This is a genomic window from Paenibacillus sp. DMB5, from assembly GCF_001517085.1.
Lineage (GTDB): Bacteria > Bacillota > Bacilli > Paenibacillales > Paenibacillaceae > Paenibacillus_AQ.
On sequence record NZ_LRAC01000037.1, the window covers coordinates 57672 to 173014 of the forward strand.

88 protein-coding genes and 7 pseudogenes (1 of these 95 only partly in view) are annotated in these 115343 nt (G+C 49.5%); 32 read left to right on the plus strand and 63 right to left on the minus strand.

Going from position 1 to position 115343, the window contains the following annotated elements; translation table 11 throughout:
• Together AWJ19_RS06970 and AWJ19_RS06975 are read right to left on the minus strand one after the other, a co-directional pair.
• Positions 1-4816 carry the 5' portion of an S-layer homology domain-containing protein gene (locus tag AWJ19_RS06970; RefSeq protein ID WP_082707739.1) on the minus strand. The gene continues 1991 nt to the left of window position 1, outside the view, so 4816 of the gene's 6807 nt are visible here — the first part of the coding sequence; it begins with the start codon at positions 4814-4816; its stop codon lies beyond the left edge, outside the window.
• A gap of 301 nt (positions 4817-5117) precedes the next feature.
• Positions 5118-7856 carry a glycoside hydrolase N-terminal domain-containing protein gene (locus AWJ19_RS06975; RefSeq protein ID WP_068722411.1) on the minus strand — a complete coding sequence of 913 codons (2739 nt, stop codon included), beginning with the start codon at positions 7854-7856 and terminating at the stop codon, positions 5118-5120.
• Between the two features lie 124 nt (positions 7857-7980).
• Between AWJ19_RS06975 and AWJ19_RS06980 the strand changes: the two genes are divergently transcribed.
• Complete coding sequence (locus tag AWJ19_RS06980; RefSeq protein ID WP_068722413.1) at positions 7981-8202, plus strand: hypothetical protein; 222 nt, start codon at positions 7981-7983, stop codon at positions 8200-8202.
• A gap of 47 nt (positions 8203-8249) precedes the next feature.
• Complete coding sequence (locus tag AWJ19_RS06985; protein ID WP_128083527.1) at positions 8250-8864, plus strand: AraC family transcriptional regulator; 615 nt, start codon at positions 8250-8252, stop codon at positions 8862-8864.
• A 67-nt stretch (positions 8865-8931) separates the two neighbouring features.
• Here the strand turns inward: AWJ19_RS06985 and AWJ19_RS06990 are convergent, their stop codons facing one another.
• Together AWJ19_RS06990 and AWJ19_RS06995 are read right to left on the minus strand one after the other, a co-directional pair.
• Positions 8932-9684, minus strand: a complete 753-nt coding sequence (locus AWJ19_RS06990) for an SDR family NAD(P)-dependent oxidoreductase (protein ID WP_068722417.1) — start codon at positions 9682-9684, stop codon at positions 8932-8934.
• A gap of 204 nt (positions 9685-9888) precedes the next feature.
• On the minus strand, positions 9889-10890 hold the full coding sequence (locus AWJ19_RS06995) for an NADP-dependent oxidoreductase (RefSeq protein ID WP_068722419.1): 1002 nt from the start codon (positions 10888-10890) through the stop codon (positions 9889-9891).
• A gap of 183 nt (positions 10891-11073) precedes the next feature.
• Here AWJ19_RS06995 and AWJ19_RS07000 point away from each other — a divergent pair, with 183 nt between their 5' ends.
• From AWJ19_RS07000 to AWJ19_RS07030, 7 genes are all read left to right on the plus strand, one after another.
• On the plus strand, positions 11074-11622 hold the full coding sequence (locus tag AWJ19_RS07000; protein ID WP_068722421.1) for a TetR/AcrR family transcriptional regulator: 549 nt from the start codon (positions 11074-11076) through the stop codon (positions 11620-11622).
• A 43-nt stretch (positions 11623-11665) separates the two neighbouring features.
• Positions 11666-12361, plus strand: coding sequence for a response regulator transcription factor (locus AWJ19_RS07005; protein WP_068722423.1), 696 nt, complete (start codon positions 11666-11668; stop codon positions 12359-12361).
• A gap of 1 nt (position 12362) precedes the next feature.
• Positions 12363-13418: a HAMP domain-containing sensor histidine kinase gene (locus AWJ19_RS07010; protein ID WP_068722425.1), complete on the plus strand. Its 1056-nt coding sequence runs from the start codon at positions 12363-12365 to the stop codon at positions 13416-13418.
• A gap of 213 nt (positions 13419-13631) precedes the next feature.
• Positions 13632-14792: an alpha/beta hydrolase gene (locus tag AWJ19_RS07015; RefSeq protein ID WP_068722427.1), complete on the plus strand. Its 1161-nt coding sequence runs from the start codon at positions 13632-13634 to the stop codon at positions 14790-14792.
• 26 nt (positions 14793-14818) lie between these two features.
• Positions 14819-15769: an ABC transporter ATP-binding protein gene (locus AWJ19_RS07020; protein WP_068722428.1), complete on the plus strand. Its 951-nt coding sequence runs from the start codon at positions 14819-14821 to the stop codon at positions 15767-15769.
• Positions 15769-16485: an ABC transporter permease gene (locus tag AWJ19_RS07025; RefSeq protein WP_068722430.1), complete on the plus strand. Its 717-nt coding sequence runs from the start codon at positions 15769-15771 to the stop codon at positions 16483-16485. Before AWJ19_RS07020 ends, AWJ19_RS07025 begins: the two co-directional genes overlap by 1 nt.
• 142 nt (positions 16486-16627) lie before the next feature.
• A complete protein-coding gene (locus AWJ19_RS07030) occupies positions 16628-17044 on the plus strand; it encodes a VOC family protein (protein WP_068722432.1) in 417 nt (138 codons plus the stop codon).
• A 387-nt stretch (positions 17045-17431) separates the two neighbouring features.
• Here the strand turns inward: AWJ19_RS07030 and AWJ19_RS34615 are convergent, their stop codons facing one another.
• The 7 genes from AWJ19_RS34615 to AWJ19_RS07060 form a co-directional block, all read right to left on the minus strand.
• The gene (locus AWJ19_RS34615) at positions 17432-17587 is read right to left on the minus strand and encodes a hypothetical protein (protein WP_198536484.1); all 156 of its coding nucleotides are present in this window, start codon (positions 17585-17587) and stop codon (positions 17432-17434) included.
• An 11-nt stretch (positions 17588-17598) separates the two neighbouring features.
• A complete protein-coding gene (locus AWJ19_RS07035) occupies positions 17599-18498 on the minus strand; it encodes an alpha/beta hydrolase (protein ID WP_068722434.1) in 900 nt (299 codons plus the stop codon).
• A gap of 117 nt (positions 18499-18615) precedes the next feature.
• Complete coding sequence (locus AWJ19_RS07040; protein ID WP_068722436.1) at positions 18616-19650, minus strand: ABC transporter substrate-binding protein; 1035 nt, start codon at positions 19648-19650, stop codon at positions 18616-18618.
• Positions 19651-19740: 90 nt separating this feature from the next.
• Positions 19741-20709 carry a galactofuranose ABC transporter, permease protein YjfF gene (yjfF, locus tag AWJ19_RS07045; protein WP_068722438.1) on the minus strand — a complete coding sequence of 323 codons (969 nt, stop codon included), beginning with the start codon at positions 20707-20709 and terminating at the stop codon, positions 19741-19743.
• Positions 20699-21739, minus strand: a complete 1041-nt coding sequence (locus tag AWJ19_RS07050) for an ABC transporter permease (RefSeq protein ID WP_068722440.1) — start codon at positions 21737-21739, stop codon at positions 20699-20701. Before AWJ19_RS07050 ends, yjfF begins: the two co-directional genes overlap by 11 nt.
• A gap of 7 nt (positions 21740-21746) precedes the next feature.
• On the minus strand, positions 21747-23258 hold the full coding sequence (locus AWJ19_RS07055) for a sugar ABC transporter ATP-binding protein (RefSeq protein ID WP_068722442.1): 1512 nt from the start codon (positions 23256-23258) through the stop codon (positions 21747-21749).
• A 91-nt stretch (positions 23259-23349) separates the two neighbouring features.
• The gene (locus AWJ19_RS07060; protein ID WP_068722594.1) at positions 23350-24384 is read right to left on the minus strand and encodes an ABC transporter substrate-binding protein; all 1035 of its coding nucleotides are present in this window, start codon (positions 24382-24384) and stop codon (positions 23350-23352) included.
• A 265-nt stretch (positions 24385-24649) separates the two neighbouring features.
• Between AWJ19_RS07060 and AWJ19_RS07065 the strand changes: the two genes are divergently transcribed.
• Genes AWJ19_RS07065 through AWJ19_RS07075 form a run of 3 tightly spaced genes read left to right on the plus strand, consistent with a single transcriptional unit; the run spans position 24650 to position 29014 of the window.
• The gene (locus AWJ19_RS07065; protein WP_068722444.1) at positions 24650-26452 is read left to right on the plus strand and encodes a sensor histidine kinase; all 1803 of its coding nucleotides are present in this window, start codon (positions 24650-24652) and stop codon (positions 26450-26452) included.
• A 1-nt stretch (position 26453) separates the two neighbouring features.
• The gene (locus tag AWJ19_RS07070; RefSeq protein ID WP_068722446.1) at positions 26454-28052 is read left to right on the plus strand and encodes a response regulator; all 1599 of its coding nucleotides are present in this window, start codon (positions 26454-26456) and stop codon (positions 28050-28052) included.
• On the plus strand, positions 28049-29014 hold the full coding sequence (locus tag AWJ19_RS07075; RefSeq protein ID WP_068722448.1) for a substrate-binding domain-containing protein: 966 nt from the start codon (positions 28049-28051) through the stop codon (positions 29012-29014). The genes AWJ19_RS07070 and AWJ19_RS07075 overlap by 4 nt, the downstream gene beginning before the upstream one ends.
• Positions 29015-29031: 17 nt before the next feature.
• Here the strand turns inward: AWJ19_RS07075 and AWJ19_RS07080 are convergent, their stop codons facing one another.
• Entirely contained in the window at positions 29032-29844 is an 813-nt protein-coding gene (locus AWJ19_RS07080; RefSeq protein ID WP_068722450.1) for a glycoside hydrolase family 16 protein, read from the minus strand.
• A gap of 346 nt (positions 29845-30190) precedes the next feature.
• Between AWJ19_RS07080 and AWJ19_RS07085 the strand changes: the two genes are divergently transcribed.
• Positions 30191-33328: an amidase family protein gene (locus AWJ19_RS07085; RefSeq protein WP_241781629.1), complete on the plus strand. Its 3138-nt coding sequence runs from the start codon at positions 30191-30193 to the stop codon at positions 33326-33328.
• 213 nt (positions 33329-33541) lie between these two features.
• Positions 33542-33919 (plus strand): hypothetical protein, encoded by a 378-nt coding sequence (locus AWJ19_RS07090; RefSeq protein ID WP_068722452.1) that lies wholly within the window; start codon positions 33542-33544, stop codon positions 33917-33919.
• Here AWJ19_RS07090 and AWJ19_RS35120 read toward each other — a convergent pair.
• The 5 genes from AWJ19_RS35120 to AWJ19_RS07110 form a co-directional block, all read right to left on the minus strand.
• Positions 33882-34208 carry a hypothetical protein gene (locus AWJ19_RS35120; RefSeq protein WP_198536485.1) on the minus strand — a complete coding sequence of 109 codons (327 nt, stop codon included), beginning with the start codon at positions 34206-34208 and terminating at the stop codon, positions 33882-33884. The genes AWJ19_RS07090 and AWJ19_RS35120 overlap by 38 nt on opposite strands.
• Entirely contained in the window at positions 34177-34359 is a 183-nt protein-coding gene (locus AWJ19_RS36325; RefSeq protein WP_241781630.1) for a hypothetical protein, read from the minus strand. Before AWJ19_RS36325 ends, AWJ19_RS35120 begins: the two co-directional genes overlap by 32 nt.
• 168 nt (positions 34360-34527) lie before the next feature.
• Positions 34528-35070 (minus strand): RNA polymerase sporulation sigma factor SigK, encoded by a 543-nt coding sequence (gene sigK, locus AWJ19_RS07100; protein ID WP_082707741.1) that lies wholly within the window; start codon positions 35068-35070, stop codon positions 34528-34530.
• 7 nt (positions 35071-35077) lie between these two features.
• On the minus strand, positions 35078-35806 hold the full coding sequence (locus tag AWJ19_RS07105) for a ThuA domain-containing protein (protein ID WP_068722453.1): 729 nt from the start codon (positions 35804-35806) through the stop codon (positions 35078-35080).
• Positions 35807-35821: 15 nt separating this feature from the next.
• Positions 35822-36871 (minus strand): Gfo/Idh/MocA family oxidoreductase, encoded by a 1050-nt coding sequence (locus AWJ19_RS07110; RefSeq protein WP_241781631.1) that lies wholly within the window; start codon positions 36869-36871, stop codon positions 35822-35824.
• A 130-nt stretch (positions 36872-37001) separates the two neighbouring features.
• Here AWJ19_RS07110 and AWJ19_RS07115 point away from each other — a divergent pair, with 130 nt between their 5' ends.
• A complete protein-coding gene (locus tag AWJ19_RS07115; RefSeq protein ID WP_068722455.1) occupies positions 37002-37895 on the plus strand; it encodes an AraC family transcriptional regulator in 894 nt (297 codons plus the stop codon).
• A 58-nt stretch (positions 37896-37953) separates the two neighbouring features.
• Here AWJ19_RS07115 and AWJ19_RS07120 read toward each other — a convergent pair whose 3' ends face one another.
• From AWJ19_RS07120 to AWJ19_RS07150, 7 genes are all read right to left on the minus strand, one after another.
• Complete coding sequence (locus tag AWJ19_RS07120; protein ID WP_068722457.1) at positions 37954-39585, minus strand: alpha-glucosidase; 1632 nt, start codon at positions 39583-39585, stop codon at positions 37954-37956.
• A gap of 128 nt (positions 39586-39713) precedes the next feature.
• A complete protein-coding gene (locus AWJ19_RS07125; protein WP_068722459.1) occupies positions 39714-41288 on the minus strand; it encodes an ABC transporter substrate-binding protein in 1575 nt (524 codons plus the stop codon).
• 82 nt (positions 41289-41370) lie between these two features.
• Positions 41371-42249 (minus strand): carbohydrate ABC transporter permease, encoded by an 879-nt coding sequence (locus tag AWJ19_RS07130; RefSeq protein WP_068722461.1) that lies wholly within the window; start codon positions 42247-42249, stop codon positions 41371-41373.
• A 12-nt stretch (positions 42250-42261) separates the two neighbouring features.
• Complete coding sequence (locus AWJ19_RS07135; protein WP_082707743.1) at positions 42262-43191, minus strand: ABC transporter permease subunit; 930 nt, start codon at positions 43189-43191, stop codon at positions 42262-42264.
• 75 nt (positions 43192-43266) lie between these two features.
• Positions 43267-44877, minus strand: coding sequence for a response regulator (locus tag AWJ19_RS07140; protein WP_068722465.1), 1611 nt, complete (start codon positions 44875-44877; stop codon positions 43267-43269).
• A 3-nt stretch (positions 44878-44880) separates the two neighbouring features.
• A complete protein-coding gene (locus tag AWJ19_RS07145; RefSeq protein WP_068722467.1) occupies positions 44881-46632 on the minus strand; it encodes a histidine kinase in 1752 nt (583 codons plus the stop codon).
• 120 nt (positions 46633-46752) lie between these two features.
• Positions 46753-51864, minus strand: coding sequence for a glycoside hydrolase family 66 protein (locus tag AWJ19_RS07150; protein WP_068722468.1), 5112 nt, complete (start codon positions 51862-51864; stop codon positions 46753-46755).
• Positions 51865-52257: 393 nt separating this feature from the next.
• Between AWJ19_RS07150 and AWJ19_RS07155 the strand changes: the two genes are divergently transcribed.
• Positions 52258-53262: a substrate-binding domain-containing protein gene (locus tag AWJ19_RS07155; protein ID WP_068722476.1), complete on the plus strand. Its 1005-nt coding sequence runs from the start codon at positions 52258-52260 to the stop codon at positions 53260-53262.
• A 783-nt stretch (positions 53263-54045) separates the two neighbouring features.
• On the opposite strand, the gene sigK (AWJ19_RS07160) is transcribed toward AWJ19_RS07155, so the two are convergent.
• The 9 genes from sigK (AWJ19_RS07160) to AWJ19_RS07200 form a co-directional block, all read right to left on the minus strand.
• Positions 54046-54747, minus strand: a complete 702-nt coding sequence (gene sigK, locus AWJ19_RS07160; RefSeq protein WP_039870896.1) for an RNA polymerase sporulation sigma factor SigK — start codon at positions 54745-54747, stop codon at positions 54046-54048.
• A gap of 167 nt (positions 54748-54914) precedes the next feature.
• Positions 54915-55679, minus strand: coding sequence for an ABC transporter permease (locus AWJ19_RS07165; RefSeq protein ID WP_068722478.1), 765 nt, complete (start codon positions 55677-55679; stop codon positions 54915-54917).
• On the minus strand, positions 55672-56598 hold the full coding sequence (locus tag AWJ19_RS07170; RefSeq protein WP_068722480.1) for an ATP-binding cassette domain-containing protein: 927 nt from the start codon (positions 56596-56598) through the stop codon (positions 55672-55674). The genes AWJ19_RS07165 and AWJ19_RS07170 overlap by 8 nt, the downstream gene beginning before the upstream one ends.
• Before the next feature lie 80 nt (positions 56599-56678).
• The gene (locus AWJ19_RS07175) at positions 56679-57374 is read right to left on the minus strand and encodes a response regulator transcription factor (protein ID WP_198536486.1); all 696 of its coding nucleotides are present in this window, start codon (positions 57372-57374) and stop codon (positions 56679-56681) included.
• Positions 57364-58176, minus strand: a complete 813-nt coding sequence (locus AWJ19_RS07180) for a HAMP domain-containing sensor histidine kinase (protein WP_198536487.1) — start codon at positions 58174-58176, stop codon at positions 57364-57366. The genes AWJ19_RS07175 and AWJ19_RS07180 overlap by 11 nt, the downstream gene beginning before the upstream one ends.
• 242 nt (positions 58177-58418) lie before the next feature.
• A complete protein-coding gene (locus tag AWJ19_RS07185) occupies positions 58419-60053 on the minus strand; it encodes an ABC transporter substrate-binding protein (RefSeq protein WP_068722487.1) in 1635 nt (544 codons plus the stop codon).
• A 58-nt stretch (positions 60054-60111) separates the two neighbouring features.
• Complete coding sequence (locus AWJ19_RS07190) at positions 60112-61011, minus strand: carbohydrate ABC transporter permease (protein ID WP_068722489.1); 900 nt, start codon at positions 61009-61011, stop codon at positions 60112-60114.
• A gap of 15 nt (positions 61012-61026) precedes the next feature.
• Positions 61027-61980, minus strand: coding sequence for an ABC transporter permease subunit (locus tag AWJ19_RS07195; RefSeq protein ID WP_068722491.1), 954 nt, complete (start codon positions 61978-61980; stop codon positions 61027-61029).
• Positions 61981-62209: 229 nt separating this feature from the next.
• Positions 62210-64477 (minus strand): AraC family transcriptional regulator, encoded by a 2268-nt coding sequence (locus AWJ19_RS07200; protein WP_068722492.1) that lies wholly within the window; start codon positions 64475-64477, stop codon positions 62210-62212.
• 466 nt (positions 64478-64943) lie between these two features.
• Here AWJ19_RS07200 and AWJ19_RS36330 point away from each other — a divergent pair.
• Both AWJ19_RS36330 and AWJ19_RS07205 read left to right on the plus strand, forming a co-directional pair.
• Positions 64944-65036, plus strand: a pseudogene (locus AWJ19_RS36330) (UDP pyrophosphate phosphatase); the annotation flags it as partial.
• Between the two features lie 18 nt (positions 65037-65054).
• Complete coding sequence (locus tag AWJ19_RS07205) at positions 65055-66128, plus strand: Gfo/Idh/MocA family oxidoreductase (RefSeq protein WP_082707744.1); 1074 nt, start codon at positions 65055-65057, stop codon at positions 66126-66128.
• Between the two features lie 288 nt (positions 66129-66416).
• Here the strand turns inward: AWJ19_RS07205 and AWJ19_RS07210 are convergent, their stop codons facing one another.
• Positions 66417-68456 (minus strand): glycoside hydrolase family 2, encoded by a 2040-nt coding sequence (locus AWJ19_RS07210; RefSeq protein WP_068722496.1) that lies wholly within the window; start codon positions 68454-68456, stop codon positions 66417-66419.
• Positions 68457-68503: 47 nt separating this feature from the next.
• Positions 68504-71890, minus strand: a pseudogene (locus AWJ19_RS07215) (DUF5107 domain-containing protein).
• 226 nt (positions 71891-72116) lie between these two features.
• Between AWJ19_RS07215 and AWJ19_RS07220 the strand changes: the two are divergent.
• Positions 72117-73013, plus strand: a complete 897-nt coding sequence (locus AWJ19_RS07220) for an AraC family transcriptional regulator (RefSeq protein WP_241781632.1) — start codon at positions 72117-72119, stop codon at positions 73011-73013.
• A 100-nt stretch (positions 73014-73113) separates the two neighbouring features.
• On the opposite strand, the gene AWJ19_RS07225 is transcribed toward AWJ19_RS07220, so the two are convergent.
• Positions 73114-74820: an ABC transporter substrate-binding protein gene (locus AWJ19_RS07225; RefSeq protein ID WP_068722499.1), complete on the minus strand. Its 1707-nt coding sequence runs from the start codon at positions 74818-74820 to the stop codon at positions 73114-73116.
• 192 nt (positions 74821-75012) lie between these two features.
• Between AWJ19_RS07225 and AWJ19_RS07230 the strand changes: the two genes are divergently transcribed.
• Positions 75013-75873, plus strand: a complete 861-nt coding sequence (locus AWJ19_RS07230) for a helix-turn-helix domain-containing protein (protein WP_068722501.1) — start codon at positions 75013-75015, stop codon at positions 75871-75873.
• Positions 75874-75926: 53 nt separating this feature from the next.
• On the plus strand, positions 75927-76793 hold the full coding sequence (locus AWJ19_RS07235) for a GNAT family N-acetyltransferase (RefSeq protein ID WP_068722503.1): 867 nt from the start codon (positions 75927-75929) through the stop codon (positions 76791-76793).
• A 12-nt stretch (positions 76794-76805) separates the two neighbouring features.
• Here AWJ19_RS07235 and AWJ19_RS07240 read toward each other — a convergent pair.
• From AWJ19_RS07240 to AWJ19_RS07255, 4 genes and pseudogenes are all read right to left on the minus strand, one after another.
• Positions 76806-78334: pseudogene (locus AWJ19_RS07240) on the minus strand (glycoside hydrolase family 43 protein).
• A gap of 206 nt (positions 78335-78540) precedes the next feature.
• Entirely contained in the window at positions 78541-79530 is a 990-nt protein-coding gene (locus AWJ19_RS07245; RefSeq protein ID WP_068722504.1) for a glycoside hydrolase family 43 protein, read from the minus strand.
• Between the two features lie 612 nt (positions 79531-80142).
• Positions 80143-81246 carry a Gfo/Idh/MocA family oxidoreductase gene (locus tag AWJ19_RS07250; protein WP_068722506.1) on the minus strand — a complete coding sequence of 368 codons (1104 nt, stop codon included), beginning with the start codon at positions 81244-81246 and terminating at the stop codon, positions 80143-80145.
• Positions 81247-81294: 48 nt separating this feature from the next.
• A complete protein-coding gene (locus AWJ19_RS07255; RefSeq protein ID WP_068722508.1) occupies positions 81295-81954 on the minus strand; it encodes a ThuA domain-containing protein in 660 nt (219 codons plus the stop codon).
• Between the two features lie 198 nt (positions 81955-82152).
• Between AWJ19_RS07255 and AWJ19_RS07260 the strand changes: the two genes are divergently transcribed.
• Complete coding sequence (locus AWJ19_RS07260) at positions 82153-82992, plus strand: AraC family transcriptional regulator (protein ID WP_068722510.1); 840 nt, start codon at positions 82153-82155, stop codon at positions 82990-82992.
• Between the two features lie 401 nt (positions 82993-83393).
• On the opposite strand, the gene AWJ19_RS07265 is transcribed toward AWJ19_RS07260, so the two are convergent.
• Entirely contained in the window at positions 83394-84371 is a 978-nt protein-coding gene (locus AWJ19_RS07265) for a LacI family DNA-binding transcriptional regulator (protein ID WP_068722512.1), read from the minus strand.
• Between the two features lie 126 nt (positions 84372-84497).
• Between AWJ19_RS07265 and AWJ19_RS07270 the strand changes: the two genes are divergently transcribed.
• Complete coding sequence (locus tag AWJ19_RS07270; protein WP_068722514.1) at positions 84498-85913, plus strand: 6-phospho-beta-glucosidase; 1416 nt, start codon at positions 84498-84500, stop codon at positions 85911-85913.
• A 107-nt stretch (positions 85914-86020) separates the two neighbouring features.
• Here AWJ19_RS07270 and AWJ19_RS07275 read toward each other — a convergent pair whose 3' ends face one another.
• Positions 86021-86836 (minus strand): HAD-IIB family hydrolase, encoded by an 816-nt coding sequence (locus tag AWJ19_RS07275; protein WP_068722516.1) that lies wholly within the window; start codon positions 86834-86836, stop codon positions 86021-86023.
• 231 nt (positions 86837-87067) lie between these two features.
• Between AWJ19_RS07275 and AWJ19_RS36335 the strand changes: the two genes are divergently transcribed.
• Genes AWJ19_RS36335 through AWJ19_RS07285 form a run of 3 tightly spaced genes read left to right on the plus strand, consistent with a single transcriptional unit; the run spans position 87068 to position 90913 of the window.
• Entirely contained in the window at positions 87068-87658 is a 591-nt protein-coding gene (locus AWJ19_RS36335) for a hypothetical protein (protein WP_241781633.1), read from the plus strand.
• Positions 87655-89640, plus strand: a complete 1986-nt coding sequence (locus AWJ19_RS07280) for a DUF2339 domain-containing protein (protein ID WP_241781634.1) — start codon at positions 87655-87657, stop codon at positions 89638-89640. The genes AWJ19_RS36335 and AWJ19_RS07280 overlap by 4 nt, the downstream gene beginning before the upstream one ends.
• Positions 89603-90913, plus strand: coding sequence for a DUF3999 family protein (locus AWJ19_RS07285; RefSeq protein WP_068722518.1), 1311 nt, complete (start codon positions 89603-89605; stop codon positions 90911-90913). Before AWJ19_RS07280 ends, AWJ19_RS07285 begins: the two co-directional genes overlap by 38 nt.
• An 85-nt stretch (positions 90914-90998) precedes the next feature.
• Here AWJ19_RS07285 and AWJ19_RS07290 read toward each other — a convergent pair whose 3' ends face one another.
• The 4 genes from AWJ19_RS07290 to AWJ19_RS07305 all read right to left on the minus strand — a co-directional run bounded on the left by AWJ19_RS07290 (position 90999) and on the right by AWJ19_RS07305 (position 95267).
• Positions 90999-91877 (minus strand): MerR family transcriptional regulator, encoded by an 879-nt coding sequence (locus AWJ19_RS07290; RefSeq protein WP_068722520.1) that lies wholly within the window; start codon positions 91875-91877, stop codon positions 90999-91001.
• A 94-nt stretch (positions 91878-91971) separates the two neighbouring features.
• The gene (locus tag AWJ19_RS07295; protein WP_068722522.1) at positions 91972-92727 is read right to left on the minus strand and encodes a methyltransferase domain-containing protein; all 756 of its coding nucleotides are present in this window, start codon (positions 92725-92727) and stop codon (positions 91972-91974) included.
• A gap of 29 nt (positions 92728-92756) precedes the next feature.
• On the minus strand, positions 92757-94703 hold the full coding sequence (locus AWJ19_RS07300) for a stalk domain-containing protein (protein WP_128083529.1): 1947 nt from the start codon (positions 94701-94703) through the stop codon (positions 92757-92759).
• A gap of 198 nt (positions 94704-94901) precedes the next feature.
• Positions 94902-95267: a zinc ribbon domain-containing protein gene (locus AWJ19_RS07305; protein ID WP_068722526.1), complete on the minus strand. Its 366-nt coding sequence runs from the start codon at positions 95265-95267 to the stop codon at positions 94902-94904.
• A 274-nt stretch (positions 95268-95541) separates the two neighbouring features.
• Here AWJ19_RS07305 and AWJ19_RS07310 point away from each other — a divergent pair, with 274 nt between their 5' ends.
• A complete protein-coding gene (locus AWJ19_RS07310; protein WP_128083530.1) occupies positions 95542-96225 on the plus strand; it encodes a CPBP family intramembrane glutamic endopeptidase in 684 nt (227 codons plus the stop codon).
• Between the two features lie 74 nt (positions 96226-96299).
• Here the strand turns inward: AWJ19_RS07310 and AWJ19_RS07315 are convergent, their stop codons facing one another.
• Complete coding sequence (locus AWJ19_RS07315) at positions 96300-96929, minus strand: YfbR-like 5'-deoxynucleotidase (protein WP_039870832.1); 630 nt, start codon at positions 96927-96929, stop codon at positions 96300-96302.
• A 332-nt stretch (positions 96930-97261) separates the two neighbouring features.
• On the opposite strand from AWJ19_RS07315, the gene AWJ19_RS07320 reads away from it, so the two are divergent.
• The 3 genes from AWJ19_RS07320 to AWJ19_RS07330 all read left to right on the plus strand — a co-directional run bounded on the left by AWJ19_RS07320 (position 97262) and on the right by AWJ19_RS07330 (position 98236).
• Positions 97262-97480 (plus strand): PspC domain-containing protein, encoded by a 219-nt coding sequence (locus AWJ19_RS07320; protein WP_068722530.1) that lies wholly within the window; start codon positions 97262-97264, stop codon positions 97478-97480.
• Between the two features lie 67 nt (positions 97481-97547).
• Positions 97548-97946 (plus strand): PspA/IM30 family protein, encoded by a 399-nt coding sequence (locus AWJ19_RS07325; protein ID WP_068722533.1) that lies wholly within the window; start codon positions 97548-97550, stop codon positions 97944-97946.
• Entirely contained in the window at positions 97892-98236 is a 345-nt protein-coding gene (locus AWJ19_RS07330; protein ID WP_068722535.1) for a hypothetical protein, read from the plus strand. The genes AWJ19_RS07325 and AWJ19_RS07330 overlap by 55 nt, the downstream gene beginning before the upstream one ends.
• A gap of 842 nt (positions 98237-99078) precedes the next feature.
• On the opposite strand, the gene AWJ19_RS07335 is transcribed toward AWJ19_RS07330, so the two are convergent.
• The 13 genes and pseudogenes from AWJ19_RS07335 to AWJ19_RS07390 all read right to left on the minus strand — a co-directional run bounded on the left by AWJ19_RS07335 (position 99079) and on the right by AWJ19_RS07390 (position 110529).
• Positions 99079-100359 carry a M20 family metallopeptidase gene (locus tag AWJ19_RS07335; RefSeq protein WP_082707747.1) on the minus strand — a complete coding sequence of 427 codons (1281 nt, stop codon included), beginning with the start codon at positions 100357-100359 and terminating at the stop codon, positions 99079-99081.
• Between the two features lie 20 nt (positions 100360-100379).
• Positions 100380-101716: pseudogene (locus tag AWJ19_RS07340) on the minus strand (LLM class flavin-dependent oxidoreductase).
• A gap of 163 nt (positions 101717-101879) precedes the next feature.
• Positions 101880-102358: pseudogene (locus AWJ19_RS07345) on the minus strand (DinB family protein).
• A gap of 36 nt (positions 102359-102394) precedes the next feature.
• Positions 102395-102784 carry an FAD-dependent oxidoreductase gene (locus tag AWJ19_RS37520; RefSeq protein ID WP_347231088.1) on the minus strand — a complete coding sequence of 130 codons (390 nt, stop codon included), beginning with the start codon at positions 102782-102784 and terminating at the stop codon, positions 102395-102397.
• Positions 102733-103539: pseudogene (solA, locus tag AWJ19_RS07350) on the minus strand (N-methyl-L-tryptophan oxidase); the annotation flags it as partial. The gene AWJ19_RS37520 and the pseudogene solA, both read right to left, overlap by 52 nt.
• The gene (locus AWJ19_RS07355) at positions 103536-104711 is read right to left on the minus strand and encodes an amidohydrolase (RefSeq protein ID WP_068722537.1); all 1176 of its coding nucleotides are present in this window, start codon (positions 104709-104711) and stop codon (positions 103536-103538) included. The gene AWJ19_RS07355 and the pseudogene solA, both read right to left, overlap by 4 nt.
• A 111-nt stretch (positions 104712-104822) precedes the next feature.
• A complete protein-coding gene (locus tag AWJ19_RS07360; protein ID WP_068722539.1) occupies positions 104823-105839 on the minus strand; it encodes an LLM class flavin-dependent oxidoreductase in 1017 nt (338 codons plus the stop codon).
• An 11-nt stretch (positions 105840-105850) separates the two neighbouring features.
• Positions 105851-106603: an amino acid ABC transporter ATP-binding protein gene (locus AWJ19_RS07365; RefSeq protein ID WP_068722541.1), complete on the minus strand. Its 753-nt coding sequence runs from the start codon at positions 106601-106603 to the stop codon at positions 105851-105853.
• Positions 106600-107310 carry an amino acid ABC transporter permease gene (locus tag AWJ19_RS07370; RefSeq protein ID WP_068722543.1) on the minus strand — a complete coding sequence of 237 codons (711 nt, stop codon included), beginning with the start codon at positions 107308-107310 and terminating at the stop codon, positions 106600-106602. Before AWJ19_RS07370 ends, AWJ19_RS07365 begins: the two co-directional genes overlap by 4 nt.
• A complete protein-coding gene (locus AWJ19_RS07375) occupies positions 107307-108092 on the minus strand; it encodes an amino acid ABC transporter permease (RefSeq protein WP_068722545.1) in 786 nt (261 codons plus the stop codon). Before AWJ19_RS07375 ends, AWJ19_RS07370 begins: the two co-directional genes overlap by 4 nt.
• 33 nt (positions 108093-108125) lie before the next feature.
• Positions 108126-108986: a transporter substrate-binding domain-containing protein gene (locus AWJ19_RS07380; protein WP_068722547.1), complete on the minus strand. Its 861-nt coding sequence runs from the start codon at positions 108984-108986 to the stop codon at positions 108126-108128.
• A gap of 4 nt (positions 108987-108990) precedes the next feature.
• The gene (locus AWJ19_RS07385) at positions 108991-109515 is read right to left on the minus strand and encodes a GNAT family N-acetyltransferase (protein ID WP_068722549.1); all 525 of its coding nucleotides are present in this window, start codon (positions 109513-109515) and stop codon (positions 108991-108993) included.
• 120 nt (positions 109516-109635) lie between these two features.
• Entirely contained in the window at positions 109636-110529 is an 894-nt protein-coding gene (locus AWJ19_RS07390) for a LysR family transcriptional regulator (protein WP_068722551.1), read from the minus strand.
• A 293-nt stretch (positions 110530-110822) separates the two neighbouring features.
• Between AWJ19_RS07390 and AWJ19_RS07395 the strand changes: the two genes are divergently transcribed.
• On the plus strand, positions 110823-111380 hold the full coding sequence (locus AWJ19_RS07395) for a GNAT family N-acetyltransferase (protein WP_068722553.1): 558 nt from the start codon (positions 110823-110825) through the stop codon (positions 111378-111380).
• Positions 111381-111475: 95 nt separating this feature from the next.
• On the opposite strand, the gene AWJ19_RS07400 is transcribed toward AWJ19_RS07395, so the two are convergent.
• Together AWJ19_RS07400 and AWJ19_RS33855 are read right to left on the minus strand one after the other, a co-directional pair.
• Positions 111476-112150, minus strand: coding sequence for a VWA domain-containing protein (locus tag AWJ19_RS07400; RefSeq protein ID WP_068722606.1), 675 nt, complete (start codon positions 112148-112150; stop codon positions 111476-111478).
• 276 nt (positions 112151-112426) lie between these two features.
• Positions 112427-112942: pseudogene (locus AWJ19_RS33855) on the minus strand (TerD family protein); the annotation flags it as partial.
• Positions 112943-113092: 150 nt separating this feature from the next.
• On the opposite strand from AWJ19_RS33855, the gene AWJ19_RS07405 reads away from it, so the two are divergent.
• Positions 113093-113755 (plus strand): 3'-5' exonuclease, encoded by a 663-nt coding sequence (locus AWJ19_RS07405; protein ID WP_068722555.1) that lies wholly within the window; start codon positions 113093-113095, stop codon positions 113753-113755.
• Positions 113756-114194: 439 nt separating this feature from the next.
• Here the strand turns inward: AWJ19_RS07405 and AWJ19_RS07410 are convergent, their stop codons facing one another.
• Positions 114195-115151 carry an HD domain-containing protein gene (locus AWJ19_RS07410; protein WP_068722558.1) on the minus strand — a complete coding sequence of 319 codons (957 nt, stop codon included), beginning with the start codon at positions 115149-115151 and terminating at the stop codon, positions 114195-114197.
• Positions 115152-115343: the final 192 nt, after the last annotated feature.

Consider the following 115343-nt stretch of genomic DNA (forward strand, 5'->3'; position numbering starts at 1 on the left):
GTTCTTTCTCTCCGTCACCATTATCATCAAAACCGGTTACATTGATTGCAGCACCATGGTAATGTCCGCCAAGTACAAGCTTCAGGTTAGGATTCTTGGCTACCACCTCTTGTTGAAAGTAATTACCGGCCGTGTCCAATTCAGCGGAAGCATTCACATAGTTATGAAGAGCCAATACGGCGATACGGTCAGAGTGCGCTGCAAGAACCTTGTTCATCCACTCCACAGCATTCTTATCGAAATCATAACTCATATAGACAAAGATGAAGTCTTGTCCGCCGGCCGTTACCAGATCATAGTGGCCCAGATTATTGTTATACGAACCGCCGTAAACCCCGTTGTTCTTGAAACGGTCTGCACCGAAATACGTCTGGTAATTTTGATATCTGCCGTTATGGTTGGCGATATCATGGTTTCCCGCCAGAACACCGTATGGGATTCCGGCATCCTCTAGAATCTTCATATATTGATCCGCATAATCCCATTCATACGTCTCGTCAATATCATCCACCAAATCACCAGTATGAACGACATAACGGATATCTAAAAGCTCCTTGTTTGCAGCGATATGGCTGTTCATCATTTCAAAATTGCCAGGGAAACGTTCGGAGTAATACTGGGTATCACTTTCCCAAGCGATTGAGAAATCATACTGCTCCGGCTCCCCGGTTCCATCCCAAACATAATCATTAGCTGTGGTTCGGGTGCGGCCGGCCGTTTGGCCGGGAGACATTTCGATCCCTCTGCCCTGCGCAAGCACATACACGTTGCCATCCCTTATATAGTCATCTGTTTTAAGCACTGCAGTGACTTTACCTGCTTCATAACCGGAATCCAGCAGAATCCATTGATCCGCGGCTTTATTGCTTACGTACAGGCGGACATCCTTGCCGTAATCCGCTGACGCATCCAGAGAGATACGGAGTGTGGAGTCAGCCTCGGTTACATCAAAGGCATACATTTGATAAGGAAGACTGCCGTCTGTACTCGTAACGGCGCCTAATGCTCCACTCACTGCACCGGCAGTGTCATCGCCGGTCCCTTGGTACACCGTAATTCCCTTCCCTACAGTTAAGGCCTGTGCCTCGTGGAAGGAAACCGTCGCCCGGTCACCGGCGCTCAGCGCAGCTGTTAGAGTTGCTGCATCATCCTTACCTTCCAGGGAAGCCACCTCCGAAATGACTGGAACATTAACGCTGGATTCGAATGTCCATTCAGCCGTGCCTGTATTTCCCCATTCATCCTGAATAGAAGCCTTCAGTTTATGCTTGCCCGGGGTGAGCCCGGAGCCATTGAAGGTTACACCATCAAGCAGGCTGCCGTCTAATTCAAGAACAAGCGTATCGGACACTACTGCCGACGCATCCAGGAACTCAGCCGAGAACGTGTATGCCCCATCAATGTGAGAAGGGCTGTCCGCGCGAATAACAGGACCTGTGTTATCGACATTTACATGGATCTCTTTGCTGTCATTAGCCGTCTGGATGGAAATCGTATGAGCCCCGTCAGCCGCTGAAGACGTATCCCAGGCAACGCCGTTAGCAGTCACAGATTCTTTAGGAACCGTAAAATGCAGCTCTACTTCACGCTTGGTGCTGTTCATCGTTACAGGATCTGAAGATTTAACGTCACCATCCGGAAGCACCCGGGTCCCGTCAGGCAGTACCAGAGCAAAGTTAGTGATATTGAAGTTATCACTGGCAGTACCTGGCGTAATGTCCATCGCATCAATTTCAGTACCAGCCAGAATCCGTACAGTCACTTCTGCATCGCCATTCTGATGATAAGTAAACAGACTGCTGTCGATCTTTACAGCACGGGACGGCAGAACATCATACCAGCGAGAGAACACCTGCACCAGATTTCCGTTAGCCAAAATCGCATTCTTTCTGCCGTCCAAACCGTTAATATCCAGGGTAAAATAAGCTCCATGCTCCAGCACACGGGTGGTATTCACTGGAGTGCCGTCTATTTTGATGTCCACATTAGCGTTATCCTGTGATCTGCCAATGATCTTTACACGGCCTGAAAGGGTTTCATTCTCCGATACATTGGAGCGAATGCCTGTAAACGCATTGGGGCGGATGACGTTAACCCGGTGTACAGGCGTAGCAGCTGCACGGAATGTGTTTTTGGCCTCCACATAATATTCGATATACTCACTGTTCAAGAAGCGGTCTGCACCAATCTCAACATAGAATTTATCAGGTGTACGCGTATTGAAAGAGTTGGATTCCTGAGCGGTCCAATCCTTTGATTGATTCGTACGGTAGTATACCGTAAAGCTTTGAATTCCGGTTGGATCTTTATATGAATACGGAATGCTAAGATCCTTTCCTTCCTCAATAAGGTCATACTTGCCGCTGTTGTCCAGCAGTGAAATTTCAGGAACGACGCCAGGGTCTGCTTTAGGTGTTGTTTGAATGTCACTTACTTGACCGGCAGTAGGCGCAGCTTGCTTGGCAATCGCGAGTGTATTCGCAATTCCCTCAGCAGCCTGCAGGTGCACGCTGGTACCCTCTGTCGTACCTGCATCTGTGGTGATGTAAGAATACGTAGAGATGACTTCATTGCTGCCCTTGGCAACGATGGAGATTTGTGCGGTTGTATTCTTCAAAGCGGTCTGGTTATTAACGGAAAATACGGGCACGTCCTCCGGCACGGAAAGAGCTTTACGGAAATCCGCCTCGCCCGGCATAGTCTTCCCCTTATTCTCCAGGTCGACACGACGCACCCAGAAGACAGCAGCGGAATGAGCCGGGATTTGTAATTCCGTTTCATTAAACGTTAAGGTCTTGTTCACTATAGGCGTTACAGATAAATCCTTATAGACCAGATTGAAATATGTCCCGAAGTCCAGCTTATCAGCAGATGCGTTATAGACCTCTATATAATCCATACTGTCGACAGTGTCACTGCTAAGTCCCGTATAAACATCTTGGCGCGGGATGTCGTTCGGATAAATTTCGGTCAAGTAGAGTGATAGATCCGAATGATAGTCAGGAAGATCAAATTTAAGCGTATCACTAACCTGGTTCCCTGCATCTTTAACTACAAGGTAAACGTCCTTTGCTCCTGCAGTTAATGCTATCAGCTCGATTAGAGTTTCCTCGTTTGCGTTAACGGGTATTCCGCTGCCCGTCGTATCAACTAGCGGCACAGCGGCGCCATCCTCTACTACCGCATAATAGTAGCTAGCAGCTTTATTTGAAGTAAAGGCTGCACTGGCGTTCGTTACACTTGAGCGGCTTACCGCTCCTGCGGTAAGTATGGCTTTCGAGAACCGCTCCTTTTGCACTTCGCTTACCTGACCGGCGGAGGAAGGGGCCTGTTTAGCGATAGCAATGGCACCGGGGTTACCCTCTACAGCTTGTAAATGAACGCTGGTACCCTCTGATGATCCTGCATCGGATAAGTCATAAGTATATGAAGAAATGATTTCATTGCTGCTTTTGGTAACGATAGAAATAGCTGCCGTTGTATTCTTCAACGCCGTCTGATTGTTTACAGAGAAAACAGGAACTTCAGCAGGAATGTTGTTGCTTAAGCGGAAAGCCGCCTCATCCGGCATCGTCTTCCCTTTGTTCTCAAGATCCGTACGGCGCACCCAGAACACAGCCGCTGAACGGGCGGGGATTGTGATTTCCGTTTCATTAAAGGTGAGCGTTTTGTCTCCCGTTTCCTTATAGATAAGATTAAAGTTTCTTCCAAAATCCAGTTGAGCGCTGGAAGCATTATAAACCTCGATATAATCCATACTGTCAATGGTAGCTCCGCTAAGTCCTGTATAGACTGAGTTGCGGGCAATATCATTAGGGTAAATTTCGGTCAAATAAACGGATGTATTGGAAACGAATTCAGGGATAAGCAGCTTTAAGGGGTCACTAACATTGTTGGCATCATCTTTTACGACAACGTAAAGGTTCTTTGCCCCTGATGTTAACGCTGTAAGCTCAATAAGAGTTTCCACATTTCCGCTAATGGCTTTACCGCTGCCATTAGTATCAATGATGGGCGCACCCTCCCCCTCACTTACGACCGCATAGTAATAATGTCCCGCTCTATTGGAAGCGAAGGATACCGAGGCATTAGCTTCACTCAACCGACTCACGGCTCCCGGTGCAAGCGTTAATTTAGTCAGCAAGGTTTGCTGCACTTCATTCACTTGGCCTGCTGAAGGCGCAGCTTGTTTAGCTAAAGAACGGCTATGGGCGATTCCTTCCTCAGCCTGTAAGTGAACACTGGTACCTTCTGCCGAACCGACATCAGATGTATCATAAGTGTAAGTGGAGATCCTATCGTTGTTACTTTTTGCTGCGATTGAAATCGTTGCACTTGTATTTTTTAGAGCTGTTTGATTGTTAACGGAAAATACAGGTACTTCGGCCGGAATATTATGGCTTGCACGAAAAGCAGCTTCATCCGGCATGGTCTTCCCGTTATTCTCCAAATCGACACGCCGCACCCAGAAGACAGCAGCTGAGTGAGCTGGAATCTTCAGCTCCGCTTCGTTAAACGTCAATATTTTATCTGAGGCATCAGTATAAACAAGGTTGAAGGACGCTCCAAAGTCGTGTTCAGAATCAGAGGCGTTATAAACCTCAATATAATCCATACTGTCGATAGTCGTTCCGCTGAGTCCCGTGTAAATATCATTGCGGGCAATATCATTCGCATATATTTCAGTAAGCCATAACTGCTGTGTTACCATATCGATTCCGTTTTCCGAAGCCTGTGCAGACAGGGGTTGCATAATGGACAAAATAGTTGATAATGCCAAAAGGCAAGAAAGATACTTCTTAAATGTATTACTCATGTTAGGTTTAGCTCCTCTGTTTACATGTGTGCAAGATTTGTGTAGTGGGAAGCAGTAAATGACTCAGGTTTGGCTGAGAACAATTGTCGGTCAATTCATCTCCTTTTAAATAGAATATGTAATGGGTATAAGTGACCCTAAGTAAACAAAATAACAGGTTAAGGTCATGGCAAATGAAGAAGTTTATTAAATCTTCGACAATTTTTACATTTTCGGGTATTCATCCGAACATTTACTACACGAAAAGACAGCAGAGCAGCGATTCTCCCGTTACTGGATAATCGCTGCTCTGCATTTTGGGTTATTGACAGCTAGCTTTAAGCCCAGCCAATATAAATACAACATCAACCTCTACACCTGCACTAAGGACTAATTGAATATAATTCCCCTGCTCATTCTGCTCTATCTTGGCTTCACTCCCGTTAACCATAGCCTTTGTCCATGGAAGCCCTGGCTTTAAGCGGATGGTATTATCATCCCTGAGAGAGTTCAGTGTCACGTGTACGGTTCTTGCGGGCAAATCCCAGGATAATGCCTTAGCTTCGACCATTGTTCTTGCCATAAGTCCATTAATGGAGCCGGTTTGCCAATCGGAAGGCAAAGCCGGAAGAACCTCTATTACTCCGGTATTCGAGAATAATAATGCTTCATTGACGGCTGCCACTGTGCCGAAGGAGGTATCCGAACAGTAGCAGTTACACCTTCTGTTAGAATCATGATCTGTCATCAAGGAGCTGTAGTACCCGGCATCCCTCATCATTGGAAGCAGTGAGGAGAGCACGCCGTCACCATTTTTCAGCCTGGCTTGGACCAGCGCCTTATGCATCCAGCCATGCCCTGCGGTATCATCTCCGGTATTATATTGATCCCTGTTGGCAATCGCGGTCTTGGCAGCCCGGGCCAACCCCGGATTGTTCTGCGTTTCATAGGCAGGCCATGCTGCATAGAGATGGCTCAAGTGCCGGTGGTTGTTATTCTCCATATATTCATTCATAGCCCACTCGCGTAAGGCACCGTCCGAATCGTATTTGTAATCCGGCAGCAGCTTAAGCAATGACTCCCATTTAGCTATTGCGTATTCATAGCCTTCTCTCTTGACTGCCTGCTCCATTGCAATGACCATGGATAGACCATCCCGGGCGGCTGAAATATCCATAGTGGCATTAGCTGTAATCGTGCTGTTATAGCCGATGGGATGATTTTCGGGAGAATACGCCGGAATGATCAGGTATTTTTCACCCGGATTTAGTAGCGTTTTGCCATGCTGGTGACATGCGTTGCCGTTAATATCCGTGTAGTATTCCGGTGTGCATAGCTGCTCCCAGAAGTTAGCCTGCTTGGTCAGCAGGGGGAGCAGAATATTCTCTGCAAGATTCAAATAGCCTTTATCCTTAAGCTGTGCGAATTCCTCATCATTCAGGCCTCCATCACGAACACCAAGTACCGGTTTTAGTTCATGTAACCGCATGTTGCCGTTAATCGGAATCTGCTGGTTCCCGTAACACTGCCAGTACTCATAGATAGGTAAAAGACACCAGCTTGCCCCCGCGTTCCAGTATTCAAACGGATAATCATTGTCATATTCCACGTGCATCCCGCGGTCGCCGTCAGAGTTAACGGATACCTGCAGCGCATCATGCATGCCGTACGCCATCCGCGCATTATATTCAAAATCGGGAGTATTCCTCAGGAAAAAAGTAATATATCCAAGCTGCGCTTGTGTCAAATGGCCTGTATTCATAGCGGCAACCTGCAGATTCACATTGGCATCAAGCGTATAAATCCCGCGCCAGCCAGGGTTCCATTCTCCCGTCCACATTCCATACAAGCGCGGTGCGCTTGCACCGCTGCAGCAGATCATGGCATACCTTCCCTGGTTATACACCTGCTCCATAAAAGCATGATTGACTCTTTGCGGAGTTGACTTTTGCGCATGGATTAAGCCCAGATTATCAGCGTCCTTATCCTGCCCGTCGCCTTCAATGCTGAAGCTTACTGCGTTAAACTCTGCTGAATGTTTCTCTGAATGGGCAGCAAGCGCTGCATTATAATCGAACCCGCCGCCCGGAGCAGAATATTTCTGTACAACTGCATTAGTGACTTGAAAGAGCTGGTCTACAATCTCGTATTGTGTCATTGCGGAGAAATCTTCTATTTTCCCCATGGAATGCGTTCTGCTGGAGCGTGTAATTAAAAATACGGCATCGGCATCCTTAACCTGAACCGCAGGGGTTGCTGTCCCGGACACGTTCATCGGTTCAAGGCTGCTGTCGGCCAGCAGAACTTTTTCCTTAGTACCGTTAACCACAACAACCCGGGTCAAGCCTGCGTACCCTCCATAGGCCAGCTCACTTCCCGGATAGGAAGGGTAATGAACGACCTGCGCGAGATAATCCGCATTAGAATCCGCCAGCTTTTTATATTGGAGTGCCTTCAAATCGTTAGGGCCAGCATATGCCCCGCTCAAAGCGGTAATGTCGTCTATGGAGAGGGTTAAGTGAAGCTTGGCCCCTGTTGAAGATGAAGTTAACTTCGTAATTGAAACGTTATCCTCCCGGGATGTAAAAGATGTGCGGACCCACTCCCCATTCTCATCACTGTAGCGCACTCCCGTCTCTGCCGTTTCATAGTTCGTCCATCTCTCAAACCTGCACAAACTTCCTTTATCGGGTATGTTAACTCTGAGCTGATGTCCCGGATGGTAGCTATAGTAAAAGGTTCTCTTTCTCGTCCCGCCGTTCCCGTCCGTAATCTTCCAGCTATCATTTTGGCTGAAGACGTTCTGCCGGGCATCCGGGAGCTGAGCGGTTAGTTCCTCCGGAATGTCTCTGGGGTCTCTGGAAGGAAAGTTAAACCACATGTACTGAAAAATAAAGCTGTCCGAGTAGGGCGAGCCGGAGGTGATATACCCGTTCTCCCCGTTTCCGCTGATCATGCCCTCCCGCCAAGCATTGCCGGGATGGACAGCAGGAACCTCTGTATATGTGCTAGCGTAATTTCCTTTCCGATACATGCGTCCTGTGCCTGGTACTCTTGTCATCTGGTATCCTCCTGAAAGGCTGATTCTGAATGCAAAATAATTATATCAATGGGAGTTTAGATTCGTTATCCTTAGAGATGACAAGGAAGCCGGAAAGGTGTCGCATTTTTACAGGAGGTAGAGCATGAAATTACCCAGCATCAACATTGATCATATGGATATCAAGCTGAACCTTGAAGGCTTTGTACTGAACGTGTTGTATGTCAAATTCGGCTATTTCTACAGACCCATGCCCGAGCACAGTCACAGCCACAACAGCTATGAGCTTCATTATATCCCGGCCGTCACGGCACCTTGTACGCGCAAGGAAAACGCTATGCGATTACACCCGGCACGATATATGTGACCGGACCGGAGGTCGCTCATGAGCAGATCCCTCACCCGGAGGATCCGATGGCGGAATATTGCATCTTTTTCGAGATTCTGCCCGGCAACTCCGTTCTCCCTATGGTCAAGCGAACCTTCGTGAAGGAGCCGTCTCTTCCAGAGCTGCTGCTGTCCACTCCCTTCTGGATCGGACAAGACAGCGGAAATATGCTCGGATTGTTTGAAATGCTTGCGGATGAGCTCTCTCTGGAGCAGGCCGGTGTTCATCATATGGCAACTAATATTCTTGAGATGATTGTGATCCGGCTAATAAGACAATACAGTAAGAATCACGCGTCCACTCAATCCCTTCCTCTGAAGACCCTTGACGACAGCAGGCTGCTACTGATTGAAAACAGCTTCCTGTACCACTACGATTCCATTACGCTGCAGCAGCTTGCTGACCAGCTGGGGCTAAGCACCAGACAGACGGAACGGATGGTATACAAGCAATACGGCATGGCCTTTAAAGATAAGAAGCTGCAGGCGCGAATGGGCGCAGCATTACGTATACTGCTTACAACAGACACTTCTATTAGTGATATTGCTGCACAAGTGGGATACGGTACACCGGAGCAATTCAGTAATGCGTTCAAAAAATATTATGGAATGACGGCTACAGAGTATAAGAGGAATTGTTGAAAACAAATCCTCTTATAAGCGTAGGATAATCCGGACTAGCTCTTCATATAAGCAAATCTGATTATAATTAGAGCTCTGAGATGACTGGATAGATGCGGCTTCTCAGATTAAAGTCATAGTTCTGGTCAACAATACCTACGGCATCGTTGCTATCATAAAGGTCTACCATGAAACCCGCCATTTGTTTGGCCGTGTGGTACTTAGGCATGTTAGCTTTGTAATCAAATTCTTCAGCATCTATTGATTTCTTCACAAACTCGGTTTCGGTTATTGCCGGTGCCAACACTTTTGCTTTTAATTTAGCACCTTTAAGCTCCAGTTCTTTGGCAAGCCCTTCGGTGAAGGCACTCACATAGTATTTAGATGCAGAGTAAGTAACACTTCCAACAGCAATAGCATATCCGAGAGCGGATGATACGTTAATTAACTGAGTGCCTTCTACATCAGCATAATCCCGCACAAACAGTGTAGATAGGATCGTCAAGGATTCGATATTAACACGTAACATCGTTTCAACTTTATCTAAATTCTGTTCTGCTACAAAAGAAGCTTCACCAAGCCCGGCATTGTTAATCCAGGTCTCAATCTGGTATTCCTTCAAGGTGTTGTAGAGTGTGTAAGCCTGTTCTGTAACAGACAGGTCGGTTGAACGAACAATAACCTTTACATTTGGATCAATCTCATGAATGGCTGATTTAAGCTCTTCTAATTTGTCTGTTCTTCTGGCTGCCAAAATTAAGTTTTTGCCACGGGCAGCGAACGCCAATGCGGCCTCATATCCTATACCTGAGCTTGCTCCTGTGATCACTGTGTACTTCATTGCTATTCTCTCCCTTTTAAAATAAGTATTGTGATTTCAGATGTTTTGAGAATGATCATTCTAATTAAAGTAAAAAAACTACACGGTTAGATCTAACTTGCCTCAGTATACCAAAATTAGAACGACCGGTAAAGAATAAATTATTTAAGAATCATTTGCCCCAGGGTTCTTTTTCCTAATTTCAATCTTCATCATCTCCTCCCCTTAAAATTGAATAATGACTTTACCTTTGGGATGACCTGTTGCAACAAAATGCAGTGCTTCGTTAATGTCCTCTATGCGGAATTCTGTCGGGTCCACCGCAGGTACAATCCCGTGATCTTCAATGATCTTCGTAATTTTTTTCAACTGTTCGCCGTCACTGCGCACAAAAATAAAATGATATTGAATATTCTTTTTCTTCGCTTTGTAGTCATACTTAGCCCCGGCAATGGTGAAGAGCTTGAGCTTCCAGCCTGATAAGCCTATACCTTCGGCAAAACGTTTGTTAGGACCGGTACGCAGAGAAAGAAGTCGGCCGCCTGCTTTAATAATGGCAAGTTCATGATCAAATTCGCTTGGTCCCAAGGTATCCATCACATAATCCAAATCACGAAGCTGTTCCCAGTAATTCTCTGTCGTGTAATCAATATATTGGTCGGCACCGGCTGCCATCGTCCGTTCACGGGCTTGCGGGCTTCCGCTGACAATGACCTTAAGCCCCATACTTTTGGCGATAGGAATAGCCATTTGGCCAAATGAACCCGAACCTCCGGTAATAAACACGCTTTCGCCGGCTTTAGCAGCTAATTCCTCGTGTAATCCTTGATAGGCAGTCAATCCTGTTAATGGCGCAGCAGCACCAGTCACAAAGTCCAGATTAGCAGGTAGGTGCCCGATAGCATCTGCACTAATCGCCGCGTACTCAGCAAAAGCACCGATTTTGTGTAGCGGCAGACGTGAATAAATGGCATCACCCGCTTTAAAATCATGGACGTTCTTACCTACCTTCTCAATAACACCCGTCAGCTCATTACCGAGTACCAGTGGAAACTTATAATCCTGGATCAGCTTCACGCTCCCGGTTGCGATAAGCAATTCCAAATGATTAACCGCTGCTGCCTTCACCTTGACCAAGACTTCGTTATCACTTATTTCCGGGATTGGAATATCGTTGACTTCCACTTTAAACTTTTTTGAATATTTGGTGATTTGTGCTGCTTTCATAAATAATAGCCCCTTTGCACTGAAGAATAAGTAACATTTATTAGTTTTTGTAACTTACACAACAAGCATAATACCCCAGGTTACAAAAGTCAACAATTGTTACCTGCTATTGTATATGCTAAAATACAGACAGGTATAAATGATGATTAAGGCATTTATTGAAGAAGAAAGGCTGGCAGCAGGATGGCTAAAATCACACAGGAGCTCATTATTGAAACCGCTGAAGCATTAATGGAGCGTACGGATAAATCTGAAGTGACGCTCTCGCAAATTGCGGATGAATTAAGTATCACCCACGCAGCGCTCTATAAACACTTTAAAAATAAGCAGGAGCTCTGGGCTGCCGTCTCCAAGAGCTGGTTCAACCGGATGATTTCAGAACAAATCCAAATCGACATGACTAACTCGGCGAAGCCGAAGGAATTACTCCACGATTGGCTCTGGGCATTTGCGAATGCCAAAAAACGCGCCTATAACGAGAATCCCAAGATGTTTGCCTTGAATACGCAATATGTAGACAGCAATCCGCTCGTATTACGTGACGTTCTCTGGGATTCCTACCAGATTATTGACGGCATCATGGAATATCACGATCCCCGCTTCGAACGGGCAGAGGCGATTCTCTCTGCATTTGCAGTATTTAGTCTCCCCTCTTTTAAAGATTCATGGAATTTCCCTGACTACCAGGACAGGTTTGAGCGTATCTGGCGTTTAATCAAACAGGGGCTTTGAAGCTAAATGGTTCTAGTTGGGTTCAGAAGTTGGGAGGTATAAAATGCCAAAAACGATATTAGTTGTAGACGACGATAAAGAGATCGTAAAACTCATCACAAAAAGTTTAAGGTACGAGCAATTTGCAACAATTCCGGCATACTCCGGCAAAGAAGCCTTGGCTGCATTGGAAGAAAACCAGATTGATTTCATCGTTCTGGATATCGTGATGCCTGATATGGATGGACATGATGTCTGCAGAAGCATCCGGCAATCTTATAATGCTCCCATCCTGTTTTTAAGTGCGCGTGATAAGGACATTGACAAAATCGTCGGTCTAGAAATAGGGGCAGATGATTACATGACCAAACCCTTCAGTATTCAGGAGCTTGCCTCCAGGATAAAGGCCCATTTCAGAAAAGTGGACAGGCTGTTTAAAGAGTGGGAAGAACTGAGTCCCGTTAACGAAAAGGCGGATGCTCCGCTCATTTTGAATGATAAAACGTTTGAAGCCTTTCTGCATGGCAGGAAGCTCGACTTATCTACGAAGGAATTTCAAATTTTGTCTGTTCTTATGCATCATCCCAATCAGGTACTGACTCGTGAGCAGATTTATGAAAATGTCTGGGGAGATGAATACGGGGAGTTAAATACCGTAACGGTCCATATTAAAAATATTCGTAAGAAGCTGGGTACTGAATTTAACTTTATCAAAACCATATGGGGCATAGGATATAAATATACGGAAAGAGAGCAATAGTATGAAACTGAAAATAAAGCTTCCCCTCTTATTTCTGCTGATGCTGCTAATTCTTATGTTTTCCATTGGATTGTACTTGAAGTTTGTCTTTGCAGTGTATTCCCCTATACCCGGCACCTTGCTGGACTCACGATATATAGCCTTGCTTCTGCCCATATTTGCCATTGCGCTATTTATATTTATTATTCTGATTATCTACATTTATTTTTGCATAGAGAAACCCATCCGGCTGCTAAATACCCGGCTGGAAGAAGTAAATATTGTACATCCGATGCCTCCGCTGGCTTTGAGGAGTAACGACGAGATCGGAGAACTTTATAAACACTTCAATAAAATGGAGCATAGACTTCAACTTGCCCACAGAGAGCAAACCGATATGATTGCGGCAATTGCCCACGATTTGAAAACACCCCTGACATCCATTAACGGTTTTACTGAACTGCTTGCTGCACATAAGGACTTACCTGAAACTGAAAAGCAGGAATATTATGAATTGATTCAAAGGAAGTCAGCCTATATGGTCGAGCTTATCAATGATTTCTCCAGCTTCACTAAAGAAAAGCTGGAGCTGGAATCCATGGTAGCTGCACCCGTACAAGCATCACAATTATTTGAACAAATTGCTTTTGAATATGACTATGAGCTGGCCGGACTTGACTACGAGCTTGCTTACCGTCATTCATTCACGGACAATATATTGCTGATGGTCAATGAACCGATGATCCGCCGGGTTTTCGGCAACCTCTTCAGCAACGCCGTAAGATATGGAGGGAAAAATGAGCTGAAGGTGTATATGACCGGATACGTGCAAGGACATTATGCTTATTTCCAAATCGAGGATAATGGAGTTGGAGTGCCGGATAAGGATATTTCTTCACTGTTCCTTAAATTTTTCACTGTGGATAAATCGCGGCAAATCCAAAAGGGCGGGCTGGGGCTGGGGCTTGCAAGCTGTAAATCTATTATTGAACACCACGGGGGCGAAATTGCTGCCTACCCTTCCGAATATGGCGGTTTGGGGATCAGATTCAGCCTTCCCCTTGCTGCACATCACTGAGTTATTGTTGTCCTTCTTCTTTCTGCAACAAAGGTAAAGGCTGCTGCCTGGGTGTTCACACCCGGCAGCAGCCTTTTTTTTGCGTTTTATAGTTTTTTATATCCTCTTTATAAACCTTTATTTTTCTTTTAAAGCAGCTTTACCTTTGAATGTAAAAATGACTTGTAGCATTAAAAACTGCAATTACCGGAACTTAATAAGGAGGATATGGAAATGTCAATCGAGTTCAGCCGCTGGCCCGATAACTACATGATGTCATACCAGGTTACTAAAGCTTTGGGTATGGCAAGCCTTGGTGCTACGGACGTCACCGAAATCTACGAGGCCTGCAAAAAAATCGACCCCGATGACAAGGATACATGGCACAGGGAATGGCTCATAACCGCTCAGGCACTGGAAAGACACGGCAAGGAGGCCGAAACAGCCGGCAACTGGTATACCGCACGGAACTGCTACATTCGCGCCTGCAATTACTACAGAATCGCAGAGTATGCGGTGATGGATAATGATCTCGAGAAAATCCGTATTTTTAAAAAGGTCAATAAGCTCTTCGAAGCTGCCGGAAAGTACTTCGATGTCCGCCCGGAGAAAATTGAGATTGATTACGAGGATGTCAAGCTGGATGGATACTTCTTCTCCCCTTCCTGGATCAAAGGTCCAAAGCCGACCCTGTTTGCACTAAACGGTGGTGACGAGTGGTCCATTGAAAATTATTTCTGGCTGGGTCCTGCCTTTCTTTCGTGCGGATATAACTTTTTGGTCTATGATCAGCCTGGTACCGGTCTCTCAATGTACGAAAAGGGTAAGGGGAGACGTGCCGACAGCGAGGCTTTTCATTCCCGGGCCATTGACTTTCTTCTCACACGGCCGGAAGTTGATCCTGACAAAATTATTGTGCACGGGGAGAGTTTTGCGGCTTACGACTCCCTGCGGTTCGCTTCGTTCGATCACCGGATTGCTGCCGTCATCTCTGACGGCGGTACGCATGCCTTCGACTGGAAGGCTATGCTTTCATGGATGCCGCCAAGTCTGGCCGCACACGGCATGAGAATTCTGGGGGCAGAAAGCCTGGAGGATTTTGCGGGGAATCCGCGTTTTGCCTATGATCTTGAGGGCGTACTCCACCAGATTGAATGTCCGCTGCTTGTAATGCATGGTGCAGAAGAGATATTGGTTCAGCCTAACCCGCTGACACAAGCCTTGAAGAATTACGAGCAGGCAGGCTCGAAAAACAAGACATTCTGCGCGATAGAGGATAGACGGCTTGGCGGATTAGAGCACTGTCAGGTAGACAACATCAACGTGCTGCATGAGGTAGCGCTGAATTGGCTCTGCTCTATTGGGCTCGGGCCAGCTGCGCCCCGCCAATCTTAGGGATTAACGTGAAGGAGTTAAAGGCTATGCGAATGTTATCAAAGAATAAGAGTGCCGGAACGCCCGCTATACAAATTGACGGGGTCCAGAAAAGATATGGAGACTATACCGTATTAAATAATCTTTCGCTGGAGGTGCACCGGGGAGAGATATTCGGATTTCTGGGACTGAATGGCGCCGGGAAGACAACGACTATTAAGCTGCTCCTGGCGATGCTGAAGCCAACCTCCGGCAAGCTCTATATGTTGGGTGAACAGGTCGATGCCGGAAATTATAAATTATGGAGCAGCGTTGGATATCTGGAGGAGGCTACTTTTTATCCTGATCTGACTGTAGTAGAGAATCTTGACATCGCAAGGCGCATGCAGGGGGTGCCTGACAAAGATTCCGTACATCAGGTTATCTATAAGCTGGGACTTGAGCCGCACCAAAAAAAGAAAGCAAAGCATCTCTCTTTAGGGAACAAACAGCGCCTGGGACTTGCCAAAGCGATGATTCACAATCCGCAAATTCTAATCTTGGATGAGCCGATCAACGGCCTTGATCCCGCAGGCGTAGCGGAGATACGGGATATGTTATATAACCTGGCGAAAAATTTCGGCGTAACTGTTTTTTTATCCAGCCATCTGTTAGAGGAGCTCGCGAAAGTGTCCACACGCATTGGAATCATCCATCATGGCCATCTTGTTAAAGAAGTTGCTATGGATCAACTGGAGCAAAACTTACAGAAAAGCTTAGTGGTAGGCGGCCGGGACAAACATGCTTTGAAGAAGGTGCTTGAAGAGCATGGCTATGCATTTGAGGAGACTATAGACGGCTATATTAAACTAATCGGTGACCACGCAGCGGATCGTCCTGAGCGGCTGGCCGAACTGCTGGTGAAATGCAATCAGCCGCCAACCTCGCTTCAGGTGATTACGGAGGATTTGGAAGGATATTTTCTCCGCACCATTGGTATGACCAGGGGGAATAAATAATGAATCTATTTTCTGTTTTACATTGTGAGACCCGCAAGATTATCCGCGCCAATGTGTTTTGGCTGATGTTTCTTGTTTTAGGATTTGGGCCAATCATGATGGGAGTAGGCATTGTTTTATCCAGCGGCGCCGGCGGCATCCATTGGGAACAGTATTTCACCGAATTGCTTGATACGCTTGCCCCGCTTGGACTGATTGGGTACACCTTTATCGCGGCTTGGGTATTTGGACGGGAGTTTTCAGATAGAACCATTAAAGATTTGCTTGCCAAGCCCGTTTCCAGACCGAAAATAGTACTGTCCAAATTTCTTGCCATTCTAGCGTGGTGCCTGTTGCTTTCCGTCTATATGTTTGCCATCGGCTTTGCTGCGGGGGCTATCCTGGGTGTTGAGGGCGGGTCAGCTTCTTTCATCTGGAGTATCTTCTTGAGGTTCCTTTTAACATCACTGTTGTACATCTTTGTTACCACACCAGGCACACTTTTGGCCAATGTGACCAAGGGATACCTGGCACCACTCGGACTCATCCTGATCATCGTTATTCTTTCCAGCGTGTTGGCCTCCTTTGGATTTGCCCCCTATTTTCCGTGGACCATCCCGTCGGTATTTCAAAGCACCGGTTCTTTAAAGCTCGGCAGTATCATGATTCTTGCGTATACGGGAGTAGCCGGAATAGCCGGAACATTTGCCTGGTGGAGGTATGCTGAGCAGCGATAAATGTACCGTACTACTTTCCCGTTCAAAACTATAGTGCCCCCAATCAGACTCCGGCTTACGTGTAACTCTGGTATGTTGAGAGGTTCGTTGCTATACTGGGTTTGCATCTGCTTATTCCAATTTGATGATGGGGTGTTTAAAAATGGCATTAACGTCCACCTTCACGAGCATCAATCTGCCGGTAAACAACGTAGAGCAATCTAAGGCATTCTTCACCGGACTCGGATTCGAGCTGAGCCCGCAATTCCCCGATAATGAAGACTCGGTAGCCATCGTAATCGGTGATAACCTGCAGGTTATGCTGCTCACCAAAGAAATTTTAAAGTCGCTCACGCAGAAGGAAACCGTTGATACGGAAAAATATGCGCAAATGACGATTGCACTGGCCTTCGAGAGCCGGGAAAAAGTGGATGAAATCGTGAATACTGCGGTCTCCCTGGGCGGGAAATCGTATGAAGAGCCTGAGGATTACGGCTTCATGTATCATTGGGCCTTCGAGGACCTGGACGGCCATATGTGGGCAATCAACTACATGAACACGGATGCAGCTCAAGGTTAGGGGTAAAGGAGAGCGCATTTAGACTAAGGAAAGGCCATCCCGAAAAGGATGGCCTTAACACTTTTCGTTACATTCTTTAATCACCTGTAAAGAGAATTTTGTTAATAGACAACATATTTGTTTTCCCTTAGAATAAGTAAAATATTTAATGACAGGGGGCTAACTGTATGAGTCTAATGGTTAGCTTAACTGGTAAAGCAAATGTAGAAGATATAGTCACTGATGCTTTAGAAAAGCAGGTTCCATCGCCTCATAATGACCTATTTGGCGTTGAGTCATGCAGGTGCATTTAATTAAACAGGAATCTACAGGTCCCTTTTTTGTAGCAATAAAAAAAGAGTTCCGCACCTTACAGGCTGAACTCTTGGTGTATTGCTTACCAACTGCTTATTCTTCAAGAAAACCGTTAGACGGATTCGTGAAATACTTTCCCGTCACGGTGCCGGTGAAAGAAATCATGACTACGGAATCATCGTCGTTATTGCGTAATTCGGTCGACTTCTCTATTTGCACATGTACAGTGAGCACTTCCTCAAATTCCATGTGATCCCTCCTCAGCGTGGCCGGTTTAAGTGAGCAGATAAAAATTTAGCTGTAATATCAAGCACCTGAGGACTCCAGAAGCCTGGCCCGTGATCCGCGCCTGCCACTTTATAGAATAATACGTTCTGTCCATGCGCTTTCAAGGCTTTATACATCTCTATGCTCTGATTAATATGTACAATATGGTCACTGTCTCCATGCACGATCAAAAATGGCGGAAGCGCTTTAGATAAATCCTGATGAACAGGGCTCGCCTTCTTCGCCAATTCCGTATGTTCCTTTACTGCCCCGCCAATGAACAAGCCTTCCGGAGAGTCGGCTGCATCGTGGTCAAGAATATTATTATACTTTCCTAAGGTCAGCAGGTCCGAAACCCCGTAATAGTCGATGACTGCGCTAACCTCGTCCGATTGTTCACTGTACAGACCGTTATCATACTCGCCCATGGTAAGCCCCGTCATTAAGGAAAGGTGTCCGCCGGAGGAATCTCCCCATACCGCTACACGGTCCGTATCAATTCCATACTCCTCAGCATGTTTACGCATATACCGGATTGCACATTTTACATCTTCAACTGCTGCCGGGAAGGGTGCGATGTCGGTGTCCCGAATTTCAACGCTGGCTATCACGTACCCTTTTGCTGCAATATGAGAGAGATTAGGAAGACCGGAGTATACATCCTGTTTTCTCCATGCAGAACCTTGGATAAAGACGACTAGAGGAAACTTATAGCCACTTCGGGACGGCAGGATAATCTGCAGTTTTCTTTCCACATCGCCGTAGGTCGCGTAAACTACATCAGGACGGTAAGTACAAGAATAATAGGACCCTCCTTCCGCAAAATCCCCATACAAAATCTGTGTTCCTTCGGGTGTTTCGTTGGCTGCAATATCCGCTGCTTTCTGATCCACTGTTAGCAACTCCTTGTAAAAAATATGATTTCCAAGTTCTTCTTTACAACAAATATACTATCATACTTAGGTTTAAAATAGCATGCAGCGCTGTACTGCTCCAGCATCCGGCTCCTCCTAATATTTACGGTACTCCACTTCTTTAGCAGCCAGATCCTGAGTGAAAATATCCTCGGGTGTGACCATCCTTTTGGGCAGTGTTCTCCCGGCCATGATTTCTTTTACAGCCTGCATCAGCAAAGGGCCAAGCAGCGGATTACATTCCACAACCGCATTAATATTCCCGTCAACCATCTGCTCGAATGCGCGCCGGGTGCCGTCTACAGAAATAATGATGATATCGCTGCCCGGCTTCAAACCGGCCTCCTTGATCGCCTCTACTGCACCTATTGCCATATCATCATTATGGGAGAACAGCACCTGGGGCCACTTCTCTTGAGGCTGCTGCAAAAACTCCCTCATAACCTCCCGGCCGCGTTTCTGAGTGAAGTCTGCCGGTTTCGTCTGAGTGATCTGATAATTAACATTTGCCTCAATGGTCTTCCGGAAACCTAATCCACGGTCGATAGAAGGGGTTGATCCCACCGTTCCCTGCAGCTCAGCGATTTGAATGATACCGGAGTGATGGCGCATTCGATCCATCATATATTTGGCTGCCTTCACACCTTCTTCGTAAAAATCGGACCCGATAAAAGTAATGTAGAGCGAGCTGTCCTCCACGTTCACAGACCGGTCCAAGATAATGACCGGTATACCAGCCTCCTTGGTTTCCTCAAGAATAGCTTCCCAGCCCGTCTGCACTACAGGTGCAATAGCAATCATATCCACATCTCTGCGGATGAAAGAACGGATCGCCTCAAACTGCTTGTTCTGATCCTGTTCAGCATTGGTCATCAGCAGCGTTATTCCAGCTTCTTCGGCCGCCTCCTTGATGGAGGCCGTATTCGCTTCCCTCCAAGTACTTTCTGAGCCAAGCTGGGAGAATCCCAGAATAATAGGCTTCATGGGATTCGGCTCGCCAGGAGGTTCGAAATTAGTAATTAAGGGGGAAACGGGCGGAGGCGTTGTAGGCAGAGAACTTTCCCCGCTGCTCTTGGAACAGCCCGGCATGAGCAGCAACCCCAAAATCAGACACCATTTTACCAGTTTCATGGATGACCCTCCTTTGTGGTAGCGATTTCATTTAACATAACAAAACATTGGGAAACAGATAAAACTGTCTCCCAATGCATATATTCCTTGTTATTGTTTCAGTGAAGAACGGTTCGCGCTTAATACCCGCTGCAGAAGGATGAATACGAACAGCAGCAGGCCGATAACAATTTTGGTCCACCAGGAACTCAAAGTACCTTCAAAACTGATGATCGTTTGAATTACACCTTGAATGAGTACCCCGAAAAAGGTTCCAAGTACATATCCTACACCGCCCGTGAGCAGCGTTCCTCCGATAACTACAGCGGCAATCGTATCAAGCTCAAAGCCTACCGCATGAAGCCCGTATCCTGACAGCATATAAAAAGTAAACACAATGCCGGCAAGTGCAGAACATAATCCGCTTAAAGTATAAACTAAAACTTTAGTGCGTGCTACAGGAAGTCCCATCAGCAGCGAGGATTGCTCACTGCCTCCCAGCGCATATACATTGCGTCCGAAACGGGTATAGTGGGCGATGAAGATCGCTAAAGCTGTAATGATTAAGGCGATAATGGCACTGATCGAGATGAAGCTTCCGCCCGGCAGGGCAATTTTGGTCTGTGCTACAGAGGCGTAGAACGGATTATCGATCGTTATTGTATCAATACTGATCACATAACATAACCCTCTGGCCATAAACATCCCTGCCAGTGTCACGATGAACGGCTGAATTTTGAAGTAATGAATAATGGCGCCCATCCCGCATCCAAATGCAGCCCCCATCAGCAGCACCAGTGGTATAACAACCGCGGGCGACCAGCCATGCTGCTGCACCAGGCTGGCAGAAACCATGGTGGAGAGTGCGATAATGGATCCGACAGACAGATCGATCCCGCCCGATAGAATGACAAACGACATTCCAACGGCTGTAATAAGCAGAAACGCATTGTCTATAAGCAGGTTCATGAGCACCTGCAGTGAGAAGAAGCCGGTGTACCGGAAGGAGCCCGCGGTGAACATCAGAAGGAATAATAGAATCGTTACAACAATAGGTATATATTTGCGGTTAAGAGACATGACGGATACTCTCCTTTTCTCCGGGGTAATGGCGCGTCTTCCAGCGGTAGAAAATGGCGGCCCGGAAGCTGTCGGACTGAATCAGGCAGACAGCAAGAACAACAAACGACTTAACAACAAGCGTGATTTCCGGAGGTACACCGATCATATAGATCGTAGTGGTCAGTGTCTGAATAATCAGCGCACCAATTACCGTTCCTGTAAGATAGAAACGTCCACCGTTCAGTGAGGTTCCTCCAATCACGACGGCCAGAATCGCATCAAGCTCATACCATAGCCCCGCATTGTTACCATCTGCACTCGAGACATTGGAGCTGAGTAACAGTCCGGCGATCCCTGCGCACACCCCGCAGAATACATAGACCGATAGAATGACCCAATTTGCCCGGATGCCCGCCATAAGGCTTGCCGTCGGATTGCATCCGACCGACTCAATGAACAAGCCCAGTGATGTTTTGCGGGTAAGCAGCAAGGCGACAACCAGCATCAGAACTACTACAAAAATAGAAAACGGCAGTGTGGCCAGCGCCCCCGAGCCAATGTAGGAGTATTTGCTGCTGCTAACCGTTATAATCTGCCCTCCGGTCACTAACTGGGCGATTCCGCGTCCGGCTACCATTAGAATCAGTGTAGCGATAATCGGCTGAATTCCGGCTACCGAGACCAGCAGACCGTTCCACGCCCCGAGGAGGACCGACAGTCCGACGGCAAGCAGAATAGAGATTACAATCAGACCCAGCGCGTTCTGGTCTGTGCCTTTACTGATGGTCAGGCAGGCAAGTGCACCTGAGATGGCGACGATTGAACCTACTGACAGGTCGATGCCTTTGGTAGCCACGACCAGTGTCATCCCGATGGCCACCAGTATCAGCGGGGCACCGAAATTCAGAATATCGATCAAACTGCCGTATAGATGTCCATCATGCATTGTGATTGAAAAGAAATCCGGCGAATAGAGCAGATTGAACAGCAGCAATGCAGCCAGGATACAAAGCGGCCAGAATAGATGATGCTTGTATAGTTTTCCCATTCCCGTTTCAGCCCCCCGCAATTGCCTGCATAATTTGATGCTGGCTCATATCTTTGCCCGAGATTTCCTTAACCTTACGGCGGTCACGTAATATGGCAATCCGGCCGCTTACGCGCAGCACCTCCTCCAGTTCGGAGGAAATGAACAGAAACGACATGCCTTGTCGTGACAGTGACAGCACCAGCTTCTGAATCTCCGCTTTAGCTCCAATGTCAATTCCCCGGGTAGGCTCATCAAGGATGAACAGCTGTGGTGAAGTCAGCAGCCATCTGGCCAGCAGCACCTTTTGCTGATTCCCACCGCTCAGGTTCTTAATCAGATGGTCGGGACTCGGAGGATTGATGTTCAGCATGCAGATATATTCATCTGCATACTCTTCCTGCTGTTTGCGGGAAATGGTGCGGAATACACCTTGTTTGGCCTGGAGAGCCAGGATAATATTTTCCCTGACGGTCAAATCGCCGATAATCCCCTCCGTTTTACGGTTCTCTGAGCAGAATGCAATCCGGCGGCCGATCGCTTCACGGGGAGTATGGACACCTTCGCTTCTTCCAGAGAATCTCAGTTTGCCGGAGTCCGGCTTGTCGGCACCGAAGAACAGGCGGGCCGCCTCCGTCCGGCCTGATCCGAGCAGACCGGCAAGTCCCACTACTTCTCCTTTATGGATGGACAGATCGAAGGGTTCGATAGCTCCTTTGCGCCCCAGACCTTCCGCCTTGACCAATTCTTCACCTAGAGAATCCTTATACTCTTCAGCCAGACTAGGCAATTCCTCCAATAAGTTAAGCTCCTTGCCGATCATTTTGAGCACAAGATCCAGCCGCGGCAGATCCTTGGCCATGTATTCGCCGACAAACTCACCGTTCCGCAGAATGGTTACACGGTCAGAGATCTCATACATCTGATCCAAAAAATGAGTGACAAACAGAATCGCCAGCCCATCCTGTTTCAGCTTCTCCATGATCCGGAAGAGCTGCTGCACCTCATTCTTGTCAAGACTTGAAGTCGGTTCGTCAAGAATCAGCACCTTGGCCGAGATATTAAGCGCTCTGGCAATCGCAACAAGCTGCTGCACCGCAACAGAATACATATAGAGCGGCTCCGTGACATCAATCTGCAGATTCAGGCGTTCGCTGAGGATTTCCTGAGCGCGCTTATTCATTTCCTTCCATAGAATTCTCCCGAATTTTCTCGGTTCTCTTCCGATAAATATGTTCTCTGCAACTGTCAGATTAGGGCATAGGTTCACTTCCTGATATACCGTGCTGATTCCCGCAGCCTGCGACTCCAGCGGACTCTGCACCGAAATAGGGGCCTCCTCCATTTCCACGCTGCCCTCATCTATCGAATACACACCGGTCAGCACCTTGATCAGCGTCGACTTGCCAGCGCCATTCTCGCCCATCAATGCATGAACCTCACCTGGAAACAGACGGAGATTCACATTACTAAGTGCTTTGACACCTGGAAACCGCTTGTGAATCCGCTTCATCTGCAGTATGGGCTTCTGAGTGCTCATTTCATCATCCACTCCTCTTTGTCCATAGAAACCACCCCGTCAGCTGCTTGAGAAGCCGGCGGAGTGGCACCATATAAGTCCGTTTGACCGATTAATATGACCGGCTCGGCAAGGCTTCCTTCGCCTGCTCTGAAGTGAATGTCGATTCCTCCGTCACAATCCGCGCCTCTACCGGCTTGCCATCTACAACATTCTGCACAATGTCCATCAGCTGTGGTCCGAGCATAGGATTGCACTCCACGATAAAGTTGATTTTACCTTCACTTGCAGCCTGCATTCCGTCCTTGACAGCATCGACGGAGATAATCGTAATATCCTGGCCCGGCTTAAGCCCTGCTGCCTCAATCGCCTGAATCGCGCCGAGTGCCATATCATCGTTATGGGCATATAGAACATCAATGTCCTTATTGGCTTTTAAGAAGGCCTGCATAACCTCTTTGCCCTTAGCCCGTGTGAAATCGCCGGTCTGTGAAGCAATTACTTTGAGGTGCGGATTGCTCGCAATCACTTCAGCAAAACCAGCCATCCGGTCATTGGCCGGAGCAGAACCTGTAGTTCCCTGCAATTCAACAATGTTGATATCCTCTGTGGTATCCTTATATTTCTCAGACAGCCACTCACCTGCTTTTCGTCCTTCTTCCACGAAGTCAGAGCCGAGGAAAGTGACATACAGAGAAGTATCCTTGGAATCTACCGCACGGTCGGTCAGGACTACCGGAATTCCCGCATCCTTCGCTTCCTTAAGTACGGTATCCCAGCCGGATTCTACGACCGGTGAAAATGCAATTACATCTACCTTTTGCTGTATGAAAGAGCGGATCGCCTTAATCTGGTTCTCTTGCTTCTGCTGCGCATCCGAGAATTTCAGGGTATAACCCGCTTCTTTGGCAGAATCCTGAATCGACTTGGTGTTTGCGCTACGCCAGCCGCTTTCCGCTCCAACCTGTGAGAATCCGAGCGTGATATCTTTGGCTTCCTTCGTATTGCCGGTATTTGCCGCTGGAGCTTTAGTTGTCTGATTGCCGGTATTCGCCTGATTTCCTTCGTTGTTATTGCCGCACGCTCCGAGCATTACCATAGATAAGGTAAGCGCAAGAACCGCTCCCATTTTCCCGAATCTCTTCATGTAATTGATTTCCTCCCCTTTGTCATTCACCATCATTTGGTGTTGGCCCCAGTATAAACCGCTTTCAAAATGGCAAGATACAGGTTCGCTTTGCCATTTGTTTTCTTTTTTTATGTTTTTAAGGATTCATATTAAATTTGGTGTATATTTTTGTTTGGAACGTGTAGATTTTGGATGCGCTTTCTTTATCACTCCCAAGAGGGCGGTATTTGTTATACACTAAGGTTTGAAACCATGTGAATCTTACACTGAGGGGATATTACCAATGAGGATGATACGTTTGATCTCCTCCAGCTTGAGGGCAAAATTGCTGGTCTTGTTCATCATACTGACCACCATCCCGCTCATTGCAGTTGGACTTGTCGCCTACCAGAAATCCTACGCTTCGATCTCCAGCCACAGTAAAGCGGCAAGCATGCTGCAGGCAGATACGCTCGGACGAAATATCGATAATCTGTTTACAGACACAGAACGGCTGCTGGAATTGAGCAAGAACCCGCAGGTCATCCACTTCCTGTTCTCGCAGTCGGAAACCTATCAGGAAGCCAAGGAGATTCTGCAGACTTTTACACTTTATAGGGACACCTACAAATATGAAGATGTTATGAATATCAGCTTTATTAATCTGTATGGCAAAGGTATCAGTGAACGAAAGGGAGTCTTCCAGTCCAATATCAATCCGCTGCGCAATCCGCATTTCCAGATCCTCACCCAGTATCCGGATGCTGTGCTTAGGGTCCCTCCTGCCATGACATCCGAATTTGACCGCGTTGATGGCTTTACCTACCCGGACCAGGGCGTTATTTCTATAATTGCGGCTGTGAAGCAGCGGATTACCCATGAAGTCATTGGCTTCATTATTATTGACTTAGACGATTCCTTCTTTAAGGAATTTGGCGAAAACGTCAGTATCGGCAAGACAGGGTTCTTCTGCATCCTGGACCAGGAGAATCATCCTATCTATGTGCCGTCAGCCGGCAGGCAGGATTTGAATATTCTTACCTCAACAAACTTTTCCGCTCCAGAATGGTCCAGCCGCAACAGCTTTGTATTAAATACGAAGGGACAGCCATGGTTTGTTGTCTATACCCCTTCGCTCACTACAGGCTGGAAGGTCGTTGGGCTTGCACCGCTTCAAGAGGTGGTCTCTGAGGCGAACCGGATCCGGCAGCTGATCATTGTCAGTGTGGTGCTCAGCATTGTATTCGTCATCATCATTCATTTCTTATTGACCCGCAAGCTCACCCAGCCTATCCAGCTGCTTCAGCATAAAATGAGACTGACCGCAAGCGGCTATCTGGAGGCTAAAGTCAAACCTTCGGGCAATGATGAAATTGCTGACTTAGGTCAAAGCTTTAATATCATGGTTGAAAAAATAAAGGGGCTGCTGGAGCAAAGCATCAGGGAGCAGAAACTGCTGCAAAAGGCGGAGCTGCGCACGCTTCAGGCGCAAATCAATCCCCATTTTCTGTACAATACGCTGGATTCCATCGTCTGGCTGGCTGAAGCGGGCAAGAATGATAGTGTCATCCATCTGGTAAAAGCGCTGTCTCAATTCTTTCGGCTCAGTCTGAACAAAGGGCGGGATTGGGTCATGATCCGTACTGAGCTGGCGCATGCTCAGAGCTATCTGATCATCCAGCAGATGAGATACCGGGATATTCTCGAGTATCAGATTCAGGTGGAACCAGAGCTTGAGGAGTATCCGATTCTCAATATGACACTGCAGCCGCTGATTGAGAATGCAATCTATCATGGAATCAAGAATAAACGAGGCAAAGGATTGATTACGGTCAGCGGTTATGCGGAAGGCCATTCATCGGTCGTACTCACCGTCACGGATAACGGCATCGGCATCTCCGCTGAGCGGCTGGAGCTTCTTAGGAATCAATTGAATCAGCCCGCCCAGGCAGAAGAAAGCGATCTTTCGGAAGGCGGTTTCGGGCTGCTGAATGTGCATCAGCGTCTGCGCCTTTATTTCGGAGAAGAATATGGACTCCAGCTGGACAGCACTGCCGGGGAATGGACAACAATCTCCGTACGCATACCCAAGAACAAGGGGGCTTGACATGAAGAAGGTAATGCTGGTCGATGATGAAATTCTGATTCGTGAAAGTATACGGGAGTGTGTCGATTGGGAGAAGGAGGGGTTCATTTATTGCGGAGACGCCCCTGACGGCGAATTGGCCCTGCCGCTGATTGAACAGCAGATTCCTGACATTCTCATTACCGATATCAAAATGCCCTTTATGGACGGGCTCGAGCTTAGTTCCGTCGTCCGCCAGCGGCTCCCGCAGATCAAGATTATCATTCTGAGCGGACACAACGATTTCCAGTATGCACAGACCGCGCTGCGGCTCGGCGTGGAAGATTATTGCCTGAAGCCGTTCAGCTCTGCGGACCTTATCCAGCTGCTACATGCGGTAAGTGCCCGAATTGATGAAGAACAGCGCTTGAAAAGACGATATGCCTACACTCCTGAAAAGCTGTTTGCGGATCTGTGCGGCGGACTTATCGGCACCGCAGCCGCCATTGAAGCAGCGGATCAGCTGGAATTGCAGCTTACCACTCCCTATTATGCGGTTGCCATTCTAACCTTGTCCCCTTCCGGTCCGCAGGACACAGACATTGGCCATGACACATACCGGTCTGCCCAACAGCTGATAGATGAACGGCTGGCTGCGCTTCAGGATATTTTCATGTATAAACGAAGCTGTACAGAAACTGTAGTGATTATGAAGGGAAGTCTGAGAGAAGAGCTTTCCGGCAAGCTGAAGACCGTTACAGAAAGTCTGCAAATTAAGCTAAAGGCAGCATTTAACTGTGATCTGTCGCTCTCTCTCGGCAATGTTCAGGATCGGCTGCAGGGAATCCATATTTCTTATCTGGAAGCTGAGGAAGAGAAAACCTGGAAGAAGCTATCTAAGCAAAACAAAGCCGCGCTGTGGGAGTTTTCCTTTGATTCTTTAACAAACAGAGTGCTCCTCGACCGGAACCGGCTGATTGATTTCCTAAAGCTCGGCTCTTCAAAAGAAGCACCCGACTTCATCAGGCAGTTCACAGCAGAGATGAGCGGGATAAACTGGGAATCCATGTACGCCTATTATTTGATCAACGATCTTACGCTTGAATTGGTTCTCACGGCCAAGAGAAGCTTTCAGACGGGCGGAAATACGGAGGATTTAATGAAAAATCTGCAGCAACAGATCCGCAACATCGCAAGTATTGAGGAGTGCCAGGATTACCTGCTTACACTGCTGGAGCAATTATGGAAATGGCGGCTGGAGGGTTCGGATAAATATGGAGAGCTGATTGACAAAGTAAAGCTGCACATCCGTCAGCACTATGATGATGACCAGCTCTCCCTCTTCGATATTTCTAGACAGATTGGCGTCAGCTCCAGCCACCTCAGCAAGATTTTCAGCCAGGAGACCGGGCAGACGATGACCGAATATTTAACTTTTACCCGGATCAGCAAAGCGAAAGAGCTGCTAAAAACGACCCGGTCCAAAACGTTTGAAATCGCTTATCAGGTAGGCTACAACGACCAGCATTACTTCTCCAATCTGTTTAAGAAAGTCACCGGCATGACCCCTACTGAATACCGGAAGCATGGCTTTGCAGAGGATCAAGGCCGAAGGGTCAGGGAAGGCGGGAGCAATCTATGAAATTAGGCTCAGGAAAAGCAAAACGTTTCTTGCTGCCGCTGCTGGCATTTCTGCTTCTCCTAAGCGGATGCGAAGGTAATAGCACCAGAAACGACAGGCAGGAATTGATGGACATTACACCTTCTCCTCCTACCGAATTTAACAAACCGCCGCTTGTCTTTGGCATTATCTACCCGATGGTGAATCCGACCTATGAGACCATTACGGAGAATTCGGAGGCAGCCGCCACAGGCCACAACATTAAGTTGCTGGTTCAAGCCCCGGATGAAGCCAATCTGGAACAGCAGGTCCGGATCATGGAGATGATGATCAAACAGGACGTAGACGGAATTGCCATAGATCCTGTCGATTCGCAAGCCTTAATCCCGGTGATCAACAAAGCCGTACTCAAAGGCATCCCTGTGGTCTGCTTCGAATCCGATTCTCCCGCCAGCGGGCGGGTTGCCTTTATTGGTGCAGACAATTACGAGACTGGAGCCATTATAGGTCAGGCGGTTAATAAACTTCTGAACGGCAAAGGGATGATTCTTGTACAATCCGGCATGCCTCATATGTTCGGGCTCAGCCAGCGGCTCGCGGGGCTCCAGGACTATTTGAAGAACCAGTCAGAAATAGATATACTGGACATTCGCAACAACGATGGCACAGAAGAAGGCGCGATGCGGCAGCAGGAGCAAATGATCAGCGCCCACCCGCATTTCAGTGCATTGATTAACCTCGATTTCGTTTCCAGCTCCAGCTCCATTCTGGTCTGGAAGGCCAAAGGCCTGAAGCGATACAACATTGCATTCGGCCTGACTCCTGAGGTAAAGGAATCGCAGAAGAATGGGCAGATCACCCGAATCATTTCACAGAATGAACAGCACTGGGGGGAAGCTATTATCAGCACACTGCGCTCGATAGTAAACGGCCAATCAGTACCCGAATTCGTCAACACTAAAATTGTGGAGATTCATGAGTAGCAAGCTCGCCGAGCTTCCTAATCCCTTTGATAGAACCGGACATAATCGACCCGGAACTCGCTCGGGTACTCGGGCGCTGACTTGTCCCCGCTCTCTGGCTGCGGAATTTCATAAATGTTCAGCATCAGCTGCATGGGATAGTCCGGCGACTGCTTCGAGTGATGTATAAGCTCGTTATCGATGTAGAAACCGACGCCCTCCGCTGTCCAGTCTACCGCATAAATGTGAAACCGGCTGGCGTCGATAGGGAACTCCCGCTCGAAGAACTCCTCTTCGATGGCCGGATCCCCAAAAGGATGCAGGCCGAATCCGATGACCGACTTCTCCGTGTCTCCGCCATTCCAGCCTTTCTGCTCAAACACGCAGATCTCAGCAGACCGCTCCGGACGGTCCTCGAAGCCGATCATCCAAAGGGCACACAAATTATTGGGATGATATAGCCCCTTCGCCCGAAGCTCCAGATAGCCGTATTGAGGTGTAAACAACCTCTCCTCAGCCTGTTCTTCGCGGACGCGGCAGCTGCCGGAGAAACGGTGCTGGCCATACTCGCTGCCGAGCGGCCCGGAATAGACCCCAGTCTGAAGATTGCTGACCTTTATTTCCCCATTGAATTCAGGACTCCAGGGCTCCTGGTCTTCCGTAATTTGCAGGATCAGCTGGCTGTCCTCGAACCGGTAATTCGCCTGGGTCTTTGCACGGCTGCTCCATTGCGGCAGATAGAATGGGAGCCATTTGCTGCGGTCCAGGTATCCTGAATCAAAATCATCCTCATAGACCAGCGTATACCCCGGCTTCTTCGTTTCATTTCTCGGAAAATCGTACCCCGACATCGCTCAGCATCTCCTTTGATCATCCTTTTTATCAAGCATAATCCATACCTTCCACCTTGTACAATAGAGTGTCCGCCCCCATATAAAAAACACCTCTCATAGCTGCATCAGCTCCGTGGGAGTTCCAACGCCAGCTTTAAGGGGGGCGTCTGTTTATTCGCTTGTTTATGTATCCATTTAATATATAACATTAATATAACAAATAATGATAGATATAATCTTTAATTATTGTTAAAAGCTAAAAAAGTTATATCAAATTTAAAATTTTAATTGACTGATAAGAATTACGGTGTTATATTCCCTAACATGAATTAATAATATACATAGAGGAAAAGGAGATCACTAAATGAATAAGTTTAAGCATCTACGTAAAACTAAAAAAAATCATTCTGGCTCCACTCAACCTGAATCTTCACCGGCAAAAAAGAATTGGAGTAAAAAGCAAACTATCGCTACTTCAATTGCGTTTTCAGTTATGGCTTCGGGAGTCATTCCGTTTCAAACAGCAGATGCTTTAACTAGAGTCACTTCAGAGAGTGGCACAGTATGGGAGATTCACGATGTTTTTGCCCCCAGCTTAGACACAGGAAGCTTACGCACAGTCGGATCTACACAAGTACAAGGCTTCGGCAATATTTTTGTAAAAGTGTCCTCTCCTTCAGCCTCACTGATGAATGGCCAAATGATGCGCGGGTTTGACCTGAAATTCGATGGCGTTAATACTTTCACTTCAACTCAATCGGTAAATCTGGGAAATGTAACCGTCACTCGAGCTGTTTATGTCGATACAAAAAATAATAGAACGAGATTCTTTGATACTTTCACTAATATTAATCAGGAGGCTGTAAAGGTCGATGTATCTTTCGGAGGCTCTTTGGGGTATGGTACAGCGGCAAATGCTTCAGTAGTAAAGGCAACCTACTCCAATGATCTAGAGGTAACCACAGATGATTCATGGATTGTAGTAGACAGCAGCGCTAGAAACAATAAGCCGTTTGGTATTGCAGTCGGCTCTCCAGCTCCATTTAATAATGGATTAACCGGTCTGGGTAATCAGCAAAAGGATCCATTCACAACACCATTAGCCAAGTCTGGAAATGATGCGAATTTCTACGGGTTCATTAATACCTTAAATATAAGGCCGGGCGAGTCGAAATCCCTTGTACATTATGTACAAGTTGGAGAAGCCGGTGAAGAAGGATTGAACAACCTGGTTACTAGGCTAAATGGACTTAACAGTCAGCTGGATGTGACCGGATTAACCAACGCACAAATTCGTTCTATCAGTAACTGGGATATATCTGGTATAGAAGGACTTGATACTGGAGATAGCCTGGTGATTCCAAATGCTCCTGCAGCCAAAGCACTAGTAACTTCATCCCCTTACGATGTGACGAATAAATCCATTGCACAAATGCAGCAGGATATGATAAATGGTAAAACGACCTCCGTCCAGATTACTCAAGCGTATTTAGATAGAATCACGGCTTATGATGAAGGTCAAATGGGATTACATGCCTTCCTGCATGTATCTGAAACGGCGCTTACCCAGGCAAAAGCTGCTGATGATGCCCGGGCACAAGGCGCTAAAGGTGATCTGCTAGGGATTCCAATTGCCATTAAAGATATATATGATACCAAAGATATGCCGACTACAGGCGGTACAAAAGCCCTCGAAGGCTGGCAGCCTGATTCTGATGCCTACCAGGTTGCTAAACTAAGAGAAGCTGGAGCTGTAATTATTGGTAAGACCAATACCTCCGAGTTTGCAAATAGCGGCAGCTTCAGTGAAAGTGGCTGGATGCAGACATGGAATGCGCTATATCCATCCAAAACCTCTTTTGGCTCCAGCGGAGGATCGGCAGTGTCTGTCGCCGCTGATTTCGCAGCTGCGGCAATGGGATCGCAAACAGGGGTATCTCTTTATGCACCATCTACTGGCGCAAGCTTAACTAACTTCCGTGGTACAGACGGTATAGCAAGTGTTACTGGTGTAATGCCACTCACCTGGGGACAGGATTATGCAGGTCCCATTGCCAAAACAGTAACGGACCTGGCTATTCTTTTAAATGCAACAACGGGTACAGATCCAAAGGATATCTTTACAGTGACTGCTGATGCTGATAATAAGCGTCCGGCTGACTGGAAGGATTCTCTGGATTCAGAGGCATTGCAAGGCAAGAAAATCGGATATATTCCTGCATCCTTTGTCTCTACATTTGCCGATGATGATACCGGACAAGCAGTAATGGATAAGTTCTCAGAGCTTGAAGCAGCTGGTGCAACAATGGTTGAAATGTCGGCAGTACCATCAGGACCTAGTCGTCCTTCGGGCATTAATGGATCTACTGAAGGCTGGGCACGCTATATTGAGCTTCATGAAGATTTCCCTTACATTGATGGAGCAAGTGTATTAGCTTCAGATAAGGTGCTTATTTATAATCAAAGAGCATACAGTACCCCAACTCGTATGACTGAACAGGCTGTTCAAGATTATATCAAGTATAGAACAGATTATAAGGAAGTTATCAGACAGTGGATGGACGATAATAAAGTGGATGCTGTTGTCTACGCAGGATTTATTAGTGACGTATACAACAATGATGCTGCAGCTTCCCAATTAAGCTCTGACCGCGGAACAGGCGTACTAACGTCTACTGTTGGATTGCCTACGGTAGTAGTTCCTGTAGGAACGAATGACAGCGGATATTCTATCTCAATGCAGCTTGTTGGCAGAGCATGGGATGATGCGGAGATTCTCGGGATGGGCTATGCACTTGAGCAGCAAAGTAAAGCCAGAATCCTTACAACCTTTGCTCCGGCGCTTCGATACGTTTCAAACTCTACTAATCCCGGTCCAATAGATAACGGAACAACCAACCCGGCTCCAGGTACTGGGGTAGGCACAGTAACTCCTCCAGCAACAACAGCGCCTGTAGAAACACCTGCACCTCAGCCGGAAGTTGTTAGTTTTGCAGATACAATCAATCATTGGGCAAAAGCAAGCATTGACTTCCTTATTGCCAAGGGACTACTGACGGGTTATGCCGATGGTACCTTCCGTCCAAATTCAGGTCTGACCCGTGCCGAAGCCATTAAGGTCATTGCAACTCACATGGGACTTGAAGGACAACAAAGCAACTTTACAGATGTATCTTCAACTCATTGGGCAAATAAGTTTATTGGGGCAGCTGCCGGATCTGGCCTGATGAACGGATATAGTGATGGAAGCTTCCGTCCGGATGATAAGATCAGCCGTAGTGAATTAGCGGCTCTGATAGCCAGAGCTTTTAAACTGACAGGTACCGGAACTGCCTCCTTCACAGATGTTCAAAAAAATGCCTGGTATTATGCTTCCATTGACGCACTCGCATCCAATAATATTATTACAGGCTACGCAGATAATACATTTAAGCCTGAGAAAGATATTACTAGAGCGGAATTTGCGACAATTATTGCTAGATTACTGGAGACTGCGAATTAAAAAATTATTAAGGCCATCCTAAAAGGATGGCCTTAATAATTTTCGTTACAGATAATACAGTGAACCCTATCATAGGTAGGGCGAAACACATTGTAGGTTATAGCTAATCACTAACTATAAATGTGCGCCCCAGATTAAAGAGAATTCGTTAATAGACAACATATTAATTTTTCCTTAGAATAAGTGAAAAATAAATGACCGAGGTTTAACAATATGAGTCTAACGGTTAACTTAACAGGTAAAGCAAATGTAGAAGATATAGTCACTGATGCTTTAGAAAGGCAAGTTCCATCGCCTCATAATGATTTATTTGGCGTTGAGATATGCAGAAAAACACTCTGGGGAAATGATTTGATTGTTGAGCTTGGATGTGAGTTAATACCTGTTCTAAAAACTCATGATATTATTGTATACGATGAATATGTTGAAAAACTGAGACTTGAGTTTCTCATTTTGCTTGATAATTTAGATCGTATTAGCCAACATACAGATTATAGAAAAGACTATATTGAATTTAGAGTGAACAACGCTTTAGAAATAATAAAAATAGCACTTAACAATTTAGATAAAGTTGGAGTTTGGATTGGCTAGTTACTAAAACCATCTCATCCAATGATAACAACAGCATCTTTACGCTGAAAAGCAGAGGTAATTCTTCGGTTAGCGGATTTACATTTTCAAAGAGATATTCCTTGTCTGCTTCGTTTAACTTAATGGCAGTCCAATTCTTCAACTGGTTTAGTTCGTCAAGAATGATTGGCAGGTTTTCTTCAGTTACATCAACACCATATTCAAATAGTTCGATCCACTGCAATTTAAGTGCTTGAATCCCGGGTAACCAGCATCTTTCAAAAAAAGGTAGATAAGCAACCCTGTTCATTCATTTTCTCGATCTTACCCGTACTATATTCTCTAACAATCTGCCCCTCATTTGTCTTATATACTATATATGTTCCATTTGCTTTAGCATCCAATTTGGCACGGTCGCCTGTTAGTCTAATTAGTTTGGCAAGGTCCTGCGTAATATTCATCAACACAGAAACACCTCATTTCCGCTTGTAGTTCGAGTATACCACAGCAAAGCACAATTTATATCAGCTTAAAGCGTGGTGTATAGAATCTAATCATTGAGTTTTCTAAAATAAATAACCTGTAAGACAGAGACCTTTAATGTCTCTTTCCTACAGGCTACTTTTCAACTACCGCTTCGCCTTATAAAACTCATGATAAAGCTTCATCAGCGCCCTTTTCTCTATACGCGACACATAACTCAGAGAGATCCCCAGATCTTTCGCAATTTCCCGCTGCGTCCTTTCTTCCACGCCTGTGTCCAAACCAAACCGCCCTACCACGACTTCCTTCTCACGTTCATCGAGAATATCGAGGTTCCGATATATCTTGCTCTTTTCTATCTTCAAATCCACCTCTTTTATCACATCATCTGTTTCCGAGCCGAGTATATCTATGAGGGTGATCTCGTTTCCCTCTTTGTCCGTCCCAATCAGATCATGAAGTGACACGTCTTTCCGTGTTTTTTTCAGCGAACGGAGGTGCATCAATATCTCATTCTCGATACATCGGGCCGCGAACGTGGCGAGTTTTGTGCCCTTATTCGGGCGGTAGCTCTCAATCGCCTTAATCAACCCAATCGTACCGATGGAGATGAGGTCCTCCATGTCTTCGCCGGTGTTATCGAATTTTTTGAGGTTGTGGACACGATGCGATGTCAAGAAAATAATCATTTTTGTTTTAAGGAATCAGCTCAAGCGGCGCTACGCGCCCGTATGAGACTTTGGCAAGGCTGCTTTTGACTGCCCACCGGACGCTGTTGCTGATGACTTGAAGAATCTCAGGCTGATGGTAGACCGGAAAAGTCTCATGCCCGGGTCTGAAGTAAAAGATGTTCCCCTGTCCGCGTTTGTAGCAGCAGCCGCTGCGGAACACTTCTCCGCCTTCGAACCAGGAAATAAAGATAAGCTCATCCGGAGCCGGAATCTCAAAACGTTCGCCATACATTTCTTCCTTTGGAATTTCAATATATTCTCCAAGTCCTTTGGCAATCGGATGCCCCGGTTCAATGATCCAGATCCGCTCCTTCTCACCGTCATCGCGCCATTTTAAGGCGCCTGTATTGGTACCCATTAAAGCATGGAATATTTTCGAGTTATGTCCAGAATGAAGCACGATTAATCCCATGCCGTTCAGCACTTTTTGCCGCACCTTTTCCACAATCTCATCACTTACTTCGTCATGGGCCAAATGTCCCCACCATAGCAGTACATCCGTTTGTTCCAGCACTTCGCTGGTCAATCCGTGCTCCGGTTCATCCAGAACCGCCGTCCGTGCCTCCATATCTTCTTGTGTATTCAAATAGCTTGCCAGCACCGTATGAATACCTTCCGGATATACAGCTTTAACCTCTTCATTGTGTCTTTCGTGACGATATTCGTTCCAGACTGTGATTTTGATTGTAGACATGATATTTCCCCCTTGTTATATGAAAATCCAACGTTGTTCTTTTAATGAGACTAGGATTGAATCAATCGCATGCTGGTTTACATAGCCGTCTTCCATAGTGGCATCGTATCCGTCACCATGTCCATTTACCAGATTAATGAAAGCTGTCATTTGATCCACCTGAAATTCTGCAGGAATCTCTACTTTCCGGAATACCTCATCGCCATCTTCAGCTAATTTAACATATAGAACATCCTCTTCCTCCAGGTTATACAGCACTGCTCCCCGTTCTCCGAAGATTTCTAACTGCTGAAAGTTTCCGCGGCCGAATGCAAATCTGGAGATGGCCATGGTGCACGAGACCCCTCCCTCAATCCTGGCAAGCACATGACAGAAATCATCGACATCCACCTCACCCTTACCATCACCATCAAGCAAAGGCCGCTCCTTGATAATCGTTCCGGCATCTGCCATTACCCGTTCCACATCGCCTACAAGAAAACGCTGAAGATCGAGCAGATGCGAACCCAGGTCTCCAAGCGCGCCCGAACCGGACAGCTCCCTGCGGAATCTCCAGACTAGCGGAACCCGTTCACTTAGCCCCCAGCCTTGCAAATACTGGCCGTAAACATGTTTAACTGTACCTAATTTCCCTTGATCTATCAGCCATTTTGCGTATCTCACCGCCGGCTTGTACCGGTAACTGAAACAGAGCATATGCGTTAAATCCGTCTCACTCAGCAGATCACGCAGTGCGGCAGCTTCCCGTTCATCAAGCGTCACCGGCTTCTCCAGAGCAAACGGCTTTTGCTGCTTGATAGCCTCACAGGCAATTTCATAATGATTATAGTTGGGCGTACCGATACTTACAGCCTCCAGCTCAGGGTCTGCCAACATTTCTGTATAATCCAGGTATCTTCTTGATTCCGGGATCTGATACTGCTCTCCCCGGCTTGCCAGCACTTCCTCCTTACAATCACAAATCGACCACAAGACCGCTTCTTCATTCGCCAGAAGTCCGGAAATATGCATGTCTGATATGCCGCCAAGACCAATTACACCGACTTTCAGTTTTGCCAACTGCACCACCCTGCCCCTTATAAATATCGTTTGTAACACAATTAAAGTATAGTCTGTGCTAGAATAAACGAACATGGCAGAAAGATACCCTTTTTGTACAAAAACTACTTTTCACTTGCCTTAAGGGGGAGTAAATATGTTTGCAATCAATACCGAAATGCTGCCGAGAATCAAACTGATGGGATACGTTTCCTACAAGCAGCCCTGGATTCATTTTAAAAGAACAACCAACGAGTATGTCCTCTATTTCATCAAAAGCGGAGAACTTCATCTTAAAGAGAACGGAATTCACTATTTTCTTAAAAAAGGAGATATCCTTTTACTGGAGCCGAATATTGAACATGAAGGAACAGAAAAACATGTCTGCGATTACTACTTTATTCATTTTGAGCATCCGGATATGAGCTTCGCTCAGGGAAGGGATTTGCTGGCGATGGCCAGGCGCTTCATACTTGAGGAGGAGATACGGCAAACCGAAGGAGAGCATTTCATTTGCCATTTCCCGAAACATTACGCTTTGTCCAAAAACGTCCTATCTTTTCATGCTATGAATGAAATGCTTCTATTATACAGAAGAAAATATTTCAACCGCGGATTAACCGCCCTGAAGTTTACCGAATGGATTATCGATGTGTCACGCGAGCATTTCATTACAGCACTTCAAAATCAAGAAGGCAGCAATACCAAGCCCCTGATTAAAGTCCATGCTCTCCTGGACTATATTCACGAGCATTATACAGACAAAATTACCGGGCAGGGGATCGCGCAGGAATTTGACTGCAATTACGACTATCTGAACCGCGTCTTCACCAAGCTGACAGGCCAGAGTATCATGCGCTATGTCAACCGTGTAAGGATCAACCATGCCAAAGAGCTGATTGAAGCTACGCATCTGCCGTTTGGTGAAATCGGCTATTTGACTGGTTTGGATGACCCTTTTTATTTCAGCAAAGTGTTTAAGAAGATTGTTGGAGTTACACCTTCACAGTATTACAAAGAGATACGGGGACAGGTAAAAGAACCCCATTAAAGAACAAAACCGGGGCAGCATCAGGTGTACCCGATGTTGCCCCGGATGGGGTTAAAGCCTACAAAAGTTTAACGGCGAATGCTTCGTACGGCCGCAATTGTAATTGTTTAAAGTCTAAGTCTTCTCTGGAATAGTTTCCGATGATTATTTCCCCTGCTTGACCGAATCCGGGCAGCTCCAGCGCCACCGCCTCCCTGCTGAAATTGGCAGTTACCAGCCAGGTCTGACCTTCGTAACGGCGGTAATACATGAACACTTGATCCGGCACACCCGTCACCAGTTCAAAATCCCCCCATACAACGATCGGATTGTTCTTTCGCAGTTCGATTAACTTCCGGTAGCAGTGGAACACTGAATCCGTATCATCCAGGTTTGCCTTCATATTAATTTCTGTATAATTCGGATTTACATGCAGCCATGGCTCTCCGGTTGTGAAACCCCCGTTAGGGGTAGCATCCCATTGAATCGGTGTCCGGGCATTATCTCTTCCCTTGGCATTAATGGAATGAATAATCTCTTCCTTGGCATATCCGCCTGCAAGCCGTTCATGATACATATTAATGCTCTCTATATCCTGCACTTCGCTGATCTCTTGAACCGGATAATTAGTCATTCCAAGCTCTTCGCCTTGATAAATGTACGGTGTCCCCTTCATTAAGTGCAGCAGAATGGCAAACATCTTCGCGCTCTGCACACGATACTGCCCGTCATCCCCCCAACGGGATACAATTCTCGGCAAGTCATGATTGTTCCAGAACAGGCTGTTCCAGCCTTCGTTCCCCAGCTCTGTCTGCCATTTCGCCAGCACCTGTTTTAATTCACTTACAGCAAGCGGCTTCAAATCCCACTTTTCTCTGCCCTCCTGCTGATCCAGACCGATATGTTCAAACTGGAATACCATTGACAGCTCGTTCCGGTCCGGATTGGAATACAGCTTCGCCGCTTCCGGTGTCGCCCCCCAAGTCTCTCCCACGGTCAGAACATCATGCTTGCCAAACGTCTCCCGGTTCATTTCCTGAAGATATTCATGCAGCTTCGGCCCATTTCCTGTAATCTCCTGATCCGGTACTTTGCCGACCAGATCAATCACATCCATTCGGAATCCGCCGACCCCTTTATCCAGCCAGAAATTCATCATGTCCCATACCTCTTGCCGGACTTTGCTATTCTCCCAATTCAGGTCCGGCTGTCTGCGGCTGAACAAGTGCAGAAAGTACTGGCCGCTCGTTTCATCAAGCTCCCAGGCCGAACCGCTGAATGTTGAACGCAGGGAATTGGGAACTCCGCCGTTTACCGGATCACGCCAGATATAGTAGTCCCGGTACGGATTGTCTTTTCCCTTGCGGGCTTCAATAAACCATGGATGCTCATCCGAAGTATGATTGACAACCAGATCCATAATAATCCGGATATTGCGGTGACCGGCTTGTTCGATTAATTCATCCATATCCTTCATGGTTCCGAATTCGCTCATAATGTCCTGATAATCACTGATGTCATAGCCGTTATCATCATTTGGCGACTTATAAACGGGACTAAGCCAGATCGCAGTGATACCAAGCTGACCGAGATAGTCTAATCTGTTGATAATTCCCCGGAGATCGCCGATTCCGTCCCCGTCACTATCCTGAAAACTTCTGGGGTAAATCTGGTAGATAACCGCTGTCTGCCACCATTTCGTATTACTCAATGCAACCACTCCTATATGTTCTATTTATCTATAACTATAGACCAAAAGTGAAAAGAGACATAACCGAAGGATTATGCCCCTTTGTCAGACAGATTCGTTTAACTAATGAATTTAGTAATGGAGCACCGCTATTTCTTGCCGTTTTCTTTAAGCCAGGCATCAAGCTGCTTTTGTGCTTCTGCAATCACCTTATCGGCTCCCGCTGCCTTTTGTTTCTCCAGCATTTTAGGCACAACCTCTTCCGGGTCCAATTGACCGGACTTCAGCCCGTCCACAAAGGTTTTATTGGCATTGTCGATTGAGATCAGTTCATTTTTGACTGGCTCCGGATCAAACACAAATCCGAAAATCCGGGAAGGGTTTGAAGAAATGTGTTCATTGAATTTTTCATAGTTCTGGTATTTATCCGGGTCTTCTCCTACACGGGTGTAGTTAAGCATCTGATTGCCGATTTGCCACATAATATCATGATAATAGCCGACGCTGTCTGTTGTTTGACCTTCCGGCAGAGCAACCTGACCATCTTGCAGCACATAATGCTTCCCTTCAATCCCGAAGTTAAAGAGGGTCAGCAATTCCTTGTCTTTATAAAAAAGGTTAAGCAGCATCATTGCACGTTCAGGATCTTCTGAGCTCTTCGAAATCGCATACATAGTTGCTGTCATCTTTCCGGTCTGCAGACGGTCAATATTAAGAGGAATCTGCAGCATTTCACGCCCTGCCTTAATCGAACCATTCGGTGAGATAGCAGCTTTACCAATCTCCATATCAGCCAGAATGTCCATATCACCTACAAAGGCGAACCCTTTACCGGCCTGCATTTTCTTCCAGGCATCTAAACCGGGAGTGAGTGCATCCTTGTTAATGTATCCCGCCTTGTACCATTTGTTAGTCAGCTTGGCAAGCTCCATATACCGGGGGGTGGTGAATGAATTGATGACTGTATAATCATCAGCCGCTGTCCCTACGGTGTTAATAGCAGCAATACTTACAATAGAGTCCAGATTTGTGGATGAATAGTAAGCTTCGAGCGGAAAGCTTGGTGCCACCAAAGGTGTAATCCCCGGTTCATTCTCCTTGATGGTTTGGAGCATAGGCTCCAGATCCTCGACTTTACCGGACTTCAGTGCAGTCAGATCAAAGCTGTATTTGTCCACAAGCTCTTTGTTCAAGTAAACACCCTGCGTGCCGCCCAGCTCCTGATGGGTATGAATGCCGTACAGCTTGCCGTCGCGTTTTGCCGGCTCGTGATAATCCTTCTCTACGGCTTCGATATCAGGACCGTACTTGGCCAGCAAATCATCAAGCGGCAGCAGTCCACCTTTGGTAACCTGCTGCTGGAAACCAAGCCAATCCGCCGTAAACAGCAGGTCCATTTTATCACCGGAAGCCATCATCAGATTCGTTTTATCGCTCCAAGCTCCCCAATCGATGGGATTCAGCTTAACCGTCATGTTCAATTCCGGATATGTTTGTTTCAGATAATCATTCATCGCATCCTGAACCAGCTGATTGTCTTTTTGCGGCGCATCGGGGAAGACCATTACAACCTCGTAAGGCTTGAGCCCCGTGCTGGCTGTCACCTCCGGCTGAGCTGAACCCGCCGGTGAATTTGCTGTGTTATTTCCTCCGCAACCAGCTGCTACGACTGAAGTCAGCATCAGCGACGCCAGCACAGCAGAACTCTTTTTTAACCAATTCATAAATAGTAGACCTCCCTGGAATTCTTCTATTTTTACCTTCGAAACCTTTGCTAGCCTATACTAATCCGGCATACTGCCGGGATCAGCCCTTCACAGCGCCTACTGTAAGACCCTTAACAAAATATTTTTGCAGGAATGGGAATACCAACACCAGCGGACCGATCGCAATCATTGCCATCGCCATGCGGATCGATTCAAGCGGCGTCGTGACCTGAGCGGTGGAGCTATAGGCCTTATTGGCAATAGTCTGCAGAAATGACGCATTCATTAAAGTCTTGGTCAACAAATACTGCAGAGAGAACAGCTTCTCATTCTGGATGAAAACCAGGCTCGTAAACCAGTCATTCCAGTAGGATACGGTGGTGAACAGCCCGATTGTCGCCATAACAGGCAGAGATAGCGGCAGAATAATGCTGAAGTAGGTCCGAAATTCTCCTGCACCGTCAATCTGTGACGAATCAATCAGGGAAGGCGGAATACTGTTTGTAAAGAAGGTCCGCATGATGATAACGTTGAAGCCGCCTATCAAGCCCGGAATGATTAAAGCCATTAAAGTATCCTGAACATGTAAAAAGCGGGTGTATACAAGATACCAGGGCAGCAAGCCACCCGAGAACAGCATCGTAATCAAAATGTAGAAGCTCAAAGCCCCCCTGAGCGGAAACTCTTTTCTTGATAACGCATAGGCCATTGCCGAAGTCACGAACAAGCTGACAGCCACACCGGTGATCGTTACCACAGCAGACACTCCATAAGCCCGCAATATTTTCTCGGCATCTTCAATTAAATACTGATAAGCGACAAGGCTGAATTTACCCGGCCAGAAGCTGTAGCCATGAACCGTTACCCAGTCTTCGTCGGCGAGCGATATCATAAGCACAAGCCAGAACGGGATCAGGCACGCCAGGCTAAACAAGGTCAGAACAATAATGATGACGGGATTGGTTCTTTTGGAATTCATATTGATCTCCTTTTAGAATAGGGCATTTTCTTTGCTGACTTTACGAACAATCAGGTTGACAGTCACGACTAGCGTGAAGCCGACAACGGATTGCAGCAGCCCTGCCGAGGAGGCAAGTCCCGTATCGCCAGTGACCAGTAACGCATTGTATACATAGGTATCGATAACTTCCGTTGTCTCTTTGATCATACCGGATGCCATTGTCGCCTGATAAAACAGGCCGAAATCAGCATTAAAAATCCGGCCAATCGCCAGCAAAGTCATGATGATTATGATCGGAGCAATCAAAGGAATCGTAATTTTCGTCATTTGCTTCCAGCGGCTTGCCCCGTCAATGACAGCAGCTTCATAATATTCGGAGTCAATCCCGACAATAGCTGCCAGGTAAACAACTGCCGAATACCCCACACCCTTCCAGGTGTTCACAATGGTCAAAATATAAGGCCAATGCTGCGCTTCTGCATACCAGTTGGTAGGATCGATCCCTAAGGGCTCCAGGATGAATTTATTGACGAAGCCCAGTTCCGGATTTAAAAAACCGTAGACAATATAGCCGACAATGACCATGGATATAAAATTGGGCAGGATCACTGTACTCTGAAAAAACTTGGAGGCGAATTTATTTTTAACCTCGTTAAGCATAAGGGCCAACAGCACAGCCAATATGGTATTGATTACTAAAAAGCTGATGTTATACAGCAACGTATTTCTGATGATCACCCACGCGTCGTTTGAAGCAAACAGAAACTTGAAATTATCTAGTCCGATCCACTTGCTCCCCCAGATCCCGTCCGTATAATTCAGATCCTTAAAGGCTAGAAAAATCCCAAACATGGGTAGATAATTATTGATTAACATCAGCAGCACACCAGGCAGTGCCAGAACAATCAAGGCCCTGTACTTCCAAAAGCCTTTCCGTTTCAATCCTTTTTCCGAAGCCATAATTCCACACCTTCTTATTGGGTTATGTCTTCATTATAAGAAGTTGACTGCAGCTGCTCTGCCGTTTTTATAACCTCAGTCTATTCGTTTTGTGACTTTACGATATTCCTGGGGATTGACATCAAACTGCTTGCGGAACATCTTGGTAAAATGCGAAAAATTACTGTATCCTACCTGTTGTGCTATCGCGCTGACCGGCAGATCCGTAGTGTCCAGCAGCTCGCGGGTACGGTTCATCTTAACTGAAATCAGGAAATCAATGAGACTTTGGCCTGTTTCTTTTTTGAATAGCCTGGAGAGATAAGCCGGATTCAACCCCACATAATCAGCGACAATATCCCTGGAGATTTCTTCTTCCACATTGTGCTGAATGTAGCGGATGGACCGCTCAATCACGCCCCCTTTTTCCTGCCGTTCGAACTCTGCTTCCATAACGGCAGATACCATTCCTTCTGCCCAATGCCTGTATTGAGACAGTCCCCGGATGCGGGCGCTTGTCCAATCTGTAAACTTGGCTATACTGCCTGCATTAATTCCTCTGACTTGCAGGAAGTGGTATATAATCTGCAACGTATCCTGATGCAATGCGTCCAAATGTCTTCCCTGAAAGCATGGATCAGCCTGCAATTTTTCAGCCAGGTTATGGATAAATTGCACAGCAGACTCACGTTTTCCGGTTAGCATATAAGCAACTAAATCATCAAGTTCTATACCTTCCGACTCCGGGGACAGCGGCACTTGGTCCTGAGGGATGTATATGAGCACCGATTGTGTCCGGGAAATGTTGTCACGCTCCATTGTCTTTAAGCTCTCGCACATTCCCGGCAGCTGTTGAAGGGATTTGAACGAGCCGACATAGCAGGTTACTATGCTGTAGAACATATCCTGGCATGCCTTAATAAAATGCTGTCCGGTAGCTTTTAGCTGCTGAATACCAGGCTTCCCGGCTTCCCCGCCTTTGGCATACAGCAGAATGAACAAAACCCCGTTTTTATCAGTAACGGCCTCGCCTTGGTACTGCTCTGTGAAGAATTCTGCCGCCGCTTTTTTGACGGCATATTCCATAATCTCCTGATCTCGCGGGCTTAAGGGTTTATTCCAATTTTCAATACTGATCAGGATGGGCAACACCAGATCAGCAGGCTCTAACCCCACGCCGGCGCCTGCCAGCTCCCGTTCGAAAAAATCTCCAAAAGACAGAATGCTGCGGGACAACAAATCCTGCCAGAAACGCTCCACCCGCTTCGGCTTCTCTTGCTGCCACAGATTAAGATACTTATGGTACATTTTATTGTAAGACTCGTACTCTTCTTTCTCACGGACAGCTGCAATCATCCCCGATACGACAGACAACAGTTCAGCTGTATCAACAGGCTTGAGCAGATAATCGAAGCTCCCGAGGTTAACTGCTCTTTTGGCATAGGAAAATTCGGAATGACAGGTCAGAAAGATGGTTTCCGTCCAGGGCGAGTGTTCTTTTACCCAGCCAACCAGCGAAAGCCCGTCTTCATCGGGCATTTCAATATCGCATATCAGCAGATCAATCTTTTTTTCATTTATTATTTCTCTGGCTCTGTCTGCTCTATTAGCTGTCACAACCTCTTCAATTCCAGCCTCGTTCCAGTTACAGCAGTAAAGAAGGCCCTCTACAGCAAATTGTTCATCATCCACAATCAATAATCGCATAGCTTATCGTTCTCCTTCTGTATATTCAATGGGCAGGATCAGGCGCACCCGGAATCCGGATGGCTCATTCCCGCTGAAGTGAATGCCGGCACGCCCCTGATATCGCATGGCCAGCCTCTGTTTCACATTCCAGATCCCGATATGACCTTCCTCAGTTCCCGGCGTGTAATCAGGAGCATTTAACTCCTGCAGTTTCTGGGGACTGCTGCCTTTTCCGTTGTCCGAAATCTCAACAATCATGGTATCATTCACTTCTTCAGAACGGACTGCCGAAATATCCAGACAGAACGTCTCGGTTTTTAAACTTATGCCATGGAGCATGGCGTTTTCTACAAATGGCTGTATGATCAAGGACGGTATTACGGCGCTTCTAAGCTCTTCGGCTACAGTAATCTGAAATTCAAAGGACTGTTGATAGCGCATCTTTTGAATTTCAAGATAATTGCGGAGATGCTCCATTTCTTGTCCTAAAGTTATACTGTTCTCCTTCACCTTAAGCATAAAGCGGAAATACTGTACCAAATGGCGCACCGTCTTTTTCACCAGTTCATATCGCTGCAGATCGGCAAGCTGAAAAACAATATTGAGCGTATTCAGGAAAAAGTGCGGATTAATTTGCATCTGCAGATGCTTCATTTCTGCTTTTTGCGCATGTAACCGTTCCTCATAGACATCAATTTTTAAATCTTGTATTTCAACAACCATAGAATTAAATGCCTGATTCAGTGCTTGAAACTCTAACAGATTAGAAGACGGAAGCTGGGTCTCCATAGAACCTTTCCTAATCCGGTGGATTCCCCCCAGTAAATCCAGAATCGGACGGATGACCATGCGGCGAAAATAATATAAGTAGACCAGCAGAATGATCAAAATAAAAAAAGGAAGCACATTAATAATCATCTGGAAGATATTCAAGCCCTGAAGCAGCTCTGAAGCGGGGATGACCACGGAGAGATTGATTCCCAGAGTCGCTGACTGGCTGGACACAACGAATAATTTTACGCCTTGATGAGAAAAGGAAAACGAAGCATTCCGGCTCAGCTCCTCACGCGGCAGCTTGAAATTATATCCCATTGTTTCTGAAGGACTGGTCAAGATATTCCCGTCATTATCTACGATAAGCACATCCCCGCCGGATTGCAGGTTTAGATTGCCTAGCGGTGAACGCAGGGAGTCGATTCGGATAAGTGCGCCAATATAGGCGGGACTGCCCAGGTCATTGCCTGCTATCCGGTTCAGATAGTAATCTCCTGCGATCTTAATGAGGGTCCATCTATACCGGAGCGATTCTAATTGATCCGTGTTATGAACCGTCCCTGTAATTGCTTCCCGGACTTCATCCATATAATCTTCTGTTGTTCCCAGTACATTGGACACTGTCAGTGTATCGTTGACGCTGGAGTACAGATAGAACATGTCCACGCTATGATAATAAGCCTGATAGGCTTGATTTCGTTGCATAAGCCCCATCCGGGAGAAAAAATATTCGGAATCTGTCAGCCCCGGGGAAGTGAGCTCAAGAAAGTTCTCATCATGATCAACAATATCCACCAGATTAATCGTAATATCCCCGAGGCTGCTCTCCATCATTTGCAGGTTGGAACTAACAAGGTTCTGATAGGACCTGGATACCTGATCCAGAACATTCTGCTTGGCATAGTATCCTCCTGCAAAAAGTACAGTGAGCAGAGGAATCGTTATAGCAGCAAAGAGTTGAATAAGCCTTACACCCAGTGAATTTTTTCTGTTCTTCATAATGCTTCCTTCCTGTGATCTGACAGTAAAATAACCCCACAAAGTGGGGCCTTTAAATGGAAGTTGACTCAAAGGGCCACCTCGGTGACCCTTGAACGGCATGAGTTAAGTTCCTTTGCTCTATTTTATCAAATACGCTATGGCTTGTGCCGCTTCTGCCCGGGTAGCATGAGCTTCAGGTAAAAAGGACCCATCTGCATAACCTTTCATCAGACCGGCAGATTGTACAATCTGAACCGCTGCTTGTGCCCAGGCTGAAATTTCTTTGCTGTCCCGGAAGGCTAATGATAACTCCTCTGACCTATCAGTACCGCCAGCCTTTATAAATGCGCCTGCCAGCATCACCGCCATCTCCTGCCGGGTTATAGGTTCATTAGGCGCAAATCGTTCCCCGCTTCTTCCGGTAATCAAACCTGCCTGATAAGCAGCAGCAATATCCTCCGCATACCAGCTGTCTGCAGCGACATCCTTAAACGCAACAGGACGGTCAGCCTTCAATTGAAGCACTCTGACCAATAAGGCTGCAAACTGTGCACGTGTGATCTTCGCCGAGGGAACGAATGTATTCTCTGTCATTCCACTAATCACATGCTTCGCCGTCAAGGTATGAATGGCCTTGAACGCCCAATGCTCCGCAGGCACATCAGTAAATGATTTGTCGTAAGCGAATATGGTATAACGGCTGAAGTGATATAGGTCCGCACTGATTTGCTGTGCTGCTGAATCTGCTCTGCTGTTGACATACTCCCACTTTTGGAGCGGTTCCAGGAAAGAGTAGATCCCCAGCAAATCATTAAGTTCCCCTTGTCCAGTAAGTCCGTCAAACTTTAAGGTGAGCTGAATTGGACTTCTGAAAGAATCAAGTCTGGATACGCCTTCGTTTGCCGTCGTCACTCCGAATTCAAATTCATAGACGGGTCCTGCTGAGATCCAAGGCTTCCCGTCCGGAAGAAAAGCATCCTTTGGCTCGAGCTTGTTAAATGTAATCTGAATGTTTGACTCGGCTGTCAGTTTCCCTTTGTTCGCTTCAAGAAGCTGAAGAACATGGTCCTGCATGAAATGCAGGGTGAACCTATTGCCTTGAAGCAGCAGGCTATCTCCTTGTAATCCCTCTATAGCAGAAACCGGAATGAGCATCCGATTGTACTTCTCCTCATTGACCGCAATTGTGATATTCCCATCGGCCGCCACGTTTAGGTCCTCAGCCTGCAGGACAAGGGCCTCCCTTTCTGCTGCTGCCGGAGTCGGCGTAGCCGTATTCGAGGCATGGCTTCCCGTTGATCCCGGCACAGCAGTGGCTGCCGGTGTTGGAGCAGCGGTTACAGCCGGTGCCTCGGTTGGAAGACAGGGTTCTTCACTGCTGAAGATAGGCTGTACTGTTACTGTTACCGGGTCTTTGTCGATATAAATCATTGTCCAATACTGCAGAGAAGGCAGTTTAATCAGCAGCTTCTCACCATCCCAGGAATACTCCAGCTCTTGTGACAGGCCGTGCCCGGCGTCAGGCGTAGCGGCATAGACCTTCAGTTTCGGTACTTCTTTCTGCGTAATCCCGATATCGTATGATACTTCCAAGGAGTGGAGGACTGCCGGCTCATTGGCTGCATTTCTCCAGTTACTGTCATTGTTAAACAAATTGATCAGATGCAGCACGTCATACCGTTCAAAGCCTGGATTCGTGTCATTTTTTCGGACGGTTGCCCAAATTGTATTCTCCGTTCCGTCTTTGCTTATAGCCAGCTTGCCGCCATCAGCCTCTACGAATACCATTGTTGAAGAATCGGCTGTGCTGCCGAATAGCAGGTTTTCATAGGCTGCATTAAATTTATAATATTCCTGCATGGAATCCTTGGTGGAGGCCAGCATTTTTTTGCTGCGGTTTGGATAATATTCATGGGCCAGCATGTTCGGGCCTTCCGATTGCTGCTCAGCAGTCCCCAGCTCAATATGAGTAGCACCCATCGATGCCAGCCCGGCATCCATCAGCCGTACAGACGGCTCGTTGAAATAACCCGCCGTTACCCCGCGCAGCTGGATCGTTCCGGCGATATCGTCCGCTTCCATACGAAGGGTAACGGTATGAATGCCCGCTTCCATGTGTGGAATAATCACATAGCCGTCCCCGCTGTACTTCTCACTGCTCTCTGTGCTGTCCAATCCGATCTTCAGCTCCTTGCCATGTTCATCCTTAGCGCGCACACCGTCAATATAAACTGAACGGGTCGTTAAACCGCCCGGATTGGAATATGTGAAGATCAGACTTTGCTCCCCCGATTGAGGGATGTTCACCGGATAGGTTACCTGCTGGCCGGCTTCGCCAAAATTCAGCACGGTATCCTTATAGAGTGAGAACGGTGATTCCGTGTTTGTACTTTCAGCTTCATAGCTGCGGGTTACAGCGTCCGGGTCACCGGATAAGGTAATGTTCAGCTTATCCAGCCTGATCCCGCTGTCCTGGCCTTCCGGCATTTTAATAATAATGGTGTTTTCACCTTCTGCCAGCGGGATGCCTTTAACTGCCGCTTCTCCCCAGCGGGAGCCGGTGGTTGGCGCAAAGCTTACTGGAGTTCCCGCGTCATTGTTGACATAAACGCTGCGGCTGATGGTCACTGCTCCCTGGGCATCATTTTGATAAATCCAGCCGAGATCATAGAGGCCTGACTGCATTGTATTTACTGTAAACGCCAAGCGATCATTGACATTATTGAAATCGGAGGCATATCCGGTTATAGGAACAACTCCTCCAGTCACTTCAGCGCTGCCTGTGCTGTATTCGTACCCTCCGGCTATAATCCCGCCAACATTGGTATATTGTCCGCTGGATTCCATCTTCAGCGTAACCTTCTGGTATCCCTTCTGGAGCGGGACTGACACTTCAAGGGGCTGCATGGTACCGCTCCAGCCGCCAGCTGTTTTGGGGAACGTGATATTCTGTGCCTGCGGAGCCGGCTCCCCGTCCACCAGTACCGACATTACAGGATCATTATCTCCATGATACAGGACCGTAATCTTGTCCAGCGGACGGTCTGCATATACATTATAGGTGACCGTCTGCCCGGTCTGTCCGAAATTATCCGTCTTGCTCTCACTGTAATTCATGCTGTTGGTTTGCGGGATATCCGCATACAGCGTGTAGTATTTCTGTGTGCCGACAGTCATATATTGGAGCTTGATACCCAGATCATTTGTAGAGGATTTCAGGGTTATCGTGTTATCGCCTTCCTTCAGATGAACAGTCTGCAGATTGTTTATCACGGAGAACTTATCCCATGTTCCCACACCGGCAAATGTAACCTCTCCCTGAGGCACATCATTAACAAGCAGCTCACGTTTCACCGCTTGCCAATCCGAAGCAAAGCTGAATCCAAGCGGATAATCTCCTTCAGCTGGAACGTTCACCTGGAACTTCACGTAATCGCCTGCGGTATCAAAATAATACACATTGCTGTACTGATCCACAATTACAGTATCCAGCTTGGCATCTACCGCCTCGTAGCGTTCGTTAATCCCTTGGCCCTGCACCTCCAGGCTCGCGAGATTAAGCCACTGGTTATTGGTGTTCAGCGTGAGTTTAACTGAATTTTCACCCTTCTTCAGCGTTGCTGCCACTGTAGCTTGTGCAGTCGGGTTCCCCCAACCCGTATTGGCTTCAAAGGGGATGGCTGCCGCAGCAATTTCATCGTTAACAATCAGCTTGCCTTCCGGAGCACCGGAGCCATTGCCTTGCCCGTAATTGAGAACAAGCGTATACAGACCGTCTGCGGGTGCATTTACTGTAAACGTCACCGCATCCGTATCTTTGCGTCCAAAGTTGCCTACCCAACCGTAAGCTTTGGTGATCCGGGACCGGTAATCCAGCGTTACCGGAACATCCAGAGCTTCCGTCCCCCGGGTCGGCAGACCTGTAGCCTCCTTATAGTTCATATAGCCGGCAATAACCATTGCTTTGCCGCCGTCTTTCTCCCGGGTATCTTCCACAACCTTCTGGATATCGCGGTAATGGTTGCGGTCCTGCCAAATCTCACTGTAGTCGAAATCGGTTTTCGTATCCGGATTAGGGACAGCGCTATATTCGGCATTGCCTCCCACCATATTGAATGTAACCTTGCTCTTATCGGGATTATTTGCAAGCAAAGAATCCTTAACCGAGTTAATCAGCCGGGCATAATCCAGAGAATAGTAACGCTTGTTGCCGTTATAGTCATACAGATAATTGTTGTCATTTGCTCCCCATTGGTCCAGGTGGATGCCGTCGAACCCAAAGGTGTTAATCGAACGGTCAAATTGTCTGGTAATATAATCCTGCCAGAACTTGTTGCCCGGGTCTTGCAGGAACAGGGAGGTTTTTTTCCCGTTCACATCAAAGGTATAGCCGTTTTGGTCTTTCTGCGGATTATTTTGGTCAAGCTGAGCACTGTTATAGAGTCCCCATTCCGGGCTCACGCCGAAATCTTCATAGTTCTCACGCGCCGCATAATTCATTTGATAGGCCATGGCTGCAGAGCCGTATTTCTGGGCAGCCTCTACCTGCTGCTTAACGCTCAAGGGATACAGCGAACGCCCCAGCAGATCCATATAATGTGTATCCGTGTTAATATCCTCATCGATAAAATTTCCGTCCCCATCTGTCAGCGGTTGTCCGTTCTCATCTGTTTTGGAATAAACCGAGACATCATGACGCCACATCCAGTCGTAGAACTGGTAGGCATTAATGTAGTAGTCCTGAGACAATTCTCTGAGCTTGGAGTCACTCTCTTCCGCTGTTTCCTGCGGGAAATCCGCTACATATCCGTATCTTGGGAAATGCGTCCAATCACTTGAAACATCGATGGCTGCGGTTGCATAATCCGTTGGTGCAGCGCCTCCGATCCAGGCCTTGGCCATATACCCGCGGAAATCTCCAGCCGGGGGTGTCCAGCCCACGGTAAGGATGTTGCTTCCTTTCTGCAGAACCGTCAGATCTTTGCTGCCTTCGGCGATCAGCGTATTCAGCTGATAAATCTCCATATGCAGCTTGCCGCTCCAATCCGCAGATTGATCCAGGGTCAAGATCAGTTCTGCGGCCTCACCCGGAGCGAAGCGGGCCTTTGAGGGCACCATCTTTAGTATTTTTGGGTTGACCTCACCTGCCGGCTCCGCCTGAGCCGTTCCACTGCGGGCATAACCTGATGTAAACGTCTGAACCAGTAACAGCACTAAACAAAGAAATAGAAATGCTTGTTTCCTGACCATAAGACCACTCCTTCATACTCATAATTTTGAAGAAAACAATGCTGCCAAGACTGGATACGGATGTTGGCTTTTAAAGAGGTACAGCTTTTAGAAAGGAGGTTTGAGTAACGTAAACGTTTACTCAAATAGGTAAAAAAGATCTTTTGCTGAGATATTCCCTGCCCAGTCCGAAAAATACTAATTGCCAATTCAAAGCATCACATCTCTCTCCGCTTGATATTCGCAATACGTAAACGCTTACTATAAAGTATCCTGATTATTTTTCCTTGTCAATGCTTACTTTTCTAACACATGAACGTTATTGACAAAATATATGTTAGGACTTATATTCTTCGTAAACGTTTACTTCATTTCCTTTGTTAATTTAACGCTAACCGATAGGCAGGAGATTACATGAATCCCACAATTAAAGATGTTGCCCAGAAGGCGAATGTTTCTATCGCCACAGTCTCTCGAGTGCTGCATAACCTGGGCGGCTATTCAGATATAACGAAGCAAAAGGTAGATCAGACCATTAAAGAGCTGAAGTATCAGCCCAATGCAATCGCCCGCGGCTTGATCAACAAGCGTACCCAAACCATCGGCGTGTTATTTCCTGATGTGTCGAGTGCCTTCTCTTCCGATCTGCTGCACGGAATCGACGAATATCTCCATAACCACAATTACAGTGTGGTGGTTTGTAATACCGATCAAGACGGCAAACGCACACTAAAGTATCTGCAGCTTCTGCGCGAGAAGCAGGTTGACGGGATTCTTTTCTCCAGTGAAGTACTTAAGGAGGAGTATTATGACCTGCTCGAGGACATGAGAGTCCCGGTAGTGCTAATCTCTTCCCAGACCGATTTCCCCAATGTGCCTTATGTTAAGGTCGATGATTTTCAAGCCGCCTATGATGCAGTCGATTATTTGGTCTCCAAAGGCCACCGCAGAATTGCCATGATTAGCGGAACCAAAGGTGATCCCATCGCAGGGACGCCGAGAGTCGAAGGATACCGCAAGGCGCTGGAAGCCCACGGAATTGCTTTTAACAGCAGTTATCTCACATATGGAGACTTCATGTATGAAAGCGGCAGCAGAGCCATGAAGTCCATCTTAAAGAAAGCACCTGAAGTTACTGCAGTATTTGCCGCCAGTGACGAGATGGCAATCGGTGCTCTTTCAACCGCTACACAGCATGGACTGAACGTACCCGAGGACATCTCCATCATGGGATACGACGATCTCCGGTTAGCCCGGATGGTTAATCCGCCATTGACTACAGTCCGGCAGCCGCTTCATGACATTGGAATGATCGCTTCAGAGAAGCTGATTAATATGATTGAATCAGGGGAAATCGCCCAGAGTCAAATATGCGTACACTCCATTGTAGAAAGACAAACGGTTAGAACCATTACCTGAGTATTGAATGAATAAGAGCAGCATCTGATAGCTATACATGAATCGGCTTATCCTGGGATGAGCCGATTCTTATATACATTTTGTTATCACCACTACCTTGTAGCCTACACACTCACCGCTAGACCTTATCGACCTTATCAAACTTATGATAAAGCTTCTTCAGCGCTCCCTCTCTATCCTTGACACATAACTCCTCGAGATCTCCAATTCCTTCGTCTACCGCCGTATCCGCTCTTCCCGCCGGTGTCGAGATTGCGGTATCTCTTACTCTTTTTAATCTTCAAATCCAAAATCCACTCTTAAATATTCATGTCAGTTATTCTAACTTAGAAAATCCATATTATCACAGTAAGTAATAAAAACCCTCTTTTTCTATACAAAAAGCCGGAAGTATATTAATTTTTATATCTTCATAGATGTTCAAAAAATTATCTTCATCTCTCCGTGAGATTCGGAAGCCCAGCCTGAGTGAATTTTTTGAGGCTGCGGATTCTATGAAGTGTTGCCTTTAATGCTTCCACCATCTCCCCTCCTTTAATCCTGTTCATTCATTTTCTCTATCTTACCCGTACTATCTTCTCTAACGATTTTGCAAGGTCCTGTGTAAAATTCATCAATATAGAAATACTTCATTTCTGTTTATAGCTCGGATATACCACAGCAAAGCACAATTTATATCAACTTAAAAGCATGGTGTATAGAATCTAATCATTGAGTTTTCTAAAATAAATAACCTGTAAGACTGAGACCTTTAATGTCTCATTCCTACAGGCAATTTATGAGTTAACGCTTCGCCTTATAAAACTCATGATAAAGCTTCATCAGCGCCCTTTTCTCTATACGCGACACGTAACTCCGCGAGATCCCCAGATCCTTCGCAATCTCCCGCTGCGTCCGCTCCTCCCCGCCGGTGTCCAGGCCGAAGCGGCCGACGACCACTTCCTTCTCCCGTTCGTCCAGAATATCGAGGTTACGGTAGATTTTGCTTTTCTCGATCTTCAGATCGACCTCTTTGATGACATCATCCGTCTCCGACCCGAGGATATCAATCAGGGTAATCTCGTTCCCCTCCTTGTCTGTCCCAATCGGATCATGGAGAGACACGTCTTTACGGGTCTTTTTCAGCGAACGGAGGTGCATCAATATCTCATTCTCGATACATCGGGCCGCGAACGTAGCGAGCTTCGTTCCTTTGTTCGGGCGGTAGCTCTCAATGGCTTTGATCAACCCAATGGTGCCGATGGAGATCAAATCCTCCATGTCTTCACCGGTGTTGTCGAATTTTTTGACTATATGGGCAACAAGCCGCAGATTATGTTCAATTAACAGATTTCTAGCCTTGGCGTCTCCCTCAGCCATCATGCCTAAGTATTTGCTTTCATCCTGCTCGGAGAGTGGTTGTGGAAAAGCGTTGTTTCTTACATACGACACCAGCAGTGTTAACTCTTTAATCAGCAGCGCGATTGTACTTATGATCCCTGGCAACTTGGCGACACCTCCCGCACATGTACAATGAAACCGGTCTATGATGAGAACTACGGGTTCATGGTCCTTTTATTGTATGTGGGTTAGTGCCCAGAAGTGCCTGTACGGGAGAAATAGGTACGGGCTTACCCATGCTTCATCCGACCGCTACCTCATTCCCCAGCCTCTCAGTTTAAATCCTCCCGCAGCTTATAACGGACCGCAAGGAAACCGAATACAAGAATTACAATCACCGCAACCGCTGCTGTATGCAGGATATCATTGATGTTATTGAAATCCTTTACCCGGACGATGGTGTTCATGAGCAGATACTGCGACAGCTGCGGGCCGTTAACCAGCGATTCCAGTGCAGACAGAGCTATCCCTGCCACATTCAGTGCCAGAACAAATCCGGCGGTAAGGCTGACCAGCACATTTTTGACGGCCATAACGATATAGAGAATAAGAATGGAGAACGCCCAGTGCAGCATGAATTGGCTGAGCAGCAGCTTGATCAGGTACATAGGATCACCGAGACTGGTATTGTCAAAAAACAGCGATCTTCCGATCCAGTCGGCAATGAGCATGGTTACGAACAGCATAACGACAAACGCTGCGAGAACCAGTATTTTTGAACAGACAGAATGAACTCTGGCTCTATGCATCGGGATGTAGTTTTTATGGAATCCTGAATTGAATTCGCTTGTGTAGAAAAAAATGCTGAACACCGCAATGTAAATCAGCATCCACGACGGCGGCTGCGAAATGGTGTATTGGATGAAATCACTCTCATTCAGGCTGCTGACGGAAACACCGCCTTTTTCCATCTCCTGCGCGTATTGCTTTGTCATAAAGATCCCGAAGATTTGGAAGGCACAGAATACCAGAAGCAGCAGATACATGATTTTATTGCGCCGGAAGCGGTAGAAATCCATTTTGAGAATATTAAGCATGAAGTTCACCCGCTCTTTCCGTCCGTTCCAGTAAGTATTGCTCCAGGCTCTGCTTGTGCCTTGTTATCGAATCCACCATAACTCCATGCTCAACCAGCACCTGCGTAATCCGGCGGATTTGCATATCCGTGTCATATACATACAAAGTCCGGCCGTCAACCACCTTGTACTTCATAATGTGCAGTTCCCGCTCCAGAATAGGAATCGCCGCCTCTGCTGCTTCCACACTGATCTCAATCCGCTCCTCGCACTTATGCTGCAGGTCCTCTCTGGAGATCACCTCGACAATTTCGCCCTGATGGATTATGGCATACTTGGTGGCTATTTTGGATAACTCCTCAAGAATATGACTGGAAATAAGGATCGTCAGCCCCTCCTTGTTAAGCTCCAGAATCAGCTGCCGGATCTCCATAATCCCCTGCGGATCAAGACCGTTAATCGGCTCATCCAGGATCAGTACATCCGGGTTACCGAGCAAAGCGACTGCGATACCCAGCCGTTGCTTCATCCCCATGGAATACCCTTTAACTTTTATCGTATTGTTACTGTCCAGCCCCACCAGCTGCAGTAATTCCTCTATTCTGGCTTTACTGTCCTTGAGGCCATAGGCTATAGCCAGAAGCTTCAAATTCTCATAACCCGAAGCATTCGGGTAAAGTCCGGGGTTCTCGATCAGCACACCCATCCGCTCAAAAAAAGACTGCTCCCCGGCCGCCGCACGGTTGAAAAAATGCAGCTCTCCCGATGTAGGATACACCAGTCCGGCGATCATCTTCAGCAGGGTCGATTTGCCTGCACCGTTTTTACCGATGATCCCGACAATTTCGCCCCTGTATATTTTGAGCTCGGCATTCAGCACGGCTGCTTTTGATTTATACCTTTTGGTAAGTCCGCAGCATTCAATAATACAATCGTTCATGGCCCGCACCTCCTTACAACCAGGTTAACAGGATGAAACTAAGATATCGCCAACAAAAGGTTAAGAAATGTCAAAGCCGCTTATTTACTCAGCCGGAAGCCGATTCCCCAGATTGTATCGATATAAGCTTCACTGTCGTACGGTTTGATTTTGCTGCGGATATTGCTGATGTGCACGGTTATTGTTTTGTCCTCGCCCATATACAGCTCATCCCAAGCCAGCTCATAGAGATCCTGCTTCGTGAACACCCGGTCCGGGCTCTTCACCAGCAATTCAACAATCCGGTATTCCTGCCTGGTCAGATTGAGAGCCGTTCCGTGAACGTTCACACTGTATGCGTCTGTGTCCAGCAGCAGATTTTTATGCCGGAAAGTCTTAGCTGGTTCACCAGCGTTATTTCTCTGAATATGAACATGAATGCGGGCAATCAGCTCCTCAATCTCAAAGGGCTTGGTCACATAATCGTCGGCCCCTAGTGCGAACAGGTTCAGCTTATGATCCAGCCCGTCCTTGGCCGAGAGGATAATCACCGGAATTCCGGACTTAAGCTCCTTCCGCAAATAGTGCATGAACTGTTCGCCGGACAACCCGGGAAGCATCAGATCAAGCACAATAAGGTGGTACTCCTGAGCAGCCAGATTCATTTTCCCCTCACTGCCCGAATACGCCTGTGTGCACACAAAGCCTGCTGATGCAAGGCCGTCACGGATGATCCCGTTAATATGCCAGTCATCCTCAACGATCAGAATCCGCCTGCCGCTTCCGTTACCGCACATGTGCATGCTCCTTTACTGTTTTTTTGAATTCAACACTGATGCTAAAGGTATGCTCTGTGCATGCAGCCTCTGTATGTCCGTCCATCTTGCCCATTAGCGCTTTCACAATAGAGAGGCCAAGCCCGGAGGAATGCACGGTACGGGAAGGATCTTCCTTATAGAAACGGGTAAAAATCTGTTCAACATTAACCCTGCTACCTGCTTTTAGCTGATTGGTGAAGCGTATGCATACAGTATCTTCTTTTTCCTCACAAGCAACAGTAAACGGCCCTTCTCCATGCTTGAGATAATTGCTGATGATATTTGCAAAAATCCGCTCTGCGGCACTGATATCCCCTATAACAGGAACGGCCAGCTCCGGGAGCTTTAGCTCAGGTTCAGATCCCGACCGGGAAAAATCATCAATGAAGGTGAACAGGTTCCGCTTCAGCAGTCCAACAATGTCAAGGGACTCAAGCTTAAAGACATACTCCGGATTTTGAAGCTTGGTATATAAAAACAGCTCGTCTACCAGCTTGATAATCTGCTCTATTCTCGACCTGGCCTGTGAGATGTACTGATCCTTGTCCTGCTGATCTTGTGAACGCTGCGCTAACTGCAGATAGCCGCCCAGTGCCGTAAGCGGAGTTCTGATATCATGCGACAGACTGGTGATGGTGGAATTCATCTCTTCGTTTTTGCGGTTGAACTGCTGATCGACCGCCCGCTGGCGGTCCAGCAGGGCATTACATTCACGGACCAGACTGCTGATTTCCCGCGGCTTTAATTGTGTTGTAATAAACTTGAATGAATGGTGCTCCATAATAAACGACAGCTGATTGCCGATATTCCTGACCTGGCTTTTATAATGCAGGATATACACGGTCTGGACTATCACTAACAATATGAGTAATACCAGAATGATAAGGATAGGACCACTTCCTTTCATATACCTATCATTATATAACGTGAACAGCACAAAATCCCCGCCAGACCTCCACTACTGTGGAGATCCGCCGGGGATTTTTGTTATTTGCGTTTATTCGTTTTTGTTAATATCAGGTCTTAACGGAATTTGCCAGCGTCGATCGCAGCCTGCTTCTCGTCAAGAATCTCCTGGTAGCCTGCATTCAGGTAAGCTTCTTTGGCTTCAGCATAGACTGCGTCGAACTCAGCTTCTGGAGCCAGTACAGTCTTCACGTACAGATCCTGGAACAGGGAGTTCAGATCCGCTTTATACTCGTTAACCTTTTCAAGAACAGTGGTGAACATAGCGTCCGGTGTACGGAATTCAGCAGCTTCGTTATAGTATTTCACCATATCTTCAGCCAGATACTCATAACCGGCAGGTGACCAGTTACGCATGTTGGATTTCAGTGTCTTCTCGGCATCCGGATATTGAGCGATTTCAGTTACCAGTGCCCAGTAGTCTTTGTTGTTGTTCTGTGCCAGAACGGATTCGCCCTTGAAATCAGGGTTCTTCACTGCAATGCCTTCTGCATCAAGCGTGTAGTTCTCGCCTTCAACCCCGTTCTGGAATTTGAACAGGTTCTCCGGCTGGCTCAGCCATTCCAGGTACATCCAGACTGCGGCGCGTTCTTCAGCAGAGGTTTCATAGTTGATCCCCATGATGAAGCCGAACGGCCAGTATGCGCGTTGCTGAGGCTTATTGCCTTCAGGTACCAATGCATAAGTAGGAATTACAGCAAATTCGGCTTCCGGATTGTTAGCCAAAGTAGCTGCGAAAACGTCAGCGTTGTTGGTCAGATAGGTTGCATAAGTACCTGTCTTGCCAGCAACAAATTCAGCTTTAACCTTATTGTCGTCGCTGCGGAGATAGAATTCTTTGTCGATCAGGCCGTTGTTGTACTGATAGTTCAGGTTGCGCAGGAAACGCTCGGTATCTGCAGTCGTGAAGTCAGCCACACTCAGATCGGAGTAAAGCGCACGGTATTCCTTGTCAACCGGCCATTCACGGAAGGCATAGTTGTAGTTAAAGTTGTTCTGGAGCAGGTTGCCGGCAGTCACGCCCAGTCCGGCTTCTTTCCATTTTACCAGCATTTCATTGTACTTCTCGAGGGAAGTCAGGTCTTCCACCTTCATGCCAACCTTCTCAACCCAGTCCTTACGGATCATGTTGACGAAGTTGTCTGCTTCCGGACGTGCCGCGAAGAAGAAGATGTTCTGATCGTCCACTGTGCCGTACTGCTTGATGGTTTCACCCATATTGGCCCAGTAAGTAGGGGCATAATTTTCTATTTCTTCATAATTAAGCGGCTGCATAACATCCTCGCCGTAATAAGTCAGCGCCTGCGGCATATCGTAGTGGAAAATAATGTCCGGAGCTTTGTGTGACGCCAGCAGCTGCTCGTAATCGGTTACTTCACTGCTGCGGGTAATCGGAACATAGTTGACCTCGATGTTGTATTTGTCACCGAACTCGGATTGTACCCAGCGGGTATAGTAGTTATCGGTTACATTCCAGCCTTCGAACGCACGTTCATAGACCGGGATGTCAATGGTTACCTTTTCCTTAAAGCCCTGAGAATAATCAGCGAATTCGCCTTCAGCCAGGTTGTTCGCAGGCGCATTGCTGCTTCCTGCACTATTGTTGTTGTTGTTGTTTCCGGAGCAACCGGCTAGCATGCCGGCTGTCATGACGGATGCCATCATTAAGGATACAAAACCCTTTTTGTTCATTGTAATACCCCCATTTTGAATTTTCGGACTGTATAACTGCTGCTTGCGGATTTTACAACTACTCTTTGACTGCGCCAAGCATCGTACCTTGAACGAAGTATTTCTGGACAAACGGATAGACGCAGAGAATAGGTAAAGTTGCAAAGACTACGACCGACGCTTTAAGAACTTCCGGATTACTGAGTGTTACTGTGGTTGCTTCCAGCTGGAAGCTCTCGCTGGCCTGGATGACCAGATAGTACAGCTTGAGCTGCAGCGGGCGCAGATCAGTGGCATGCTTGATATAGAACAGAGCGTCCTGATAGGCGTTCCAGCGGCCAACCGCGTAGAAGAGCGACAGTGTAGCGATAATTGGCTTGGAGAGCGGAATCACAATGCTCCAGAGAATCCGGAAATGTCCGGCGCCGTCGATCCGCGCAGATTCTTCCAGACTCACCGGAATACTGCTTGTCAGTGACGTCTTCATAATCAGCAGGTTAAAAGCACTGAAGGATAGCGGCAGAACCAGTGACCAGATCGTATCCATCAGACCCAGATTGTTAATGTTCATGTAATCCGGGATAATCCCTCCACTGAAATACATTGTGAACAGGAAGAAGAAGGTGATGACACGGCTGCCCTTAAATTGGGCTCTGGACAGCGGATAAGCTGCACAGATGGTCAGGACCATTCCCAGCACGGTGAACATTACAGTTACGATAACCGAAATGTACAAGGAGCGGAGGATACTCGCATCAGCAAAAATTTTGCTGTATGCCTCCAGAGTGAAGCCCTTCGGCCACAGAAATACTTGATTGGCAATGACAAAAGAGTCAGCGCTCATGGACTTCGATACCACATGCAGGAACGGTAATAAACAGGCTAGTGAGAATAGAATAATAGCGAATTTAATTAGAATATCCCAGATATCAAAACGACCTTTGCTTGGTGCGGCAGGATTGCCGGTTGATGCGCTCATCGGGTTCTCTCCTTTCTATAAAATACCGTCTTCGCCGAGTTTTTTGGCAATGCGGTCAGCCGTAATGACAAGAATGATTCCGATTACGGACTGGAATAATCCAACCGCTGTCGCCCGGCTGAAGTTACCGGATTCGATCCCCCAACGATACACCAGCACCGGTATGGTCGTTGTGAACTCTGTGGTGGCTTTATTCTGCAGCGACCAGATCCGCTCGAACGAGCCTTCCATGACTTTACCCAAACTCATGATCAGCAGCGTTACAATGGTTGCACGGATCGAAGGAATGGTAATATTCCATACCTTTCTCCAGCGTCCGGCTCCATCGACCGTTGCCGCTTCATACATTTCCGGGTTAATGCCACTGATTGCAGCCAGGTAAATAATCGTTCCCCAGCCCATGCTCTGCCATACCCCGATGGCCAGATAACTGATCAGCCAGTTCGTATCCTCCTGAAGGAAAGGTACCCGGTTACCGCCCATCAATTCAATCAGATTGTTGACGACACCGCCGCCTTCACTAAGCAGCTGGTACGCAATTGCCCCGATGATAACCCAGGACAGAAAGTGAGGCAGATACAGCAGCGTTTGGTTCACGCGTTTGAATTTTACACTTTTGACTTCATTCAGCATCAGGGCCAGAATAATCGGCATTGTGAAGCTGAATATGAGATCAAGAATGTTGAGCAGCAGCGTATTTCGGATCGCTTTTGCGAAATCAGGCTTGGCGAAAATATCCTGGAATATCTGGAAGCCTACCCACTCACTGCCCCAGAAGCCTCTTGCGATCTTATAATCCTTAAAAGCGATTACAAGCCCGGCCATCGGGAAGTATTTGAATACGATTACAAAAGCCAGCGGAATCGCTACCAGCAGATATAGCTGCCAGTCACGCTTGAGGAACCCGAAGCGCTCATTCTTTCTTAGTAGAGCATTTTGATTTGTCTTTGAAGCGTTTGCAACTTTCAAAATCTCACCTCCTACACCATTTCATCTCTGTGCCAGTTGCCTAACCGGCCTCGAGATCTATGCTAGCCCGATTGTCCGCTTTTGAAAACAATGAGTAATGCTGCTGTCGATCAAAACTGATAGAATCGCGGTTTTAAAGGGCTTTCATGAGGGCGGATGATCATTTTTGATAGCTAAAAACGTTTTCATTAACATCTGTTTCCTAATAAAAAACGGCCGGAGCCGTCTCCTAGGAGCTCTTGCTCTTGGCCGTTTTATAGCTGCTTGGCGGCATGCCCTCGTATTTGCGGAAAAACCGGTTGAAGCTCTGGACATTATAGTAGCCGACCTCTGCGGCAACCTGCTTAATCGTCAGATCCGTATCGAGGAGCAGCTCCTTGGCTTTATCGATCCGCAGCTGATTCAGATAATCGATCATGCTTTTTCCGGTCAGCTCGTATACGATCTTGCGCATATAAGAGTAGCTGATTCCGAATTCAGTGCTCATATCCTTTAGAACAATTTCTTCCTTATAATGATCCTTCAGGTATTGGATGACCCGTTCCCCGTGATTGGTCTCTGCCGGGCCGCGGTCCAGGTTCTGGACAATCTCCCGGAAAAATGCATGCAGGTATTCCTCCAGCTCATCCAGTGTATCCATCGCAGCCAGCACACTGTAAATATCGCCTTTGCCCATAACCGTTCTTCCGGTGCTGATATGATTCTCACGCAGATGCTTGATCGTCGCACCGATCAGCTGGTGATAGATGAACATAATATTATCGTAGGAAATATGCTGTTCGGCGCTAATCAGACCGCGGATATTCTCCAGCTCCTTGAAAATCCCCTCCAGATCTCCGGCATCCAGAAAGTTGAGAATCCGCCGCTCACTGTTTTCGGAATCAATATATTTGCGGCTGTGCTCATCTTCCTCCAGCCAGTACATAATGCTTCCGGCACCCTTGATGATCCGCTGCTTAATTAATTCCATCGCTTCAAATAGCCGCTCGGCCACCATTTCAGGTGCATCCGCCACACCGCTAACTGCAATGGTGACGGTATGCGTAAGCAGCTCAAGCGATTCATCCCGGATGGTCTCCAGCGCCTGACGAATCGAATCGTTGCTGCAGCCATGCTCCTCCTGGGCAAAGTTAAGCACAACAACAATACTGCCGTCTGTATGATAGACCGAGTGGGCCGTAACCCCTTCAGGAAACAGACTCTCGTACTTTGTATTGAGCAGATAGCGGTGGTAGCTGCGCGTCTCCACATTGGTATTGCCGACATACACTCTGTAGCGGTCAATGGAGACTACAACAACTCTGTAGCATGCCTCCGGAAATACCTCCGTAATCCGGGGTGGTATCTCTCCGCGCAAAAGACGGTGAACCGCAAAGCTGCGGGTATCCTCTTCACGCTCCTGCAGCAGCCGGAACAGTCCCTCTTCCTCCTCCTGCATCCGCTTAAAGGCCATGTCCAGGAAAGCAAGCTCATTCCTGTTGGCAACCTCCAGATCGCTTTTGGAGCGTATAGTCCGCACCAGCTGTCTGAGCGGCCTAGACAGCCAGGTTGCGAGAACGACAGCCAGTACGGTTCCCAGCACAATAATGGCTCCGGTAAGCAAAATAATATTTCCCTGCATCTCACGCGATTCTGCCATCAGCTTATCCATTGAACTCCAGCTTACATTCCACCAGCCGGATAATGCCGAGCGGCTCCATGCATAGACCATCCGGTTGCCGTCCAGCTCGCGGAATGCATAGCCTTCACTGGAATCCTGATTCAGGATCTCCTGTACAAAAGGCAGCTCAAGACCATCGGTAAGCAGCAGCGACTTGTTACTGTGTGAGATTACTCTTCCGTCCGCTCCCAGCAGCAGGGAGCTGCCGCCCTCTACCTCTGTTGTATTCAGATATTTGCCGATCTGGCTCTCCTTCATGTTGACAACAATCAATCCGCTTGTCGGGGAGGATAGACGGTTGAGCGGATAGACATATGACACAACATGTTCTCCCGAAGCAAGCTTGCGCGGGACCCATACCCCGCTTATTCCTCTCTGATCTTCAAGGGCTTCCGTTGTCCAGTCCATCGGCTCGTAACGTTCCAGTGTTGTGATAGCGTTATCAGTAGAGATGACATAATCAGAATCCGCCAGATAAAAGTAGGAGGAACTCACCCCGTCTACACGGCGGTTCAAGTTCAGCAGCTCATTCAGTACGGACTTAGCCTTGGTGTAATTAGCGTAACTTGCGTTCACTTCGTTATAGGTTTCAAAGCTGCGGATCGGTTCAAATACATTAGCTGCAGCCAGGCGCGCTGTATCCTGTGCCAGACTGGCCAGCGCATTCTCATTGAGCTTGCGGTTGGCATTCAGTCCGGCTAATGCGGATTCACCGATGGCCGTCTCCGAGTTCTCTATAATCTGTGCCCCGCTATACCACGTCAGGATCGCTGTCGGTATGGCCATGATGCAGAACAGAATCACTGCCAGCTGTAGCATCATCGGTGTTTTCTTCATTGCATGTCCCCCTATTAACTCTGTAAACGTTATCAAATCAAATAGAGAAGCCCCGCATGCAACAGGCTTCTCTGCTAATAATCTTATAGATTCGTAGAGTAACGGATTGCATGTGATGTATGTTTACTATAGCTCATCTTCACTTGTTGTTATGATAACACATAATCCGGTGTCCAGTCCTGTCAATTACTCGAAAAATGTAGAACTTTGCATGGACATTGCTTGATTTATTCTTTATATTTTGTTCAAATAACCTGTAAGTTTTGACAACTCCTACTAGCTATTGTTACTCTTTATTTTAGAAGAGATTAAACCAAACTATTTATTTCCTAAAATCCGGTCCATTAACGCTATATGCGATCGGTTAGTTTGACGGGAGACTCTTTATTGAGAAATACGGCAGCGGCGTTGTTCTTTACGGGCATTTTATTCCCGGAGTCAATCTCCGTGGCAAAAAAAGGACAGGCGCTGGTTTATCGGCATTATGGCCAAAGGGAATCTAATCTACTTTTCTTACTATTGCTTTGCAGCCGGTACGCTTTTACTTATTTTTCTCTAAGAGGAAAGGTGAACGTTGATGAACAAACCTATTACATTCGGCATCATCGGCAGCGGCTGGCGGGCGGAGATGTATCTCAAGCTGGCTGACCTGCTGCCGCAGCAGTTTAAGGTAAGCGGAGCCCTGATCCGTAACCCGGCAAAACACCAGCAGCTGATCGCAAAGCATAAGCTTACTGTATACAGTTCAGTGGAGCAGCTTGCGGCAGATAGTGATTTTGTGGTGCTTGCGGTATCCAAATCTGCTGCTGCTTCTCTACTGATGGAGCTGGCGGCTTTAAACATACCCGTGCTGGCAGAAACGCCTACCGCCTCTACTCCAGCTGAATATGAGCTGCTGCGCTCTCTAGCCCTGAGCAGCCCGCGGATTCAGGTGGCTGAGCAATATCCGCTGCTGCCGCATCATCAGGCGAGAACCGCTTATATCAGAACAGGTGAGCTGGGGCAGATCGGGCATGTTCAAGTCTCTGTAGCGCATGGTTATCACGGTATCAGTCTGATCCGTAAGTGGCTCTCCGTCACGGGCACAGCCTGTGAAATTACAGCCCGCCGGGTAGAGCTGCCGATTATGGACTTTTCCTACCGGGGGCGTGCAGCAGAGGACAGCCTGAAAACCGAGCAGCAGGATATTGCGATCATGGTCTTCCCCTCCGGCCAGAGCGCTGTGCTCGACTTCACCCGCTCCCAGTATTTCTCCCCGCTGCGCTCAAACCGTGTGCTTATCCGCGGATCGCACGGAGAAATACGCGATAATGAAATTATCTGCCGGCTCGGGCCGGAAGAGACAGAATACCTGGATATTATGCGGGTGCAAAGCGGACAGGAGGGCAGTCTGGACAGTCTGGGTCTGCGTGAGCTGCGGGCAGGGCAGCGCAGGCTATTCTGCAACCCGTTTGCCGCTGCACCACTCTCTGATGAAGAGATCGGGATCGGACAGGCTCTGCTTAATATGGCTGACTTCCTGCATACGGGCGTATCCACCTATGCTCTGGCAGATGCCTTGACGGATGTAAGGCTGGCGTTTGCAGTCGATGAAGCTATTGCATCGGGGGGTACGGTTACTGTGGGCGATGAGCTTGGAGCAGGGGAGTAACGGACAAAACATGTATTTGCCCGGAGCACGGTCTCCGGGCCAGAAATGAGAGGCATTTTTGCCTCTCATTTGGCGGATTGAGCCACCAAGGCCGAAATCAAGGGCATTTTTGCCCTTCATTTCGGCTTTTTGGCCGGCTGGGCCGAAATCAAAGGCATTTTTGCCTTTCATTTCGCTTAGTTCCGCCAGCAACGAAAAGCCCATGAGAAGGTTAATGGACCCTTCCCATAGGCTTTAAGCTTTCCTATCCAAAAATCCTGATTACTCAAAGTAACGCTACAAATCCAGTCAGTCCAACTCTAGCTCCAGCACACTGTAGCCGGTAGGCCGGAGTATGGACAACGCTAAAGTACGGACAGCACCATCTTTACCTTCTCCTTCACTGCCAGTACCATCTTTAGCTTCGCCTTCACTGCCAGCACCCTCTTTAGCTTCACTTGCACTTCCGGCGCCATCCGGCAGCTCCACATGCACCGTCTGCACCTCTCCAGGCGCCAGATCAGGAAGCTGCTGCCGGATCACCTCACCTCCCGGTAAAGTAGCCGTCAAGCTGTAGCCTCTCACCGCATAGCTCGGAATATCATTCCGGCACTCCAGCGTCAGCTCAAGTCCGCCATCCTTCCATACCGGCTCTCCTGCGAGCACAAGCGGGGAAGATTCTTCACGCAGAGCGGCATAGGACGGCTTCATACGGTTGTATAGATCCACAGAACCATGGACTCTTTGCCGCAGCCGCCCCTCTCCTTCCTCACCCATCTGTGTGCGGTAATCGTTCAGGCTGAAATAGATCAGCGCCGCAAACGCCGGATAACGCCGGTAAATCGCTGTTTTCTCCCGCAAAATACTTGTTCTTCTGGCATCCCCGCCCTCAAAGGCCGGTTCGCACAATCCATATTCCGCAACAACAAGCGGCTTGTCCGGATGATCCGCGATGATCTGACGGATGACCTCATCCTCATCCAGATCACCATGCCAGGTGCCGATATAGTCGTTCCACATCAGCATGTCCCCTGCTGCCGTAGCATCGGACGCCGGGTGTAGCTGCAGCGTATTGCTTACATAGTTCACTAACCGGGTTGAATCAAGCTGCAGAAGCTCCTGCTTAAGCTGCTCCATATATTGGTTAGTTACCGCAGATTGACCGTCCAGCTCGTTGCCCATTCCCCAGGCGAAAATGCACGGGTGATGCGAGTGGCTTGCGATCATTTCCTTCGCTTGGCTTAATGCAAGCAGGCGTGTGTCTTTCCCCGGCTCAGCCGGCTGCTGCCAGTGCGGAATCTCCTCCTGGACCAGCAGGCCGTTACGGTCACACCAGTCCAGCAGCTCATTGCCCTGCTGCCAGTGGAAGCGGGTGATAATGCAGTTGGCTTCTTTCAGCCTGACGAGCATGGCCGTAAGGTCTTCAAGCCGCTCTGCCATACCCGCCTCCGGGTGCGAGCCTGGCATCCACTCTACGCCCATCAGCCGCACCGGTTCCCGGTTAAGCAGAAGCTGATGACCCTCCACCACAATCTCGCGGAAGCCAAAGGAGCGGACAACCCGGTCCTGAGTCTCGCCGCCAGTAGTCAGAACAACCTCAAGCTCATACAGATGCGGATGGTCAAAATGCCATAAATCGGTTTGCTCCAGCCCGATCTCAGCAAAGCTCCAGGTCAAGGCCCCGGCTGCAATCTCCTCTGTCCCCTGCCAGACTATAGCTTCATTGCGGTACACCTTAATCTCCGACTGGACAACAGCAGCCGGCGGCTCGCACAGCTTAATTTCAGCAGCTACCGTACTGCCTGTATGCTTGCCTTCGCTGTTGAAGCTGACCTTAGGCTCTATCCGCAGCTGCCCTACGGCCGTATTGCCCGTAATTACCAGCGTTACCGGCCGGATCAGCCCGCCGTCATCCGCCCAGTCAAAGCTGTTGCTCACGGGCAGCGCCGTATCACTGTTCCGGTTATCCACTCTGATTACCAGTTTATTTTCCCCGGCAAGAATGTAAGGCGTAATATCCGCCTCAAACGGCGTATAACCGGAATTATAATGGCTCCCGGCCAATGTGCCGTTAACCCAAATATCCGTATCCCGGTATGCCCCCTCGAAGAAAAGCCGGACCCGGCGGCCTGTCCATTCCTCCGGAGCCTCCAGCAGCTTTTCATACCAGCCTGCACCTCGGTATTCTTCGAGGCCTTCCTGCACATTCCAGGTATGGGGAACTGTAACTGCCAAAGGGGACGGCAGGCCTTTAGCCTGCCAGCCTTCCCGTTCACCCTGGTTCTGAGGATCAGGCTGGAACGTCCAGCCCGTATCCAGTTTTGCTCTATATCGCCCGCTGTTAATCAAAGGTACCGCAACCCTTCATATGAGATCTGGTGCTTCAAACCGTCCAATTACTCCGCTGCTTGCCCGCACAACCGGCGGTGGATCATAGCCCCCTGATGAATAGGCTCCATTTCCAGTGCTGTATCAAGCTCTGCCGCTGCTTCTGCGGCCCGGCCGAGTCCAAGCAGCCCGAGTCCGCGCATGTACCGGCAGTGAATAACGTTGCGGCGGTCCAGATCATCCTCAAACACCAGGAAGTCCGGCAGGGATACCGCAAAGTAGTCGATTTTGATCTCGTCAAAAATATGCTTCTCCGCGTAATCGATCAGCTTGTTAAACCGCCGCTTCGCTTCCTTCTCATTGCCAAGCTTACTCCAGGCCAGTCCCTGATAGAAAATCATTTCCGGCGGCTGGTCGTTATAGAACATCGCGCTTGTCGGTTCCTCCAGCCCCTGTGAAGCGGTCATGTAGCTCGCCTTAGCTTCCTGCTGCTTCTGCAGACCTTCGTAAGCCAGTCCTATATAATAGTAGATATTATTTTCCTGCGCCCCTTCAAGCTTGCCTTCGCCCAGATTCAGCGGATAAACCAGTGCCTGCTGAAGATGGGCCAGCGCTTCCTCATAGCGGCCTTCCTTAAGCAATTGCTTGCCAAGCTCGGTATGGGCAAATTTATATTGTCCGGTTACCTTGCCTTCTCCGCCTTCCCAAGGGTGGAAATTGCGGGAGCCCAGTGCTGCCAGTGCCTCATCGTAACGCTCCAGATTGTTAAGAAGCGTAACATATTCTACAAACAGATCATCCCGCTGCTCCACCTGGCTGCGCTTAGCTTCAAGAATATCCAGCCGCTCCTGCGCAGGTAAAGCCAGCTTTTTGCGCAGCTGGTCCAGCTCGAACAGAATCCGTACATCCTCCGGAGCACAGGTGTAGGCCCGCTCCAGCGATTCCATGGCTGCCTGCGGATCGCCCTGTTTGTTGTAATAAGCAAGACCGAGATTGCGGTGTACGGTTGCAAAGTCCCCGCGCAGCTCACGCGAACGCTCCCAGCCGGCAATCGCTTCTTTTGGACGTTTTTTATCATAATAGAAGTTGCCGAGATAATAGTGGGCTTTGTCATCCTCCGGGTTGGCCCGGACGGCGCTTTCCAGCAGATCCAGCTCGAACAGGGTGTTCGGGAAGCAGTAGGCCGGGTCGGCAGACTGTCCGGCACGGCGCTGTGCCTCAGCCATTTCAGGGCGGCCGGCAAGTGCATACAGCTCACCCAGCGCATAATGCACCATCGGATACACCGTTCCTTCAGCCGGAACCATTCGCAAGCCGACTGCTATAGCTTCGTCCAGCAGACCGCAGCCCATGTAATCAGCGATCAGATTCAGATAGTTATGTGCGTCTTCGCGCATCAGCAGACGAAGTTCCGCCAGCACGCCTTCTGCAGCAGCTGCATCACCAAGAGCAGCAAGTGCCAGTGCCTGCTCATTATAGGCGCCGAAGTCAGCTACATCCAGAACAGCAGTTTCCTGTGCAAAAGCAAGTGCCTGCTCATACCGGCCAAGCTTGCGCAGCATAGCCGCTTTCAGATTACGGGCCTTGTAGTTGCGTGAATTGCGGACCAGTGAGCGCTCAGCCAGATCCAGGGCCTCAGCATATTCACCCTTGCAGCTTGCGATCTGGGCAAGTGAGAAGTAGCCGGCATCCTGCCAGGCAGCCGACCAGACCGCTTTGTGGAAGGCAGTGTATGCTTCGTCCAGACGGTTCTGGCCGCGCAGCGAAACGCCCAGCTGGTAATAAGCTTCACTGTCGTAAGGGTTCGGATTTCTCCAGGTCAGCCGTTCAATCGCTGTACGGAAATACGCTTCACTCTCACTGTACAGGCCACGGCGCAGCAGCAGCGTTCCGTAAGCCACATTCAGGCGGATATCACCTTTATCCCGTTTTAAGCCTTCCAGATAATAATCCTCCGGCTCAAAGGTGGCGTGCCGGTATTGCTCCAGATGCAGACCAGCCAGGTACAGCTCCTCGGTGGAGCGCAGCTCATGCGGCTCAGCGAGCGGCTTGGCGGCATCCGGGACCTGCTCAATGTCAGGGCGCTTCGGCTGATAAGCAATCAGCAGTCTGCCGTCAGCAGCTCTGACAGTCAGCTTCAAATCATGCTCCTGCTCACCTGCTTCCAGCGTTACACTCTCCTTAAAAGCATCTTCGTCCTTCGGAGACAGCTGTACCGACCGCTCAATATACGTCCGGTTTGCTCCTTTCAGCACGATCGTAGCCTGCTCCAGTACCGAAGTGGCATACGCCTGAACCTCAGCCCGGCCGATGCGGCATCCACCTCTAGGTTAACCGCTGCTTCAATCGAAGCATTTTTAACAACGCCGATATTTTTGTAAGGCATAAAATACTGCGTGAATGTCTTCTCCTCATAAGGCTGCAGCCAGGTGAAGTCAGGCTGGTTATCTGTATACACACCGGTCATAAGCTCAATATACGGGCCGTCCTCATCGGTCAGCTGGCGGTCCCAGGCCTGGCCGAACTCGCCGTTGCCCCAGGTCCACTGCTTTTTGCCGGGCGAGATATGATGATTCGCTACATGCAGCAGGCCGGCCTGGACACCATGGTCATAGCCGCCGACGAAATTATAGTCTGATTTATAGGCCATGTAAGAAGTCGGAACCGGAATGTTTTTATAGCGGGAAATATCGACCCCTTCGGAATAGTCCTGTTTATAATAAGTTCCGGTAGCAATCGGGAAGCGGGATACGTCCCGTTTACCATGGTCGAACACGGCGGTAACGTCCGGAGGGAATACAGACTGTGTATGGTCGTTGACCGCCACCGCCGGATTAGCCCACCACAGGAACGTCTGCGGCTCAGGAGTCCGGTTATATAGCTGTGCGTTAATCTCCAGGTAGGCTTTGCCGGGATACAGCTTGAACTCCGCCGTCACCTTGGTGCCGTACATCCGGTCAATTTCGCTTACCCATACGGAGGCGCTTCCATCCTCCGATTGCCGAACCGGTATTCTACCGGACCGAAAGTATTAGGACGGTGATGCTGCGGCCAGTTGAATTCAATGCCTCCAGAAATCCATGGGCCGCCAGACCCACCAGCGCAGGCTTGATTACCCGGTTGTAATAGACGAAATCATAGTTGTTGGTTTTATCAAGTGCACGGTAGATCCGTCCGCCGATTTCCGGCATAATCTCGATCCGCACATATTCATTTTCGAGAATGACCAGCTTGTAATTTTTATCGGCCTTCACATCCGAGATGGACTCAATTACGGGATGAGGATACACGCGGCCAGTGCTTCCCTGATACACCCGTTTCTCCAGGAACATCGGATTCGGGTCAGCCTTTCCCGCTTCATACGTAGGAATAAGCACCTCTGACTCCCATACCTGTACCTGTGCAGCCGCTGACGGACCTTCTCCGGGCGTGTGAGCATTTATCGTTTGATTCATGTCTGCATTAGCCTCCCTTGCTTTTATAGTTCTACTTTAGCCTCCGGCAGCGGAGGTTCCAATTGACGAAATGCGGGAAGTGATGGATTATATTCATATTCGGCAAGTAGAAACGGCTACGCCGTCCTAAACAGGACGGTATCCGTTTCTGTGAGAAATATAAGGATCATTTATAACGTAAAACATACAAATACTTATATTTCCTGCAAAAGAAGGAGGCTCACAAATGGCCGGCCGCATGATGCAAAAGCGTGAAGGCTTCACAGAGGAGAAGCTGTACGTTCTCCCTGATTATTGGATGAAGGAGCTGGAGCAGGAAGCGCTGACTTCCGAGCTCTATGTAACGGATATCGGCTATTTTCCCAATGCGGAATATCATTTCCGGGAACGCCCTGAGGGGGCACCCGCACATATTTTTATTTTTTGCGAATCGGGCGAGGGATGGGTTGAGCTCAGGTCCGGGGAACGGATGACTGTGCGGGAAGGTGAACTGGTGATCATTCCGCCGGATACCCCCCACCGCTACGGGGCCGCAGCGGGGAATCCCTGGAGCATCTACTGGTTCCACTTCAAAGGAAACCATGCCGCCCGGCTTGTCAGCCTGTTCGGTCTGTCTGCCGGGCCGCTCGCCCTTTCCCCCAGCGGAATTGCAAGATTCACTGAATGGTTCCAGCCTGCCTATGAGCTTCTGGCCGAACGGACGTATTCACTGACCTCGCATGTTCATGTAGCCCAGACCACCCGGCAGCTGCTGTCCGGCATCGGGCTTAACACCAGCAAGTCGGCGCAGGAGAAGAAACGGGAGCATTATCTGGAGCAGGCGATAAAATACATGAACCAGCACATGGAAGAATCCATCCGGCTAACGGATCTGGCCCGGCATGTCGGCTTGTCCCAGCAGCATCTGATTCATTTGTTCAATCTGGAGACAGGAGTTCCCCCGATCGGGTACTTTCTGCGGCTCAAAATCCAGCGGGCCGGCCAGCTGCTCGACCTTACGGAGCTCAGCATCAAGGAGGTCAGCTCGGCTGTCGGGATCAGCGACCCTTACTATTTTTCCAGACTGTTCAAAAAAATGTCCGGCTTCTCGCCCTCCCGCTACCGCAGCATCCCGAAGGGCTGATCCGTTACTGCCCGATGGTACCCTGCCTGCATAAGCACAGGTACTGAACCACAGACAAGGGCCCTGCCGCTAATCCGGCAGAGCCCTCTTTTACCATATACTATTTAACATCTTTACCGGTAAACAGCGACACTCTCGCTTTAACCAGCTCTGTATATTCCTTCTCCATCTTCTCGGCTCCGGCTTTGTTCAGCTCGGCAATGAAGTCATCATAGATTTTATCGAATTTATCCGGACTGGAGAGAATGGCTTCCGGAATCCGTTTTTGGACAATATCCTGAGTCTTCTGGTAGATCACCTGATATTCCCCGTCTGTCGGAACAGGCATATTGTAGAGTGCCCCCCACTCTTTTACCGGAAATTCGTCTTCGGCAGGGAACAGGTCCTTCCAAGTGGTTGCATTATATGCGGCCAGAGATTCCTTCTCCGCCTCCGAATACTCGGCCTGGATCTGTTCCGGGAAGTTGGTGGTGTAGTAATTATCCGTGGAATCCTTCACGCCGTCCCCATAACGGACTCCAAAAATCGAATACAAGCCAACCCCTGTATTTTTGGCAAAATTCCCCGCATCATTAACCTTCTGATCGAGAATATCGGCTGGCATCACACGTTTTCCGTTCTCTACGTTGTAGGTCTTACCTTCGATGCCCCAGTTTCTCAGCACCTGCCCTTCCTCCGAGGACAGCCAGTCGATGAACTTGATTGCCCGGACCGGATCTTTACAGGCAGTAGTGATGCTGATACCGTAGCCGTCCACACCGACAGCCTGCATCGCATGATCCTTATATTCCTCACTCAGGGTAACCGGGAAATGTGCATACGTATACTCGTCTTTGCCGGCCGACTTCAGGGCATTCTCCGCATCCTGGTACTCCCACTCCACCGAGCTAAGACCAAGCACGCGGCCGCTGGAGATTTTTGCTTTATACTGGTCATCCTTCTGCACAAAAGAGTCCTTATCGAGCAGCCCCTCATTGTACATATGGTTCAGCCAGCGGAAATACTCCTTTTCCTCCGGTTTTTTATAGTGGAGCATCGTCTCATACGTCTCCGGATTCACATAGTACTCCCCGTCATTGGCCCCGCCAGTCGTAATATCCCCCTGGTTGGTTACCGTAATCATGATCTTCCAGCCGTCTGCATTCAGTGTCATCGGAATCGTTGGCTGACCATCTGTCGTCGGATGCTTGGCATAATATTCTTTGAGCACATTCTCAAAATCCTTGACCGTTCTCACTTCCGGATAGCCCAGTTCCTTGAGCACCCGGTGCTGAATCTGGAAACCGTTGGTTGCGTCAAATTTCTGTTCACCCACGCCGACATTCGTCGGAATCGAGTAAATCGCTTCGTTGTCCTTGCTGTATTTCATACGGTTCATGTTGCCTTCCATGACCTTTTTGATATTGGGCGCGTGCTTATCGATCAAATCGGTCAGATCAATAAGCGCTTCCGCATCCACCAGCTTGCCAATCTCTCCCTTGGCGAAAATAATATCCGGGTACTCGCCGCTTGCGGCCATCATGGCAATCCGATCCTGTCCGCCTCCGCCGCCCACATCAAATTCCGCCTGCAAGGTAACGCCGGTCTTCGCTATAATTTCTTTGCCTACATCGTCCTGCATGTTGTTCCAGTTCGGGCTGGCATCGGCTCCAAAAAACGTGAAGGTCACCGGCTCCGTATCATTACCGCTGTTCCCGTTCGTATTGTCTGCGGCGTTGTTTCCGGAATTGCTGCAGCCGGCCGATACCAGCAGTAAGCCTGCCAGCAGTGCTGCCCCCAGCTTTTTCGATACCTTATTATGATTCATCTGGTAAATCCCCCTTTAGCTCTAATCTGATGCATAAGCTTCTTGAATGCGGTTGCAAACCTCATCGCCTATCAGCGCTGCTCTTGGTGATGCTCTCATTTTACTCTGGTGCTTTGGCCGGATACCTTGATTTTCAGGTCATAAAATAGCATTATATAGACACGAAGGCCGCATTTTCCGGGAGGTCCCCTTATGAGTAATGTCTATCTGAACTGGTTCACTACAGATGAGCAATTCCCGTTCTTTATCCAATACGGCGGTCATGAGGAGGATATGTCGCTCCATAAGCATGCGGATTTCTCCGAGCTGGTTATCGTGCTTAACGGACACGCGACCCATATCGTTAATGATGAGGAATCCTTTATCAAAAAAGGGAATGTCTTTGTCATCAGCGGCGGCACACCACATGCTTACAAGGCACCGTACGATTTTAAAATCTGCAACATTATGTATAAGGCCGAGATGCTGAAATCCGCAGGCCCTGACCTCAGAACCCTGAACGGCTATCAGGCACTGTTTGTGCTGGAGCCGTTTTACCGCAGCATCAACGGGTTCAAAAGCAAGCTGAATCTGCCGATCACCAGCCTCGAGCATGTCTCCTCGTTCATCGCTGCAATGATTAAAGAATACGAGGAGAAGCAGCAGGGCTACCAGACAATGCTCGCCTCACGGTTCATGGAGCTGGTGGTATATCTGTCCAGGCACTATGAGAATCAGGAGGCCGGAACGGATAACAGCCTGATGCACCTGGCCAGCGCTATCTCGTATATTGAGGATCATTACTGTGAGCAGATCACACTGGAGGATATTGCTGCGCAGTCGCGGATTTCGGTCAGGCATCTGAACCGGATTTTCCGGGCGTACTATCAGACGACCCCAATCGCCTACATCCAGCGTCTGCGGCTGGAGCTGGCCTGTACCCTGCTCCGCGGGAGCAGGCATTCCATCACGGAGATTTCCTATATGTGCGGCTTCAATGACAGCAATTATCTGACCCGCCAATTCAAAAAAGCCTACGGTATGTCACCGAAGGCTTATAGGGGGAATTCTTGAATTAACGCGGAGCAACTCCAAATAAGGTCGAGCCGAAGAAAGGGTGTAGTAGAATGCAGTTCAAGTTGTATACGGATGTGCATGCGTTTTACAAGGATACCTATGATGTGCTGATGCATCATGAAGCCCAAAATATGATTCCTCTTGGCAATATTATCATGGGGCATGAAGGAAAGGACAAAACAGACTGGCGTGACCCTGTAAACTGGCTTATGGCAACGATTTCGGATGACAAGGACATACAGCTTACCGCCATAATGACGCCGCCGCACAATATTACGCTTTATGCAACAGACAACAACATTAATCCGGAAGCTGTAAGCTGTCTGATAGACGGGCTGAAAGACCGTGAAATTCCAGGTGTGACAACCGAAAAAACGCTGGCAGAATATTTTGCCAAGGAATATACCCTGAGCAAGGGAATAACGTTTAAAACAGTAATGAACCAGCGTATATACGAACTCACGGCAGTAAACCCGGGCATTCAAAAGCCTGGTAACGTTCGGTTGCTCGATAATAAGGATATTCATTTTTTCCCATACTGGGTGGAAGCATTCAATGCAGCGGGGATTTATGGAAAGACAGAAATGTCCATCCCGCAAGAGGCAGCCCCTTACCTTTACCGGATAGAATCGAAAAAAATCTATATTTTAGAGGATAACGGCATTCCCGTTTCTATGGCGGGATATACAAGGGTAATGCAGACGGCTATTGGTGTGGCCTTTGTATATACCCCTCCATATGAGCGCAGCAAGGGCTATGCTACTTCCATTGTGGCGCAAATAAGCCAGCTTGCATTGGATAAAGGATTTACCAAGTGCGTCTTATATACAGACCTGGCAAATCCCACATCTAACAGCATCTATCAAAAGATTGGGTATAAGCCGGTTTGTGATTCGCTCCAGTTACAATTTGAATAGTCTAAAATAATTCTACTGGTCGTCCCGCTGCTCTATAGGCTCATAATCGAACCAGTCAAAAGCTGCCGGAGCGGATTGCCCCTCTGCGGAACCCGCAGCATACATGGCAATAAATACGCCCGTAAAGCCTCCGGCAACCTCTGTGCTGAGCAGATGTGTCTCGCCCCAGCCAAGGTCTATAGTGCTGCCTTGTGCTGTCTGCAGTGAAGCAACTATTTTCTTAGGAAAAGCCTTGACCTTCAGTTCAACGGAACCTTCCGGACAATCCCAGATTTGTTCTGTCTGCAGGGAGCCGATTGTTTTACGGAAAACTACCTTTTGCTGCCCTCCACTAGTGTTACGGCCAGATCATAATGATGCTTTTCGTTCATGAAGACCGTTAACCCTGCTTCCTCCCCCTCATGCTCCGGCTCATACTCCATTGCCGCCGCAATGCTGCAGGAGAAGTGGCTGAGTCTGCGGCCGACAAAAGCTGGAGCACCGGCATTACTCAGCCCGGTCTCATGCCCGTGCAGTACCAGATAACCCATGCGCTCCTCCAGAGACCAGCTGCCTTCCAGGGGATTGCGCAAAAAGGTCCAGTTGAAGCCCAGCCGATTTTCATTAAAATCGTCTCTGACCGGGGATTCCGGCCAAGGAGTCAGAGGCAGCTCCGGCGCTTCCATCTGCGGATCGATATGTGTATCGCGGCCGAATACCGGCCAACCCTCTTCTGTCCAGGTGACAGGAGCCAGATACACCTCGCGGCCCAGATGATGCGCCTTCGGATAGGCAACCGGCCTGATGCCAAGGCATACTGCCCACCAGCTGCCGTCTTGCGTCTCGATCAGATCGGCGTGTCCGGTAGCCTGAATGCTGCTGTCCATACTCCGGTTAGTCAGCACCGGATTGTGCGGACAGGGCTCAAACGGCCCGTACGGCTGCCGGCTTCTAGCAATCGTCTCCATGTGCCCGTATTCAGTGCCGCCTTCTGCGATCATGAGATAATACCAGCCGTCGATCTTGTACAGATGCGGGGCTTCCGGATGTGCGCCTCCGGTGCCTCCCCAGATAAACCGGCTCTCTGTCAGCATAGCTCCGGTTTCAATATCGATCTCACACTGGTAGATGGCATGTCCTTCAGTCCCGTTACACGACGACTGGAAGTATACGCGGCCGTCATTATCGAACAGGAGGGAAGGGTCGATGCCGCCCTGCTTGACCGGAACAGGGGCTGACCACGGCCCTTCCGGATTCCTTGTTTTAACGTAGAAATTGCCGATCCCGCTGACGTTGGTAGTGACCATATAAAACCAGCCGTCATGGTAACGGATTGTCGGGGCATAAATACCGCCCGAGCTCCACGCATTTCCCAGCGGCAGCTGCTCAGGGGTAGTCAGGCAATGGCCGATCTGCCGCCAATGAACCAGGTCCTTACTATGAAAAATCGGTACCCCCGGAAAATATTCAAAGGTACTGGTAACCAAATAATAGTCCTCATTAACCCGGCATATGCTGGGATCGGGATGGAACCCGGGGATTACGGGGTTGCTGTATTGCATCGGCTGCACTCCTGTCGATTTGCTTGTTATTGTGTTTTTATTGTAACGGCCGGCGGCGGCTTGAAACCTTAAGTTTCAAGTCATCAATTAGGAGGATACGGACATTTGGCTTCAGACGAATCCCATCACCTTTTTCCGTGAAAAAGCACAAGACCCTCTAATACACTGGTTCTTGTGCTTTATTTTGGCGCTATAAGGGGTACCTGTTATTCTCCGGCAGGGTAGGGATCGATCGTCTGAATGGTTCCATCCTCGTTATATTTCAGCTCCGTATATTTCACGCAGCGCTTGTGGTTCACACCTTCCGACAAGGAGCTGTCATGATAGAACAGGTACCATTTATCCTCAAACTGGACGATGGAATGGTGCGTGGTCCAACCGATGACCGGGGTAAGAATCGTGCCTTTAAACGTAAACGGTCCAAGCGGGCTGCGGCTGATTCCGTACACCAGCTTATGCGTCGAGCCTGTTGAGTAGGACAGGTAGTAATAGCCGTTATATTTGTGAACCCATGGTCCTTCAAAATATCTTCTGTCCTCGTCACCCGCAGTAATCGGATTGCCGTCCTCGTCGATGATCGAAATCTCCTGCGGCTCGGCTGCAAAAGAAAGCATATCCTCGCTTAGCTTGGCTACGCGCGGCCCGATTGCCGGCTGGTCTGCTGGCGGCCCTTCGGTCTGCTCCGGCTGGAAGGTGCCGGTCTGCCACTTCTCGAGCTGGCCTCCCCAGAGTCCGCCGAAGTAAATATAGGCCTGATCATCCTCGTCCACCAGCACGGCAGGGTCAATGCTGTAGCTGCCCTGGATATAGTCCGGCTCCGCCTTGAACGGTCCCGCCGGATTCGGTGAGGTGGCTACGCCAATCCGGAAGATTCCGTCCTTATCGCGCGCCGGAAAGTACAGGTAATACTGATTGTTCTTGTACGCCGCATCCGGTGCCCACATCTGGGCCGAGGCCCATGGCACATCCTTCAAGTGAAGCGCTTCGCCATGGTCCACAGCAGGAGAATCGAAGTTGTCCAGCGACAGTACATGGTAATCCTCCATTTTATACTGGTCGCCGTTATCATTATCCGGGCCGTCGTGATCGAGGTCGTGTGACGGGTAGATGTAGATTTTATTTTCAAACACATGGGCGGACGGATCAGCGGTAAAAATATGAGTTACTAGCGGTTGATTGGGTTTGACACTGCTCATGTTTATTGACTCCTTTAGGATTATAGTTTGGCTTTACGCCAGGGGATACTATTATTAGGGCTTGTCTGAACTGCTACTTACAGTAATCCGGTTTCATTACTGCCGGTCAAAGTTATTCTCGAGCTACATTGTTGTTGTTTGCGTCAACCGGCGGAATACCTCATCATATTGTTGCTAGCGCTTGCAGCGAATTACTTCAAGCCCCCTTCATTTTACTCTTATCGGTTGCCCTGTCCTATACAGAAACTAAAGAACTTACCATTAAAAATTATGGAACATGTACCGATACGCTAAAAAATTCGCAATCCGGCGGCCCAATTGCTCCATTAGTGGGATTTTTCCCTCTATTGCCTCGCAAACCGGCCGCTTACTGCTACATTAGTGGGATTTTTCCCTCTAATGCCCCGCAAACCGGCCGGCCGTAGTTACCTAAGCCGAAGCCTTAGGTAACTAACGCTCCATTCCCGCTTGGGGAAACAATCGCTACTCCGCCGCTTTCCCATGCGGTGCAGCACATTAACCGGCAGAGGGCGTCTGCTCCAACTCCGCCTCTGTCAAAAAAGATCTGCCTGCAGCCCCCCAAGGAGCTGCAGAGAAGATCTTGATAGCTTCCTAGCTAATGTAGCCCTTGATCAGACCCAGCGGCAGCGGTCTTGGCTGCTCGCAGCTGGTGGCGAGCTCTACGTAGCGCTTCGTATCGGAACTGGTGTGGAAGGCGTGCATGATCTCCAGCACGTGGTTGGCCAGCTCGCCGCCTGCACGCGGACGGTTTCCGCTCGTGATGCAGTCTGCGATATCCGCTACGCCGATCCCCCGGCTGTTGACTGCGTAATTATGCACCAGTGGAATTTCCATGAAGCCGGTGCCGCCCGCCGGCTTCAGCAGAACCGGCCCGCCGAAGGTATTGGGATCGGGAACAATCAGCGTTCCCCGGGTGCCATAGATTTCGATACGGGGCAGCGTGCTGTCCCATACGTCGAAGCTTGTGATCATAGTGGCTACAGCACCGCTGGCAAACTGCACTGTACCTGCAACATGTGTCGGCACCTCAACATCAATCCGCTTGCCGAATTTCTTCTCGCTGGTAATGGTCCGCTGCGCAAAGGAAGTTTTGGTCATGCCAGCAACCGTTGCAGCCGGACCCATCAGCGATACGAGGGCTGTCAGATAGTAAGGGCCCATATCAAACATCGGCCCGCCGCCTGCCTGGTAATAGAATTCCGGGTCCGGATGCCAGCTCTCATGCCCGTGGCAGACCATGAAGGCCGAAGCGGCCACCGGCTCGCCGATAAAGCCGTCGTCAATCAGCTTGCGGCAGGTCTGGATTCCCGCGCCCAGGAAAGTGTCTGGTGCACAGCCGAGCATCAGCCCTTTTTCCGCAGCCAGATTTACCAGCTCCTGCCCATGCTCCAGCTCAAGCGACAGCGGCTTCTCCACATAGACATGCTTGCCGGACAGCAGCGCCTGCTTGCACACGTCGAAATGGCCCTTCGGCGTAGTCAGATTAACCACGATCTGAATATCCGGTGAAGCGAGCAGCTCCTCCGTGGACCATACATTAGGCACGCCGTATTTCTCTGCAGCTTCCTCTGCCCGTTCCTTAAATACATCCGCGCAGGCATAAACCTCTGTATTGACGAACAGCTTGGTCAGATTCTCAAAATAAATCCCGCTGATATTCCCGCAGCCGACAATCCCGACTTTTACCTTATCCAAAGCAATCCCACCTGTTCATTGTTAAGTTTAATCGCATATCTTCCGCATTTATCTCGCTGCCCACACAAACCCTCTGCGCATCAGTTCCTTTGCTTCCGGAATATCGAAGATATCCGCATGATGGCCCAGGGAGTTATAGAATACGCGGCCTTCGCCCCACTTCTTGGTGTATACAACCGGCACGGTGATTACGCCATTGGCGGAATGCGGACCTTCGCTGACTGGAAATGTTGTGGTCGCCAGTACGTTAATGCACGGATCAACATGCAGGTAATACTGCTCCGACTTTACTTTGAAATCCTTAATTCCCTCGATAAGCGGACTGGAGCTGGACTGCACCATGTTGACCACATAATCCACCCCGTCGTTGAACGGATGGGCTACCCATTGCGATCCGGTCATAAATTGCCATTCGACGCTGTTGCGGAAGGAATCGCACATCCCGCCGTGACAGCCTGCCAGCCCTACGCCTGAAGCTACTGCCTTCAGCACAGGCTGCAGCTGCTCGTTACTGATCTCGCCCATAGTCCAGATCGGGACAATCAGACTGAGCCCGAGCAGCTTTTCCTCATCCTTGAAGCTATCGAGCGTGTCGGAGATTTCAACCTCAAAGCCCTCCGCCTCCAGCAGCCCCGCGAAAATTTCCGATACCTGCACCGGCTCATGCCCGTCCCAGCCGCCTCTTACAATCAAAGCCTGTTTAGCCATGTCTATATGCTCCTTTACAGTCCAAGTTATAGTTGTTAAGAATATTGAATCTCTACTGTCCTCTTGTTCCCTTCCATTGTAATGCAAGCGCTCTCGGGCGCTCGCCATTTTTATTGTCTATATGGTCATTTTTTGCTATTATCTAATAAAACTTACCGGCAGCACCTATCCATGTGCCTGCTTCCAAAGGAGCAATGTATGAAGGCTTTTCACGAAAACCGCATGTATCCTTCCCAATTGCCGTTCAGCTCCTGGCAGGTGAGCAATATCAATTTCCTGGCTCATTGGCATACGGATCTGGAGTTTGTGTATGTACGTGAGGGGTCCATCCGGATGGGCATTAATCTGGAGAGCCGTGTGCTTCATAAGGGGGATATGGCTTTTTGCAGCAGCGGAGACATTCATTATTATGACAGCACTGGTCGGGAATCGGTCATTCAGCTGATTATCTTTAACCCACAGCTAATTGCTAGCCCCGGCGGCTGGCCGAAGGATGTGCGGCTGACTGACCCTTTTATTTGTACAGGCGGCCAGGACCAGGCAGACATTGAAGCCTCCGGTATGGCCGACATTCCCAGACTTATGCTTCAGCTTGAACATGAACTTAATAATAAGCTGCCTCATTACGAGCAGGTCATTACCGGTCAGCTGAACGAGCTCTGCGGACTCTTGCTGCGCCATCTTTCTACAGAACCGGCCGACCAGAAAAAAGACATGCGGCGGATGAGCAGCATGAAGGTGATGCAGAACGTACTCGATTACCTGGAAGACCATTTTGCAGAGGTCATTACTTTGGAGGATGCAGCAAGACAGGCGGAGATGAGTCTGTTCTACTTCTCAAGATTCTTCAAAAGCACCACCGGCATGAGCTACATCTCTTACCTGAATCATATCCGGGTCAATAAAGCCGAGGAAATGCTCCTCAGCAGTGACAAGCCGATTATCGACATCGCGCTCGACTGCGGGTTTACGAATGTCCGGACCTTTAACCGGGTATTCAAACAATTCAGGAACAATACGCCGTCAAGCTACCGGTGAGACTGCCCCCAAATATCTAGTTGGATTTTCGACACTTAATTCCATCGTTTCTCCGTTTTTCTAATCATTAGTTGGATAATCAACACTTATTTTAGGCGGAATCCCTTATCCGGAGCGTAATCAGCAGATTTAAGTGACGTTTTTCCAACTAGTGACCTCAGGCCGGCGTTTTTCCCGAAAATAGATAGCAAATTTCCACTTAGTTGTTCAGCACGCAGCCTCGCAGCTCCCGACTCCCGACTTCTGACTCCCGCAGACTTCATCCTTTTGCAAAAAAAGAGCCGCCCCGCCAGTCATCATCATGACCAGCCGGACAGCTCATCTACCTGTGCTTCTACTTGGACTTGTATCTGCACCTGTTCCTTTACGCCTACCTCTGCCTTCTCCCTTTGCTATACCACTCAAGTAGTCGCCCGCTGCACCAGGCAATACTGCAGCTTCTGCTGCGGCTCGCCCGTACCGGTCAATTTGCTAAGCAGCAGGTGAAAAGCATTTTTCGCCTGATCGGCAATCGGATTATAAATGGATGTAATCCCCAGCGTGTGGGCAAGCTCTGTATTGTCGAAGCCGATGACGGCCAGATCCTCCGGCACCCGCAGCTGCTGCCGGCGCGCCTCGCTTACAATGCCAGCGGCCACCAGATCGTTGGCGCAGAGAACGGCATCCGGCCGCTGCATCGGATCTTCCACTGCCAGCATCTCCTTGACCAGCTCTTCACCTTGCCGGATGGAATGAATAGCGGTGCGGGACCACTGCGGCAGCTCCGCTAACTTGTGCTTACGCACGGCATCCTCATAAGCCTTCATCCGGCCCAGCGTATTGATGCTGCTCGGCCTGCCGTATGCGTTAGCGATGCGCGTGCGCCCCCGGCCGATCACATGCTCAAGCCCCAGCGTATACCCGTCGTACTGGTTCATTGCCACCGAGGCAATCTGCGGAAGCTCCATCCGCTGCCAGGAGACAATCGGCCCGTATTTGCAGTAGCTGCCCAGCAGCGCAAGATCGTTGACACAGGTGCTGATGACGAGCGCATCCACTCTTTTTCTGCGCATATCCTCAAACGCCTGCAGCTCTTTTTTCGGATCACCGCTTGAGGTATAAATGATAGTCTGATAGCCGTACTGGCTGGCCGTCTCCACAAAGCTGTTCAGGAACGGCAGCATTACCTCATTAATACCCTCCGTCACCATCCCAATCTGCATCGTCTGCCCCTTGGACAGGGAGATGGCATTGCCGTTCGGCACATAGTCGAGCTCCTCCATAATCGCCAGAATTTTGTCACGGGTCGGCTGGCTTACATGGGGAGACTGGTTCAGCACTCTTGATACGGTGGCTTTGGAAAATCCCGACAGCTTGGCGATTTGCTCAAGATTCGACATAGCTCTCTCCTTATATTCACAAAAAAGTTCTTGACATGTAACGCGTTTCAACATTTAGCATGCAGGTATAGGACATATTAATAGCTTACCATAACTCTCACTACAACTATAAAAGGCGGGATTTAAATGACTGTAAAATTTCCTGAAAACTTCCTGTGGGGCGGCGCAGTAGCAGCCAATCAGCTGGAGGGCGCATATAATGAAGACGGCAAAGGCCTGTCCACCCAGGACGTAGCTCCGCAGGGCATCAAAGGTCCGATTACCGAAGAGCCTACTGAAGATAATATGAAGCTGGTCGGCATCGACTTTTACCACCGCTACAAGGAAGACATCAAGCTGTTCGCCGAAATGGGCTTCAAGGTGTTCCGTACCTCCATTGCCTGGACGCGGATTTTCCCGAACGGGGACGAGCTGGAGCCTAACGAAAAAGGCCTGCAATTCTACGACGACCTGTTCGACGAATGCCATAAATACGGAATCGAGCCGCTGGTGACGATCTCCCACTACGAGACACCGCTGCACCTGTCCAAGCAATATAACGGCTGGGTTAACCGGGATCTGGTCGGCTTCTACGAGCGTTATGCCAGAACACTGTTCACACGCTACAAGGGTAAAGTGAAATACTGGCTGACTTTTAACGAGATTAACTCTATTCTGCATGAGCCGTTCATGAGCGGCGGGATTTACACACCGAAGGACCAGCTGAGCAAGCAGGATCTGTATCAGGCCATCCATCATGAGCTGGTAGCCAGTGCAACGGCTGTCAAAATCGGACACGAAATCGATCCCGAAGCCCAAATCGGCTGCATGATCCTCAGTATGCCGACTTACCCGCTGACTCCGAACCCGGACGATGTGATCGCGGCAATGAAGTCGGAGCATATGAACTACTTCTTCGGCGATGTGCATGCGCGGGGCGTATACCCTGGCTATATGAAACGCTATTTCCGTGAAAATGGCATCGAGATTCATATGGAGCCGGGAGATGCGGACATCCTGAAGCATACGGTAGACTTTATCTCCTTCAGCTACTATGTAAGTATCTGCGAAACAGGTGACGACAACAGCCGTAACCAGACCGAAGGCAACCTGTTCAGCGGTGCAGCTAATCCATACCTGGAAGCAAGTGAATGGGGCTGGCAGATTGACCCGCAGGGTCTGCGCTACGTGCTGAATATGTTCTACGACCGGTACCAGAAACCGCTGTTTATCGTGGAAAACGGACTTGGCGCGAAGGACGTATTGATTACAGGTGAAGACGGCGTGCCGACCGTTAACGACGACTACCGGATCAAATATCTGAACGACCACCTGGTTCAGGTAGGCGAGGCGCTGGAGGACGGCGTTGAGATTATGGGTTACACCGCATGGGGCTGTATCGACCTGGTCAGCGCATCGACGGCAGAGCTCAGCAAGCGTTACGGCTTCATTTATGTGGACCGCCACGACGACAACACAGGTACGCTGGAGCGCTACCGCAAGAAATCCTTCTACTGGTACAAGGACGTTATTGCTACTGACGGACAGAGCCTGAAGAAGTAGGCCTCACCTGTTTAAAAATAAACCGCAAGCTCCCCATCGTGGGAGGCTTGCGGTTTTTTCTGACTTTGGCTGCAGAACAGCACCATTTATCTCTCGCTAAAAGCGGACTACACCGCCATCCCGTTCTGCAGCTCCATCATTTTGCGGATGGTCAGCAGCACACCGTTCTCTTCGTTCGACTTCGTAATGAAGCTGGCGGATTGCTTCGTATTCTCGCAGGCGTTGCTCATGGCGAAGCTGTATTTAGCCGCGGCCATCAGCTCGATATCATTTTCCCCGTCCCCAAAGGACATGGTCTCTTCCTTCGTAATTCCAAGCATCTCCTGCAGCCTTCTGACCGTCTCCCCCTTATGGGTACCGCGGGCTGTAATGTCCACCCATCTCGGTTCAGAATCAACGATATATATCTGCCCCAGCAGGCTTTCTTCAATATGCTGTCTGATCAGCGCACTCCGGCCGGCGGCATCAAAGACTGTAAGCTTAATAAACTCACCCGCCACCTCGTTAAAAGAATCTGTTCTGCGCACATTTGCATAAGAATGCCGCACCAGATCAAAGGCTTCATCTGAAATCCCGCTGCTGACATAAGCCCCCTCGCTCGTACAGGCAATCAGAATCAGATCACCGGCAAACGACTCTATAAGTGCAATAGCACGTGATGCCAGAGCGCGGTCCAGCATAAATTCCCTAACCAGCACCCCGTCACGTTTGATGCGTGCAGCGCTGTCACCCAGAATCCATAGGCCTTGCCCGCGCCCGCGGAACAGCTCCTCCACCCGTTCACACTGCTTGCCCGTGCAGGCTGCAAAAGCGATATTATTTCTCTGCATTTCCCCGTATACCTCATCGAACAGGGCCGTGTCAAAGGTTCCGCTATCATTCAAAAAAGTCCCGTCCATATCTGTAACAACCAGCTTCAGCATCTCTATTCCCCCTTAAATTAAACAGTCTCAGGATGACTGATTTCAGTGTAACGGCTGGGACGCGTTTCATGTCAACTATGCAGATAAAGGGTAATGAACGGTAATTGAACGGTAACCAGCCCGCTGGCACCCGTAAAAAAGGAAGATTTTTCCGCATTAACTATAGTAAAATGGAAACATTAATAAGTAGCACATTATTCAGATCATTCACTAAAGCCATTGGGGGAGCTTATGGAGCACTTTAAAGAGCGTCTGAGGTCCATAAAAGAACAGCAGGATGCACTTGCCGCCGAATACCAGGGCCTGGTCAAAGCCTATGAGGGCAGCGATCTGGTTAACGAAAATGAGCTGCTCAAAAGAAAAGCGGCGGCTGTGGAGCAGGCCCTGGCCGATGCTGAGGCACAGCAGGCCAGGCTGAAGCAGGAGAATGCCGAGTTGCGCACGGCGCTGACCGAGCAGATTCTGGATGAGAAGCTGGGCATCCTCAAGCTGTCGCGGCAGAAGCTGCATACGTATTTCGCTTCGCAAAGCGCCGGCCAGCATAACCGGCTGACCGCATTCGAGGTGCGGACCCGGCAGCGGATCACCGAAATGTACCGGAAGGCAGACCGGCTGCTCAGCGGGGACAGCGAGGAGATCCGCAGAATGCTGGATGAACTGTCCGTCAGGCTGAGCGAAGGCATTCACCGCCAGCGGGAAGCATTGCGGGCGGCTGAGCAGCCGCTGGCAGCAGAGATGGACAGCCGGCTGGACGACTTCGCTGCAGAGGGAATCAGCGAGGAGACTATTCAGCGGCGGCGCGGCAGAACCGGATCGAGATGAAGATCGGGCTGAACTGGATCAACTGGCTGGGCATCCTCCTGCTGATTCTGGCTGTGGGTGCAGGCTTCAAGTACACCTACTCCAACTGGTTCAGCGGGTATATGAAGGGCAGTGCTTTTTTCCTGCTGGGTGCGCTGATGCTTGGCGGCGGGGAATGGCTGTTCCGCAGAGGCCGGGGCACCTTTGCGCTCGGATTGCTCGGCGGCGGGATTTCCGTGCTGTACGGCTCTGTGTTTTACAGTTATTTTCTGCTGGAGATTATCGGCATTTATACCGGTCTGGGCTTATCCGTACTCATTACACTTACGGCGGTGCTGCTGTCGCTCCGTTATGAGTCAAGGACGATCTGCTCGCTGGGGCTGGTCGGGGGCTATCTTCCGCTCTTTTCCTATATAGGCGCGTTTGGGCTGGAAGGCTCTGCAGTTTACGTAGCTATGGGATATCTGTTCCTGCTGAATCTGCTGATCCTGATGATCTCGCTGCGCAAGCGGTGGATTGTGGTCAATTACATCAGCTTTTTGTTCAACACGCCTTCGATGCTGCTGCTGATTGTCATGTCGGACAGTCATGCCATCAGTATGTTCTATTCCATCCTGACCTTCGCTATGTATCTGGGCATGACGCTGTGGTATCCGTTCAAGTTCCGGACCAAGCTGTCCTGGTGGGACTTCGCGCTGCTTGCCTGCAACACACTGACCAGCTGTCTCGTTCTGTACGTGCTGTTCGTTGACGCAGGTCTCGGTGCTTACAAAGGGGCATTAGCCCTGGCCTTCTGCCTGATGTATCTGGGTCTAGGGCAGCTGCTGGAGAAGCGGATGGCCCAGGAAAAAGAAAGCATGGTGCTCTTCTATTCTACCGCACTCACCTTCGCCGTCCTGATGATTCCGTTCCAGTTCGGCGCCGTGTGGTGGTCAATCGGCTGGCTGATTGAAGCGGTTGTGCTGACAGTATACGGCCATTTACAGCGCGTCAGGGCTGTGGAACGGACCGGATGGGGCATTCTGCTGCTGTCGCTGGGCATTTTCTTCTTCGTCGATGTGCTGGTGCAGTCTTCATCCGTCGCTCCGCTGATTCTCTATAACAATTCATATTTTGCGCTAAAATACACCTTTATCACGGCAGGACTGCTGATCGTCGCCCTTCTCTATGCGATCCGGCATACCGACCGTGAGGTTGTCCTGGCCAGCACTCCTGCCGATATGCAAATCGGAATCTGGTTCAAATATGCGGCTGTGGCGAACCTGTACGCCTATCTCATATATGAAGCCATGCATCTCTACAATCTGTATGTGCCGGAGGACTTCACCCGGGCTTCGTTCTACAGGCTGCTGCTGGCGGCACTGCTGACGCTGGGACTCGCTTTCGTGCTGCCGCGGATCAAGGTACTGTACGATAATGTGATCGGTTATATGGTTTATTTCCTCTATGCGGTCGGTTATGTTATCGCAGTGGGACTCACCTTCGGCCAGCATACCCTGCAGGCGGACTTCAGTGATAATACAGCCGCGGATTACATCGCCTTCGGGCTGCTGCTGCTGTTCAATGTATTCGTCTGGCTGAATGGAGGACGGCTCCTGAAGGTTCTGCTCAGCCGGGAATACAACAACGCCGAGCTGTATCCGGTCATTATGGGCGTCTATCTGCTGGCTGTTGTTACCGCCTTCCTCGGCGTACAGCTGCGGCAGACGGACGGCGGGCTGGTGTACAGCATCACTTACCTGCTGCTGGCTGTGCTGTTCATCATGTTCGGCTTCCGCCAACGGTATGTGTATATCCGGCGCTTCGGTCTGGGCCTGACGCTGCTGGCTACCGGCAAGCTGCTGCTCTATGATCTGACACTGCTCGGCACCGGAAGCAAAATCATCGCCTATTTCAGCTTCGGCGTATGTCTGCTGGGCATCTCTTATCTGTATCAGCGGGTATCGGCCAGAATGGAGGAAGCTTATGCACAGACGGAACAGGCTGCTGCGGATCAAGAGTAGCGCCGCGCTCCTGCTGCTGGGCGTGCTCAGCCCGTTCGCACTGTTCTCCGGGCAGCATCTGTCTGCCTCGGCTGGCGGAGTTACCGGCGGGGCTGATGCGCATCCTGAATGGAAGTACTCCAAGGTAATTGTGCTTCCGGGGCAGACTCCCTACGCGGAGCTGTACCTTGATCCGGAGGTATATGCAGGCGCAGAGGATGATCTGCGCGACCTGCGGATCGTGGACAACTCCGGTAACTTTATTCCTTTTTATAAGGAGAGCAGTGAGGAATTCTCGGAGGAGCAGCTTACAACCTACTCCGCTACGCTGGTTCACAGCGCCAAAAAGGACGCCGACACCCTCTTCGATTACAAGGTTACACCCTTGGCTTCGAATATCGACATTCAGGGCAACCGGCTGGAGTTCGGGCTGCCGGGCGTAAACTTCCTGCTCCACACCCAGCTGCTCGGCAGCTATGACGGAGTGGCCTGGGAACCTTTGGCGGAAGAGGATTTGTATAATGTGAACGGGCGTGTGCAGAGCAGCATTGAGCTGGGCGCAAGCTATAAATACGGCTATTACCGGCTGATCGCCAAGAACAATGCAGAGAATCTGCATTTCCCTACCCTCACTCTGCTGCGAAGCACCCGGGTGACGCATACGGATCATTTCAGGCAGCAGCAGGATGCCGTTTACGAAATTCAGCAGAAGGACCGGCAGACGGAAATTATCATCCAGAATCCGGGCAGGCTGAACATTTCCGGACTGCAGCTGGAGATTGGCGGCAGCGGCAGCTTTACCCGCCGGTTCGAGCTTTATGACGGTGAAGGCAGACTGCTGACCGCAACAGACAGCGGAGAATTATACCGGCTGGACTTTAAGGATACCGAAATTGCCTCGACAACCATTATTCCTGACGGGGCTTCGTCTGCCTCCCAGCTGAGGATCGTCATATATAACCAGGATGACGCACCGCTGCCGGTTGAGGGACTGAAGCTGGAATATCTGTTGGATCGGCTTGTTTTTGCCGCTGAAGGCGGGCAGCCGCTGCGCCTGCTCTACGGCAATGCGGAATCTGCTGTGCCGCAATATGATATTGTAAACTTCAAGGATTACATTGCCGGTGAAGGCAAAATGCTTGCCGGACTCGGGGCGGCTGAGCTCCGCGAGACACCTGCAGCGGATACCGCGCAAAGCAGCTGGTTCCAGGGCCGGACCGGGTTCAACATCGTGATCATTGCCGTGTCACTGCTGCTGATTATCTTCCTGACCCGGAAATTGGGGCGGAAGTAGACTTTTGCCGATGCATTCTTCAACAGCACAAAAAGATACCTCAGGGCATATCCCCGCAGGTATCTTTTTCGTGTCCGATCCTTCTTTACTTACGCTTTACCAATTGCCACAGCTCCATTCCGGGTGTAACCGGCACTTCCATATGCTCATCCGCATAGAGCTCAGCAGCCAGCATATCTGCCATGGTATATTCCGAACCCGGCAACCATTTGCTGTAAAGATGATCATAAGCGCCTTCCAATGCAGAATTGGTGAGGGTTTCCTTGTCAACGGCCTGAAAGGCCACCCGTGCGTACAATCCGGCAGGAAGGGTATAGCTTCGCATGTCCCCTGGAATTTCACTCAAGCCCGTAACCTGCATGCCCATCATGTAGGTTCCTGAGCTCATATCCGGTTCGCATTCACATACCAGTCCAAAGCATGTGGAAGGCACCGCCTGATGCGGTATCCTTTCGGTCACGTCGTTACCATAGAAATGGCTGATCAGCTGCTCAATAATCCGCTGCTTTTCCTCATAATTGTTGTAGGGCACCGTTGCAGCACAGCCAATAATATGGAGCGGGTCCTTCATTTCAAATACATCCACTTTGTATGCTGTTGAAATTTCCATCGGCTTAAACAGCTCCTTTCCGTTGCTGATTCTTGTTTGGAGAGCGAGAAGTTCCTGCTCGATGACGGATAGGAGGCGTCCCTCCGATCGTACTGCTGTCAGGCGCGCCTGAACGGACCCGGTCCACAACCCTGGCTCAGCATCCAGAAGCATCCGAATGTCCTCAAGGGAAAAGCGCAGCCTCCGAAGGTACTGGATTTGCTTCATCCGCTCACGCTGCACGTCTTCATAGAAGGCATAACCATTGTCCGGATCAATGCCCGCCGGCTCCAGAAGTCCGATGTCCCTGTAGTACCTTAGCGTTTTTTTGGATACCTGAAGCATTCCAGCAAACTGCCCGATTGTGTAACCCATTGTTCTCACCTCTGACTAAAGCTTAATGCGTTCCCTAAGGGCACAGTCAATAGCCGGTTTCCAGAGGGCACTGGCTCTTTTTTCATGAAACCTCCTAAATCCTCCTGGCAATAATATGTGTAAAAATAGCAATGTCCCTGTACGGGCTCTGCCTGCCGACCGCAAGCTCCAGCTGCACCATCCGGTTATGCCAGTCCTCATCCTGCTTCACTTCATTGTCGGTAATGTATCCGTACAAATTATGTATGCCAAAATGGCCTTCAATCTCATAGCCTGCGCTCCTCAGCCACTCCGCCAGCAGCTCATAGGAATAAACCGTAATGTCCGTTTTAATGATTCCGCTGTACTCCTGACTGTTGCCGATGGCGGCCAGTACGCTGTCCGGGTCCTTGTTCAGAATAGCCTTTTTCATCACCTTGGCTGCCGGATTATGGGCAATGAGTGACAGATACCCCCCAGCCTGCTGACAACCGGCAATCAACCTGAGAATCCGCTGCGGTTCTTCTGTATATTCAAGAATATTGTGGCAAAAGCTCCATTCAAACCTTCCCAGCCCGCCGGCCGCCTGCTCAAACGAATCATTTATGTAGCGGACATCCGGCCCGTCCTTTGCTGCGATGGCAACCATTTCCTGCGTCGGTTCCACCCCGGTAACCAGATGGCCTCTCTTGCTATACTCATTGCTTGATATGCCAAAGCCGCTGCCGATATCCAGCATAGACTGGGCTTCACCAGTCAAGAATGGGTCAATCTGGTCCCACGCTGTCAGGTAAAACAACCTTCCCCACGGCATCCGGGTGTAGTGTAAATAGGCTTCGATTGATGCTGAAAAGGCGGCTGTTTTGTCCATTCGCTTCATCCCATCCTATTCTATAAAGATTATGGGTTAACAAAAAAGCTCTTTACCCTTTCTTCGTCCCATATATGATCCAATGCCATCTGCTCGTCAGTGACCAAAAAATACTTATCACCTATGTAGCCTGGCATATTAGGAACAGGGTCATCCCAAGTTGCATCCAAGTGGTAATACTCACCGTCCACAACAACAATATTCCATGCATGGCCTGCTCCCGCGTAGTTAGTTCCGGAGATATAAAAGTTCTCCACTCCAGCCAAATCAAGCAGCATTTTCATCGTTACTGCGTATCCTTGGCAAACACCTGTATGCAATATCAGGATACCGTATTCGGTATAAGATTCTTCCGGGATAGAGCCATTTAAATAATTATCGTAATCATAGGCTGTATTCAGGACAACGTAGTCATGTAACGCCTTCACTTTATCTCTGGTATTCATTTCAGGTGAAAGCGTCTGATCTATCACTGCCTTGGCAGCTTGCAATGTTTCATGTTCCTTTTTCGGATCTCTGGTAGGTAAAAAGGATTCATAGGCCCCTGCAAATAATGAGTATTCAGGTACATATTCCTCAGGAAGGATCTTTCCGTACAAGCTATACGCTGTGTCTGAACTTAAATCCACAGCATACATCGCTGATATAAACTGAGCTTCTGAACCAAAAACGCCTTTTTCATAATATACCGAACCATCCAGCAAAATCATTCTGAACGGCAAAGCCCAATCACCCAGCGAAGCGACTTTCCTGCTGTCACTACCATCCAGTTCACTTTGATAAAGCGCAGGACCGACATCGTAATACAGTTTGTTACCTGAAATATTGTATCCCGATGCACTCTGCAGGTTCTGCAAATTTCCGCCTTCTATGGGCATTCTGCCGATTTTCCCGATAGATTCATCAAGATATGTAAAATACAAATAATCGCCTTGAACCGTCAGATCCTCATAATCCAATGCGCCGTAGATACTGTTACCCGAGCCATTAGTACCGATCTTTCCGATGATGCCCGGCTGCTCTCCATTCCGGTACTCTTTGTAATAGATCCACCCGTTAGAGACAGTAAACTGGTCAATATTGGGATTATTGGTCACTCTTATAGGAAATGCACCAGGCCTGTCCAATTGCAGCCGGTAGATTCCATCCGAAGTGTTATAAAGTGCCCAATTGTTCATGACTATTAGCTGAGTGATGTCATCTGCCAACGTCAGCTGTGTCTGCTCACTTCCGTCAAGACGAATCTTGCAGATTCCGTAGCTATCCAGAAAATAAAGCCAGTCCCCCTGAATGTTCAGCATCCGGGCCGTACCAGACGTAAGCCTGATCTTCTCACCGCTGTTTTGGTTCACTTTATATAGAAAACCGCTGTTACCTTTGGACACAAAGGTATGTCCTGTCTCTTCTGGTCTTTCAATGGTCTCTAATCCGTAAATCCAATCTCCTTGCTTCACAACAAACGCATTGTTGGTTAAATTTGCACCGGAATTTCCGGTAGGTTCTGCAGAAATAGAGGTCAGCAACTTCTCATCTGATGTAATTTGGATGGCTCTGGTAACCGGATCCCAGACCAGCTCTGCACCAAACGCTTCCCCAATAAAGCGGAGCGGGACCATAACCACCCCATCAATCAGTTTGCCGGGTGATGGCATGTAACGATCGGCACCGTTTATCTTCGCATAGGAGCTACCCAGCCTGTATTCCATCGTCTGTGCTCCTTTAGTTGCCTTTACTGTACCCGACTGCTGCTCCCATCCGATACTTATTCCTAACTGTTCAAAAATTCCGCGAAGCGGAACATAATTATTATTATTGATGATGACCGGATCCCTTGATAGTTTCACTATCTTTCCATCTACAGTAACAGTAACTTTATGATGCAGTACTTCCGCCTTTGCCGTATTGGAACCGCCGAACATAATTAACAATCCTAAAATAAAACAGCCTATTCTCCAACTCAACTGGTTATTCTGCACGCCACTCCTCCTAATTTTGCCATTTGCCAATCCTGCTTGATCATTAGTACCATAACCAACAATATAATATAGAACCCTTTTCTGCCGATGCCCATTTCATCACTTTTAAGCTTGTAATCCGGCAGCTCCAATAGAAACAGCCCAAGCCAGAGGCTTGAGCTTGTTCATATTTTATAAACCCTATGCTGTAATACAGTGTTACGGCTCCCGCGGAGCCTCAAACGTATGCCCGCAGTTCGGACAAAACCGCGCATCCGCCGGCACAGTGCTGTTGCAGCCCTTGCATATTTTCACATCGCCCAGTGCGGAGATCTGCTCCAGATTCGCTTCAATTTCCGCTTTCAGTGCAAGAATACGGTTCATGTTAACCGCATAAGCCTCCGCCTGCAACGGCAAACCCTGAAGGGTCGCTTCAAACAGCTGTTTGCCCATGGCCTGATACTGCTTGTCGATTTCACTTTGCTTGCCGCTGTTCTGCAGTTTGAGGCGGTTTACCTCTACGACAGTCTTGGCTTTGTTGCCCGCCTCGCTTACCCCTGCCTTGAACTTATCAAAAAAACTCACTTGGCATCCCTCTTTTCCTGAAAATGTCGTTTGTCCGTAAAATTCGTCAGGAAGCGCAGCTTCCCTGCTATGTTTATTCACCAAAACCCAATGATAGCCCAGACAACCCCGCGCGCAACAGCCTGCATATTAATTGTATAAACCAATCCAGTCTTCCTTCATCATAACGTATGAACACGTTTTTTGATATTTTCATCCTATTGCTGGACTGCATCTGAAAGATAAATTATAGTAGTCTGAGGAATAATCTGTAAAAAAGGACGTGGGCCTGCTGATGCTGACTGCACTGATCACCGCTGTACTTATAGCATTCTCATTTAAAATCATTGAACTGCTCATCGGATTATTCAGCAAGCATCATATACGGTTCGCCGTTTATTACTGGGGAGCTCTGCTTATTGCCGTGAGTCTGTTCATCAAGGACAATTATGTGTACAACCTGCCGCATGATTTTCTTGCCGTACTGCCGCTGTGTCTCCTCATTCAGCTTATCAACGGACTGATAGCCAAACGCTCAGGTTATTCGCCCAGAGGCCGCTTCAATACCATTAATTTCATTATCACCTATCCTGTACTTGAGGAGATTGCCTTCCGGGGGCTGGCGCTGCCTGTGCTTGCCCGTCATGAAAGCTTTGGCGCCTTATCCGGACTGGAGCTGGGTTATGGCCTGATTCCGCAGCTCAGCCTGGCGGTGATTATTACGGCCGTTCTGTTCGCTGTCTCCCACCTGCAGTACTATAGGCTTAATGCCGAAAGCATCCGGTTCATGGCGTTTGCGCTGAGCGGCGGACTGTTCTTCGGGCTTGTCGCACAGGCGACGGAGTCGATACTTTTAACCATTTTAATGCATATATCCTTTAACGCCTCCGCGGCATTATATTCTTATAACAAGAGAAAGCCGGCCAAACAAGTAGAAACGGCGATGCCGTCCTTCAGTGAAGGCGGTAACCGTTTCTGAGAGAAATATAAGGATTATTGGTAGCGTAAAACATATAAATTCTTATATTTAAAAAAAAGAGTACCGCTCATCACCTACAGAGCCAGTGCCTCTTCTGTAATTCTTCTGATATCCACCGGAGACAGCGTCTCCTCGTTCACCATATCCGGCAGGATCTCTGCCAGGAAATATTCCACGCATTTCAGGTCAATGTTCTTGATCTTGATCAGCGCATTGCGGTACATAACCACAAATTCCTTCTCCGTATTACCCCGCTGCATCTCCGCAAAAGCCTCATACACCTGGTCCATTTTATCCGCAACCTCGAGAATCAGCCCCTCCAGCGACTCATCCTTGCCCTCACGCAGCTGCTGGACGAAAATGCTTTTGAACTCCTCCGGAATGTGTTCTTCAATAAAGTTATGGATCATCCCTTCCTCAACCTGCTGGATCAGCGACCGCAGCTGCAGCGAGGAATGCTTCACCGGCGTTTTGATGTCCCCGATAAAAATCTCTCCATAATCATGGCTGCTCGTTATCTCATAAAGCTTTTTCCAGTCGATCACTGCACCGTTCTTCTCCTCGATGTCGGCCAGCGTTTTGGCGTACTGTACAACCTTCCATGAATGGGCGGCTACGCTATGCTCCTCAAACTTGAACTTCCCCGGACAGCGGATAATCCGTTCCAGCTCATTCAGTGAGCGAAAATACTTATGAATCCCCATGGCCAGTCCTCCTTATTCTTCAAAGTCTTATCCGGAAAGTGAGTTCATCTCTTAGAGACGGGGAGGTAGAGCTACCTACAGTATAGGCCGGCAATGTTAAGCGTGAATATAACTGGATGTCTTCTTATGTTAAAAGAGTACCTTTTGCCCGGCTGGCCTGACCAGCTCCGGCCCCGTCTTTTTGCGGACCCCATCCCCGTCTTAGGTCTGGATTCAAAAACAGTCCCCGGTCCGTTTTGCGCAGCTTCAAATCACCGTACAATTAACACATAGATAACGGATATTGAGAAGAGGCCTTCGGGTGTATCCATAACAAGAGAGGAAGATTATTAATGAGAAAATTGTACCGTTCCACTACTGACAAGATGTTTACAGGTTTATGCGGAGGGTTGGCGCGCCACTTTAATCTGGATACTACCCTCGTGAGACTGCTCGTCGCAGCCGCTGCATTCTTTAGCTTTGGTACCGTCCTGTTCATCTACATTATCGCCAGCATCCTTATTCCAAAAGAGACTTACACCAGCTTTACAGACAGCTTCGATCACTATTAATCGGTAATGATATAAAAACCCGGCTTAAAGAAAACATCCAAAATTAAAATTTGAAGGAGAAATGAACATGAGCAGCATATTTGAACGTATTACAACCCTTACCAAGGCAGCTATTCACGAAGGATTGAACAAGCTGGAGGACCCGGTACTTCTGACCGGCCAATATCTGCGCGACCTTGATGACAAAATCAGCAGCGCCGAAAGCAAGCAGCGCGAGCTGAAAGTTACCGCAAGCGTACTGGAACGCCGCAAGGCCGAGTATCTGGTACAGGCGGACAGCAGCGAAGCTGCCGCAGTCCAGGCAATGAGCGAAGGCAATGAGCCGGCAGCCAGAGCCGCTGTAACAGCCAAGCTGCGTTATCTCGAAGTATTCAGGAGACCGAAGCCATTCTGGACGAAACCCTGCAGGCCTTGGCCGCTCTGGAGGTTAATCTGCAGAATGCCAAAGCAGAGCATGCCCGTCTGAAGGCCAAAAGAGCAGAGCTGGCCGAACGCGCCCGCAAAGCTGAGGCAAGTAAACGGGCCGCGCAAAACAGTGCAGCTTCCCACACAGGAGCACCCGTGTACGGTCACGTAATCAACGCCGGCGCTGCCTCCCGCGGCTTCGAGCGGATGGAAGACAAGATCAACGAATGGGAAGCACAAGCAGGACACACTGCACAGACTGCCGCTCCCGCCATCGACCCTGCACTGCAAGGCGCAGTGGAAGCCGAACTGGCCCGCTTGCGCAGCAAGCAGGCGGACAGCAGCAAATAAGCCTGATTGACCAAGTAACATAAGTAATCGGCAGCGGTCCTCCGGGTATCCGGAGGACCGCTGTTTTGCGTTGCAGGTATTATACTAACAGCTATATTTATAGTGCCTGTTGCAATATGAACTGCTATTTTGGACCTCCTTACCTACAGATACCTTCGAAGTTTATAAGTAGACCCTCACTCCAACTTCTATGTTTCCTTTATAGGAGCATCACCTCACCAATGCCGGACTGTAACGGACCCAAGGGGCGTTATTTATCCGTTTTTCCATATTTTATCCGGCTAACGGACTCAGATGACGCTATCTGGCCATTTCGCCTGCAATTTGCAGCATTTTGTATCTGTTAAGGTCACTGGAGTCCGTTACGTTTCCAAGGCGCACGCAATTTCGCAAATAACGTCTGCTCAGTCCGTTAGATATACTTTCTCTTTCTACTGTGTCTAGTCCATTACCATAGGCGCTCGTTCTCACATCACTTTCCTAATCTGCTTTGCGATTTCCCTTTATCACGCTCCAGCTTTGTCCAATTTTTTATTTACTCCAGCAACTCTACCTCGTTAATCCAGCAACTCTGCCTCGTCCACCCTACTTTCTCCTACTCCTCCACTTTCTCTTACTCCTCCACTTCTTTCTCTTACTCCTCCACTTTCTCTTACTCCTCCATTTTCTCTCCCCTTTTTGCTTCTCTGCCTCCCCTGCTTTTTTAGTCTCGTATTTGCGCAAAACCTACAATTTCAGCATATTAACCAGCCAGTCCGCATTTACACATCATCTGTCCATCTATTACATCCAAAAAAAGGAGACCCCGTCAGCCGCTGCCCGGCTCCCGGAATCTCCTTTATTTATACCTGAAACCATTTGTGCTCCATTACAAGCCGCACCCATAACCGCACACCGTGGATCAGCATGTCTTCGTCAATGTTGAACTGCGGCTGATGGATCGCATGAGTAATGCCCCCGGCCGCATTGCCGCAGCCGATGAAGGCAAACGCGCCGGGCACCCTGTCAAGATACCAGCCGAAATCCTCCCCGGCGAGGCTGGGCTGGTTCAGCAGTATGGCCTGCTCTTCACCCAGCACTCCGCGCGCTGCCTGAAGCATCCGCTCTACTGCCGCAGCGTCGTTAACGACGGCGATCCCCTCGCGCAGCTCCAGGCTGAAGTCACCGCCGTAAGCTGCGGCTGCCGCTGAAGCATGGCGCCGCAGTCCCTCGGTGATTGCGGCCACTGCTGTCTTCGAGAAAGCCCGGAACGTTCCGGTCAGCTCGCTATGATCAGCGATCACATTAACCGCCGTGCCGGCTTTCATAGTTCCGAAGGCCAGCACCGCCGCTTCCTGCGGGTCAATCTGATTGGCCATCATTCCGTTGACGCCGGCTATGAACTGCACCGCCATCTGGATGGCGTCCGCCGCTTTATGCGGGGCGCTGTGATGTCCGGCTGTGCCCCGGAACTCCGCTTTGAAATGGCTGGAGGCCGCCATTGCATAATGCGGATGAATACCCAGAGTACCTGCCGGAAGCTCAGGCATCACATGCAGCGCATAAGCATAGTCCACTCCATCCAGAATGCCGGCTTCGATCATATCGCGTCCGCCGGAGAGCAGTCTGCCGTCAAGCGGACTTTTCGCCGCGCCTTCCTCGGCAGGCTGAAAGATGAATACTACTGTTCCGGCCAGCTGATCCCGGAAGGCAGCCAGCGTTCGGGCCGCCCCCAGCAGCATGGCAGTGTGGGCATCATGACCGCAGGCATGCATAATGCCGGCATTCACTGACTTATAGGGCAGTTCATTCTGCTCTTGTATCGGGAGTGCATCCATATCAGCACGCAGCAGAATGACCGGTCCGTTGCTCGCTTGCCCCTGCAGTGTACCAACGACACCCATCCCGAAATGCCTGCCGACATTCCGCTGCACGGTAATTCCCCATTCCTCCAGAAGTCCGGCGACGATCCCGGAGGTGCGGGTAACATCGTACAGCAGCTCCGCATGAGCATGAAGGTCACGGCGAATTGCCGTGACCTTCTCCTTTAATTGTCCGGCATAGTCCATCATGCGGGTCCAATCAGGTGCTTCAAGAATTACAGCAGCATCCGTAATTTTCCGGTCCACGGTTTTCCTGTTCATCGCAGCCCCTTCATCCCGGCTTAGAACTGTCCAGCCGGCTGCGAAGCCTTCGCGTAGCGGTTCTCAGGCACAGGAATCCCCAGGTTGCCGCGCAGGGTGTCGCTCTCATATTCTGTGCGGAACAGTCCGCGTTCCTGCAGAATCGGGACAACCCGGTCCACGAATTCCTCCAGCCCGTTCGGCACAGCCGCCGCGATCATAAATCCGTCTGCTCCGCCGGATTCAAACCAGTGCTGCACCTGATCGGCCACCTGCTCCGGTGTGCCGATGAAGCTGCTGCGCGGGGTTGCCGACTGCAAAGCTACCTGCCGCAGCGTCAGTCCGCGCTCCTTCGCATCCTTTTTAATTTTGTCCGTGCCGCTCTGGAAGCTGTTGCGTCCCAGGTCACCGACATCCGGGAACGGCTCATCCAGCGGATATTGCGAGAAGTCATGATGCTCGAAGAACCGGCCCAGATAATTCAGTGCATTTTCGATCGTTACGAGTCCGGCAACCTCCTGGTATTTACGCTCTGCTTCCTCCGGAGTATCCCCGATAATCGGCGCAATACCCGGGAAGATCAGCACTTCATCCGGATTACGGCCGAACGAAGAGATCCGTGCTTTAACATCGCTATAGAACGCCTGTGCATCTTCCAGCGTCTCATGCCCGGTGAAGATCGCATCCGCTTCCTTGGACGCATAGTTTTTGCCGACCTCGGATGAGCCTGCCTGGAACACTACCGGCTGGCCTTGTTTCGAGCGGGCAATGTTCAGCGGTCCCTTCACGGAGAAGAACTCTCCCTGATGGTTCAGCGTGTGCATTTTTTGCGGATCAAAGAAGATACCTGCTTCCTTATCGCGGACAAAAGCATCATCCTCCCACGAATCCCACAGTCCGCGCGTCACCTGGAGATACTCCTCGGCGATGCGGTAGCGTTTGGCATGATCCGGATGCTCCTTTTTGCTGTAGTTGGCAGCAGAGCCTTCCAGCGGAGAAGTCACTACATTCCAGCCGGCCCGGCCGCCGCTGATGACATCCAGCGAACCGAACTGGCGCGCACCGTGAACGGCTCACTGTAGGAGGTGGACAACGTACCGACCAAACCAATATTAGTGCTGACACCAGCCAGTGCACTCAGAAGAGTCAGCGGCTCGAACCGGTTCAGGAAATGCGGAATGGACTTCTCGTTAATATACAGCCCGTCTGCGATGAAGATCAGATCCAGCTTGCCTTCCTCTGCTTTTTTTACCCACTCTTTGTATAACTCAAAGTTCACGCTTGCGTCCGGCTTGGCATCCGGATGACGCCACATCGACGTGCTGCCGCCCACCCCGTGCAGCAGTGCTCCCAGTTTCAGTTGTTTTGGTTTGGTCATGTTCGTTCCTCCTCAAAGTTTTGATAGCATTATCTTCATTGAAATTTCTTCGCAAAACTTGCTTCGGAAGCATTCGCTTAGTTTTGATAGCATTGTCTTCATTGAAATTTCTTCGCAAAACTTGCTTCGGAAGCATCCTCACCTCATAAGGATAAGCCGACTCTCACTGCACCAATGCCGCAGCCGCCGCCCCCTGCTTAATCCGCTCAATCTGGGCCAGATGGTTCTGCACATGGGCAATGAAGCCGCGGACGATGTCGCTGATTTTGACCGTGTCGCCCTTGAAATTAATTCCGCTCAGCTCCCAGTCCTCAGCCGCAGCCGGCTAAGCAACAAACTGTTATAGTGCAGCAGGCTGCGGAACAGCTCCAAAATATCAGCCGCGTTGCCGTCATTTGCATACTGGCCGCTGACCCAGGCATCCTGATTGAAGGCCGGCAGCTGCGCTGTTGTGCCTGCAAGGATGTCACGGATGCGGAACGACACCACAATGCTGTGATCCGCCAGATGAGCGAGCACCTCAGTGACACTCCAAATCCCCGGACCCGACTTCCATTTCAGCTGCTCCTCTGTTAATCCGTCAGTAGCCTGCACCAGCTGCCGGTGTGTGTTCAAGTAATCTTTGAGTTGTGTGCTGCTCATGTGATCCCCTCCAAGGTAAGTCCTGCCTGCGGATAGTCAGGCGGTAGCAAAGCGTGATAAGGCAAAAGGACTGATATTGTGACTCGTAGTACCACCAGTAGCCAAGTCCGCCAGAATCTCTCCAACTACACTGGAAAATTTAAAGCCGTGCCCCGAAAAGCCGCCGGCGATGAACACATTGGCGTGAAGCGGATGGCGGTCGATGATGAAATCCTCATCCGGTGTATGCTCATATTTGCAGACGGAGCCTTTCAGCAGCCGTCCAGCCGCACCTGGCATGTAAGCCTCCAACACGCGGCGGAGGTCGCCTTCATCGCTCTCCTCACTGCCGAATGGCCTGAGCGGCTCGCCCGGCTTCCATTCCTGCCCGGTATCATGCCGGCCGATCTTGAGGCCGCGCCGCCGATGCTTGGAAAGCCGTAGTATCCGCCTTCTTCCGCTCCAAGCGTGAAGCCGGGAAAGCTTCCGGCAGCATAATCAGGGCTGCTCTCAAACCAGCCGACTACCTTGCGGACCGCCTTGATCGGCAGTTGCACAAACGGCGCCAGTCCGCTGAACCAGGCTCCGGCGCTAAGAATAGCGCTTGCCCCGTGAATATCGCCGCCGGCTGTATGAACAGTGACGCCGCCTTCGCGGGCCGTCACGTTCAGTACCGGCGTGTCTGTCAGCAGCTCCGCGCCGTGCGCCAGAGCCAGCTTACGGTAGGCGGAAATACAGCGCTCGCTGTACAAGTATCCGGCCTCCGGCTCATACATCGCCGTAAAGGATTCCGGCAGCGTAAGCCCCGGCCAGCGCCGCCGGATTTCTGCGGCCTCCAGCAGCTCGGCCTTAACCCCGCGCTGCTGCGCGTCCGTCACTCGTCCGCCGAAGGAATACACCTTGCGGTCTGCAAGGTTAAGCACGCCCGAGCGGACCAGCAGCTCTGAACCGCTGAGCTGCTCCAATTCCTGCCACAGCGTATCGGCCCGCAGAGCCAAATCGATATAAGCAGGATCTCCGCTGTAAGCGTGGCGGATCAGCCGGGTGTCCCCATGATGGCTGCCCTCCTTGTGCGGCGGATTATAAGCATCGACCAGCAGCACCTTTACTCCGCGCCGGGCCAGCTCATAGCCGGCGCTCATGCCCATCGAGCCGGCGCCGACGACAACGACATCGTAAATCTTAGGCTCCGCTATATTCATGCACCTCCGCCGGAGGCGTAGTACGCTATGGAACGCACAGCGATATCTGCAAGGAACCTTGCCGCCACCGGCAGCGCCTGCTCATCCAGATTAAACGCCGGATGATGCCATTCCCGGCTGCCGCTTGTGCCGACGAAAACGAACAGTCCGGGCACCTCGCGCTGGTAGAAGGCAAAATCCTCACCCGCCGGCGAAGGCACCGGCTTCACTGCCTGATAGCCTAGCGCTTCAGCGGCTTCAATCCCCAGTGCAGCCAGCGCCTCGTCATTGATTACCGGCGGCGGACCTTCAATCCAGCGGACCTTAGCCGTTGCGCCCAGTGCTGCGGCAACTCCGGAAGCCACCTGCTCGAAGCGCTCCAGCACATCCCGGCGCACCGCTTCATCGAAGGTGCGGATGGTGCCTTCCAGCACGGCCTTCTCCGGGATCACATTCCAGGAATTGCCGCTGTGGAGCTGCGTTACGCTGACAACCGCGCTATGCAGCGGGCTGACATTGCGGCTGACGACCGACTGCAGGGCAGTCACGATATGTGCTGCTGCTACAATCGGATCAACAGCCGCTTCAGGTACGGCTGCGTGCGAGCCGCTGCCTTTGACGGTAACGGCGAACCCGTCTGCGGCGGCCATCAGAGGGCCGCCGGTAATGCCGATCGTGCCGACCGGCAGGTCGGGCTTGTTATGCAGCCCGATTACGGCGCGCACCTCCTGCAGCGCTCCGCTGGCAATCACCCGCTGCGCGCCCTGCGCCTTCTCCTCCGCAGGCTGGAACAGCAGGCGTACCGTTCCCGGCAGCCGCTCCTCCTGCTGCTTCAACAGATAGGCGGCGCCGAGCAATGCCGCCGTATGAAAGTCATGACCGCAGGCGTGCATTTTGCCGGGAAACAGAGATGCATACTCAGCGCCCGTCTCCTCCTGAACCGGCAGGGCATCGATGTCGGCCCGCAGGGCGATAACAGGACCGGACCTGCCGCTTCCAATTTCTGCGATTACACCGGTTGCCAGACCGTAATCCAGAATCTTAATCCCGGCCTGTGTAAGCTGCGAAGCAATATATTTGGTAGTCTCATATTCTTCATTGGACAGCTCCGGGTGCCGGTGCAGATGACGGCGGATCCCGGTTAATTGTTCTCCAAGCGCTTCCGCGCTCAGCTCTGCAGCTTTGCTTGTCATATGCAGGCCCCTTCCTCATGCCATTTCCTTTACGCTTTTAATTCCCTCCGCTTTATACTCAACGCCTTACACGCTTTACGCATTATAGTCTTACGCCCTTCCGCTTTGGTCCTAAGCCTCAGCCGGCACCTCCGCCAGCGCCTCGCTCAGCAGCTCGAACGAACGGAGCCGCTTATCAAAAGGCTGGATATTGGTTGTCACGATAAACTCATCGACACCGGATGCCTCAGACAGCGCCAGCAGCTGCTCACGGACAGATTCCTTAGTCCCTTTGGTAATCTCAGGCTCGCGCTCCTCAATGGTATAAGCCTCCTTAGCCTGGCGGGTGAATTCCTCCGCCTGCTCCCGGGAAGCCACCGTCAGCGTCTTGCCGCTCTCCAGCGTAATCCGGATCAGCTTGTGCGCACCCGCCAGCTCCTTCGCTTCTTCCTCGGTGTCCGCAGCGATCAGCGACAAGGCAATAATCGCCTGCGGCGCTTTGCCCTCCGAAACTGCAAACCCGCTGCGGTAAGCACGGATCGCTTCCAGCGCCACAGCCTGATCGCCGTTAATGAACAGCGAGAATACGTATGGCAGTCCCAGCTCAGCGGCTATTTCCGCACTGCCTACACTTGCACCGAGCACATACAGCTCAGGTGCCGTAACAGGCAGCGGGCCTGCCTTCAGCCCGGCCAGCGGATGGTCTTCCCCGAGCCGGTTATGTACATACTGTTCCAGCTCAACGATTTTGTCCGTCAAGGTTGCCGAATCCGTCTTTCCGTGCTGCAGCGCCTGCGTGCTGCGCGGCAGACCGCCCGGAGCGCGTCCTACGCCAAGATCCACCCGGCCCGGAGCCAGCGAGGCCAGCACATTGAAATTCTCAGCCACCTTGTACGGGCTGTAATGCTGAAGCATAATGCCGCCGGAGCCGATCCGGATTGATTCTGTCTTGGCGAGCAGATGCGAGATCAGCACCTCCGGGGAGGACCCGGCTACCTGCTCGGAATCATGATGCTCGGAGACCCAGAAGCGGCGGAAGCCCAGTTTTTCGGACAGCTGTGCCAGCTTGACCGTATGACGGAACGCCTCCTCCGCCGTTTCTCCCGGATAGATCGGGCTTTGATCCAGTACGCTGATGGTAATAGCCATGATTTTGCCTCCTATATGGAATAGTTCAGTTCAGGTGTGATCCGTTTCAGGAACTGTTTTGTTCTTTCCTCACGCGGATGGTTAAACAGCTCAGTAGGGGTTCCCTCTTCAACAATGACCCCGCCGTCCATGAAGACCACATGGTTCGCCACATCGCGGGCAAAGCCCATCTCATGCGTCACCACGATCATCGTAATGCCTTCCTTGGCGATTTTGCGGATAACGGCCAGCACTTCACCGACTAGCTCCGGGTCCAGCGCAGACGTCGGTTCGTCGAACAGAATGACCTCCGGCTCCAGTGCCAGCGCCCGGGCAATGCCCACACGCTGCTGCTGGCCCCCGGACAGCTGGCTCGGATAGGCATCCAGCTTGCTGCCGAGGCCAACTTTTTCAAGCAGGGCAATGCTCCGCTTCCGCGCTTCGTCCTTTGACAGCTTTTTGACGATGAGCAAGCCTTCCATCACATTCTCCAGGGCGGTTTTGTGGCGGAACAGATTGTACTGCTGGAACACCATTGCCGTCTTTTGCCGAAGCTGATAAATCTCCTGTTTGCGGGCATGCTTGCAGTCCACCTTGAAATCACCGATGGCGATCTCGCCGCTGCCCGGCTTCTCCAGATAATTCACACAGCGCAGAAGGGTTGTTTTGCCGGAGCCGCTGGGCCCGAGAATGACCACTACCTCACCTTTGGTAACCGTTAAATCTATATTGTTCAGCACCTGATGGCGGCCGAATGATTTTGAAATTTGCGCCAGCCTGATCATGCCACTCCCCCCCGGTTATACAGATTAATCCGTCTTTCAATCACCGATGTCACGCGCTCAATGAGGAACGTAAGCCCCCAGAAGATCAGCGCCGCCGCCAGATAGGCCTCAAAAAACTTCCAGTTCGTCGAAGCCACAATCTGCGCCTTGGCATTGATATCCACCACCGACACGGTAAAAGCGAGCGTTGATCCGTGCAGCATCCCGATCACGGAATTCGACAGGTTAGGCAGGCTCGCCGCCAGCGCCTGGGGAAAAACAATCCGCCGCAGCGCCTGCGGTGTCGTCATCCCGATCGAATGAGCCGCCTCCAGCTGGCCGCGGTCCACTGCGAGCAGGCCGGAACGCACCACCTCAGACATGTAGGCTCCCGCTGTAATCGAAAATGAAATGTACGCAAAACCGATCATCGGAATCGACACCGACCGGAAGCTCCAGCCGAAATGCGCCGCCAGCCCGTCAATCAGCACGGGAAGTCCGAAGTATATCAGCAGCAGATGCGTCAGCATCGGCGTTCCGCGGATAAAGGTGACATAACCGACCGCCAGCGGATAGAGCACCGGAACCCGGTAGATCCGGATCAAGGCTACCGCCAGGCCAATGATGAAGCCGATCAGTACAGAGACGACAGTGATGTACAGGGTCGTTGGAATCGCCCCCAGAATCTGCACAAAAGCCGTCCAGATAAACGACGGGTCCAGCTTCATAATCCGGCGCCTCCTTTACCCGGTCCCAGCTCCGCAATGATGCGGCGGTAGGACCAGCTCTTGTTGATTTTGAACGATCTTCTCTCAGGAGCCGTCCGTTTCTCATGCCGCAGCAGCCGTCGTTCGGCCACCAGCAGCAGCTTCTCAATCGTAAAGCTGATAACCAGATAGATCAGGGCGAGAGCAATATACGTTTCAATAAAATGCTGCGTTAAGGTACCAAGCGTCTGTGCTTTGCCCGTCATCTCCATTACTCCAAGCGTAAAGGCCAGGGACGTATCCTTCAGCAGGGCAATCACCAGGTTGGAGAAAACCGGAACGGCAATCCCCAGCGCCTGTGGCAGCACGATCCGTCTAAAAGCCTGAAACGCCGTCATTCCGGTCGCATAAGCCGCTTCAACCTGTCCCTTATCCACCGCCTGCACAGCCGCTCTGATCATCTCGGACATATAAGCTCCGGTATGCAGACCGTAGGTCAGGATAACGAAGACCAGCACCGGCGTCCGCGTCATATCTACATTGACCAGCTTGAGAATTTCCGGCAGCCCGTAATAGAACAGGAAGAGCTGGATCAGAATCGGCGTGCCCCGGAAAAAGGAGATATAGATTTCGGAGCAGGTCTTCAGCACCGGAATTTTATAGAGTCTCGGCAAAGCCACCAGAAAGCCGACAATAATCCCTGCCAGCAGTGAGCCGCCCACAATCAGCAGCGTGGTGCCCAGCGTACCTAACAGCTTAGGTAAAAATGAAAACACATAACTGATATCAAACGGTGCGCCCATACGCTCCCTCCCTTCCCCGGTTCGCCGGTATCATCACTGCACCGAATCCGCTGTAACGTCAGCACCCAGCCATTCTGTACTCAGCCTGCCGAGCGTGCCGTCTGTCTTCAGCTCCTTAATGGCACCGTCAATGGCATCCGACAGCTTCTGGGAATCGGCATCATCCTTGCGGAACACATAGAGAATGTCTGCGGAGGACAGCTCAGGACCGGTAGCCTTCAGCTGGCTCTGCGGGTCAACGATCGGGATGACAAAATCGGCAGCCAGTGTAGCATCCACACGGCCTGTTGTAATCTGGGCGGCTGTATCGTTAGCGGTACCGCTCTGATAGACAATATTGATCGCATCTGCGTTCTCTTTATTGTAATTTTCAAGGATCTGCGCCTGTGCGCTTGTTGCACCGACCAGTACCTTTTTACCTTTCAGGTCGTCCAGCGTCTGGATCGAATCATTATCTTTAGCTACGACAATGCGGTTTCTCCAGTGGGCATAAGCTTCTTTGTTAAACGAGTATTTCAGCTCCCGCTCGGGATTTTTCTCCATAACATGGGCAACCAGGTCGATTTTTTTGGTTTCCAGGCTCAGCAGCAGGTTGCTGAAATCCATGGTCTGAAAATCAAATTCGTATGCCGGCAGCTTGTTATCAATTTCCTTGAGCAGCTCCACATCGAAGCCGGTCAGCTTACCGTTCTCATCAAGGAAGCATACCTGCGGGAACCCGGTTCCCGTACCCACGATGATCTTTGTTACCTTAGCCGCTGTATCCGCCGGTGCTGCCGCTTCAGCCACCTTATTGCCTGTGCTGTTGCCGCCTGCATTATTGCTGTTATTTCCGCAGCCGGCGATCGCCAGCGTTAATACGGATGCAAATACGAGCGAAATGGACTTTTTCATGTTTCTATCCCCTTTGAGTGTAGTGTGGTTTATTTGATTTATTTGTTAGTGTCTTTTTCAGCAGATACATAATGCCGTCGCCGTTCTGCGGATCAAGCTCCACGAAGCGCTCGTAACCCCGCCGCTCATACATTTCAACCAGCCACGGATGCTTTTTCGCTGTGGCCAGCGTAACCTCAGGTGAGCCGAGCTTGCCAAGGATAATCTGCTCCTCTACCCAGTCCAGCAGCTTACCGCCATAACCCTTGTTGCTGTAATCCGGGTGGGTGGCAAACCATTTTACAAAAGGCAGCGGGCTGAACTTGCGGATCTCCTCTTCCTTCGAGAGTGTAATGGTAGCCACAACTGCTCCATCCACTTCAAGGACATAACACTCGTTGGCCGTTATGTTGTCTTCAATCAGCGCCAGATCGGCGTTTGCCGCAGGCCAGTGCAGCCCGAGCTCGCGGATCAGCTGATAGGCACGGTATGTAACTTCCAGCAGCTGTTCTGCATCCTTCAGCTCTGCCAGCCGGTAAACCTCACTCATCGCCAGCCCTCCTGTCTTCCGTCCAATTAATTTTATAATCCCTATCGATTTAGTCATGATTATATGCAATTAACTTTATCACTGCATGTGTCCATGCGCTAATAGAGTTTTTTAATACATCTATACAATTAGTCGATTATCCACTTTACCAGGAGCTGCTTCCAGCAGCGTCTCAATAAACTCCGCGTTCTCCCCGTTCAGGGAGATCAGGCTGGTCCGCAGGGATATTCCTTCCGTCTCTGCGATATCCACCCGGATCAGCGTTCCCGCCGCTACCTCCTCCTGCACGCTCAGCGCCGGCAAAAAGCAGATGCCCGCCTGCTTCAGCACAAGCTTTTTCGCCGTCTCCAGATTATCCACGTGGTATTCAATATTCGGCGGCTGCTCCATGCTCTCGAATACACGGTGCAGCCGCATCCAGTCCAAAGAGCCGCATTCAAAAAACACCAGCGTCTCAGAACGGATATCCTGCAGCATTGCGCGGCCGCTCGCGGCCAGCCGGTGTCCCGCATCCACATACAGCGAAATGGGGTCCTCGCAGAACGGATATGTCTGAATCGCCGGGTTAACCACTTTGCGGATAAAAGCGAGATCAATTTCTTTGGCCTTCAGCTTATCGATCAGCAGATCGGTTGAAGCGGTTGTCAGCTTGATCGTAATATGCGGATATTTCCGTTTCAGCCGGTGCAGCAGCTGCGGCATCAGGTAGTTGGACACCGATACTGTGCTGCCGATTCTCAGTTCATTCGGAATATGGCCTTTGGCCTGAAGCTGATGCTTGCCGCTCTGATAGACCTGGAGAATCTGCTGGGCGTACGGCAGAAACTGCTTGCCTTTATCCGTAAGATGAACCTGCTTGCCCAGTCGGTCGAACACCCGGCAATCCAGCTCCCGCTCCAGCGATTGAATACGGGCCGTTACCGTCGGCTGCGAAATATACAGCACCTCGGCCGCTTTATTGAAGCTTCCATAGTGGTTGATGTAGACAAAGGCCTCAATATTATCAATATTCACTCCAAGCCCTCCCTGATAAGCCTTATAATTTTAACTATTCCGATGAATTAACAATGATTTAAGATCGTACTTACCTATAGATTTTGTATATATATTAGATACGGCTCATTTTTTTGTCAACATATTTGGACTGTGCATCCCCCCGTTTTCCATTAAATTAATCATAATTATAGATAGAACTTTTCTATCCATTTATCGGAAAGTTTAAATTCCTCTTATATCACTGTGAATTATCAGGTATAATGACAGCAATCAAATGACCGAATCCGCAGGATTAAGGGGGTTTATCGAATATGTCGAAAGAAGTTATTATCCGCGACGCATTAGATCGCGACCGGGATGCCATTGCGGCGGTGTTGCTGGATGCCTATAGCCAATACTCCGCATATCTGTCCGAGGCCTTTTGGCTGGAATACCGTAATTCCATCCTAGATTCTGTTCACGGGGATGCACCGGCTGCACGTATAGTCGCCGAGACTAATCAGCAGATTGCCGGCAGCATGCTGCTGTTCACCTCGTCGGAAGCCGCCTACGGCAGGCCCGAGCTTGGCATCCATGCCCCTGTGCTGCGCCTGCTTGCAGTCTCCCCCTCCGCCCGCGGCCGCGGAATCGCCACCCTGCTCATTAGCGAAGCCGTGCGAAGATCCCGCGAATGGGGCGCGGCATCCCTGCATCTACACACTTCCGACATGATGGCCTCCGCCATCAAGCTCTATGAGCATCTGGGCTTCAAACGGGCCTATGAGACCGACATTATGAACGGAGAGACACTGGTAAAAGGCTACCGCCTGGACCTGCTGTCCTCGCCTGCACAGGGTTTTGCACAACCGCTGTCTGCGACGGGGTTCTGAGCAGTTGCCTTTCCGCGCAGTATCGCACAGCAGTTTGACATGAAACAGGCCAGCCCCCGGGGCCGGCCTGTTTCCTATATTGCTTTTGCAGCGTGCTAAGGTTGTAATATCCGTTTGTCCTTCGCTGCCTTAAGCCAGTGCGGGAATTCATTCAACAGCCGGTCGTACAGCTCCTCATCTGTAACCTCCTCAATCCGGTCCAGATGCACAAAATCCGCATTGTCCACGACACGCCCCGTCATGTTATCCAGTCCTTCCAGCACTTCGAAATCGGAGTTCCCGATCCCTACAAACTGCCAGAAGATCGGCTGGACGGCTGCACTCTTAATAACTTTTTTCGTAGCTCTCACGACACCTCCGTCATTGATAAAAATAATAAAGACCGGAGTTTTATCCTTCTTCTCTTCCTTCGTATATTTACGGATCACGTCTTCCATGACCGGAGGCTCATTATTAAACCCAAACTTATGAATAGACCGGTTATTCAGGATATGCCGTTTGACGTAATCGCCGAAATCCCGCTCGGTTACCGACTCCATCCGGCTAAACTCATTATCATACACCCACACATCCAGTACACCGTTGTCATCAAATTTGCTGGCCACAGCGAGAATCCGCTCAACCACTTCCTGCACCACGCCTCTCGCATACAGATTCCTCATAGAGCCGCTGATATCCAGGACAATGCCTACTCTGGCCGTTACGCCGGTCAGCTGCTTCTTTTCAAGGGTGAACTGGACGATCTTTTTGCGCAGATCGATCTTAGACAAAACAGGTGGATTTAAAGCCTGTGCCGATGCTGCTGCAGATGATGCTGATGCGGCCGGCGGGGCAGACGGGTTGGCCGGAGCTGATGAAAATGACTGGGCTGTTGGATGGTTTGAAGCTGCTGCTGGCGTTTGTGCAGACGGGCTGGCGGATGCAGAGGCTGGTGCAGACAGCTTGTCCGGCGCAGCTGTATTAATAGTCCCTTTAACAGCCGTTTCCGCTGCAGCCGCAACCTCTGCAGACCCGGACGATTCGACTTCCAGTCCATAGTTCACACACAGCGCAGCAAGCCCGCCGTTAAACCCGCTGCCGACAGCGCTGAATTTCCACTCCCCATTATGCCGGTATAACTCTCCCACTACTATCGCTGTTTCCTGTGCTAAATCGGAGCCGTAATCAAAACGGTGCAGCTCTTCGCCGCTCTGCCGGTCCAGCAGTCTGACATATAGGCCGGACACATCCTTCATCCGGTGGTTCAGCTGTTCACCTTCATAGATGGTTAGTGTCAGCGCGATCCGGGCAACTTTTTGTGAGAGACGGGGCAGCAAGACGGTAATGCTCTCCTTATCGCCATTTCCCGTAACTGCGTGGTTGACGGCACCATCCTGAGATACCGGGTTTCCATAAAAAATAAAATCCTCATCCCGCTCACACTTCCCCTGCTCTGACAACAAAAATGCGGCAGCATCAATTCCCATCTCGGCATTCCGGGCCGTCCATCCAAAAGATAATATAAGCTCGTTCAGGTTCCTGCCCTTGCTCACATCCGTTTTTTGGCCTTTCAGCAGCTGCATTCGCTCATCTCCTTAGCCTGTTGGCATTTTTCCAAATATTCATAGTTTAGGAATAGCATACTATCCGGGTTTTGTAAATTCAGCAGATTGTATTTACTCTTTCACTACTTTAATATTAAGGATACATATGATAGATAAGGGGCTTTACCAATGAATTTTACTGCAATTGACTTTGAGACCGCAAACTCCAGCCGCTCCAGCGCCTGTTCCCTGGGACTTGTCCAGGTTAGAGACGGTGTAATAACGGCTGAGCATGTGTGGCTGATTGATCCGCGCCAGCGGTTTGACGGCATGAACATTGCGATCCACGGCATTACTCCCTCCATGGTTCAGGGACAGCCAACCTTTGAGGAACTTTGGAGCACGGTGGAGCCGCTGCTGCAGGACGAGATCGTCGTGGCCCATAATGCCGCGTTTGATATGAGCGTGTTGCGCTACTGCCTGGATGCTTCGGGGACCCGCTACCCTGATTTTCAATATTTATGCACATACTTACTCGGCAAAAAAATGCTCGATGAGCTGCCGTCCCATAAACTAAATGTCATCTCCCAGCATTTCGGGATCAGCCTGAAGCACCACGATGCACTGGACGATGCCCGTGCCGCAGCACTGATTCTGCTGAGGCTGATGGAGCAGGACCAGAAGTTCGAGCCGCTCCTGCTGGCAGACAATCAGGGCTACACCGCCGGCAAAATGTTCGCAGGCGGCTACACCCCGTTCAAATCGCCGCCCAAAAAGACGCCGAGAAAGAAGCAGGCGGCCAAGGCACCTGCATTACGGCCATCTTCTCCGTCTGTTAAGCCTTACTTTTGAGTAGGGAGTACCAGTCTGGCGGGCCGCTGTTATTTAGGCGGCCCGCCTCACTTTGCGTGGGCATTAGTTGAACCTGCACGCTTTCTTTACGTGACAATAACGGGATTTTCCCCCTTATTGCTGCCAATCCGCCTCTCTCCACACGCCTTTAGTGGGATTTCCCCCTTACTGCTGCCAATCTACTATGTCCCTTATTTTATTCATTCTGCCTCAAACGAGCGGAATCAGAGGCACTTTTTCCCTTCGTTCATTTGCTCGGTTCGCATCACACGAGCCGCGAATCACACACACGTTTGACGCTAAATACCCCACCGCCCACAACTGCCAGCCTCTTCCCCCACCAGCCGATGCTCACAACAAAAAGCAGGTTCTCCCGAATCCGGGTGAACCTGCTTTTTTGATACGGCTGTAGCCGAGGATTTTAAGTTATTATAGCTGCTTATAGCTTCAGCCGGTACACTGCCTTATTCTCCAGCCCTCTGATAAATGGTGTCCATTCCTCCGTTTCCGGCGTGGTATCGAGCGCGTCCTCCACCATCTGCAGCTTGGCATCCATCGCATCAATATGATGCAGGGCGACTGCCTCGGCTGTCTGCGGCTGAACCGGGCTGCCCCATTCGCCTAAATTGTGATGCGACAATACAAGATGCTGAAGCGCGAGCACCTTTTCCGACTCCAGATCAATCCCTGTACGGATCGCCGCTTCGGTAATCCAGTTTGAAGCCATGGAGATATGGCCTATCAGCTTGCCCTGTACACTGTAATCCGAGACAATGCCGAAACTTGAAATCATCTCTTCCGGCTTGGCGATATCATGCAGAATAATCCCTGCCCGCATGAGGTCAGGATTCAGGAACGGCCGCTGCTTGCACAGGAAATCTCCGATTTCGAGCATACGTACCATATGATAGGCCAGTCCGGCATAATAGGCATGATGATGGGTTTTGGCCGCCGGATAATGCATCAGCTTTTCCTCAACCTTACCAACACAAAAAGCAACGAGCGCCGATATTTCTGCATCGCGGATACTGGACATCGCCCCTTTGATCGTATGCAGCAGGTCCACCGGACGGATCGGAGCGGAACGGATAAATTCGGTCAGCGATACGCCATCCGACTCCTCGGCCAGACGCATTTTGGTAACCTTAACCTGCAGCTTTTCACGGTAAGTGTGGGCAATCCCGCGCACCTTGACCAGTGCCATTGGAAAAAAGGTCTCCTTGTCCGCAGTGCTGACATCCCAGAACTTGGCGGAGATCTGCCCGCTGGAGTCACCTAGTACAATATCAAAATAATCCTTTGGAGGAGTACCGTTGGTTTGTTTGATTGCCAGCTCTCTAAGGAGATAAAAGCCGGTAAATTCATCCTGTGGAGATAGTTGCTTGATAAGTGTCATGTTGGAGCCTCCCGTTACTAACAGGCACACACCTGCTGTGTATAGTAAACTTTGTACATTGACTGCGAAATCCCTTTAAATACTATACGAATTTCAATATGAAATATGCCGCAGTTATAATAAGTCTACTATAATATAACCGAATAATACACTAAAAGGGCTGCCCCCCGCCATTTGCACGGCTGAGGACAA

Coding starts and splice junctions, on each gene's coding strand:
- AWJ19_RS07360 (WP_068722539.1), bottom strand. CDS start 105,839: ATGGCTATTACCATCAGCGTACTGGATCAAAGCCCGATCTATCCGGGA.
- AWJ19_RS07145 (WP_068722467.1), bottom strand. CDS start 46,632: ATGAAGAACAGAAAAAATTCACTGGGTGTAAGGCTTATTCAACTCTTT.
- AWJ19_RS07290 (WP_068722520.1), bottom strand. CDS start 91,877: ATGGGTTACACAATCGGGCAGTTTGCTGGAATGCTTCAGGTATCCAAA.
- AWJ19_RS07200 (WP_068722492.1), bottom strand. CDS start 64,477: ATGAAGAAAACACCGATGATGCTACAGCTGGCAGTGATTCTGTTCTGC.
- AWJ19_RS07065 (WP_068722444.1), top strand. CDS start 24,650: ATGAGGATGATACGTTTGATCTCCTCCAGCTTGAGGGCAAAATTGCTG.
- AWJ19_RS07175 (WP_198536486.1), bottom strand. CDS start 57,374: ATGTGCGGTAACGGAAGCGGCAGGCGGATTCTGATCGTTGAGGATGAC.
- AWJ19_RS07085 (WP_241781629.1), top strand. CDS start 30,191: ATGAATAAGTTTAAGCATCTACGTAAAACTAAAAAAAATCATTCTGGC.
- AWJ19_RS07000 (WP_068722421.1), top strand. CDS start 11,074: ATGGCTAAAATCACACAGGAGCTCATTATTGAAACCGCTGAAGCATTA.
- AWJ19_RS07405 (WP_068722555.1), top strand. CDS start 113,093: ATGAATTTTACTGCAATTGACTTTGAGACCGCAAACTCCAGCCGCTCC.
- AWJ19_RS07060 (WP_068722594.1), bottom strand. CDS start 24,384: ATGAAGAGATTCGGGAAAATGGGAGCGGTTCTTGCGCTTACCTTATCT.
- AWJ19_RS07380 (WP_068722547.1), bottom strand. CDS start 108,986: ATGAAAAAGTCCATTTCGCTCGTATTTGCATCCGTATTAACGCTGGCG.
- AWJ19_RS07040 (WP_068722436.1), bottom strand. CDS start 19,650: ATGAAACTGGTAAAATGGTGTCTGATTTTGGGGTTGCTGCTCATGCCG.
- AWJ19_RS07355 (WP_068722537.1), bottom strand. CDS start 104,711: ATGACAAGCAAAGCTGCAGAGCTGAGCGCGGAAGCGCTTGGAGAACAA.
- AWJ19_RS07165 (WP_068722478.1), bottom strand. CDS start 55,679: ATGCTTAATATTCTCAAAATGGATTTCTACCGCTTCCGGCGCAATAAA.
- AWJ19_RS07080 (WP_068722450.1), bottom strand. CDS start 29,844: ATGTCGGGGTACGATTTTCCGAGAAATGAAACGAAGAAGCCGGGGTAT.
- AWJ19_RS07385 (WP_068722549.1), bottom strand. CDS start 109,515: ATGAGTGAGGTTTACCGGCTGGCAGAGCTGAAGGATGCAGAACAGCTG.
- AWJ19_RS07325 (WP_068722533.1), top strand. CDS start 97,548: ATGAGCAGCATATTTGAACGTATTACAACCCTTACCAAGGCAGCTATT.
- AWJ19_RS07090 (WP_068722452.1), top strand. CDS start 33,542: ATGAGTCTAACGGTTAACTTAACAGGTAAAGCAAATGTAGAAGATATA.
- AWJ19_RS07255 (WP_068722508.1), bottom strand. CDS start 81,954: ATGGCTAAACAGGCTTTGATTGTAAGAGGCGGCTGGGACGGGCATGAG.
- AWJ19_RS07375 (WP_068722545.1), bottom strand. CDS start 108,092: ATGGGCGCACCGTTTGATATCAGTTATGTGTTTTCATTTTTACCTAAG.
- AWJ19_RS07140 (WP_068722465.1), bottom strand. CDS start 44,877: ATGCGATTATTGATTGTGGATGATGAACAATTTGCTGTAGAGGGCCTT.
- AWJ19_RS07260 (WP_068722510.1), top strand. CDS start 82,153: ATGAAGGCTTTTCACGAAAACCGCATGTATCCTTCCCAATTGCCGTTC.
- AWJ19_RS07125 (WP_068722459.1), bottom strand. CDS start 41,288: ATGAATTGGTTAAAAAAGAGTTCTGCTGTGCTGGCGTCGCTGATGCTG.
- AWJ19_RS07030 (WP_068722432.1), top strand. CDS start 16,628: ATGGCATTAACGTCCACCTTCACGAGCATCAATCTGCCGGTAAACAAC.
- AWJ19_RS07280 (WP_241781634.1), top strand. CDS start 87,655: ATGAAGATCGGGCTGAACTGGATCAACTGGCTGGGCATCCTCCTGCTG.
- AWJ19_RS07115 (WP_068722455.1), top strand. CDS start 37,002: ATGTTTGCAATCAATACCGAAATGCTGCCGAGAATCAAACTGATGGGA.
- AWJ19_RS07395 (WP_068722553.1), top strand. CDS start 110,823: ATGTCGAAAGAAGTTATTATCCGCGACGCATTAGATCGCGACCGGGAT.
- AWJ19_RS07285 (WP_068722518.1), top strand. CDS start 89,603: ATGCACAGACGGAACAGGCTGCTGCGGATCAAGAGTAGCGCCGCGCTC.
- AWJ19_RS07275 (WP_068722516.1), bottom strand. CDS start 86,836: ATGCTGAAGCTGGTTGTTACAGATATGGACGGGACTTTTTTGAATGAT.
- AWJ19_RS34615 (WP_198536484.1), bottom strand. CDS start 17,587: ATGGAATTTGAGGAAGTGCTCACTGTACATGTGCAAATAGAGAAGTCG.
- AWJ19_RS06995 (WP_068722419.1), bottom strand. CDS start 10,890: ATGAAAGCAGCACAAATCACCAAATATTCAAAAAAGTTTAAAGTGGAA.
- AWJ19_RS07205 (WP_082707744.1), top strand. CDS start 65,055: ATGAACAAACCTATTACATTCGGCATCATCGGCAGCGGCTGGCGGGCG.
- AWJ19_RS07180 (WP_198536487.1), bottom strand. CDS start 58,176: ATGGAGCACCATTCATTCAAGTTTATTACAACACAATTAAAGCCGCGG.
- AWJ19_RS07190 (WP_068722489.1), bottom strand. CDS start 61,011: ATGAGCGCATCAACCGGCAATCCTGCCGCACCAAGCAAAGGTCGTTTT.
- AWJ19_RS07265 (WP_068722512.1), bottom strand. CDS start 84,371: ATGTCGAATCTTGAGCAAATCGCCAAGCTGTCGGGATTTTCCAAAGCC.
- AWJ19_RS07055 (WP_068722442.1), bottom strand. CDS start 23,258: ATGAGCACTCAGAAGCCCATACTGCAGATGAAGCGGATTCACAAGCGG.
- AWJ19_RS07015 (WP_068722427.1), top strand. CDS start 13,632: ATGTCAATCGAGTTCAGCCGCTGGCCCGATAACTACATGATGTCATAC.
- AWJ19_RS07130 (WP_068722461.1), bottom strand. CDS start 42,249: ATGAATTCCAAAAGAACCAATCCCGTCATCATTATTGTTCTGACCTTG.
- AWJ19_RS07135 (WP_082707743.1), bottom strand. CDS start 43,191: ATGGCTTCGGAAAAAGGATTGAAACGGAAAGGCTTTTGGAAGTACAGG.
- AWJ19_RS07310 (WP_128083530.1), top strand. CDS start 95,542: ATGCTGACTGCACTGATCACCGCTGTACTTATAGCATTCTCATTTAAA.
- AWJ19_RS07070 (WP_068722446.1), top strand. CDS start 26,454: ATGAAGAAGGTAATGCTGGTCGATGATGAAATTCTGATTCGTGAAAGT.
- AWJ19_RS06975 (WP_068722411.1), bottom strand. CDS start 7,856: ATGACAAGAGTACCAGGCACAGGACGCATGTATCGGAAAGGAAATTAC.
- AWJ19_RS07230 (WP_068722501.1), top strand. CDS start 75,013: ATGAGTAATGTCTATCTGAACTGGTTCACTACAGATGAGCAATTCCCG.
- AWJ19_RS35120 (WP_198536485.1), bottom strand. CDS start 34,208: ATGAACAGGGTTGCTTATCTACCTTTTTTTGAAAGATGCTGGTTACCC.
- AWJ19_RS07225 (WP_068722499.1), bottom strand. CDS start 74,820: ATGAATCATAATAAGGTATCGAAAAAGCTGGGGGCAGCACTGCTGGCA.
- AWJ19_RS07150 (WP_068722468.1), bottom strand. CDS start 51,864: ATGGTCAGGAAACAAGCATTTCTATTTCTTTGTTTAGTGCTGTTACTG.
- AWJ19_RS07005 (WP_068722423.1), top strand. CDS start 11,666: ATGCCAAAAACGATATTAGTTGTAGACGACGATAAAGAGATCGTAAAA.
- AWJ19_RS07370 (WP_068722543.1), bottom strand. CDS start 107,310: ATGAAGCTGGACCCGTCGTTTATCTGGACGGCTTTTGTGCAGATTCTG.
- AWJ19_RS07155 (WP_068722476.1), top strand. CDS start 52,258: ATGAATCCCACAATTAAAGATGTTGCCCAGAAGGCGAATGTTTCTATC.
- yjfF (WP_068722438.1), bottom strand. CDS start 20,709: ATGTCTCTTAACCGCAAATATATACCTATTGTTGTAACGATTCTATTA.
- AWJ19_RS07235 (WP_068722503.1), top strand. CDS start 75,927: ATGCAGTTCAAGTTGTATACGGATGTGCATGCGTTTTACAAGGATACC.
- AWJ19_RS06980 (WP_068722413.1), top strand. CDS start 7,981: ATGAAATTACCCAGCATCAACATTGATCATATGGATATCAAGCTGAAC.
- AWJ19_RS07020 (WP_068722428.1), top strand. CDS start 14,819: ATGCGAATGTTATCAAAGAATAAGAGTGCCGGAACGCCCGCTATACAA.
- AWJ19_RS36325 (WP_241781630.1), bottom strand. CDS start 34,359: ATGAATATTACGCAGGACCTTGCCAAACTAATTAGACTAACAGGCGAC.
- AWJ19_RS06990 (WP_068722417.1), bottom strand. CDS start 9,684: ATGAAGTACACAGTGATCACAGGAGCAAGCTCAGGTATAGGATATGAG.
- AWJ19_RS07170 (WP_068722480.1), bottom strand. CDS start 56,598: ATGAACGATTGTATTATTGAATGCTGCGGACTTACCAAAAGGTATAAA.
- AWJ19_RS07075 (WP_068722448.1), top strand. CDS start 28,049: ATGAAATTAGGCTCAGGAAAAGCAAAACGTTTCTTGCTGCCGCTGCTG.
- AWJ19_RS07050 (WP_068722440.1), bottom strand. CDS start 21,739: ATGGGAAAACTATACAAGCATCATCTATTCTGGCCGCTTTGTATCCTG.
- AWJ19_RS06985 (WP_128083527.1), top strand. CDS start 8,250: ATGGCGGAATATTGCATCTTTTTCGAGATTCTGCCCGGCAACTCCGTT.
- AWJ19_RS07010 (WP_068722425.1), top strand. CDS start 12,363: ATGAAACTGAAAATAAAGCTTCCCCTCTTATTTCTGCTGATGCTGCTA.
- sigK (WP_082707741.1), bottom strand. CDS start 35,070: ATGATTATTTTCTTGACATCGCATCGTGTCCACAACCTCAAAAAATTC.
- AWJ19_RS36335 (WP_241781633.1), top strand. CDS start 87,068: ATGGAGCACTTTAAAGAGCGTCTGAGGTCCATAAAAGAACAGCAGGAT.
- AWJ19_RS07105 (WP_068722453.1), bottom strand. CDS start 35,806: ATGTCTACAATCAAAATCACAGTCTGGAACGAATATCGTCACGAAAGA.
- AWJ19_RS07335 (WP_082707747.1), bottom strand. CDS start 100,359: ATGAACAGGAAAACCGTGGACCGGAAAATTACGGATGCTGCTGTAATT.
- AWJ19_RS07315 (WP_039870832.1), bottom strand. CDS start 96,929: ATGGGGATTCATAAGTATTTTCGCTCACTGAATGAGCTGGAACGGATT.
- AWJ19_RS07320 (WP_068722530.1), top strand. CDS start 97,262: ATGAGAAAATTGTACCGTTCCACTACTGACAAGATGTTTACAGGTTTA.
- AWJ19_RS07025 (WP_068722430.1), top strand. CDS start 15,769: ATGAATCTATTTTCTGTTTTACATTGTGAGACCCGCAAGATTATCCGC.
- AWJ19_RS07220 (WP_241781632.1), top strand. CDS start 72,117: ATGGCCGGCCGCATGATGCAAAAGCGTGAAGGCTTCACAGAGGAGAAG.
- AWJ19_RS07185 (WP_068722487.1), bottom strand. CDS start 60,053: ATGAACAAAAAGGGTTTTGTATCCTTAATGATGGCATCCGTCATGACA.
- AWJ19_RS07295 (WP_068722522.1), bottom strand. CDS start 92,727: ATGGACAAAACAGCCGCCTTTTCAGCATCAATCGAAGCCTATTTACAC.
- AWJ19_RS07270 (WP_068722514.1), top strand. CDS start 84,498: ATGACTGTAAAATTTCCTGAAAACTTCCTGTGGGGCGGCGCAGTAGCA.
- AWJ19_RS07365 (WP_068722541.1), bottom strand. CDS start 106,603: ATGATCAGGCTGGCGCAAATTTCAAAATCATTCGGCCGCCATCAGGTG.
- AWJ19_RS07245 (WP_068722504.1), bottom strand. CDS start 79,530: ATGAGCAGTGTCAAACCCAATCAACCGCTAGTAACTCATATTTTTACC.
- AWJ19_RS07410 (WP_068722558.1), bottom strand. CDS start 115,151: ATGACACTTATCAAGCAACTATCTCCACAGGATGAATTTACCGGCTTT.